This is a genomic window from Bradyrhizobium sp. SZCCHNS2022 (assembly GCF_032377575.1).
In the GTDB taxonomy this organism is placed as follows: Bacteria; Pseudomonadota; Alphaproteobacteria; order Rhizobiales; family Xanthobacteraceae; genus Bradyrhizobium; species Bradyrhizobium aeschynomenes.
On sequence record NZ_JAUHHZ010000001.1, the window covers coordinates 2,620,265 to 2,732,139 of the forward strand.

General features: G+C 66.0%; 108 protein-coding genes and 1 tRNA gene (2 of these 109 running past the window's edge). 46 read left to right on the forward strand and 63 right to left on the reverse strand.

Annotation, left to right across the window (positions count from 1 at the left end):
- The 4 genes in view from QXZ94_RS11680 to QXZ94_RS11695 are tightly spaced (at most 32 nt apart) and all read left to right on the forward strand, a layout consistent with a single transcriptional unit that may run on beyond the window.
- On the forward strand, positions 1 to 170 hold the end of the coding sequence (locus tag QXZ94_RS11680) for an ABC transporter substrate-binding protein (RefSeq protein WP_315720522.1). Its footprint begins 1,042 nt before the window's first position; the window shows 170 of its 1,212 coding nt (coding positions 1,043–1,212); the start codon falls outside the window, past its left edge; the stop codon is at positions 168 to 170.
- A 10-nt stretch (positions 171 to 180) separates the two neighbouring features.
- Positions 181 to 1,914 (forward strand): FAD-dependent oxidoreductase, encoded by a 1,734-nt coding sequence (locus tag QXZ94_RS11685; protein WP_315720523.1) that lies wholly within the window; start codon positions 181 to 183, stop codon positions 1,912 to 1,914.
- A complete protein-coding gene (locus QXZ94_RS11690; protein ID WP_315720524.1) occupies positions 1,911 to 2,672 on the forward strand; it encodes a glucose 1-dehydrogenase in 762 nt (253 codons plus the stop codon). Before QXZ94_RS11685 ends, QXZ94_RS11690 begins: the two co-directional genes overlap by 4 nt.
- 32 nt (positions 2,673 to 2,704) lie before the next feature.
- Positions 2,705 to 3,493, forward strand: coding sequence for an IclR family transcriptional regulator (locus QXZ94_RS11695; protein WP_315720525.1), 789 nt, complete (start codon positions 2,705 to 2,707; stop codon positions 3,491 to 3,493).
- 3 nt (positions 3,494 to 3,496) lie between these two features.
- On the opposite strand, the gene QXZ94_RS11700 is transcribed toward QXZ94_RS11695, so the two are convergent.
- From QXZ94_RS11700 to QXZ94_RS11710, 3 genes are all read right to left on the reverse strand, one after another.
- Complete coding sequence (locus QXZ94_RS11700) at positions 3,497 to 4,120, reverse strand: glutathione S-transferase family protein (protein ID WP_315720526.1); 624 nt, start codon at positions 4,118 to 4,120, stop codon at positions 3,497 to 3,499.
- A 323-nt stretch (positions 4,121 to 4,443) separates the two neighbouring features.
- Complete coding sequence (locus tag QXZ94_RS11705) at positions 4,444 to 6,045, reverse strand: FAD-binding protein (RefSeq protein ID WP_315720527.1); 1,602 nt, start codon at positions 6,043 to 6,045, stop codon at positions 4,444 to 4,446.
- A 1-nt stretch (position 6,046) separates the two neighbouring features.
- A complete protein-coding gene (locus tag QXZ94_RS11710; RefSeq protein WP_315720528.1) occupies positions 6,047 to 7,708 on the reverse strand; it encodes an acetolactate synthase large subunit in 1,662 nt (553 codons plus the stop codon).
- 152 nt (positions 7,709 to 7,860) lie between these two features.
- Between QXZ94_RS11710 and QXZ94_RS11715 the strand changes: the two genes are divergently transcribed.
- Positions 7,861 to 8,919, forward strand: a complete 1,059-nt coding sequence (locus QXZ94_RS11715; RefSeq protein WP_315720529.1) for a LysR family transcriptional regulator — start codon at positions 7,861 to 7,863, stop codon at positions 8,917 to 8,919.
- A 22-nt stretch (positions 8,920 to 8,941) separates the two neighbouring features.
- Here QXZ94_RS11715 and QXZ94_RS11720 read toward each other — a convergent pair whose 3' ends face one another.
- The 11 genes from QXZ94_RS11720 to rpoZ all read right to left on the reverse strand — a co-directional run bounded on the left by QXZ94_RS11720 (position 8,942) and on the right by rpoZ (position 18,857).
- Complete coding sequence (locus QXZ94_RS11720; protein WP_315726209.1) at positions 8,942 to 9,352, reverse strand: ACT domain-containing protein; 411 nt, start codon at positions 9,350 to 9,352, stop codon at positions 8,942 to 8,944.
- An 18-nt stretch (positions 9,353 to 9,370) separates the two neighbouring features.
- Positions 9,371 to 10,357: a glutathione S-transferase family protein gene (locus tag QXZ94_RS11725; protein ID WP_315720530.1), complete on the reverse strand. Its 987-nt coding sequence runs from the start codon at positions 10,355 to 10,357 to the stop codon at positions 9,371 to 9,373.
- A 19-nt stretch (positions 10,358 to 10,376) separates the two neighbouring features.
- Positions 10,377 to 11,123 (reverse strand): DNA repair protein RecO, encoded by a 747-nt coding sequence (gene recO, locus QXZ94_RS11730; protein WP_315720531.1) that lies wholly within the window; start codon positions 11,121 to 11,123, stop codon positions 10,377 to 10,379.
- A gap of 152 nt (positions 11,124 to 11,275) precedes the next feature.
- Positions 11,276 to 11,656: a hypothetical protein gene (locus tag QXZ94_RS11735; RefSeq protein ID WP_172183877.1), complete on the reverse strand. Its 381-nt coding sequence runs from the start codon at positions 11,654 to 11,656 to the stop codon at positions 11,276 to 11,278.
- 2 nt (positions 11,657 to 11,658) lie between these two features.
- A complete protein-coding gene (era, locus tag QXZ94_RS11740) occupies positions 11,659 to 12,585 on the reverse strand; it encodes a GTPase Era (RefSeq protein WP_315720532.1) in 927 nt (308 codons plus the stop codon).
- Positions 12,575 to 13,681, reverse strand: coding sequence for a ribonuclease III (gene rnc, locus QXZ94_RS11745; protein WP_315720533.1), 1,107 nt, complete (start codon positions 13,679 to 13,681; stop codon positions 12,575 to 12,577). Before rnc ends, era begins: the two co-directional genes overlap by 11 nt.
- Positions 13,678 to 14,439: a signal peptidase I gene (gene lepB / locus QXZ94_RS11750; protein WP_172114035.1), complete on the reverse strand. Its 762-nt coding sequence runs from the start codon at positions 14,437 to 14,439 to the stop codon at positions 13,678 to 13,680. Before lepB ends, rnc begins: the two co-directional genes overlap by 4 nt.
- A 285-nt stretch (positions 14,440 to 14,724) precedes the next feature.
- Positions 14,725 to 15,144 (reverse strand): holo-ACP synthase, encoded by a 420-nt coding sequence (gene acpS / locus QXZ94_RS11755; protein WP_172132729.1) that lies wholly within the window; start codon positions 15,142 to 15,144, stop codon positions 14,725 to 14,727.
- Positions 15,141 to 15,908: a pyridoxine 5'-phosphate synthase gene (locus QXZ94_RS11760; protein WP_172114033.1), complete on the reverse strand. Its 768-nt coding sequence runs from the start codon at positions 15,906 to 15,908 to the stop codon at positions 15,141 to 15,143. Before QXZ94_RS11760 ends, acpS begins: the two co-directional genes overlap by 4 nt.
- Positions 15,909 to 15,990: 82 nt before the next feature.
- Positions 15,991 to 18,297 carry a bifunctional (p)ppGpp synthetase/guanosine-3',5'-bis(diphosphate) 3'-pyrophosphohydrolase gene (locus tag QXZ94_RS11765; RefSeq protein ID WP_315720534.1) on the reverse strand — a complete coding sequence of 769 codons (2,307 nt, stop codon included), beginning with the start codon at positions 18,295 to 18,297 and terminating at the stop codon, positions 15,991 to 15,993.
- A 167-nt stretch (positions 18,298 to 18,464) separates the two neighbouring features.
- The gene (gene rpoZ, locus QXZ94_RS11770) at positions 18,465 to 18,857 is read right to left on the reverse strand and encodes a DNA-directed RNA polymerase subunit omega (RefSeq protein WP_006612728.1); all 393 of its coding nucleotides are present in this window, start codon (positions 18,855 to 18,857) and stop codon (positions 18,465 to 18,467) included.
- 347 nt (positions 18,858 to 19,204) lie between these two features.
- Between rpoZ and QXZ94_RS11775 the strand changes: the two genes are divergently transcribed.
- Together QXZ94_RS11775 and QXZ94_RS11780 are read left to right on the forward strand one after the other, a co-directional pair.
- A complete protein-coding gene (locus QXZ94_RS11775) occupies positions 19,205 to 19,855 on the forward strand; it encodes an NYN domain-containing protein (protein ID WP_172114031.1) in 651 nt (216 codons plus the stop codon).
- Entirely contained in the window at positions 19,836 to 20,540 is a 705-nt protein-coding gene (locus tag QXZ94_RS11780) for a uracil-DNA glycosylase (RefSeq protein ID WP_315720535.1), read from the forward strand. The genes QXZ94_RS11775 and QXZ94_RS11780 overlap by 20 nt, the downstream gene beginning before the upstream one ends.
- Before the next feature lie 140 nt (positions 20,541 to 20,680).
- Here the strand turns inward: QXZ94_RS11780 and QXZ94_RS11785 are convergent, their stop codons facing one another.
- The 4 genes from QXZ94_RS11785 to dapA form a co-directional block, all read right to left on the reverse strand.
- Positions 20,681 to 21,262 carry a peroxiredoxin gene (locus QXZ94_RS11785; protein ID WP_315720536.1) on the reverse strand — a complete coding sequence of 194 codons (582 nt, stop codon included), beginning with the start codon at positions 21,260 to 21,262 and terminating at the stop codon, positions 20,681 to 20,683.
- 162 nt (positions 21,263 to 21,424) lie between these two features.
- Positions 21,425 to 21,898, reverse strand: a complete 474-nt coding sequence (gene smpB / locus QXZ94_RS11790; protein ID WP_015666386.1) for an SsrA-binding protein SmpB — start codon at positions 21,896 to 21,898, stop codon at positions 21,425 to 21,427.
- Between the two features lies 1 nt (position 21,899).
- Complete coding sequence (gene mscL / locus QXZ94_RS11795; protein ID WP_315720537.1) at positions 21,900 to 22,316, reverse strand: large conductance mechanosensitive channel protein MscL; 417 nt, start codon at positions 22,314 to 22,316, stop codon at positions 21,900 to 21,902.
- Between the two features lie 56 nt (positions 22,317 to 22,372).
- Complete coding sequence (gene dapA / locus QXZ94_RS11800) at positions 22,373 to 23,263, reverse strand: 4-hydroxy-tetrahydrodipicolinate synthase (protein ID WP_315720538.1); 891 nt, start codon at positions 23,261 to 23,263, stop codon at positions 22,373 to 22,375.
- Between the two features lie 355 nt (positions 23,264 to 23,618).
- Here dapA and QXZ94_RS11805 point away from each other — a divergent pair, with 355 nt between their 5' ends.
- Positions 23,619 to 25,928, forward strand: a complete 2,310-nt coding sequence (locus QXZ94_RS11805; protein ID WP_315720539.1) for a lytic transglycosylase domain-containing protein — start codon at positions 23,619 to 23,621, stop codon at positions 25,926 to 25,928.
- Between the two features lie 142 nt (positions 25,929 to 26,070).
- On the opposite strand, the gene QXZ94_RS11810 is transcribed toward QXZ94_RS11805, so the two are convergent.
- Complete coding sequence (locus QXZ94_RS11810) at positions 26,071 to 27,600, reverse strand: porin (RefSeq protein ID WP_315720540.1); 1,530 nt, start codon at positions 27,598 to 27,600, stop codon at positions 26,071 to 26,073.
- A 726-nt stretch (positions 27,601 to 28,326) separates the two neighbouring features.
- Complete coding sequence (locus QXZ94_RS11815) at positions 28,327 to 29,856, reverse strand: porin (protein WP_315720541.1); 1,530 nt, start codon at positions 29,854 to 29,856, stop codon at positions 28,327 to 28,329.
- Positions 29,857 to 30,239: 383 nt separating this feature from the next.
- Between QXZ94_RS11815 and QXZ94_RS11820 the strand changes: the two genes are divergently transcribed.
- Positions 30,240 to 30,779 (forward strand): MarR family winged helix-turn-helix transcriptional regulator, encoded by a 540-nt coding sequence (locus QXZ94_RS11820; RefSeq protein WP_315720542.1) that lies wholly within the window; start codon positions 30,240 to 30,242, stop codon positions 30,777 to 30,779.
- 78 nt (positions 30,780 to 30,857) lie between these two features.
- On the opposite strand, the gene QXZ94_RS11825 is transcribed toward QXZ94_RS11820, so the two are convergent.
- Positions 30,858 to 31,952: a hypothetical protein gene (locus QXZ94_RS11825; RefSeq protein ID WP_315720543.1), complete on the reverse strand. Its 1,095-nt coding sequence runs from the start codon at positions 31,950 to 31,952 to the stop codon at positions 30,858 to 30,860.
- 580 nt (positions 31,953 to 32,532) lie between these two features.
- The gene (locus QXZ94_RS11830) at positions 32,533 to 34,062 is read right to left on the reverse strand and encodes a porin (RefSeq protein ID WP_315720544.1); all 1,530 of its coding nucleotides are present in this window, start codon (positions 34,060 to 34,062) and stop codon (positions 32,533 to 32,535) included.
- A gap of 689 nt (positions 34,063 to 34,751) precedes the next feature.
- Between QXZ94_RS11830 and QXZ94_RS11835 the strand changes: the two genes are divergently transcribed.
- A tRNA-Ser gene (locus QXZ94_RS11835) sits at positions 34,752 to 34,845 on the forward strand.
- Positions 34,846 to 34,986: 141 nt separating this feature from the next.
- Here the strand turns inward: QXZ94_RS11835 and QXZ94_RS11840 are convergent.
- The 9 genes from QXZ94_RS11840 to QXZ94_RS11880 all read right to left on the reverse strand — a co-directional run bounded on the left by QXZ94_RS11840 (position 34,987) and on the right by QXZ94_RS11880 (position 43,294).
- On the reverse strand, positions 34,987 to 35,340 hold the full coding sequence (locus QXZ94_RS11840) for a hypothetical protein (protein ID WP_315720545.1): 354 nt from the start codon (positions 35,338 to 35,340) through the stop codon (positions 34,987 to 34,989).
- 191 nt (positions 35,341 to 35,531) lie between these two features.
- A complete protein-coding gene (locus QXZ94_RS11845) occupies positions 35,532 to 35,798 on the reverse strand; it encodes a hypothetical protein (RefSeq protein WP_172114020.1) in 267 nt (88 codons plus the stop codon).
- 1,460 nt (positions 35,799 to 37,258) lie between these two features.
- The gene (gatB, locus tag QXZ94_RS11850) at positions 37,259 to 38,737 is read right to left on the reverse strand and encodes an Asp-tRNA(Asn)/Glu-tRNA(Gln) amidotransferase subunit GatB (RefSeq protein ID WP_315720546.1); all 1,479 of its coding nucleotides are present in this window, start codon (positions 38,735 to 38,737) and stop codon (positions 37,259 to 37,261) included.
- Positions 38,738 to 38,742: 5 nt separating this feature from the next.
- Positions 38,743 to 39,039, reverse strand: coding sequence for a hypothetical protein (locus QXZ94_RS11855; RefSeq protein WP_315720547.1), 297 nt, complete (start codon positions 39,037 to 39,039; stop codon positions 38,743 to 38,745).
- Positions 39,030 to 40,505, reverse strand: a complete 1,476-nt coding sequence (gatA, locus tag QXZ94_RS11860; RefSeq protein ID WP_315720548.1) for an Asp-tRNA(Asn)/Glu-tRNA(Gln) amidotransferase subunit GatA — start codon at positions 40,503 to 40,505, stop codon at positions 39,030 to 39,032. The genes QXZ94_RS11855 and gatA overlap by 10 nt, the downstream gene beginning before the upstream one ends.
- Entirely contained in the window at positions 40,502 to 40,744 is a 243-nt protein-coding gene (locus tag QXZ94_RS11865; RefSeq protein ID WP_315720549.1) for a hypothetical protein, read from the reverse strand. The genes gatA and QXZ94_RS11865 overlap by 4 nt, the downstream gene beginning before the upstream one ends.
- Before the next feature lie 67 nt (positions 40,745 to 40,811).
- The gene (gene gatC / locus QXZ94_RS11870) at positions 40,812 to 41,099 is read right to left on the reverse strand and encodes an Asp-tRNA(Asn)/Glu-tRNA(Gln) amidotransferase subunit GatC (protein ID WP_315720550.1); all 288 of its coding nucleotides are present in this window, start codon (positions 41,097 to 41,099) and stop codon (positions 40,812 to 40,814) included.
- Between the two features lie 120 nt (positions 41,100 to 41,219).
- The gene (locus QXZ94_RS11875; RefSeq protein ID WP_315720551.1) at positions 41,220 to 42,296 is read right to left on the reverse strand and encodes a nitronate monooxygenase family protein; all 1,077 of its coding nucleotides are present in this window, start codon (positions 42,294 to 42,296) and stop codon (positions 41,220 to 41,222) included.
- An 8-nt stretch (positions 42,297 to 42,304) separates the two neighbouring features.
- Positions 42,305 to 43,294, reverse strand: coding sequence for a nitronate monooxygenase (locus QXZ94_RS11880; protein ID WP_315720552.1), 990 nt, complete (start codon positions 43,292 to 43,294; stop codon positions 42,305 to 42,307).
- Between the two features lie 105 nt (positions 43,295 to 43,399).
- On the opposite strand from QXZ94_RS11880, the gene QXZ94_RS11885 reads away from it, so the two are divergent.
- Together QXZ94_RS11885 and QXZ94_RS11890 are read left to right on the forward strand one after the other, a co-directional pair.
- Positions 43,400 to 44,290, forward strand: coding sequence for a LysR family transcriptional regulator (locus QXZ94_RS11885; protein ID WP_315720553.1), 891 nt, complete (start codon positions 43,400 to 43,402; stop codon positions 44,288 to 44,290).
- 229 nt (positions 44,291 to 44,519) lie between these two features.
- Positions 44,520 to 45,479: a cyclase family protein gene (locus QXZ94_RS11890; protein ID WP_315720554.1), complete on the forward strand. Its 960-nt coding sequence runs from the start codon at positions 44,520 to 44,522 to the stop codon at positions 45,477 to 45,479.
- Positions 45,480 to 45,640: 161 nt separating this feature from the next.
- Here the strand turns inward: QXZ94_RS11890 and QXZ94_RS11895 are convergent, their stop codons facing one another.
- Entirely contained in the window at positions 45,641 to 47,230 is a 1,590-nt protein-coding gene (locus QXZ94_RS11895) for an ABC-F family ATP-binding cassette domain-containing protein (RefSeq protein ID WP_315720555.1), read from the reverse strand.
- A gap of 171 nt (positions 47,231 to 47,401) precedes the next feature.
- Between QXZ94_RS11895 and ruvX the strand changes: the two genes are divergently transcribed.
- Both ruvX and QXZ94_RS11905 read left to right on the forward strand, forming a co-directional pair.
- Positions 47,402 to 47,887, forward strand: coding sequence for a Holliday junction resolvase RuvX (gene ruvX / locus QXZ94_RS11900; RefSeq protein ID WP_315720556.1), 486 nt, complete (start codon positions 47,402 to 47,404; stop codon positions 47,885 to 47,887).
- Positions 47,888 to 47,890: 3 nt separating this feature from the next.
- Complete coding sequence (locus QXZ94_RS11905; protein WP_315720557.1) at positions 47,891 to 48,814, forward strand: AEC family transporter; 924 nt, start codon at positions 47,891 to 47,893, stop codon at positions 48,812 to 48,814.
- Between the two features lie 10 nt (positions 48,815 to 48,824).
- On the opposite strand, the gene QXZ94_RS11910 is transcribed toward QXZ94_RS11905, so the two are convergent.
- From QXZ94_RS11910 to QXZ94_RS11920, 3 genes are read right to left on the reverse strand one after another with little or no spacing between them, the layout of a single operon-like run.
- Positions 48,825 to 49,649: a type II CAAX endopeptidase family protein gene (locus tag QXZ94_RS11910; RefSeq protein ID WP_315720558.1), complete on the reverse strand. Its 825-nt coding sequence runs from the start codon at positions 49,647 to 49,649 to the stop codon at positions 48,825 to 48,827.
- Positions 49,646 to 51,310 (reverse strand): acyl-CoA dehydrogenase family protein, encoded by a 1,665-nt coding sequence (locus tag QXZ94_RS11915; protein ID WP_315720559.1) that lies wholly within the window; start codon positions 51,308 to 51,310, stop codon positions 49,646 to 49,648. Before QXZ94_RS11915 ends, QXZ94_RS11910 begins: the two co-directional genes overlap by 4 nt.
- A gap of 20 nt (positions 51,311 to 51,330) precedes the next feature.
- Positions 51,331 to 52,035, reverse strand: a complete 705-nt coding sequence (locus QXZ94_RS11920) for a M15 family metallopeptidase (RefSeq protein WP_315720560.1) — start codon at positions 52,033 to 52,035, stop codon at positions 51,331 to 51,333.
- A 172-nt stretch (positions 52,036 to 52,207) separates the two neighbouring features.
- Here QXZ94_RS11920 and QXZ94_RS11925 point away from each other — a divergent pair, with 172 nt between their 5' ends.
- The 5 genes from QXZ94_RS11925 to dprA all read left to right on the forward strand — a co-directional run bounded on the left by QXZ94_RS11925 (position 52,208) and on the right by dprA (position 57,836).
- Positions 52,208 to 53,161, forward strand: coding sequence for an aspartate carbamoyltransferase catalytic subunit (locus tag QXZ94_RS11925; protein ID WP_315720561.1), 954 nt, complete (start codon positions 52,208 to 52,210; stop codon positions 53,159 to 53,161).
- Between the two features lie 23 nt (positions 53,162 to 53,184).
- Positions 53,185 to 54,486 carry a dihydroorotase gene (locus tag QXZ94_RS11930; RefSeq protein WP_315720562.1) on the forward strand — a complete coding sequence of 434 codons (1,302 nt, stop codon included), beginning with the start codon at positions 53,185 to 53,187 and terminating at the stop codon, positions 54,484 to 54,486.
- 30 nt (positions 54,487 to 54,516) lie between these two features.
- Positions 54,517 to 55,113 carry a glycerol-3-phosphate 1-O-acyltransferase PlsY gene (gene plsY / locus QXZ94_RS11935; protein ID WP_315720563.1) on the forward strand — a complete coding sequence of 199 codons (597 nt, stop codon included), beginning with the start codon at positions 54,517 to 54,519 and terminating at the stop codon, positions 55,111 to 55,113.
- 214 nt (positions 55,114 to 55,327) lie between these two features.
- On the forward strand, positions 55,328 to 56,653 hold the full coding sequence (locus QXZ94_RS11940; RefSeq protein WP_315720564.1) for a patatin-like phospholipase family protein: 1,326 nt from the start codon (positions 55,328 to 55,330) through the stop codon (positions 56,651 to 56,653).
- A 64-nt stretch (positions 56,654 to 56,717) separates the two neighbouring features.
- Entirely contained in the window at positions 56,718 to 57,836 is a 1,119-nt protein-coding gene (dprA, locus tag QXZ94_RS11945) for a DNA-processing protein DprA (protein ID WP_315720565.1), read from the forward strand.
- On the opposite strand, the gene QXZ94_RS11950 is transcribed toward dprA, so the two are convergent.
- On the reverse strand, positions 57,833 to 58,231 hold the full coding sequence (locus QXZ94_RS11950) for a helix-turn-helix domain-containing protein (RefSeq protein WP_315720566.1): 399 nt from the start codon (positions 58,229 to 58,231) through the stop codon (positions 57,833 to 57,835). The genes dprA and QXZ94_RS11950 overlap by 4 nt on opposite strands.
- A 97-nt stretch (positions 58,232 to 58,328) precedes the next feature.
- On the opposite strand from QXZ94_RS11950, the gene QXZ94_RS11955 reads away from it, so the two are divergent.
- On the forward strand, positions 58,329 to 58,940 hold the full coding sequence (locus tag QXZ94_RS11955; protein ID WP_315720567.1) for an FMN-dependent NADH-azoreductase: 612 nt from the start codon (positions 58,329 to 58,331) through the stop codon (positions 58,938 to 58,940).
- A 78-nt stretch (positions 58,941 to 59,018) separates the two neighbouring features.
- Here the strand turns inward: QXZ94_RS11955 and QXZ94_RS11960 are convergent, their stop codons facing one another.
- Positions 59,019 to 59,792 carry a glucose 1-dehydrogenase gene (locus QXZ94_RS11960; RefSeq protein ID WP_315720568.1) on the reverse strand — a complete coding sequence of 258 codons (774 nt, stop codon included), beginning with the start codon at positions 59,790 to 59,792 and terminating at the stop codon, positions 59,019 to 59,021.
- A 155-nt stretch (positions 59,793 to 59,947) separates the two neighbouring features.
- Between QXZ94_RS11960 and QXZ94_RS11965 the strand changes: the two genes are divergently transcribed.
- Complete coding sequence (locus QXZ94_RS11965) at positions 59,948 to 60,391, forward strand: helix-turn-helix domain-containing protein (RefSeq protein WP_315726211.1); 444 nt, start codon at positions 59,948 to 59,950, stop codon at positions 60,389 to 60,391.
- Positions 60,392 to 60,404: 13 nt separating this feature from the next.
- On the opposite strand, the gene QXZ94_RS11970 is transcribed toward QXZ94_RS11965, so the two are convergent.
- Positions 60,405 to 60,614: a hypothetical protein gene (locus QXZ94_RS11970; protein WP_315720569.1), complete on the reverse strand. Its 210-nt coding sequence runs from the start codon at positions 60,612 to 60,614 to the stop codon at positions 60,405 to 60,407.
- Between the two features lie 224 nt (positions 60,615 to 60,838).
- Here QXZ94_RS11970 and topA point away from each other — a divergent pair, with 224 nt between their 5' ends.
- The 8 genes from topA to QXZ94_RS12010 all read left to right on the forward strand — a co-directional run bounded on the left by topA (position 60,839) and on the right by QXZ94_RS12010 (position 72,181).
- Positions 60,839 to 63,586, forward strand: a complete 2,748-nt coding sequence (gene topA, locus QXZ94_RS11975) for a type I DNA topoisomerase (RefSeq protein WP_315720570.1) — start codon at positions 60,839 to 60,841, stop codon at positions 63,584 to 63,586.
- A 4-nt stretch (positions 63,587 to 63,590) separates the two neighbouring features.
- Entirely contained in the window at positions 63,591 to 65,969 is a 2,379-nt protein-coding gene (rnr, locus tag QXZ94_RS11980) for a ribonuclease R (protein WP_315720571.1), read from the forward strand.
- Positions 65,966 to 66,421 (forward strand): DUF983 domain-containing protein, encoded by a 456-nt coding sequence (locus QXZ94_RS11985; protein ID WP_315720572.1) that lies wholly within the window; start codon positions 65,966 to 65,968, stop codon positions 66,419 to 66,421. The genes rnr and QXZ94_RS11985 overlap by 4 nt, the downstream gene beginning before the upstream one ends.
- Before the next feature lie 35 nt (positions 66,422 to 66,456).
- Positions 66,457 to 67,215, forward strand: coding sequence for an NUDIX domain-containing protein (locus QXZ94_RS11990; RefSeq protein ID WP_315720573.1), 759 nt, complete (start codon positions 66,457 to 66,459; stop codon positions 67,213 to 67,215).
- A 44-nt stretch (positions 67,216 to 67,259) separates the two neighbouring features.
- Positions 67,260 to 68,597 carry an amidohydrolase gene (locus QXZ94_RS11995; protein WP_315720574.1) on the forward strand — a complete coding sequence of 446 codons (1,338 nt, stop codon included), beginning with the start codon at positions 67,260 to 67,262 and terminating at the stop codon, positions 68,595 to 68,597.
- A 376-nt stretch (positions 68,598 to 68,973) separates the two neighbouring features.
- A complete protein-coding gene (locus QXZ94_RS12000) occupies positions 68,974 to 70,299 on the forward strand; it encodes an LLM class flavin-dependent oxidoreductase (RefSeq protein ID WP_315720575.1) in 1,326 nt (441 codons plus the stop codon).
- 119 nt (positions 70,300 to 70,418) lie between these two features.
- A complete protein-coding gene (gene rpmG, locus QXZ94_RS12005) occupies positions 70,419 to 70,586 on the forward strand; it encodes a 50S ribosomal protein L33 (RefSeq protein ID WP_315720576.1) in 168 nt (55 codons plus the stop codon).
- A gap of 242 nt (positions 70,587 to 70,828) precedes the next feature.
- Positions 70,829 to 72,181, forward strand: a complete 1,353-nt coding sequence (locus tag QXZ94_RS12010; RefSeq protein ID WP_315720577.1) for a globin-coupled sensor protein — start codon at positions 70,829 to 70,831, stop codon at positions 72,179 to 72,181.
- A 12-nt stretch (positions 72,182 to 72,193) separates the two neighbouring features.
- Here the strand turns inward: QXZ94_RS12010 and QXZ94_RS12015 are convergent, their stop codons facing one another.
- The 7 genes from QXZ94_RS12015 to QXZ94_RS12045 all read right to left on the reverse strand — a co-directional run bounded on the left by QXZ94_RS12015 (position 72,194) and on the right by QXZ94_RS12045 (position 78,062).
- Positions 72,194 to 72,421, reverse strand: a complete 228-nt coding sequence (locus tag QXZ94_RS12015) for a hypothetical protein (RefSeq protein ID WP_315720578.1) — start codon at positions 72,419 to 72,421, stop codon at positions 72,194 to 72,196.
- 102 nt (positions 72,422 to 72,523) lie between these two features.
- A complete protein-coding gene (locus QXZ94_RS12020) occupies positions 72,524 to 73,213 on the reverse strand; it encodes an aspartate/glutamate racemase family protein (protein WP_315720579.1) in 690 nt (229 codons plus the stop codon).
- Between the two features lie 282 nt (positions 73,214 to 73,495).
- On the reverse strand, positions 73,496 to 74,092 hold the full coding sequence (locus tag QXZ94_RS34405; protein ID WP_409998742.1) for a DUF1127 domain-containing protein: 597 nt from the start codon (positions 74,090 to 74,092) through the stop codon (positions 73,496 to 73,498).
- A gap of 276 nt (positions 74,093 to 74,368) precedes the next feature.
- The gene (locus QXZ94_RS12030) at positions 74,369 to 74,779 is read right to left on the reverse strand and encodes a DUF1127 domain-containing protein (RefSeq protein WP_315720581.1); all 411 of its coding nucleotides are present in this window, start codon (positions 74,777 to 74,779) and stop codon (positions 74,369 to 74,371) included.
- A gap of 378 nt (positions 74,780 to 75,157) precedes the next feature.
- Positions 75,158 to 75,334, reverse strand: coding sequence for a hypothetical protein (locus tag QXZ94_RS12035; protein WP_315720582.1), 177 nt, complete (start codon positions 75,332 to 75,334; stop codon positions 75,158 to 75,160).
- A 928-nt stretch (positions 75,335 to 76,262) separates the two neighbouring features.
- Positions 76,263 to 77,684: a PleD family two-component system response regulator gene (locus tag QXZ94_RS12040; RefSeq protein WP_315720583.1), complete on the reverse strand. Its 1,422-nt coding sequence runs from the start codon at positions 77,682 to 77,684 to the stop codon at positions 76,263 to 76,265.
- Between the two features lie 12 nt (positions 77,685 to 77,696).
- Positions 77,697 to 78,062, reverse strand: a complete 366-nt coding sequence (locus tag QXZ94_RS12045; protein ID WP_008964019.1) for a response regulator — start codon at positions 78,060 to 78,062, stop codon at positions 77,697 to 77,699.
- A 217-nt stretch (positions 78,063 to 78,279) separates the two neighbouring features.
- Here QXZ94_RS12045 and QXZ94_RS12050 point away from each other — a divergent pair, with 217 nt between their 5' ends.
- Entirely contained in the window at positions 78,280 to 78,579 is a 300-nt protein-coding gene (locus tag QXZ94_RS12050; RefSeq protein WP_172113982.1) for a DUF3572 domain-containing protein, read from the forward strand.
- Positions 78,579 to 79,883, forward strand: a complete 1,305-nt coding sequence (locus QXZ94_RS12055) for a DNA polymerase IV (RefSeq protein ID WP_315720584.1) — start codon at positions 78,579 to 78,581, stop codon at positions 79,881 to 79,883. The genes QXZ94_RS12050 and QXZ94_RS12055 overlap by 1 nt, the downstream gene beginning before the upstream one ends.
- 8 nt (positions 79,884 to 79,891) lie before the next feature.
- Here the strand turns inward: QXZ94_RS12055 and QXZ94_RS12060 are convergent, their stop codons facing one another.
- A complete protein-coding gene (locus QXZ94_RS12060) occupies positions 79,892 to 80,749 on the reverse strand; it encodes a cell envelope integrity EipB family protein (RefSeq protein WP_315720585.1) in 858 nt (285 codons plus the stop codon).
- A gap of 205 nt (positions 80,750 to 80,954) precedes the next feature.
- Between QXZ94_RS12060 and QXZ94_RS12065 the strand changes: the two genes are divergently transcribed.
- The 4 genes from QXZ94_RS12065 (at position 80,955) to QXZ94_RS12080 (ending at position 83,999) form a co-directional block, all read left to right on the forward strand.
- A complete protein-coding gene (locus QXZ94_RS12065; protein ID WP_315720586.1) occupies positions 80,955 to 81,422 on the forward strand; it encodes a RidA family protein in 468 nt (155 codons plus the stop codon).
- Between the two features lie 30 nt (positions 81,423 to 81,452).
- Complete coding sequence (locus QXZ94_RS12070) at positions 81,453 to 82,205, forward strand: glycerophosphodiester phosphodiesterase (protein ID WP_315720587.1); 753 nt, start codon at positions 81,453 to 81,455, stop codon at positions 82,203 to 82,205.
- Between the two features lie 99 nt (positions 82,206 to 82,304).
- Positions 82,305 to 83,513, forward strand: coding sequence for a GNAT family N-acetyltransferase (locus QXZ94_RS12075; protein WP_315720588.1), 1,209 nt, complete (start codon positions 82,305 to 82,307; stop codon positions 83,511 to 83,513).
- Between the two features lie 60 nt (positions 83,514 to 83,573).
- A complete protein-coding gene (locus QXZ94_RS12080; protein ID WP_315720589.1) occupies positions 83,574 to 83,999 on the forward strand; it encodes an HIT family protein in 426 nt (141 codons plus the stop codon).
- Here the strand turns inward: QXZ94_RS12080 and nadC are convergent, their stop codons facing one another.
- The 8 genes from nadC to QXZ94_RS12120 form a co-directional block, all read right to left on the reverse strand.
- On the reverse strand, positions 84,000 to 84,848 hold the full coding sequence (gene nadC / locus QXZ94_RS12085) for a carboxylating nicotinate-nucleotide diphosphorylase (protein WP_315720590.1): 849 nt from the start codon (positions 84,846 to 84,848) through the stop codon (positions 84,000 to 84,002).
- Positions 84,845 to 86,398 (reverse strand): L-aspartate oxidase, encoded by a 1,554-nt coding sequence (locus QXZ94_RS12090; protein WP_315720591.1) that lies wholly within the window; start codon positions 86,396 to 86,398, stop codon positions 84,845 to 84,847. The genes nadC and QXZ94_RS12090 overlap by 4 nt, the downstream gene beginning before the upstream one ends.
- Positions 86,395 to 87,381, reverse strand: coding sequence for a quinolinate synthase NadA (gene nadA / locus QXZ94_RS12095; RefSeq protein WP_315720592.1), 987 nt, complete (start codon positions 87,379 to 87,381; stop codon positions 86,395 to 86,397). The genes QXZ94_RS12090 and nadA overlap by 4 nt, the downstream gene beginning before the upstream one ends.
- Before the next feature lie 68 nt (positions 87,382 to 87,449).
- The gene (locus QXZ94_RS12100; RefSeq protein WP_315726213.1) at positions 87,450 to 88,406 is read right to left on the reverse strand and encodes an NrtR DNA-binding winged helix domain-containing protein; all 957 of its coding nucleotides are present in this window, start codon (positions 88,404 to 88,406) and stop codon (positions 87,450 to 87,452) included.
- Positions 88,403 to 88,900 (reverse strand): tRNA (N6-threonylcarbamoyladenosine(37)-N6)-methyltransferase TrmO, encoded by a 498-nt coding sequence (tsaA, locus tag QXZ94_RS12105; RefSeq protein ID WP_315720593.1) that lies wholly within the window; start codon positions 88,898 to 88,900, stop codon positions 88,403 to 88,405. Before tsaA ends, QXZ94_RS12100 begins: the two co-directional genes overlap by 4 nt.
- A gap of 67 nt (positions 88,901 to 88,967) precedes the next feature.
- Entirely contained in the window at positions 88,968 to 89,312 is a 345-nt protein-coding gene (locus QXZ94_RS12110) for an AzlD domain-containing protein (protein WP_315720594.1), read from the reverse strand.
- Positions 89,309 to 90,055, reverse strand: a complete 747-nt coding sequence (locus tag QXZ94_RS12115) for an AzlC family ABC transporter permease (protein WP_315720595.1) — start codon at positions 90,053 to 90,055, stop codon at positions 89,309 to 89,311. The genes QXZ94_RS12110 and QXZ94_RS12115 overlap by 4 nt, the downstream gene beginning before the upstream one ends.
- Positions 90,056 to 90,156: 101 nt before the next feature.
- The gene (locus tag QXZ94_RS12120; RefSeq protein ID WP_409998743.1) at positions 90,157 to 91,101 is read right to left on the reverse strand and encodes a transglycosylase SLT domain-containing protein; all 945 of its coding nucleotides are present in this window, start codon (positions 91,099 to 91,101) and stop codon (positions 90,157 to 90,159) included.
- A gap of 195 nt (positions 91,102 to 91,296) precedes the next feature.
- Here QXZ94_RS12120 and QXZ94_RS12125 point away from each other — a divergent pair, with 195 nt between their 5' ends.
- A complete protein-coding gene (locus QXZ94_RS12125) occupies positions 91,297 to 92,232 on the forward strand; it encodes a glycine reductase (RefSeq protein ID WP_315720597.1) in 936 nt (311 codons plus the stop codon).
- A gap of 59 nt (positions 92,233 to 92,291) precedes the next feature.
- Here QXZ94_RS12125 and QXZ94_RS12130 read toward each other — a convergent pair whose 3' ends face one another.
- Together QXZ94_RS12130 and QXZ94_RS12135 are read right to left on the reverse strand one after the other, a co-directional pair.
- Entirely contained in the window at positions 92,292 to 92,798 is a 507-nt protein-coding gene (locus tag QXZ94_RS12130) for a hypothetical protein (RefSeq protein WP_315720598.1), read from the reverse strand.
- A gap of 57 nt (positions 92,799 to 92,855) precedes the next feature.
- Positions 92,856 to 93,869, reverse strand: coding sequence for a carbon-nitrogen hydrolase family protein (locus QXZ94_RS12135; protein ID WP_315720599.1), 1,014 nt, complete (start codon positions 93,867 to 93,869; stop codon positions 92,856 to 92,858).
- Between the two features lie 193 nt (positions 93,870 to 94,062).
- On the opposite strand from QXZ94_RS12135, the gene QXZ94_RS12140 reads away from it, so the two are divergent.
- The 7 genes from QXZ94_RS12140 to QXZ94_RS12170 all read left to right on the forward strand — a co-directional run bounded on the left by QXZ94_RS12140 (position 94,063) and on the right by QXZ94_RS12170 (position 98,659).
- The gene (locus tag QXZ94_RS12140; RefSeq protein ID WP_315720600.1) at positions 94,063 to 95,019 is read left to right on the forward strand and encodes a helix-turn-helix domain-containing protein; all 957 of its coding nucleotides are present in this window, start codon (positions 94,063 to 94,065) and stop codon (positions 95,017 to 95,019) included.
- A 53-nt stretch (positions 95,020 to 95,072) separates the two neighbouring features.
- The gene (locus QXZ94_RS12145) at positions 95,073 to 95,234 is read left to right on the forward strand and encodes a hypothetical protein (RefSeq protein ID WP_315720601.1); all 162 of its coding nucleotides are present in this window, start codon (positions 95,073 to 95,075) and stop codon (positions 95,232 to 95,234) included.
- Between the two features lie 72 nt (positions 95,235 to 95,306).
- Positions 95,307 to 95,606 (forward strand): cytochrome c, encoded by a 300-nt coding sequence (locus tag QXZ94_RS12150; RefSeq protein ID WP_315720602.1) that lies wholly within the window; start codon positions 95,307 to 95,309, stop codon positions 95,604 to 95,606.
- Between the two features lie 99 nt (positions 95,607 to 95,705).
- Positions 95,706 to 97,130, forward strand: coding sequence for an MFS transporter (locus QXZ94_RS12155; RefSeq protein WP_315720603.1), 1,425 nt, complete (start codon positions 95,706 to 95,708; stop codon positions 97,128 to 97,130).
- 3 nt (positions 97,131 to 97,133) lie between these two features.
- A complete protein-coding gene (locus tag QXZ94_RS12160) occupies positions 97,134 to 97,895 on the forward strand; it encodes a sulfite exporter TauE/SafE family protein (protein WP_315720604.1) in 762 nt (253 codons plus the stop codon).
- Positions 97,896 to 98,045: 150 nt separating this feature from the next.
- Positions 98,046 to 98,342 carry a type II toxin-antitoxin system RelE/ParE family toxin gene (locus QXZ94_RS12165; protein ID WP_315720605.1) on the forward strand — a complete coding sequence of 99 codons (297 nt, stop codon included), beginning with the start codon at positions 98,046 to 98,048 and terminating at the stop codon, positions 98,340 to 98,342.
- 8 nt (positions 98,343 to 98,350) lie between these two features.
- Positions 98,351 to 98,659, forward strand: coding sequence for a HigA family addiction module antitoxin (locus QXZ94_RS12170; protein WP_315720606.1), 309 nt, complete (start codon positions 98,351 to 98,353; stop codon positions 98,657 to 98,659).
- 189 nt (positions 98,660 to 98,848) lie between these two features.
- Here QXZ94_RS12170 and clpA read toward each other — a convergent pair whose 3' ends face one another.
- Positions 98,849 to 101,239, reverse strand: a complete 2,391-nt coding sequence (gene clpA, locus QXZ94_RS12175) for an ATP-dependent Clp protease ATP-binding subunit ClpA (RefSeq protein WP_315720607.1) — start codon at positions 101,237 to 101,239, stop codon at positions 98,849 to 98,851.
- Between the two features lie 366 nt (positions 101,240 to 101,605).
- Complete coding sequence (gene clpS / locus QXZ94_RS12180) at positions 101,606 to 101,938, reverse strand: ATP-dependent Clp protease adapter ClpS (protein ID WP_008960690.1); 333 nt, start codon at positions 101,936 to 101,938, stop codon at positions 101,606 to 101,608.
- A 455-nt stretch (positions 101,939 to 102,393) separates the two neighbouring features.
- On the opposite strand from clpS, the gene QXZ94_RS12185 reads away from it, so the two are divergent.
- Positions 102,394 to 104,169: a pilus assembly protein gene (locus tag QXZ94_RS12185; RefSeq protein ID WP_315720608.1), complete on the forward strand. Its 1,776-nt coding sequence runs from the start codon at positions 102,394 to 102,396 to the stop codon at positions 104,167 to 104,169.
- Between the two features lie 85 nt (positions 104,170 to 104,254).
- Here the strand turns inward: QXZ94_RS12185 and QXZ94_RS12190 are convergent, their stop codons facing one another.
- Complete coding sequence (locus QXZ94_RS12190; protein WP_172113956.1) at positions 104,255 to 104,596, reverse strand: phasin family protein; 342 nt, start codon at positions 104,594 to 104,596, stop codon at positions 104,255 to 104,257.
- A gap of 439 nt (positions 104,597 to 105,035) precedes the next feature.
- On the opposite strand from QXZ94_RS12190, the gene QXZ94_RS12195 reads away from it, so the two are divergent.
- A complete protein-coding gene (locus QXZ94_RS12195; protein WP_315720609.1) occupies positions 105,036 to 106,793 on the forward strand; it encodes a serine hydrolase in 1,758 nt (585 codons plus the stop codon).
- A gap of 235 nt (positions 106,794 to 107,028) precedes the next feature.
- Here QXZ94_RS12195 and QXZ94_RS12200 read toward each other — a convergent pair whose 3' ends face one another.
- The 4 genes from QXZ94_RS12200 to QXZ94_RS12215 all read right to left on the reverse strand — a co-directional run bounded on the left by QXZ94_RS12200 (position 107,029) and on the right by QXZ94_RS12215 (position 111,104).
- Entirely contained in the window at positions 107,029 to 107,745 is a 717-nt protein-coding gene (locus tag QXZ94_RS12200; RefSeq protein ID WP_315720610.1) for a DnaJ domain-containing protein, read from the reverse strand.
- 114 nt (positions 107,746 to 107,859) lie between these two features.
- Positions 107,860 to 108,615 carry a VWA domain-containing protein gene (locus tag QXZ94_RS12205; protein ID WP_315720611.1) on the reverse strand — a complete coding sequence of 252 codons (756 nt, stop codon included), beginning with the start codon at positions 108,613 to 108,615 and terminating at the stop codon, positions 107,860 to 107,862.
- Positions 108,616 to 108,816: 201 nt separating this feature from the next.
- On the reverse strand, positions 108,817 to 109,704 hold the full coding sequence (locus QXZ94_RS12210) for an alpha/beta fold hydrolase (RefSeq protein WP_172132772.1): 888 nt from the start codon (positions 109,702 to 109,704) through the stop codon (positions 108,817 to 108,819).
- A 476-nt stretch (positions 109,705 to 110,180) separates the two neighbouring features.
- Positions 110,181 to 111,104 (reverse strand): division plane positioning ATPase MipZ, encoded by a 924-nt coding sequence (locus tag QXZ94_RS12215; RefSeq protein WP_172113951.1) that lies wholly within the window; start codon positions 111,102 to 111,104, stop codon positions 110,181 to 110,183.
- Between the two features lie 262 nt (positions 111,105 to 111,366).
- Here QXZ94_RS12215 and panC point away from each other — a divergent pair, with 262 nt between their 5' ends.
- Positions 111,367 to 111,875: the 5' portion of a pantoate--beta-alanine ligase gene (gene panC, locus QXZ94_RS12220; protein ID WP_172113950.1), read on the forward strand. 343 nt of this gene lie beyond the right edge of the window; the window shows 509 of its 852 coding nt (coding positions 1–509); its start codon is at positions 111,367 to 111,369; its stop codon lies off the right edge, out of view.

Sequence of the window (111,875 nt, forward strand, 5' to 3'; positions counted from 1 at the left end):
GTCGCTTGCGCGAAGACGGCCGCGTCATCCGCGACATGTATCTCGCCCGCGTCAAGACACCGTCGGAATCGAAGGAGCCGTGGGACTATCTGGAGATCGTCAAGACCGTGAAGGGCGAGGATGCGTTCCGGCCGGTCGCCGAATCCAAGTGCCCGCTGTTGAAGAAGTAGGAGCGCAGGTATGACCGGAGCTGAACCCAGGAACGGCGACACCTATGATTGCGACGTGCTGGTGGTCGGCTCCGGCTGCGCCGGGCTGTCGGCGGCGGTCACCGCCGCCCATGCCGGGCTGAAGGTCGTCGTCACCGAGAAGGAGCCGCGCTTCGGCGGCACCACAGCGCGATCCGGCGGCTGGCTGTGGATTCCCGGCACCTCGCTGGCCAAGGCCTGGGGCATCGACGAGCCGGCGGAGCTGGCGCGCACCTATCTGCGCCACGAGGCCGGCAACAGCTTTGATGCGGCGCGGGTGGACGCGTTCCTGACCAAGGGCCCGGAGGCGGTCGACTTCTTCACCAGCAAGACCGCTCTGAAGTTCGACATGCCGCTGACCTTCCCGGACTATCATGCGGAGGCGCCGGGCGGCACGCAGGGCGGCCGCTCGATGGTGACACGGCCGTTCGACGGGCGCGAGCTGGGCGACCACATCAAGGATCTCGGCCAGCCCCTGCCCGAGCTCACGGTGTTCGGCATGATGCTCGGCTCCGGCAAGGAGATCATCCACTTCATGCGGGCGACCAAGTCGCTGACCTCGGCATTCTACGTCGCCAGGCGGCTGTCGAAGCATGCGATGGACGTGCTGCGCCATGGCCGCGGCATGACGCTGACCAACGGCAATGCGCTGGCGGGGCGGCTGGCGAAATCGGCCTTCGATCTCGGCATTCCCCTGTGGCTGTCGTCGCCGGTGGCCGAGCTGATACGCGACGGCGAGGCCGTGCGCGGCGCCGTGGTGACGCGGCAGGACAAGCGCGTCCGGGTCAACGCGAGGCTCGGCGTGGTGCTGGCCTGCGGCGGATTTCCGCATGATGTCGAACGACGCAAGGCGATGTTTCCGCATGCGCCGACTGGCCAGGAGCATTTTTCGCCCGGTCCTGTCGGCAACACCGGAGACGGCTTGCGGCTCGCGGAAGCCGTCGGCGGCCGTGTCGAGGACGGGCTGCCGCATGCGGCGGCCTGGGTGCCGGTCTCCGTCACCACCCGCAAGGACGGCAGCAAGGGCGTGATGCCGCACTTCATCGACCGCGCCAAGCCCGGCGTGATCGCGGTCACCGCGGATGGCGTGCGGTTCGCCAATGAGGGCAATTCCTACCATGATTTCGTGCAGGCGATGGTCAAGGCGGCCAAGCAGGGACGCGAGATCGCGGCCTTCCTGATCACCGATCATCGCAGCCTGCGCCGCTACGGCCTCGGCTGCGTGCCGCCGTTCCCGATGCCGCTCGGCCATCATCTCAGCAGCGGCTACCTCAAGCGCGGCGCGACGCTCGCCGAGCTCGCGCGCGTCACCGGCATCGATGCGATGTCGCTGGAGGCCACCGTCGCCGCGTTCAATGCCGATGCGGCGCTCGGCCAGGATCCGACGTTCGGCAAGGGCTCGCGCGCCTACAACCGCTACCAGGGCGATGCGCTGCATGGGCCGAACCCGTGCGTGGCGCCGATCAAGGACGGGCCGTTCTACGCGATCAAGATGGTGATCGGCGATCTCGGCACCTATGCCGGCATCCGCACCGACGAGCATGCCCGCGCGCTCGATGCGCAGGGGCAGCCGATCGAGGGGCTGTATGCGGCCGGCAACGACATGGCGAGCATCATGGGCGGCAACTATCCGGGCGCCGGCATCACGCTGGGACCGGCGCTGACCTTCGGCTACATTGCCGGCCGGCATCTCGCCGAACGCGCCAAGCAGAGGAGCGCCGCATGAGCGACAATCAGATGTTGGCCGGCAAGCTCGCGCTGGTCACGGGCGCGGCACATGGCAATGGCCGCGCGATTGCGCTGGGACTCGCCGGCCGCGGCGCCGATGTCGTCATCACCGACATCGACCTGGAGGGCGCCGAGCGCTGCGCCGCGGAGATCCGCGGTCACGGCCGCAAGGCGTGGGCGCACCGGCTCGATGTCACCGATGCCGCCGGCTGCAAGGCGCTGGCGGCGCAGTTGCGCGCCGAGGTGGGCGCGATCTCGATCCTCGTCAACAATGCCGGCATCATCATCCGCGAGAACATCGACTCGCCCCGCGCCGCCGAGAACTGGCAGCGCGTGCTCGACGTCAATCTCAACGGCGTGTTCAACGTCACCTATGCGTTTCTCGCCGCGTTGCGCGAGACGCGCGGCACGATCGTCAACATCGCCTCCGTCGCCTCCTTCATCGGCATCAGCAATACGCTCGGCTATTCGCCGTCCAAGGGCGGCGTGAAGTCGCTGACGCAGGCGCTGGCGCGCGAGCTCGCCGCCGACGGCATCCGCGTCAATGCGATCGCGCCCGGCGTGATCGCCACCGCGATGACGGAATCCACCCGCAACGATCCCGAGCGGCTGGCCGGCTTCATGAGCCGCACCCCGCTCGGCCGCGTCGGCCAGCCGGAGGAGCTGGTAGGGCCCGTCGCGTTCCTGGTCTCCGACATGGCGTCCTACGTCAACGGCGTGACCTTGCCGGTCGACGGCGGCTTCCTGGCGGTGTAGGCACGACGCCGGACCAGGGGGCACCACAGATCATGGGACGAGAGAGCCGCGGCATCCAGTCGATCGAGGTCGGCGGCGCGCTGCTGCAGGCCCTGGCGCGCAGCGGCGAGCCGATGATGCTGCGCGACCTCGCGCGCGAGGCCGGGCTGCCGCCGGCCAAGGCGCATCCCTATCTCGTCAGCTTCTCGCGCATCGGCCTGATCGAGCAGGACGAGGCCAGCGGCCGCTACGAGATCGGCCCGCTCGCGCTCGAGCTCGGCCTGATCAGCTTGCGGCGGCTGTCGGCGGTGCGGATCGCCACGCCGAAGATCGCCGCACTCGCGAGCGCGATCGATCACGCGGTGTCGCTCGCGGTGTGGGGCACCAACGGCCCGACCGTGGTACGGCTGGAGGAGCCGAGCCACGCCGTGCACATCGTGATGCGCGTCGGCTCGATCATGGCGCTGCTGGAGACCGCGACAGGGCGCGCCTTTGCCGCGTTCCTGCCGCCGAAGACGATCAAGGCCGCGCTCGACGCGGGTCTCGACCATCTCGGCGTCGGCTACAATCCGAAACGCGCGCCGAAGAGCCCGAAGGTCGCGGAGATGCTGGCCGAGGTGCGCGCGCAGGGGCTTGCCCGCGCCGTCGGCGATCCCCTGCCCGGCGTCAACGCGTTCGCCGCACCGGTGTTCGATCACGCCGGCCATGTCGCGCTGGTGATCACCGCGATGGGCCCGGCCGGCACCTTCGATGCCGGCTGGCAGTCCCCGCTCGCCAACCGCCTGCGCGCCTGCGCCGCCGAGATCTCCACGCAGCTCGGCCACGGCACGGTGCAGACCTGAGGCTTACGCGGCGGCCGACTGCTTCTCGGGCCACGGCTCGGCCCAGGCCGGCAGCCGCATCAGGCTGTCGAGCCAGCGCACGATGTTCGGAAATGCCTCGAACGGCATCTCTGCCTCGCGCCAGTCGGTCGCCATCGAAGCCGCTGCGAAATCGGCGATCGTCAGCCGGTCGCACGCGATGTGGCTGTGCGAGCGCAGATGCGCGTCGAGCACGGATGCGAAGCTCTTCAGCGGCGCGACCTTGTCGATCAGCGAGTCGCGGTTCGGCGCGCCGAGGCCGAAATTCTTGCGCACGATGTGCTCGAAGTAGAACGGTGCAACGGCCGGGTTCCAATGGCTGTCGGTCCAGGCCAGCCAGCGCAACACCTCGACCTGCTCCCGCGGATGGCGCGCGGGCCACATGTCGCAGCTCTCGCGGATGCAGAGATGCGCCATGATGGCGGTGGACTCCCACAGCACGGTGTCACCGTCGACCAGCACAGGCGCCTTCATGTTGGGATTGAGCGAGGCGAACTCCGAGGTCTTCAGGCCACGCGTGATATCGATGAACTCGGCGGGAACGCCGAGATGCTTGACCAGCGCCAGCACGCGGCGCGGGGCCTGGGCCTTGATCCAGTAGATCTTCATGACGGGGTCTCCTTGGCTGATGCCTTGAAGACGAACGCGCGGGGAGCGGATCGACATGGGCTCGCGAAAAAATCGTGATGACGCACATTGTCTCACTGTCGTCATTCCGGGGCGCGCGTAGCGCGAGCCCGGAATCCATAACCACGACTGTGATTGAGGAGCCGAGATAGACGCCCACGGCCATCTCGCCCAAGCAACGACAGCCTGTGGGTATGGATTCCGGGCTCGCCCTGCGGGCGCCCCGGAATGACGTGTGGAGAGATCAAGCCGCTCACGAGCGACGCGCCTGTCTTGCGGAACATCGCCCGGCGTCGCCGCGCTCCTCACATCGCTCGCACGGCAGCCCTTGCTGTGAGAATGCAGCCCGGCAGAAATGTTCCTTCCAGCGAGCGTTTGCCCGAGGCGCCGCCGCCGCCGAAGCCGGCCGCTTCGCCGACGGCGTAGAGGCCGCTGATCGGCGCGCCCGCCCCGTCGAGCACGCGGCTGTGCAGATCGGTCTTGAGGCCGCCGAGGCTCTTGCGGGTGATGAGTTGCATGTGGATGGCGATGTACGGCCCTGCTCCAGGCGCCTGCAGCGGCGCGGGCTTGCAGGTGCGGAGCTTGTCCGGGCCCCATTGTCGCGCGTGCAGGATGCGGCGGATCTGATCGTCGTTGTGGAGCTTGTCGCCGTTCGCGAAGTTGGCGTCGAAGGCGTCGGCGGTGGCCTGGAGCACTTCTGGCTTCACGTCATCAGTTCCGGTCAGCGCGTTCATCTTCGCGGCGAGACCTGCCAGCGTCTCGTCGACCAGGAAATGCCGGCTCTCGCGCTGCATCTGCCGGACCAGACGATGATTGCCGAACAGCGTCTCCTTGAGGAACATCGGCATCTGCCGCTCGCGGATGCGCAGATTGTGCTCGGCGCCGGAGATCGCGAACTCCTTGGCGGCGATGCGCCAGTTCAGCAGGTGCCACGTATACGGTTTCTCTTGCGCCGCAACGCGCTGGCAGAGGTCATGCGTATCGAAGCCGGTGACCAGCGGCGCCGGGCCGATGCGCTCGCCGCGATGGTTGAGCCATAGCGCCGATTTGCACGGCACCAGCGACAGGCCATGGCCGTCGAAATGCGGAAACGGATGCGGGATGCCGGCAGCGTAGTTCCACATCTCGCCGGCGTGAGCAATCTCGGCACCGAGCATCTCGGCCGCATGGTGATGCAGCTTGCCGTCCGCGAAGGGATGCGCGCCGTTGAGCATCGTCGCCGGCTGCGGCCGTCCCTTGACCCAGTTCGCCCGCGCCTCCGCGTGACTGCCATTGATGCCACCCATCGCGAGCACCGTCAGCGGCGCGGCGATGCGGATCTCGGCGCCGGTTTCCTCGTTCACGGCCACGACGCCCGACGCCACGCCTCCGGCGCGGTCGAGACTGACGACACGATGCCGATGCAGCACCGTCAGCCTGCCGCCGTTGTCAGCCGCGCGCATCGCATCGATCATGACGCGCGTCAGGCGCTGCGAGGTGCCCCAGACGATGTGATAGCGCGGCAGCGCATTGCCGTCGCCGTTGAGGCCGCGCTCGACCCAGTTCACGGCGGGCATGAAGGTCACGCCCTGCGACGAGAGCCAGTCGTAGACCTCGCTGCGGGAATGCTCGACGTAATAGCGCGCCCATTGCAGCGGCCAGTGCTCCGTTCCGTCGAGCTCGCCGAACCTGATCCAGTCGCGCAGCGCGATCTCGGGCGTGTCCGGGATCTTCATCCTTGCCTGCAAGGGCGTGCCGACCAGCGCCATGCCGCCGAACGCCCATAGCGCCAGCCCGCCGAAGCGCTCGGGCGTGTCGCGATCGACGATCAAGACGGATTTGCCGGCGCGCAACGCGTCGAGCGCGGTGACGATGCCGGCGAGGCCGCCGCCGGCGATGACGACATCGGCTTGCAGCATCGCGCTCATCTCACGGCGCCAACTTGCGCTTGAGCATGCGTGCCATCGGCAGCGGCATGCGGTCGAGCGATCCCAACAGATGCGGCAACAGCTTCAGCTTGAGCCCGCTCAGCGCCGGCGGCACCATGGCCTCGATCAGATGCGGACCCGGACGTTCCAGCGCGCCCTTCAGGGCGGAGGTGAATTCATCGGGCGTGCTGACGCGGGTCGCGCGCACGCCGAGGCCGTCGGCGATCTGCGCAAGCTTCAGCACCGGACCATGCAGGTCGAGCTGCGCCCTCGCCTTCGGTCCGATCTCCTCGGCGCCGACGCGCTCGAGCTCGACGTTGAGCACCGAGTAGGAGGCGTTGTTGAAGATGATGGCGGTGACGTTGAGCCGCTCGCGCGCGATCGTCCATAGCGACTGGATGGTATACATCGAGCTGCCGTCGCCGATCAGCGCGATGACAGGCCGGTCCGGACAGGCGATCGCAGCGCCGATCGCGTTCGGCAGCCCCTGCCCGATGGCGCCGCCGGTCAAGGTGATCAGATCGTGCCGCGGCGCGCCGGCCGTGAATTTCGGCAGCATCAGGCCGGAGCTGATCGCCTCGTCGACGATGATCGCCTTCTCCGGCAACAGATGGCCGACCGCCTTGCAGACCTTCTCCGCCGTGAGCTTCTTGCCGCGCGGGCGTCCGGGCCGCCATGGCGCCGACAGCGCCGGCGTGGCGCCCTGTGCACCGAGGGCCTTGGCGAGCCGGGCCAGACTGCATTCGGCGGCCTGCGCCGGCGTCGACAAAGTCATGACCTTGCAGCCGTCATGCGGGAGATAGCTCGGCTTGCCCGGATACGCGAAGAACGACACCGGCGCCTTGGCGTCGACCAGGATCAGCGTATCGATCTCCTTGAGCTGAACCTGCGCCATCTCGGCCAGATAGGCGATGCGCTCGACCTGCGGCAGGCCGGCGCCGCGCTCCATGCGCGTCGGAAACGTCTCTGCGAGGACCTTCACTCCGCAGGCCGCGGCAATGCGCGCGGCCCACAGCAGCGACTCCTCGTGCAGCGCCGTGCCGCCGAGCAGAAGCGCGCTGCGGCCGCCCGTCTTGATGGCGTCGGCGACGGCCTGCACGGTCGCGTCGTCGGCCGCCGGCGGCGGCTCGATCACCGGCGCCGGCTCGGGCACACCGCCCTCGCCCCAGGACACGTCGGCAGGCAGGATCAAGGTCGCGACCTGGCCCGGCCAGGAGCACGCCGCCTTCACGGCTGCGACCGCGTCGCGGCACAGCTCCGACGTCACCTGAGAGGTCCAGACGAAATTCGGCGAGACGTTGCGCGCCACGGTCTCGATGTCCGACTGCAGCTGCGCGTCGTAGGGAACATGATAGGTGGCGTGGTCGCCGACGATGTTGACCACGGGCACCTTGCCCTTGCGCGCATTGTGCAGGTTGGCGAGGCCGTTGCCGAGCCCGCAGCCGAGATGCAGCAGCGTGGCTGCGGGCATGCCGGTCATGCGGGCGTAGCCGTCCGCCGCCCCCGTCGCAACGCCTTCGAACAGGCAGAGCACCGCGCGCATCTCCGGCGCGGTATCCAGCGCCGCAACGAAATGCATCTCAGAGGTGCCGGGATTGGTGAAGCAGACCCGAATGCCGGAATTGACCAGGGTCCGTATCAGAGCTTGCGCGCCATTGGGCATGAAAAGCCTCTTATAGGGCGACGCCTTGTCTCGAGCGCGAGCTGATCGGCCTCGCTCCGGCGTTCCCCGCAATTTGTTTGTGCCATTGTGGGATTGACCGGCTCAGAAATCCAATGAATTGTTATGGCTTGATCAATGAGTTGGGATCATCAATGCACACGCCCACGTTGCGTCAGTTGCAGCAGCTGGTCTATCTCGCGGAAGAGCGGCATTTCGCCCGGGCGGCCCAGCGCGCCCATGTGACCCAGTCGGCCCTGAGCCGAAGCCTGCAGACGTTGGAGGACGCCGCGGGAATGCGGCTGTTCGACCGCAGCTCGCGCTCGGTGGAGATCACCGCAGTCGGCGAGCGGCTGGTGGCGCGGGCCCGCTCGCTGCTGTCGGGCGCCGACGATCTCGGCCGCGAGATCAGGCTGCTCCGCTCGGGAGACGCCGGCCAGGTGACGGTGGGCGTGGGCGCGTTCACCGGCCTGACCCTTCTGCCGGACGCCATGGCACAGCTCTATTCGGAGCATCCGTCCGTGCGCATCAAGGTGGTGCAGGACAATTGGCGCGCCCTCATGGACGTGCTGCAACAGGGCAAGCTCGATTTCTTCCTCGCGCACATCACCGACATCCGCGCGGACGATAGCCTGGACCTCGAGCCGCTCGGAAGCCTTCCCGGTTTCTTCTACTGTCGTCCGACGCATCCGTTGGTGGGTCGACGGCAGCTGTCGGTCCGCGATCTGGCCGGCCAGCACTTCGCCTCGGTCGCGCTGCCGCCGGACTTCAGCAGGCGGCTGGACGACCTGATCGCTTCGCCAGCTGGACGCGGCTTTGATGTCGCCCTTGAATCCGAGAACGCCGGCCTGCTGGTGCAAATGGCCGTGCGCTCGGACGTCGTGCTCGTTGCAGGAGATGCGGTTGTCACCCACGAGCTCGCCTCAGGGCAGCTGGTCCGGCTCAATGTGGCCGAGCTGAGCGAGCCTCGCGCATCGGACCTGCTGCTGGCCCAATTCGGCATTTTGCGCCTGAAGGGCCGCACTCTATCGCCGGCAGCGCTGATGCTGATGGACATGGTGCGCGCGCAAGCCGCACGCATGCTGACCGGACCGCGCCGGCCACCCGCGCCCCGCGCCGCGCGCAACGCGCCTCGGTCTCGGCCGGGCCCACGCAAGAAGCCGGGCGCGCCCGCACGCCGCCGGTCGCGCAATCAGACCAGGGGCAAAGCCTGACCGGGCTACTGACGCTGCGCCATCATGGTCCGGCGGCGCTGCGCGATACCTCCTGCAGAACCCGCATCGCCTGCTCGGCCTGCGCTTCGGGTACGAACAGGTGATCATGGTGGAAGGCCGAGACCGCATTGACGCTGATGCCGGCGGCAGCCAGCGCCGTGGTCACGGCGGCGAGGAAGCCCACCGCGTCGAGCGCGGAGTGCACTGACAGCGTGATCAGGCGGGCGGCGAACTGATAGGTCAGCCCGGCCTGCTCGGCCTCCTCACGCCGTACGATCAGCGTGATGCCTTCACGCTCCCGAAACAGCATCAGCGGCGTCAGTGCGGCGGGAGGCGCCTCGGCGGGAGAGAGGCAGCAGAACACGAAGACGCCATCCCGCAACTCGGGCGTCATGTTCAGCAGCAAAGCGCCGAGGTGACGCTCTCCTTCCATCTCGCCTGCCATGACCCGTCAGGATTTGGCGAGCCGCTCGCGGCCATGCGGCGCGGCGAAATCCTGCTCCGGTCCGACCGGAACGATGCCGGTCGGATTGATGGTGCGGTGGCTCTCGTAATAGTGCCCCTTGATGTGCTGGAAGTTCACCGTGGCCGCGATCCCGGGCCATTGATAGAGATCGCGCGTGTAGGCCGACAGATGCGGATAGTCGGCGATGCGGCGGATGTTGCACTTGAAGTGGCCGACATAGACCGCGTCGAAGCGGATCAGCGTCGTGAACAGCCGGATGTCGGCCTCGGTCATGGCATCGCCGAGCAGGAAGCGGCGCGTCGACAGCCGCTGCTCGAGCCAGTCGAGCGTCGCGAACAGCGGGCCGATCGCCTCCTCATAGGCCGCTTGCGTGGTGGCGAAGCCGCATTTGTAGACGCCGTTGTTGAGCGTGTCGTAGACGCGCGCATTGATCGCGTCGATCTCGTCGCGGAGCGCCTCCGGGTAGTAGTCGCCGGGCCTGGCGCCGATACCGTCGAAGGCCGAATTGAGCATGCGGATGATCTCTGACGATTCGTTGTTGACGATCGTCCGCTGCGCCTTGTCCCACAGCACCGGCACGGTCACGCGGCCGGAGTAGCGTGGATCGGCCGCGGTGTAGACCTGATGGAGAAGTTGCGCGTGATTGATGTCATCGGCCACGACGCCGGGGCCGCCGGCAAACGTCCAGCCCTGCTCGCGCATCAGCCAGTGCACCCCCGAGACCGAGATGAAGGCGTCGAGGCCTTTCAGCGCGCGCATGATCAGGGTGCGGTGCGCCCATGGGCAGGCCAGGCTGACATAGAGATGATAGCGCCCGGCCTCCGCCTCGAAGCCGCCGCGACCGCTGGGCCCCGGACGTCCATCCGCAGTGACGAAGCTGCGGAAGGCGGAATCCTTGCGCACGAAACGGCCGCCGGAGGCTGCGGTGTCGTACCAGACATCGTGCCACACGCCGTCGACGAGTAGTCCCATGATGCTTTCTCCTCCGGGCTCACGCCCGCGCCAGCCGCGCCCTGGCCCGCGTGACCGCATTGATGAAGCCCTCGCGGGCATCCGAGTGGCCCTGCCCGCGCGGCTCCAGCACGTGGCGCAGCAGGAACAGGCCGGTCAGGCGGAAGCCGTCGACGAGGTCCTGGTCGGACCAGCCATGGTCTTCCTCGCTCTCACGCAGGAAGGGCGGCAGCGGCAGCAACCGGTCGGCCCAGGGCGCCCCGGCGCTGCGCGAGACGGCGCCGCCGGATTTCGGCGATACATAGACAAGGTCCGTGGTCTCGCCGGTTGCTGCGCAGGATTCCAGATCGAGCCCGAAACCGAGCTCCGCCAGGATCGCGAGTTCGAACCGCACGATGTGAACGGCGGCGCCGCCGGCGTCGTCGAAATCATCCAGCGCCTGTTCGAGCCGGAAATACATGTCCTCATGCGGATCGCGCTCGGGCAGCAGCCGTGCAAGCGATGCCAGATGCGTCACACCATAGGCGCCGTGCGACGCCGACATCAGCTCCGCCGCGCGCAAGGTCAGCCCGTCGATCGCGTACATGCCGAGATGCTCGTCGAGCCGCGCGCGCCACACCGCTCGCACGGTGTTGCCGGGCTGCAGGACCGGCCGCATGCGCTTGCCGCTGGCGCCGCGAACGAGCCCGAGGTGGCGGCCATGCTCGCGCGTCAACAGCTCCAGCACGGCGGAGGATTCGCCGTGCCGCCGGATGCCCAGCACGATGCCGTCATCGGTCCATTCCATCGGGCAAGTCGTCTCTACTATCCAGGGCGCTCAAACCCAAGCGCCCACCGCGCGTCGGCGGACAACGTAGCTTGCACGCCATGCTTCCGCAAACACCCGTCCTTGCGAGCGAAGCCGGACACGCTGCGCGTGGCCTGCCTACATTCCCGCCATCAGGCGTCGAACCAGCCGCGCGCGTCGCCGGTGAACGAGTAGTACAGCCCGATCGTCGTCAGCGCGCAGGAGATCACCTCGATGCCGGCGTCGAGCGTCATGCCCTTCAGGCCGATGACCTGCACCAGCGAGATGCTCGACAGAACCAACGCCGCCAGCAGCACCCAGCGCGGCCAGTTCTTGCGGCGCTGAGCCGCCAGATAGACGAAATAGAACAGCAGCAGGATCACCACGCCGTTGAGAATGGTCTCGGTCGTGATCATGCTCTCGGTCCGCTCGAAGGTCGGGGTCCGGTCCGACACGGCAACCGAGAGCGAATCCAACATCAGCGAGATGTAGAGCAGCACTTCGAACCACAACACGTTGCGCGGCACGCTCATCGTCATTCCCTGGGGAACTCGAGCCCCATTTCCCGGTAACGATCGGGATCGTCGCCCCAGTTCTCACGCACCTTCACGAACAGGAACAGGTGCACCGGCACGCCGGTGATCTCGGCGATCTCCTTGCGCGACTGCGCTCCGATCGACTTGATCGTCGCGCCGCCCTTGCCGAGCACGATCTTGCGCTGGCTGTCGCGCTCCACGAAGATCGTCTGCTCGATCCGGATCGAGCCGTCCTTGCGCTCGGTCCAGCTGTCGGTCTCGACCGTGGACTGATACGGCAGCTCCTGATGCAGATGCGAGTAGATCTTCTCACGGGTGATCTCGGCCGCGAGGTGACGCATCGGCGCGTCCGACATCTGGTCCTCGGGATAATGGAACGGACCGGGCGGCACCATCTCCGCCAGCGCCCGCCTGAGATCGTTGACGCCGTCGCCCGAGATTGCCGAGATCATGAAGGTGCGCGCGAAGGACAGCTTCTCGTTGGCCGCGGCCACCAGCGCCAGCAGCTTTTCGCGCGGCACAAGGTCGACCTTGTTGACGACCAGGATCTTCTCGTGAGCGACCGAAGCTGCCTTGTCGATGATGGCCTGCGCCTCGTCGTCGATGCCCTTCTTGGCGTCGAGCAGCACGCAGACGAGATCGGCATCATGCGCGCCGCTCCAGGCGGTGGTCACCATCGCGCGGTCGAGCCTTCGCTTGGGCGAGAAGATGCCGGGCGTGTCGACCAGGATGATCTGCGAGGCGCCCTCGATGACGATGCCGCGGATCAGCGCGCGCGTCGTCTGCACCTTGCGCGAGACGATCGTGACCTTGGATCCGACCAGCGCATTGACAAGGGTCGATTTGCCGACGTTGGGTGCGCCGATCAGCGCGACGAAACCGCAACGGGTATCGGCCCCCCGCACGGCCTGTTGCTCAGCCGTCATTGCTGCCGCCGCTGACGCCTTCACGTTCGATCATCACGGATGCCGCTACCTTTTCTGCCGCGCGCTTGGAGCCGCCGATGCCTTCGGCCGGCTCCAGGCCCGGCAGATCGACGGCGACCCGGAACTGCGGATCATGATGAGGGCCGGTGCGCTCGACCTCGCGATAGACGGGCGTCGGCAGGCCCTTGCCCTGGGCCCACTCCTGCAACACCGTCTTCGGGTCGCGCAGCGGACGCCGCGGCTTGTGCATGCGCTCGGTCCAGTTGCGCTCGACGAAGCCTGCGGCGGCCGTGTAGCCGCCATCGAGGAAGATCGCGCCGATCACCGCCTCGCAGACATCGCCCAGCACCGATTTGCGCAGCCGCGCCCCGGCGCCGGCGCCGACCGCACCGAGCTTGATGTCGTCGAGCAGACCGAGCGACTTGGCGACGTCGGCACAGCTCTCCTTGCGCACGAGGTCGGCAAGCCGCTTCGACAGTTCGCCCTCGTCGGCACTGGGAAACGAGCGGTACAGCATGTCGGAGACGATCAGACCGAGCACGTGGTCGCCGAGGAATTCGAGCCGCTGGTAGCTGTCACCGCGCTTCTTGGAGGATTTCAGCGCCGAGACATGGGTGAAGGCGGTGCTGAGCAGCGACGGGTCCGAAAAGCGGTGGCCGATGCGTGCCTCGATCGCAGCATTGGCCGCCTTCTCGGCGGCCTTGGCGCTCTTCGCAGCCCCGGCCCCGGCGCTCTTGGCGCGGCGGCTGCCCTTCTTGCTGCGAGGCGCCGTTTCGGGATCGGTCTCCGCAGCCGGTGCAGCGATGTCCGATCCGCTCAGGATGATCCCGGCGGGCGGCTCGCCGCCACCATCGCCCTTCGGCTCGGTCTTCGCTTCCGCCTTGGCTTCCGGCTTCGGCTCGATCTTGGTTTCAGCTTTGGCGTCAGGCTTAGCGTCAGGCTTGGCGTCGTTCTTGGCGTCGTTCTTGGGCTCTGCCTTCATCTCAGGCTTCGGCCGCGACGCGGCCTTCGGCGCGGCTTCGAGGGCGCGCGCACCGGTTTGCGGGCTCGCCGCAGCGGCCTGCGTGGTCTGGATATCGTGTGAGTCGTCGATCATCGCACGATTTTGAACAGACGTTCCCAACGGATGGACATGGGCCAGCGCCAGAACGCCCAGGCATGCTCGCCTTCCCTGATGGAGAAGAAGATCATCTGGGCGCGGCCGATGATGTTTTCGAACGGGACGTAGCCGACCGCCAACGGCACGCGGCTGTCGGTCGAGTTGTCGCGGTTGTCGCCCATCATGAAGAAGTTGCCGGGCGGCACGGTGTAGACGTCCGTATTATCGTAAGGGCCGTGATCGAAGCAATCCAAGGTCTCGTAGCTGACACCGTTGGGCAGCGTCTCCTTCCAGGCCTTCACGCGCGCGATGGAATCGGCGGTGCCGCAGGGGTCCTCGCCGACGAAATCCTTCAGGCGCTCGCGCTGGACCGGCACGTCGTTGATGTAGAGCAGACCGTCACGCATCTGGATGCGATCGCCGGGCAGACCGATCACGCGCTTGATGTAGTCGATCTCGGTGTCCTTCGGCAGCCGGAACACCACGATGTCACCGCGCTTCGGCTCGGAGCCGAAGATGCGGCCGGAGAAGATGTTCGGCGACTGCGGGATCGAGAAATGGCTATAGCCGTACGAATATTTCGAGACGAACAGATAATCGCCGACCAGCAGCGTCGCCTTCATCGATCCGGAGGGGATGTTGAAGGGCTGGAACAGGAAGGTGCGGATCACCAGTGCGATCAGGAGGGCATGAACGACGACCCGAACGGTTTCCCCGAGGCCGCTCTCAGTCTTGGTTCCGGAGGTCACGCTCATCGCTCTTTCACTGTCCCTGGGCGAATGGTCCGACGATTCGCCAGCCGTTGCATAACACCCCTCCGTCCGCGAACAACGTATCGTTCCGCGGCTTAAGGGAGTCTGTCCTGATTCTGGTGGTCAAGGCCAACTCCGGTTTGACCCAGAATCCGCCCATGGTGCAGTCATTCGATTTGAGCGGGGTTTTAGACGACTGCGCGCAGCCGCGCAATCAAGGGCCGCATCAAAACTACATAAGCCCCTGGAATCGATTGCATTTTTGTTTTCGGCACGCGCCGGGCGGCTTCAGGACGTTGCCTGGGGCACCGCCGAGATGATGACGAAAGCCTGCGCCAGCGGCCAGTCATCGGTGATCGACAGATCGATGCGGGCCTCGTGTCCCGCCGGCGTCAGCGCCTTCAGGCGCTCGGCGGCGCCCCCGGTGAGCTGCATGGTCGGCCGGCCGCCGGGCAGGTTCACCACCCCCATGTCGCGCCACCACACGCCCTGGCGGATGCCGGTGCCGAGCGCCTTGGCGCAGGCCTCCTTGGCGGCGAAGCGTTTGGCATAGGTGGCGATCACCATCTTCTCGTTCTTGGCCCGCCGCTCGGCCTTGGCGCGCTCGGCCGCGGTGAAGATCCGGTTCAGGAAGCGCTCGCCGTGCCGTTCCATCACCTCGGCGACGCGGCGGATGTCGATCAGGTCGGAGCCGATGCCGATGATCATGCTGCCGTCCCCAGCCGCGCACGGCCGCGATCCATGGCCGCGCGCATCGCCCGGACCGTCTCGGCGAGGCCCACGAACAGCGCCTCGCCCATCATGAAGTAGCCGATGTTGAGCTCGACGATCTCCGGCAGCGCCGCGATCCGCTCGGCGGTCGCATAGTCCAGGCCATGGCCGGCATGCACCTCCAGCCCCGCCGACCGGGCCAGCCGGGCGCCAGCCACGATCCGCTCCCACTCTGCGGCCGCCTTGTCCGCGTGGCCCTCGGTGATGGCGTCGCACCAGCCGCCGGTGTGGATCTCGATGACGGGCGCCCGCAGGCGTGCGGCCATCTCGATCTGGGCCGGGTCGGCGGCGATGAACAGCGACACCCGGATGCCGGCCTCGCCCAGTCGGGCGATCGCGGGCGCCAGCGCGTTGTGCTGGCCGACGACGTCGAGGCCGCCCTCGGTGGTGAGCTCCTCGCGCCGCTCCGGCACCAGGCAGCAGGCGTGCGGCCGGGTGGCCAGCGCGATCCGCACCATCTCCTCGGTGGCCGCCATCTCGAAATTCAGCGGCTTGGAGATTGCGGCCTTGAGGCGGGCCATGTCGTCATCGCGGATGTGACGCCGGTCTTCGCGCAGATGCGCGGTGATGCCGTCCGCGCCCGCCTCGATGGCCAGCAGCGCCGCGCGCACGGGATCCGGAATGCGCCCGCCGCGGGCATTTCGCAGCGTCGCGATGTGATCGACATTGACGCCGAGGCGCAGCTTCGGAGGATGGGACATCGACGGGGCTCGCAGAGTTCTCGAAACGGAGATTGCTGGTTTAACGCATCGCCGCAGGAAACGCTGCGGTCAAACCCGCAGATTAGCCATTCACCCGGTCGACCCTGGCGACGATGGTCTTGGCGCGCAGCTGGTTGATGATGGCCGAGAGATGCTTGAGGTCGTAGACCTCGAGATCGATGGTAAGCTCCGTGAAGTCCGACGAGCGGCGGCTCATGCTGATGTTGTCGATGTTGCCGTCATGCTCGGCGATGACGGTCGCGACCTGGGCGAGGCTGCCGGGCTCGTTGACGTTCTCGACCCGGATGCGCGCCGGGAAGCGCTGCGGCGTGGTCTCGTCGACGTCCCAGCGGACGTCGAGCCAGCGCTCCGGCTCGTCCTCGAAATCCTTCAGCGCCGGCGATTGGATCGGATAGATCGTGATCCCCTCGCCCGGCGTCACGATGCCGACGATGCGGTCTCCCGGCACGGCGCCGCCATTGGGCGCGAACTTCACCGGCAGGCCGGAATTCAGCCCGCTGATCGGGATCGCGAACGGACCGCGATGGGGCTCCGCCGTTGGCGCCGCCGCGGCCTTCGGCACGCTGGCCGGCGCAGCCGTCTTTTTCGCGCCGTAGCGGACGACGCGCTCTTCCTTGTAGTCCGGGTACATCGCGCGGGCGACGTCGGACGCCTTGATCTCACCGCGGCCGACCGCGGCCATCACATCCTCGATCGAGGCCCGCGCCAGGCGCGGCAGCGCGCCCTTGAGCTTGTCGTCGGCATATTCGAGCTTGGTGCGCTCGAACAGGCGTTCGACGATGCGGCGGCCAAGCCCCGCATATTGATCGCGCACGGCGGTGCGGGTGGCGCGCCGAATCGCGGCCCGCGCCTTGCCGGTGATGGCCAGCGTCTCCCAGGCCGATGGCGGCGCCGACTGCGCATCCGAGGTCAGCACCTCGACCTCGTCGCCATTCTGCAGCTCCGAGGAGAGCGCGGCGAACTTGCCGTTGATCTTGCAGCCGACCGCGCTGTTGCCGACATCGGTGTGGACGGCATAGGCGAAATCGATCACGTTTGCGTGGCGCGGCAGCGCGATCAGCTTGCCCTTCGGCGTGAAGCAGAACACCTGATCGTGAAACAGCTCGAGCTTGGTGTGCTCGAGAAACTCCTCGGGATTGGCGCTCTCCGAGAGGATACCGATGGTGTGGCGCAGCCAGGCGAAGGCGTTCGATTCGCGCTTCAGGAGCTCTGTCGGCGAGCCGATGTCGTCCTTGTAGAAGGCGTGGGCGGCGATGCCGAGCTCGGCGATCTGGTCCATGTCCTCGGTGCGGATCTGCAGCTCGACGCGCTGCTTGCCCGGACCGATCACGGTCGTGTGTATCGAGCGGTAGTCGTTCTGCTTCGGGGTCGAGATGTAATCCTTGAAGCGGCCCGGCACGACCGGCCACGTCGTATGCACGATACCGAGCGCGCGGTAGCAGGACTCCAGGTCCGGCATGATGACGCGAAACCCGAAGATGTCGGACAGCTGCTCGAACCCGATCGATTTGCGCTCCATCTTGGTCCAGATCGAGAATGGGCGCTTGCGACGGCCGAACACGCGGGCGGTCAGGCCATGATCGCGAAACTTGCGCGCGAGCTGGCTCTCGATTTCGCCGATCAGGTTGCGGTTGCGATCCGCCAGGGCATCGAGCCGCTGCTTCACGACGCTGTAGGCCTGCGGATCCAGCGATTGGAACGACAGATCCTCGAGCTCCTCGCGCATCTCCTGCATGCCCATGCGCCCGGCAAGCGGTGCATAAATGTCGAGGGTCTCCTCGGCAATGCGCCGGCGCGAGGCCTCGGGCACGAATTCGAGGGTGCGCATGTTATGCAAGCGATCCGCGAGCTTCACCAGCAATACACGCACGTCGTCGGCGATCGCCAGCAGCAGCTTGCGCAGGTTCTCGGCCTGCTTGGCCTCGCGCGAGACGAGCTCCAGCCGCTTCAGCTTGGTCAGGCCCTCCACCAGCGCACCGATCTCCGGTCCGAAGAAGCGGTCGATCTCGGCGCGGGTCGCCTCGGTGTCCTCGATCGTGTCGTGAAGCAGCGCGGCGACGATGGTGGCATCATCGAGCTTGAGGTCGGTCAAAATGGCCGCGACCTCGAGCGGATGGGTGAAATACGGGTCGCCCGACGCGCGGGTTTGCGACCCATGCGCCTTCATCGCGTACACATACGCCCGGTTGAGGAGATCCTCGTTAGTATCTGGATTGTAGGAGCGGACCCGCTCCACCAGATCGTATTGCCGCATCATGCGCGAGCGCGGCTTCTGCGGACGCGGCCGCTCGGCCGGCGGCGGAGGCGCCAACGCGGCCGATTCGGCCGCCGCCTGCATCTGCTGAGGAGTGTGGCCTGCAACCACCATGGAAAATGACTAAACCTTTATCTTCGTGACCGAATCCGCCGGATCGCGGGAGCGCGCCGCGCCCCTGAGGTAATCACGGAATCACGTTCAAATGCAAAGGCCCGGACGAGGTCCGGGCCTTCACATTCTCACAAGTTAATCCGTGCGCGCGAACCTTCGTCGCGTCGTCACTCGTCCTCTTCCGGCTGCTCCTCCGGCGGAGCCAGCCCCTCGAGGCCCTTCAGCAGCTCTTCCTCGGTCATGCGCTCGACCGCGACCTCGGTGTCGTCGGCATCGACGCTCGCACCGGCCGAACCGATCAGCGGCACCGTATCCGGCTCCGGCTCGTCCACTTCGACGAACTTCTGCAGCGAATGCACCAGTTCTTCCTTCAGATCCTCGGGAGAAATGGTCGAATCCGCAATTTCCCGGAGTGCCACAACGGGATTCTTGTCATTATCTCTATCAATTGTAAGTTGTGATCCAGACGAGATCATGCGCGCGCGATGCGCGGCCAGGAGGACCAGGTCGAACCGGTTGTCGACCTTATCAATACAATCTTCCACAGTGACGCGCGCCATTGTCGCTCCGGTCCTTTGTGTGCTTAATATGCTGATTATGCTGGGCTAGGTATAGAGACTGGCCGGTTTTCGCAAGGCCAAACTGGCGTCAGGGTCCGGCAAGGTGCAAGGAGTACCGAATTCGGCAACCTTGACTGGCGCTCCGTCCGGACCCGCGGAATTCGGGCCTTGGACAAGAAAACGCTTCATTACGTCGTCACAACTGCGCCTTTGTTGCCCCGATCACTCCTGTTTGCGGTAACCTCACACCAGACGGACCGCCAACACCTTGGCAGTATCTTGAAATGGAATGCGCGGCCGAGTGGAGCCGCGCCAAAAATAGAATCTAACTGAACGCGAGACACTGAATGTCATCTTCGACCAACAAGATTGCGCTCTTCATTGACGGCGCCAACCTATATGCAACGGCCAAGACGCTCGGCTTCGACATCGACTACAAGCGCCTGCTCAAGGAATTTCAGAGCCGCGGCACGCTGCTTCGCGCGTTCTATTACACGGCGATCATCGAGGATCAGGAGTACTCGTCGATTCGCCCGCTGATCGACTGGCTCGACTACAACGGCTATACGGTCGTCACCAAGGCGACCAAGGAATTCATCGACGCCAGCGGCCGGCGCAAGGTCAAGGGCAACATGGACATCGAGCTTGCCGTCGATGCCATGGAGCTCGCCGAGCACATCGACCAGATGGTGCTGTTCTCGGGCGACGGCGACTTCCGCTCGCTGGTGGAGGCGATGCAGCGCCGCGGCGTTCGCGTCACCGTGATCTCGACCATCTCAAGCCAGCCGCCGATGATCGCCGACGAGCTGCGCCGCCAGGCCGACGTCTTCACCGACCTGGTCGAACTGCAGTCCAAGCTCGGTCGCGACCCGTCCGAACGCCCTGCCCCGCGCGAGCCGCGCCATCACTCGCCGCAGTTCCTGCAACGTTCGACCGCGCCGGCCGCGCGCACGCCCACGACCACCACCACGTCCAACGATGACGATTTCGAGGACTAGGACGGTCAAGCGCGGCGCTCGAACGACCGATTCGGACACACCTCTCTCGGCAGCACATCCGACCGATCCCGACCGCGACTGTCCGCTGTGCCCCCGTCTCGTCGATTTCCGCAACACCCAGCGGGCGCGCGAGCCGTCATGGTTCAATGCGCCCGTGCCGTCGTTCGGGGATGCGGGCGCACGCCTGCTGATCGTCGGCCTGGCGCCGGGGCTGCAGGGCGCAAACCGTACCGGCCGACCGTTCACGGGCGACTATGCCGGCGAGCTGCTCTACGGCACGCTGCTCCACTACGGCTTCGCCCGGGGGCGCTTCGAGGCGCGTCCCGACGACGGGCTGACCCTGGTCGATTGCCGCATCAGCAACGCGGTGCGCTGCGTGCCTCCGCAGAACAAGCCGCTGCCGGCCGAGATCAATCAGTGCCGCAGCTTCCTCGGCGCCAGCATCGCCGCGATGCCGCGCCTGCGCAGCATCGTCGCGCTCGGCCGCATCTCGCACGACACGCTGCTGAAGCTGTTCGGCCTGCGCGCCGCCGCCGCCCCTTTCGCCCACGGCGCCGTACATCAGGCGGGCGGGATCCGGCTGTACGACAGCTATCACTGCTCGCGCTACAATACGAACACCGGCGTGCTCACGACCGAGATGTTCCACGCCGTGTTCGCGCGCGTGAAGGCGGATCTGGATTAGTTCACCTCGACCAAATCGGAGCCTTTTTCATTGCGAGCGAAGCAATCCAGGGGCCGCGCCCTGGACTCTGGATTGCTTCGCTTGGCTCGCAATGACCGAGTATGCCGCACTCGCAGCGTCGAAGGCGAACGGCCTGAAATTCAGACGCTGACGCGGTTGTCCTTCAGCCACGCCAGCACGTCGCCCGCGTTGCGGTCGGGCGGAAACACCGGATAGAACACATGCGCGATGCGCGCATCGTCGATGATCAGCGCCAGACGCTTGATCATGGTCAGTCCGGCGATCTCCATGGTCGGCAGGCGCAGGGCGTTGGTCAACGCGAGCCTGTCGTCCGACAGCACCGGAAACGGCAGATGCAGGCGCGAGGCCATTTCGGTCTGGTAGGCATTGCTCTGCGTCGACAGGCCGAACACATGGGCGGCACCCGCCGCCCTCAGCTCGCCGAACAGGTCGCGGAAGCTGCAGGCTTGCGGCGTGCATCCCCGCGCGCCCGGAATCATGTCCCAATCCTCGACCAGGGACACCTTGCCGGGCTCGCCTGTGCGCGGATAGGCAAACACGACGCTACGGCCCGCCAGATCCGACAGGGTCACCAGCCTGTCGTCGGTCGCGCGCAGACTGAGCGGCGGAATGGTCATCCCGACGAGATGATCGGCTGCACCGTCATCGGTCGGCGCCGGAATGAGACTCCAATCGACGTTCAACAGGTTCTTCTGATTCATCGGATCGCTTCCCTGGCCTGGGCGTCCCCCTGAGGAGAGCGCGGCGAAGGCTAAAGCGCGATGAGATCAGGATGAATCGTCATCGCGCTTTAGGTTGTTGTTTGCGCATGATCTTTTCGGAAAACCGCTGCGCACTTTTCCGGATCATGGTTTAAAGCCGCGTTACCCGCGCGCCCGCAGCAGACGGCCCTTCTCGCGGCCCCAATCGCGCTTCTTCTCGCTCTCGCGCTTGTCGTGCAGCTTCTTGCCCTTGGCCACCGCGAGCAGCAGCTTGGCACGTCCGCGCTCGTTGAAATAGAGCTTGAGCGGGATCAGCGTCATGCCCTCGCGGTCGACCGCGCCCATCAGCTTGTTGATCTGCTTGCGATGCAGCAGCAGCTTGCGCGGCCGCTTCGGCTCATGGTTGAAGCGGTTGGCCTGCAGATATTCGGGAATGTTGGCGTTGATCAGCCAGATCTCGCCGTCGCGGGAATCCGCGTAGGATTCCGCGATCGTCGACTTGCCGCTGCGGACCGACTTCACCTCGGTGCCGGTCAGCGCGATGCCGGCCTCGATGGTGTCCTCGATCGCATAGTTGAACCGCGCCTTGCGGTTCTCGGCGGCGACCGTGATCTTGGGCTCGTTCTTGTCGGCCACGTCAGGCTTTCTTCAGGAGGTCCCTGATTTCGGTCAGAAGCTCGACCTCGGCTGTGGGCTTCGCCGGAGCGGCAGGCGCCGCCTCCTGCTTCCGCTTCAACTGGTTCATCAAGCGGATGATCATGAACAGCACGAAGGCGACGATGAAGAAGTTGAGCGTCAGCGTCAGGAAGCTGCCATAGGCCAGCACCGCGCCCTGCTTCTTCGCATCCGCCAGATTGGTTGCATTGACCGCCTTGGACAGCGGGATGAAGTAGTTCGAGAAGTCGAGGCCGCCGGTGATCGCGCCGATGATCGGCATGATGACATCGGCGACCAGCGAGTTGACGATGGCGCCGAACGCCGCACCGATGATGACGCCGACCGCGAGGTCGACGACGTTGCCCTTCATGGCGAATTCGCGGAATTCCTTCAACATGCCTGCATCCCCCTCAGACTTGCAAGAAAACTCTCGGGCGCGATCGAGTGGCTCGATCAGTTGATCAATCCGGCGTGAACCATGGCATCGCGCACCGCGACCCGGGTCGGCTCCGACACCGGCACCATCGGCAGCCGCAGCTTCTCCTCGATCTTGCCGAGCAGCGAGAGCGCGTATTTCACCGGCGCCGGATTGGATTCGATGAACAGATTGGTATGCAGCGGCATCAGCTTGTCGTGAATCTTCAGCGCGGTGGCGACATCGCCCTTCTGCCAGGCCTTGTGGAACTCCGCGCACAGCCGCGGCGCAACGTTCGACGTGACCGAGATGCAGCCATGGCCGCCATGGGCCATGTAGCCGATGATGGTGGCGTCCTCGCCCGACAGCTGGTTGAAATCCTCGCCCATCGCCGCGCGCTGCTGCGACACGCGCACCATGCTGGCGGTCGCGTCCTTCACCCCAGCGATGTTCTTCAGATCATACAGCCGCTTCATGGTGTCGACGGACATGTCGATCACCGAGCGCGGCGGGATGTTGTAGATGATGATCGGAATGCCGATCGCATCGTTGATCGCCTTGAAATGCTGATACAGGCCTTCCTGCGTCGGCTTGTTGTAGTACGGCGTCACCACCAGCACCGCATCGGCCCCGGCCTTCTCGGCATGCTGGGCGAGCTCGACGGCCTCCTTGGTCGAATTGGAGCCCGCGCCGGCCACCACGGGCACCCTGCCCTTGGCCTCGGCGATGCACCACTCGACCACCCGCTTGTGCTCGTCATGGCTCAATGTCGGGCTCTCGCCCGTCGTGCCGACCGGCACCAGGCCGTTGGTGCCCTCGTCGATCTGCCAGTTCACGAGGCTGCGGAACGCCGCCTCGTCCACGGAGCCGTTCTTGAAGGGGGTCACCAAGGCGGTGAAAGAGCCTCGGAAATTCGTCTTGGCTGCCATGAAACTCCCTCCCAAACGCGCATTGCCCCAGAGCGAAGCGCACTTCATACCGGGTCTGGACACAAGGCGGAAGGCCCGCCCTGGTGTCGGCTGCCTTCTCAACAGGCATGCATGCCGGCCGAATCGCCGCGCCCGCCCGCCGCGTGCCGTAACGCCATCGCCCCCGCGACGCGCCTGACTGCCTGTCGGGAACCGTCCGAGCCCGCGTCGCAGGGCCGCAGCGCCGCCCTTCGGTCGTGATTTCGCCGCGGTGTTGGCGCAGGTTGCAACCATCCCCCGTACATTTAGTATTTGTTCACCTTTTCGATAGACCAAGATCGTCAGGGATCGAAGTCATCCGCCGCAAAGGAACGCCGTGCCCTCTTCTGCCCGCGCCGCCGCATTGCGATCGACCGCCCTGTCGGTGTCTCTCTCGGTGTCCCTGGCCGCCAGCCTGACGCTCGGGCTTGCGCTTGGCGGAGACATCGCCCTGGCCAAGGACAAGGTTCCGCTGCCGAAGGCGCGGCCGATCGCCCGTCACGCGGCTCCCGGTACCGTAGCCAAAGAGAGCACCGAAACCAGGAGCAAGGCCGACGCCCGCGCCGAGGCCAAGTCCGACATCAAGTCCCACGCCAAGGGCTCCGTCGAGCCGCCGCGGACCGGCCCCAGGGACATCACGCCGAGCGCTGCGGCAGCCCCGAGCCTGCCGCCGCGCCAGCACGCCGCCCTGCCCGCCTCCCGCAAGCCGATCGCACCGGCCGCGATTGCGGCGACGTCGGCCACCTCGCAATCGGACAAGGACACGCTCGAAAACGTCATCGAACTGGTGCGCAAGCGCAAGCCTGAGGACGCCACCCAGGTCGAGCAGGCGATCTCGGATCCCGTGGCGCGCAAGCTCGCCGAATGGGTGATCCTGCGCAGCGACAACAACAACGCCACCGTCGAGCGCTATCGCGCCTTCATCACCGCCAATCCGAGCTGGCCGTCGCAGAGTTTCCTGCGCCGCCGCCTGGAGGCTGCGCTGTGGGACGACAAGCGCGACGACGCCGTGGTGTGGTCCTGGTTCGAGAACGAATCGCCGCTCTCGGCCAAAGGCCGGTTCGCGCTCGCCCGCGTCATGCTCAATCGCGGCGACCGCGCCAATGCCGAGCGCCTGGTGCGCGAGGCCTGGCGCAACGATGCGATGTCGGAGGACACCGAGAACAACATTCTCAACCAGTTCGGCGCGCTGCTCTCCGGTGGCGATCACAAGGCGCGAATGGACACGCTGCTGTACGGCAGCGAGCACGAGGCCGCGCTGCGCGCGGCGCGGCGGCTCGGCTCGGGGCACCTGGCCCTGGCCAAGGCGCGGATCGCGACCTATCGCAAGGCCGCCAACAGCCGCGCTCTGCTCGACGCCGTTCCGCGCGAGCTGCATGGCGACGCCGGCTACATCTTCAGCCGCATCCAGCTGCTCAGGCGGGACGAGAATTTCACGGATGCGGCGCAGCTGATGCTGAGCGCACCCAAGGATCCCGGCCGTCTGCACAATCTGGACGAATGGTGGATCGAGCGCCGCCTGCTGGCGCGCAAGATGATCGACACCGGCGAGTACCGCAGCGCCTATCTGATCGCCCGCGACGCCGCGCTGCCGAGCCGGGACATCTACAAGACCGAGCAGGAGTTCACCGCCGGCTGGATCGCGCTCCGTTTCCTGAAGGATCCGGCGACGGCTGCCCAGCACTTCGCCCGCATCGGCGTCGGCAGCGTCAACCCGACGACCCTGGCACGCGCCGGCTATTGGCAGGGCCGCGCCGCAGAGGCGATGGGCCGCATGCAGGAGGCGCGCGCGGCCTACACTTCGGCGGCCGAGCAGTCGACGAGCTATTACGGGCAGCTCGCGCGGGCCAAGCTCGGCCTGCCGCAGCTCGGCCTCAACGCTGCGCCGACCGGCCGCGGACGCGGCGTCGAACGGCTGGAGGTGGTCCGCGCCGTGCAGCTGCTCTACGAGCTCGACGAGGGCGAGGTCGCAATTCCGATGTTCGCCGACATGGGCGACAATGGCGATCCGGACGTGCTGGTGGGGCTGGCCGAGATCGCCGGCCGAAACAGCGACGCTCGGGCGATGCTGCTGGTCGGCAAGGCCGCGCTCAATCGCGGACTGCCGTTCGATCATTACGCCTATCCGGTCAGCGGCATTCCGGCGTTCCGGTCGATTGGACCGGAGGTCGAGCAGAGCGTGATTTTCTCGATCGCGCGCCAGGAGAGCGCCTTCAACCAGGCCGTGGTGTCGCCGGCGCAGGCTTACGGGCTGATGCAGGTCACGCCGGACGCAGGCCGCTACGTCTGCAAGCGCGCCGGCGTCAGCTTCGATCTCAACCGGATGAAGACCGATCCGGTCTATAACGCCCAGCTCGGCGCCGCCGAACTCGGCGGCCTGCTCGAGGATTATCGGGGCTCGTACATCATGACCTTCGCAGCCTACAATGCCGGCCGCGGCAGCGTGAGGAAATGGGTCGAGCGCTACGGCGATCCGCGCGATCCCAAGGTCGACGCGGTCGATTGGGTGGAGTTGATCCCGTTCGCGGAGACCCGCAATTACGTGCAGCGCGTGATGGAAAATCTGCAGGTCTATCGCGCCCGCTTCGGCGGCGGCTCGCGGCTGCAGATCGAGGCCGACCTGCGCCGCGGCGCAGTGGTGGAGTAGCGAGTAGCGAGTAGCGAGTAGCGAGTAGCGAGTAGCGAGTAGCGAGTAGCGAGTAGCGAGTAGCGAGTAGCGAGTAGCGAGACTGGATGTGGATGGCCAGTCAACCGCGATTCGCTACTCCCTAGTCCCTACTCGCCTCTCATCACCAGTTGCGCTGGGCGCGGAGCAGCAGCGAGACCGAGTCCTGGTCCTTCAGCTGATAGGTGGTGGCCGGCTTGGCGACCGCCGCAGCCGCGGGCGCATTGGCGACGCCGGCAAACTTCTGGTCCAGCCGGGTCCAGGCCACGTCCGCCGAGAAGGTCAGATTCTTGACCGGCGTCCAGCGCGTGATCACACCCAGCGTCGAGACGTTGAAGTCCGGGTTGCAGTTCGCACCGACGATGCCGAGAGCGACCATGCCGGCGCCGTTGCAGATCAGGCCCTTCGCCGTGGCGTTGTACCTGACGGCGCTCCAGGAGCCGTAGACCGCCGTATTCCAGAACGAGTCCCAATTGTGAGTGAAGGCGCCGCGGACGCCGTAGGTCGTGGTCAGCTGCTGCTGGGTGCCCGCCCCGAACACCGAATCAGACACGCCGGCGAAGCCGAGGCTCTGATAAGCGCCGGCCATGTTGCTGCCGCCATACATCGCGTAGTTGATCGGCGAGAGGCTCTGGAAGTTATAGCGGCTGGCACCATTGGTGTAGACGCCCTGGACGTTGATGGTATCGCCTGGACCGGTCGGGATGTTCTTGACCGAGAGAGCAAGCTGACCTGCAAAGCCCCATTTGTCGGCCGGATGCCCGGTGGTCTCGTTCGCGCCGAAGAAGCCGGCGTGGTTGTCGTGCGCCGCAAAGGAGGCCTGGAACAGGCCCCACGCCTGGTCGACGCGCACCATGCCGACGATGTCGGGCGCAACATTACCGCCGAAGTTCGACGTGCCGTAGGCACCGGTGATCACGCCGGCGGCCGTCTGGCCCGCCGTATTCCAGATCTGCGACTGCGAGTACTGCGTCGCGTCCTGGAGCGATATCGCCGCGGTGATGCCCGAGCCGAAGTCGGCGGTGTAGGTGAACTGGTTGACGCCCGTGATGGTGCCGCCGCCGCCGGTCAGACCGTCGAAATTGTTGCCGGGATAGTTGGCCCAGGGCGCGTCGAACTGCGACACGGCCTTACCCATCGTGAAGCCGGCGAACTGGATGAAGGCATAGAACACGCCGATCCCGCCTTGCGCGATGTTGCCGTCGGCCTGCGCTCCCGGCGCGCCCGCCGTCGAATAGGCCGTCGCGCCGGTCGGCGAGCCCGTCCCGGCGTAGCTGCCCCCGGTCCATTGGAATACACCATCGAAGAAGGTGCGCACGACGCCATATTCGGTCGCGGTGCGGGTGTCGATGTTGAGGTCCGCGCGCGAGCGAGTCGTGTAGTAGTTGCTGAGACGATTGCGTCCGCCGGCGACGCCGTTCACGGCGTTCTGGAAGATCGTATTGGTACCGAAGGCCACCTCGGCACGCAGGAAGCCGCCGAGCTTGATGCAGGTGTCGGTGCCCGGGATGTAGAAGAACCCCGCGCCGTACATCGAGCAGACCCTCACATACTCGACCGCTTTGGCCTTGATCGGAAGGTCGGCTGCCTGAGCCCCACTCATGGCGAGCAACGCCGCCGCTGAGCCCAGAACAAGGCTCCTCACAGTCATCATACTAACCTCCAAATTGCTCACGTCAGACCACCCCTGAAGCAGGGGCGAATGTCCCCACTCGGCGAGTCGGCTCGTCTCCAGCGACTTCACACTGCCCGCGCATAGCGTTTCACTCGGAACGATCCGGAGGCATTTTTCGTGTTTTATCGGACCATTCTCGTGACGCGCCGGACCATGCTTATGGCGACGCGGGGGCACCGCACGGCTCGACCGCGCACCCCATAACAATGTGTGGGCGGCGATCCGGGCCGCCTTGTCTGCGTCGGATGGATGGCAGGACTGAAGCGCAACGGTCTCGGATCGGGTTTGAGAACGAGTCGCGGATTTAGGAAACTGTGGCGGCCCACGCATCGGGAGCTACCGGTCGGCGCTCCCGCGACTCATCAAGGTCGATTTCGTCCGGATTGGATTTGCGATCGATCGACGATTTCGCAGCCAACGGGTCACGCGGCCGCCTTCACGCATCTTTGAGACGAGCGGTCACCAGACAGACGCGAATGCGCGATTGGATGTGAAGGTCGTCGGAGAAGACCGCGCTGCCCGACGATGCCATCAGGCACGTCCGGTGGAGGTGGTTCGACGGAGATGATGCCCGTGCAGGACATGACGGGACCGGAATGCACCACGCTCACCCTGGCGAGTCCATTGGAGCAGTGGTTCGGCCCAAGAAAAACCCCCGGCAGTTGCCTGCCGGGGGTCGGTCAAACCGTCGTCAGACGATCTGGATCAGAAGTTGCGCTGAGCGCGGAGCAGCAGCACAGCCGAGGTCTGGTCCTTCAGCTCGTAAACCGCAGCCGGCTTGGCAACGGTACCAGCGGCCGGAGCCGTGACCGAACCCGAGTGCTTCTGGTCGAGCCAGGAGTAGGCGAAGTCGGCCGAGAAGGTCAGGTTCTTGACCGGGGTCCAGCGCGTGATCAGGCCGACGGTGGCCAGATCGAAGTCAGGATTACAGGTCGAACCCGCGTTGAAGGTCGCAACCACGCCGGGGCTGGTGCAGATCAGGCCCTTGGCAGTGCCGTTGTAACGGACGGCAGCCCAGGATCCGTAGATCGCAGTGTTCCAGGCGGGGTTCCAGTTGTGGGTGTACGCACCGCGCATACCGTAGGTCGTGGTCAGCTGCTGCTCGCCACCGGTCGTGAAGACCGAGTCGCCGAGGCCAGCGAAGCCGATGCTCTGATAGGCGCCAGCCAGGCCGGAGCTGCCGTACATCGCGTAGTTGTTCGGCATCAGGCTCTGGATGTTGTAGCGGCTCGCACCGTTGGTGTAGACGCCCTGGATGTTGATCGTGTCACCCGGTCCAGTCGGGATGTTCTTGATCGACAGAGCCAGCTGAGCCGCCCAGCCCCACTTGTCAGCCGGGTGGCCGGAGGTCTCCGACGCGCCGTAGTAGGCGACGTGGTTGTCATGCGCCGCGAACGACGCCTGGAACAGACCCCAGGCCTGGTCGACACGGACCATACCGACGAAGTCCGGAGCAACGTTGCCGCCGTAGTTGCTGGTGCCGTAAGCACCACCGATCACGCCAGCCGCCGTCGAGCCCGCCACGTTCCAGAGGTTGTTCTGGTAGTAGGCAGTCGCATCCTGGGCCGAAACGGTGGCCGTGATGCCGGAGCCGAAGTCAGCGGTGTAGCTCAGCTGATTGACGCCAGTGACCGTGCCGCCGCCGCCGGCGAGACCGTCGAAGTTGTTGCCCGGATAGTTGGTCCAGGGCGTGTCGAACTGCGACACGGCCTTACCCATCGTGAAGCCGGCGAACTGGATGAAGGCATAGTACACGCCGATCGAACCCTGCGCGATGTTGCCGTCGGCCTGAGCGCCCGGAGCGCCTGCGGTCGAGTACGACGTCGCACCGGTCGCCGAACCCGTGCCGGCGTAGCCGCCCGAGGTCCAGCTGAAGGTGATGTCGGCGAAGGTACGGACCACGCCGTACTCGGTCGCCGTGCGCGTGTCGATGTTGATGTCCTGACGAGCGCGGGTGGTGTAGTAGTTGCTGAGGCGGTTGTGCGCGCCGCCCTGGCCGTTGAACGTGCCGTTGAAGTCGCTGTTGGTGCCGACCGCCACATCGCCGCGCAGATAGCCGCCGAGCTTGATGCAGGTGTCGGTGCCGGGGATGTAGTAGAAGCCCGCACCGTACAGGGAGCAAACCTTCACATACTCGACCGCTTTGGCCTTGATCGGAAGGTCGGCCGCCTGAGCCGCGGACATGGCGAGCAGCACCGCCGCCGAGCCGAGGACAAGGCTCTTAACCGTCTTCATTTAAACCTCCAAGTTGCTCTTTTGAAGAAGAACCGGATCAAGATCCCCCAGGACGACCCGCTTCCTCCGCTCCCGAAAAAACCGCTTCAGCCGCTTCGCGCTCTCGGACACACCCGCGTCACGCGAGGGACTTAAGCGAACCACCTGTCACGGGACGATCGAGTAACCCCCCACCGTCGTCAGGAACTATGCCTTCGCTCATTCGGTAAGCAAAATAGTTTATGCAGTCAGGTAATTGAATGAAGCCGAAATGTGTCTTGAGGGCAACACCGAGGCAGCTTGCTGTGCACCGCAAGGACGAACAGGGATGACCTCCTAGATAAGTGATTTTGTTGCGGATTTTTTTTCTTTAGGGTCTGGCTTCGTCCTGGAACTCTTGAGCAATGGCGCCCTTGAACAATACCTCTGCCGCACCTGTGGAAGCGGCCGCGCAACCGCAAACTGCCGAGCATCCGCCGAAGAATCGCGACGCCATCATCCGCTTCGCCAGAGAGATCGCCACGATCAACGTCCATCTGGAGGAGCTGCGGTATTTCTGGGCCAAGAGGATCGGCATCAGCGGTCCGCAATGGATGATTCTGATGGCGATCGCCGAGCTGGATCGGGGCGAGGGTGTCGCCGTGAATGCGGCCGCCAAGCGGCTACACGTCGACCCCTCCTTCGTCACGACGCAATCGAAGCTGCTCGAGAAGAAGGGCTTCATGCTGCGCAGGCCGGCCTCCAACGATGCCCGGGTGGTCCTGATGTCGTTGACGAGCAAGACCTCGGATCAGTTCGCCGAGCTGGAAGCTCAGCAGCTCCAGATCTTCAGCTTCATCTTCGAGGAGTTCGACGCACCGGAGCTCGCCACCTTCACGGACAAGCTCGCAGGCCTCAAGGAGCGTTTCGAAAAGGCCAGCGCCCGGCTCTCGATGGGCCTCTGAAGCCAGCCTGGGACGAAGCCGTTCGCACCCCGCCCGAAGGGCGCGGTGCCGCTGCGTCGGAATGCGGTGTCCGCGGGCTCAGCCTGGTCGCCGCGGAGACTCGGCCAGCCGCCTGGCGATCCAGTCGAAGACGAAGACGTCCGCCTCGAGCGAATCCGCGCCCTCACCCGGGAATATCTTCAGCGTGATATCCGGGTGCTCGCGCTTGATCTGCGCGATCAGCCGGGCCGCGATGTCGGCCCGCAACCAGCCACGCTCCGGCACCGTCACCAGCAGCGGACACATGATCTGCCGCGCCGCCAGGCCATCGCTCGCGATGGACATTCTGCCCCGCTCGCTCGCAGCGAGGCGGCGCGACAGGAAGACGCGCTCGTGAATGTCCCACAGCCCGGCGTCGCAAACTGCGGCGGCATAGCGCGGATCCAGCGCGATTCCGCGCGCGACGAAGGATGAGCTCCAGTCGTCGGCGAGAATCGCAATCCGCGCCTCGTCCACGTCATCGCGCGACGTCACGTAGTCCGTCACGCTCGCGATCGCCGATTCGAGATCGCGACGGCCGACGATCTCCTCGAAACGACAGTCCGGTCCGGCCCCCAAGAGGTCGACGACGAGCAGCGCCAGGCCGCGCTGTTCGGCATGTGCCGCGAGCCTGAACAGCGATGTCTCCTTGCGCCGACCGGGCTCACCGATGCAGATGAGGGTGGGCGCCCTCCTCCCATCGCCTGGTGCCGGGAGAAAATAGGCTTCGAGAGGATAGTCGGTCCGCCAGGGAATCGTGACGACCTCGCCTTGCGGCTCGGCGCAGCGGAGGAAGTCACGCGCGCATTCCCGCATGCGGGCGAGCACGGCGGTCTGACGGGAGTGAGAGCCACTGAGCGGACAGGCCGCGGCCTCATAGCAATCAACGGCCCGCGACCATTTGCGAAATGCGGTCTGGAGCTGCCCCTCCTTCAACGCGCCGCCGGCCGCCGCCCGCATCGTATCCGCGCACTGCATCCACTCGCGATACCAGGAGTCCTCGTCGTTGCGGTCGATTCGCCGCGCGACAGCCAGACATTCAGCCAAATCGAGGCGGCCACCCGGACGCGCTTCCAACAGACGCGTGATCGCATCTGCCAGATCGTCCTGGTCGGACCACGGACGCAGTACTCCCGCCGAGCCTTCCGAACTCATCTTGGACCGTTTTCCCACTACGTGACGGTGTCAGGGCCCGTCATCTGATTGTCAGAGTGACGATCCGGGATTTCCTGGTCAAGACGACAAGAGAGGATTTTTAGCCGCATGGCGGAACCGTGGCAGCACGCCGCTGTCCGCGAGCGCGTTGGCCAACGATCAGAAGGGAGCACGCCAACAGGCGGCGCCGGTCACAGGAGGATCACGAGACGAGGAGGTAGAGAAGCCTCCAGCGGGGCATCGCCAGAGGCTTCGGGAGGTTCAACATAGACGTCTTCAAGCTTGAATCGGCAGTGAAGTCCTCGTCAGGAACACATCATTTCATGACTTTAAGAAATTAGCTTATCAACTCATCTGTTTTCAACACCCTTTTGAAAAAAAATACCGACTCTCTGCCGAGTGCCGGACTGCCTTCAATCCGCTGCATCAGCAGCTCCGACTGCCGTTCCACTGTGTGTTTGCCGGGTGATTGTTCCGTCATCGAACCAAGCACCGCTGCCCGACACGGCCGTGATGGCACAACGAAAAACCCCCGGCAGTTTCCTGCCGGGGGCTCTCGAACCCAATCTGTCGATCGGGATCAGAAGTTGCGCTGAGCGCGAAGCAGCAAGGAGACCGAGTTCTGGTCCTTGAGCTGGTAGGTCGCAGCCGGCTTCGAGGTTGCGCTCGTGGCCGGGGAAACGATGTTGCCCGAGTACTTCTGGTCCAGGTTGGTCCAGGCAACGTCCGCCGAGAAGGTCAGGTTCTTGACGGGAGTCCAGCGGGTGATCAGACCCAGCGAGGAGATGTTGAAGTCGGGGTTGCAGGTGAAGCCTGCGCCCGCGATCGCACCCATCGCCGCGCTGCCGCAGATCAGGCCCTTGGCAGTGTTGTTGTAGGACACGGCAGCCCACGAACCGTAGATCGCCGAGTTCCAGGTCGGGCTCCAGTTGTGCGTGTAAGCACCGCGGAAGCCGTAGGTGGTGGTCAGCTGCTGCTCACCGCCCGTGACGAACACCGAGTCGCTCACGCCGGCGAAGCCGAGCGTACCGTAGACGCCAGCCGTGCTGCTGCCGCCGTACATCGCGTAGGAGGTCGGCACCAGGCTCTGAGCGTTGTAGCGGCTCGCACCGTTGGTGTAGACACCCTGGATGTTGATGCTGTCGCCGGGGCCGGTCGGGATGTTCTTGATCGACAAGGCCAGCTGAGCAGCCCAGCCCCACTTGTCAGCCGGGTGACCCGAGGTCTCCGCCGCACCGTAGTAGCCGGTGTGGTTGTCATGCGCCGCGAACGACGCCTGGAACAGACCCCAGGCCTGGTCGACGCGGACCATGCCGACGATGTCCGGAGCGACGTTGCCGCCGTACGAGTTGGTGCCGTAGGCGCCGCCGATGATGCTGGCAGCGGTGATGCCCGAGACGTTCCAGAGGTTGGTCTGGTAGTACGCCGTCTGGTCCTGCGCCGAGATCGCCGCCGTGATGCCCGAGCCGAAGTCGGCGGTGTAGGTGAACTGGTTGACACCGGTCACGGTGCCGCCGCCGCCCCACAGGCCGTCGAAGTTGTTGCCCGGGTAGTTGGTCCAGGGCGCGTCGAACTGCGACACGGCCTTACCCATCGTGAAGCCGGCGAACTGGATGAAGGCGTAGTACACGCCAACGCCGCCCTGCGCGATGTTGCCGTCGGCCTGAGCGCCAGGAGCGCCGGCCGTCGAGTAGGCGGTCGCGCCGGTCGCCGAGCCGGAGCCGGCGTAGGTGCCGCTGGTCCAGGTGAACGTCAGGTCGGCATAGGTACGAACCACGCCGTACTCGGTCGCGGTGCGCGTGTCGATGTTGAGGTCCTGACGAGCGCGGCTGTAGTAGTAGTTGCTGTGGCGGTTGTTGCCGCCCGAAACGCCGTTGACGGCGTTGTTGTACTGGCCGTTGCTGGCGAACGACGCCTCCGCGCGGAGATAGCCGCCGAGCTTGATGCAGGTGTCGGTGCCGGGGATGTAGTAGAAGCCGGCGCCGTACAGCGAGCAGACCTTCACATACTCGACCGCCTTGGCCTTGATCGGAAGGTCAGCTGCCTGGGCCCCGGACATGGCGACGAGAACTGCCGCCGAGCCAAGGACGAGGCTCTTGATCGTGTTCATAGTGTTAAACCTCCAAGTTGCTCAGTCAGGGAAGGTTCCGAGTCCGCTGGGTGTGAGACACCCTCGAGGTTGGTCCTGATCCCTTTCGACCCGTCGCTCAGCCGCTTCGCGCTATCGGACACACCCGCATGACGCGAGGGACTTGAGCGAACGACCTGAAACGGGACGACGTCGGGATGCCCCCCTTCGTCGTGCGAGCAGAATTACCGAACGCCTTTGCACACGCAACAAAGGAACCATCATTGCGGCCGTCAGCAGGCGCCTTTTTGGAACGGTGTTGCACAAAAGGCACGGAACCGTGGTTCTGCGGGACCACCTAAGAGACTGTTTATATTACTGTTTTTTGACAGCGCATTTTTGGGTGCTTATGCCCGGACACACTCCCCAGCCAGGAAATGGCGCAAGTCGGGCGCCGCGGGCACCATCTCGGGCCGGAAATGCCTGAGATTCGGGGCAGCCCGACGGGGTGTGGCGATTCTGCATCACGCCGACCCAGGCGGTCTTGAGCGCAGAGTTGAACTCGTCGCGACGGCGGGAGGACTGCCGGCGACCGCGGCCGCCGGCGCACGCTCCACAGACAAGTCGCCGCCCGACTATATCCATCAGAGCTGCGCAGCTGTGAGGATTTCGAACCAGCTGCAATCTGCCGCTTGCGGCTCGGCGCGTCGTCGGGCATACCGACGCTCGCCGGAGACGTGGCCGAGTGGCTGAAGGCGGCGGTTTGCTAAACCGTTATAGGGTTGTAAAGCCCTATCGAGGGTTCGAATCCCTCCGTCTCCGCCATGTGACCTGCCTCTGCCGTCTGTCCCGTCTCTGCCATGTGTCCCCTTGGCGACAAGGGCTGGTGCGGCACCATCTCCATCGATTGTTCGCCCGTTCCGACACCGGCCATCGTCGCACGATCTTCGTCGGGCCGTGCGCGCCTCAGTCGAACAGGCTGCGGCTGATGTTGATCACGAAGGCGGCGGGCACGCCGATGACGGCGCCGACGAAGCCGTAGCCAAGCGCCGCCCACCAGGACGCTGCGCCCCCTGCTCCCATCACCGCACCATATAATGTGCCGAGACCGGCACACAGCGCGGTCACCACGACGAGACGCCGGTCGTTGGCGGCCTCGATCCGCAACCGCTGCAACTCGCGCCGGCTCTGCACCGCAGGCCCGGCCGGCTCGGTCGACCCGCAATGCGGACACGCCACCGCGCTGAACGATACGCCGTTCCCGCAGTCATGGCAGTCGATCAGCTCTTGCCGTCTCGGCTGTCGCCGCGCCTGGCCCATTCACAACATCCCGCTTCCTGCGCCACCTGCGACGACAGATAGGAGATTTGTGGGCGCTCGACGAGGCTTGGTCGCGGATGTGGATCTCAGTCGATTCCCGGCGACCGGATCCGCTCACCGCAGGGGCCCGGCGCCGACCTCGCTCTGCACCTCTCCGAGGCGCGAGGCCGGACAGCTACAGCATTGCATGATCAGCGCGCGCTCATCCAGGCGCGCGCCTCGCGCTGCGCAGCAGCGATGTCGGCGTCCGACATCTGCTCGGCGACCTCACGGCGCATCGCCGCCGCATCGACACGCCCCTTGAGGGCGGCGAGGTTGAACCATTTGTGCGCGGCCACCAGATCGACCACGCCGTCGCGACCGCTCGCATAGAGCATGCCGAGTTCGAACAGCACGTCGCCATTGGCGCCCTGCTCGGCGGTGGTCACATCAACGAAATTGAGTTGTCCCTGAAACATCGTCGCTCTCCTTCTCACCAGGAGGCGGCTCCCTTGGAGCGCAGCCCCCGTCCAACTGTTCAACGCCTGGTTAGTCCCCATGCCGTTTGACGGCTTATGCGCGAAGGATGCGGATCAAGTTTGAAAGGCAGTTTAAACATCGTGCTGAAGGAAGCCTGAACGCAAAGCGACCGATCTTCCGGGCCGAAGCTCAAACGCTTGATTCAGATGGGATTTTTCAAGGTGGGAAAGATCGATTTACCGTTCTGTTTGGCAAACCTCTAACCATCCGCGAAACGCGATGTTGCGGCCGTTGCAACCGGCGGCATGGGCAACGCCGAGCCAGCTGATGGACGAGGCCCGAGACAACGTCCCGATCGATCCCCGCAAGACAACGACTCGACGCCAACAAGGAGCGCGCCTTCGCTCACGCCGTCCGAGGCGCAACTCGGCCAACGCCGTGTAGCGCGTCAGCTACATGGGATGAAAAGCAGTGGGAGAGAGTAATGGAGGAGAGTGTCGGACAGAGCCGCCCTCCGGCGCTGTGCCGGGATCGAGGGCGTCGGCGAACACGTCAGGATCAGATCTCACTCTGGCCCGTGAGCCGCTCGTGAGATTGCAGACCGGAAACGCGATCTGCACCGAACGAAGAAATCCTGTTTCTTCTGCCGGACCGTCCCGCCGCAGCAAGGCTGCCTTGGAGTTCGATCCGACCGTTGACCTGATGTCTCGCCGACACCCTCTATCGTCGATTGGAGCCTAAGGGGATTCGCCGGCTCTGAACGAGCTGCGCGTCCCTTCGTTCCAACGACGTGCCGGCTTCAAGCTGCCGGACTCATCTCGCAGCGGACTGCGAGAGTTACTTCTTCTTGGCGACCTTCTTGGTCTTCTTGGCAGTCTTCTTCGCCGCGGTCTTCGCGACCTTCTTCACTGCCTTCTTCGCCTTCTTCGCTTTCTTGGCCATGTTGCCCTCCGATGTGAGTTGGCTTAGTCGATGCGTGCACTCGGGAATCGAGATGCACTCCATATCGATACACCAACGAGTGAAAAAAAACAGCTTCCGGCTTAAGGAAGTGTTGACACGCGCGCGCGTGTACGGCTGGCGAAACGCGCGAAGCAGCACGACGGTCGCCATCGGAAACGCGATCTCGCGTCGGCGCAACGGCGAGCCTGCTACTAATAGCGATCGCAAGAAAAGCCTACGCTGCAAGGATTTCCTGAATTGCTGCAAGATCAAGCGGCAGCGGCGACAACTCCGTTGCGCCGCGCAGACTCACATCGGAAGAGCCGCTCACGGACTCCGAGTCGTAAATTTTGGCAACGAAAAAATTTTCATCGTACACACCGTCGTGCGCGTTCGATCGCTCGCGAACGGTGGCTTTTTTGCGAATCGCGTGCGGCGATTCGCTGGACGCGAGCCCAAACGAAAACGGCGCGCACCGTGGTGCGCGCCGTCGGAACGAAGACCAGCGATCGTCGTTTCAGATGCCGAGCTTCCTCTTCAGGAGATCGTTGACCGCCTGCGGGTTGGCCTTGCCGCCCGACGACTTCATCACCTGACCGACGAACCATCCGGCGAGCTGCGGCTTCGCCTTGGCCTGCGCGACCTTCTCCGGATTGGCGGCGATGATCTCGTCGACCACCTTCTCGATCGCGCCGAGGTCGGTGACCTGCTTCATGCCGCGGCTCTCGACGAGTTCGCGCGGATCGCCGCCCTCGCTCCAGACGATCTCGAACAGGTCCTTGGCGATCTTGCCGGAGATGGTGCCCTCGCCGATCAGCGCGACGATGGAAGCGAGCTGGGACGCCGACACCGGAGAGGACGAGATGTCGCGGCCTTCCTTGTTGAGACGGCCGAACAGCTCGTTGATCACCCAGTTGGCGGCGAGCTTGCCGTCGCGTGCGCGGTCGAACAGCGCCTCCAGCACGCCTTCATAGAAGGCCGCGCTCTCGCGCTCGGCGACCAGCACCGAGGCGTCGTAGGGCGACAGGCCGAGATCGGCGATGAAGCGCGCCTTCTTCTGGTCGGGCAGCTCGGGCAGCGCGGCCTTCAGCTCGTCGACGAACGCCTGAGAGAACTCGAGCGGCAGCAGGTCCGGGTCCGGGAAGTAACGGTAATCATGCGCCTCCTCCTTGGAGCGCATCGACCGCGTCTCGCCCTTGTCGGGATCGAACCGGCGGGTTTCCTGCTCGATGACGCCGCCGTCCTCGATGATCTCGATCTGGCGGCGCGCCTCGGCCTCGACCGCCTGGCCGATGAAGCTGATGGAGTTGATGTTCTTGATCTCGCAGCGGGTGCCGAGCGGGCCGCCCGGCTTGCGCACGGAGACGTTCACGTCGGCGCGCAGGCTTCCCTTCTCCATGTCGCCGTCGCAGGTGCCGAGATAGCGCATGATCGAGCGCAGCTTGGTCACGTAGGCCTTGGCCTGCTCGGCGTCGCGGATGTCCGGCTTGGAGACGATCTCCATCAGCGCCACGCCGCAGCGGTTGTAGTCGATATAGGACAGCGACGGCGACTGGTCGTGCAGCATCTTGCCGGGATCCTGCTCGATGTGCAGGCGCTCGATGCCGATGGTGGCGGTCTTGCCGCCGTCAAGCTCGACCGTGACCTCGCCCTCGCCGACGATCGGATCCTTGTACTGGCTGATCTGGTAGCCCTGCGGCAGGTCCGGATAGAAATAGTTCTTGCGGTCGAACACCGAGCGCAGGTTGATCTTGGCGTTCAGCCCGAGCCCGGTGCGCACGGCCTGGCGCACGCACTCCTCGTTGATCACCGGCAGCATGCCGGGCATTGCGACGTCGACCAGCGACACATGGGTATTGGGATCGCCGCCGAAGGCGGTGGACGCGCCCGAGAACAGTTTGGACTTCGAGGTGACCTGGGCGTGGATCTCCATGCCGATCACGACCTCCCAGTCGCCCGTTGCGCCCTTCATCAGCTTGCCGCTGGTTGCCGTCATGGCCCTCAACTCCCCATCAGCGCGGAGACGATCCGCTCGAATTCGATATCCAACGCATCGGTCGCGACCGGCTGCCCGGCCTGGCGGTACCAATAGGCCGCATTGCCGAGATCGCCCTCAACGCGATGCAGATGCGCGTGCGCCCAGGCCGCATCGCGGCCGGTCTCGTCCTGAATGATCCTGTGCGCGCGGTCCCAATCGCCCTTCGCCAGCCACCACAGGCCGGTCAGCACCGGCGACAGCCCGGTCGCGGGCGCGTCGCCCGCGAGGCTCGTCTTGAAGCCGGCGACGCTCACCACCACCGAACGGGCGTGAAGCGGCCCGCCGCCTGCTCGATGACCTCGCCGAGCGAGAACAGCGTCTCCTCGTCGAACGGACGGCCGATCAGCTGCAGCCCGAGCGGCAGCCCCTGCGCGTCCTTGCCGGCGGGCACCGCGATGCCCGGCAGGCCGGCCATGTTCACGGTCACCGTGAAGATGTCGTTGAGATACATCTCGACCGGGTCCGCGCCGCCCTTCTCGCCGATACCGAAGGCGGCCGACGGCGTCGCCGGCGTCAGGATCGCGCTCACACCCTTGGCGAAGCAGTCCTCGAAATCCTTCTTGATCAGGGTGCGGACCTTCTGCGCCCGGATGTAATAGGCGTCGTAATAGCCGGCCGACAGCACATAGGTGCCGATCATGACGCGGCGCCGCACCTCCGCCCCGAAACCTTCGGCGCGGGTGTTCTCGTAGAGCTCGCCGATCGACTTGCCGGGCACGCGCAGGCCGTAGCGGACGCCGTCGTAGCGGGCGAGGTTCGAGGACGCCTCCGCCGGCGCTACGATATAATAGGCCGGCAGCGCGTATTTGGTGTGCGGCAGCGACACCTCGACCAGCTCGGCGCCGGCCGCCTTGAGCCACGCCGCGCCCTCGCTCCAGAGCTTTTCGATCTCGGCCGGCATGCCGTCGAGCCGATACTCCTTGGGAATGCCGATCTTCATGCCCTTCACGGACTTGCCGATGGCGGCCTCATAGTCCGGCACGGGGAGATCGACCGAGGTCGTGTCCTTCGGATCGTGCCCGGCCATCGAGCGCAGCAGGATGGCGGCGTCGCGGGTCGAGCGCGCGATCGGCCCGGCCTGGTCGAGCGACGAGGCGAAGGCGACGATGCCCCAGCGCGAGCAGCGGCCATAGGTCGGCTTGATGCCGACGGTGGCGGTGAACGCCGCCGGCTGGCGGATCGAACCACCGGTGTCGGTCGCCGTCGCGCCCATGCAGAGCAGCGCCGCCACCGCCGAGGCCGAGCCGCCGGACGAGCCGCCCGGCACCAGCGTGGTGTTGGAGCCCTCGCGGCGCCAGGGGTTGCCGACCGGACCGAAATACGAGGTCTCGTTCGACGAGCCCATCGCGAACTCGTCATTGTTGAGCTTGCCGAGCATGACCGCGCCGTCGCGCCACAGCTGCGAGGTCACGGTCGACTCATAGGTCGGCACGAAATTGCCGAGGATCTTCGAGCACGCGGTGGTGCGGACGTCCTTGGTCGCGAACAGGTCCTTGATCCCGAGCGGAATGCCGGCGAGCGGTCCACCCTCGCCCTTATTGATCTTGGCGTCGGCCTCGCGCGCCATCGCGCGCGCCTGGTCCGGCGTCTCCATCACGAACGCGTTCAGCGCCCGCGCATCTTCCATCGCCTTCAGATGGGCGTCGGTCAGCTCGAGCGACGTGAAAGTCTTGTCCGCGAGGCCCTTGCGGGCCTCGGCGAGCGTCATCGAAGTCAAATCGGTCATTTGTTGATCGGGCTGCAGAAGAAGGGGGAAAGCGTCTTGTCGTCGGCGGCATCGTCGGCAAAGAACTTGTTCGTCTTCGCCTTGGTGGTATTCGCCTTGTTGGCGTTGGCCGCTTGGAGCTGGTCGAGCACCTCGTTCACGGCCTTGTCCGGATCGGCGGCCTTGCCCTGCCGCTCCATCGCGTCGAGATAATCCATATAGGCCTTGTAGGCCGCTTCATCGTCGCAGAGCAGGCACATGGCGTTGGCTCGCTTGTCGGTTTGAAGGAGCGGATCACGCGCGACGGGTGCGCGGAGCTGCCCCAAGCTATTCCACGACCTTCGGCACGAGAAAGAAGTTGTTCTCGGTCATGGGCGCGTTCTTGACGATGTCGTCGGCGATCTCGCCGTCGGTGACGACGTCCTGGCGCTTCTTCATCGCCATCGGCGTCACCGAGGTCATCGGCTCGACGCCCTCGACATTGACCTCCGAAAGCTGCTCGACGAAGGCCAGCATCGCATTGAGCTCGCCCTGCAGATGCGGGACCTCGGCGTCAGTGACAGCGATCCGCGCCAATTGCGCGATCCGGCGGACGGTGGCGGCATCGACCGACATTATATAGGGCCTCACGGGAAACAGTGAACCCGCCCTATAGCAGAGCCCGGTTTCGCGCCGCAACCGGCAGGCTCTGGACTTTCCGAGGGCAGCGCCCCGCCCTCGAGGTCTCCGGCGGCGTCAGCCCGCCATCCGCGCGAGGCGCGCCAGCGCCTGTTCGGCCAGCGTCCGCGTGAGCTCGGCCGCCGGGATCTCGCGGCCCAGCGGCAGCGCCTGCCCGGCCCAGAGATTGGTGAAATCGACCTTGCCCTGCTTCTCCGCGGCGGCCTTGAGCGGCCCCAGCGCGGTCGCGGCGTGCGGGAACGCCGGCGCGTCCGGCGAGACCGGACCGACCTCGCGCATCACCCGGTTGGCGACGCCGCGGGCGAGCCGCCCGGTCATCACATTGGTGATCACGGTCGATTCGTCATCGGCAGACGCGAGCGCGGCGCGCGCGATCGCGCTGACCTTGGATTCCGGACAACGCAGAAAGGCGCTGCCGATCTGCACGCCGCAGGCGCCGAGCGCGAACGCCGCGGCAATGCCGCGCGCGTCCGCAATGCCGCCAGCGGCAATGACGGGCAGCTTCACCGCGTCGACGATCTGCGGCACCAGCGCGAACGTCCCGACCTGCTCGGCGAGCTTGTCGGTCAGGAACATGCCGCGATGGCCGCCCGCCTCCGCGCCTTGCGCGATGATGACGTCGGCGCCGTTCCGTTCCAGCCACACCGCCTCGCGCACGACCGTCGCGGAGGCCATCACCATCGCACCGGTCGCCTTGACGCGCGCCAGCAGGCCGGCCTCCGGCAGACCGAAATGAAAGCTGACGATCTCCGGCCTCAACTCCTCGACGACGGCGCACATCGCCGCGTCGAACGGCGCACGGTTGGCGGCCGTGACCGGCGCCGCCGGATCCACGCCATACTCCTCGTAGTACGCGCCGAGCCGCTGCTTCCAGCCGGTCTCACGGACAGCATCCGCCTCCACCGGGGTATGGCAGAAGAAGTTCACATTGATCGGCGCAGAGACGCGCTGGCGGATGATGTTGACCTGCTCGCGGGCCTTGTCGGCGCTCAGCATGGCACAGGGCAGCGAGCCGAGGCCGCCACCTTGCGCGACGGCGATGACGAGATCGGCATCCATCACGCCGGCCATCGGGGCGAGCACGATCGGGTGCTCGGTCTTGACGAGATCCAGGAAGCGGCGATCGGGCCACATGGTTCACCTCACTCTTCTTCGTTGCGCGGCAGCCAGGTCGCGTTGCGCCGCCCCTGCAGGATCCGGGTGGCCTCGCCGACGATCCGCTCGACGATCTCGCCGGCCGGCGGAATATCATGGATCAGGCCGACCGCCTCGCCGGCGATGACGGCGGCGACATCGAAATTGCCATCGGCCCTTGCCTTGACATAGTCGGCCGACACGCGCTCGACCTGCTGCAGCAATTCGACCTCCCGCCCCATCCAGCGCCGCGCATGGTCGTTGATCAGGCATCGTCCTGTGAACGGCGCCGGCCAGACATTGTTGCGCGACAGGTCGAAGATGATGCCGCGAACCGTCTCGCCGGACTTCGCAGCGCAGATGCGCCGCTTCGCGTCCTCGGCGCCCGCGGCTTCCTGGCTGGCATAGAACCGCGTGCCGAGCAGCACGCCGTCGGCGCCGAGCGTGAGCATCGCGGCAAGGCCACGACCATCCGCAAGACCACCGGCCGCCGCCACCGGCACGCGCCCCGCCGTGAGGTCGACGATCGCGGGCACGATGTCGAGCGTGGTTCGCGAGGCGCCATGGCCGCCCGCTTCGGTTCCTTGCGCGACCAGGATGTCGGCTCCCGCAGCGAGCGCCTGCTCCGCCATCGCTTGGTCCTGTACCTGGCAGATCAAGAGCGCTCCGGCCTGCTTGATATCGGGTGCGAAGCGCGCGGGATCGCCGAACGACAGCATCACCGCCGCGGGCTTCGCCGCCAGCGCGATGTCGAGCAGCTCCGGCTGCCTAGCCAGCGACCAGGTGATGAAGCCGATGCCGAACGGCGCACTCAGGCGCTTGAGCTTGGCCGTTTCCTGCGCAAGCCAGATGCCGTTGCCGTAGCCGCCACCGAGAATGCCGAAGCCGCCGGCTTCGCTGACCGCACGCACCAGCCGCGCATCGGCGATCAGGTCCATCGGCGCCAGCAGGATCGGATGAATCGTGCCGAGCTTCTCCGTCAGCGGCGTTCTCAGCATCTGCCTTTCCCTGATGTCTGGACGCGAACCCTAGGCGCGGTTAGCATTCTGTCAAAATGAATAGTTGAGAACCCTGCCATCGCAGATTCAAAACGGAGAGCGGCTGTGGAACTGAGCGACCTGCAGACCTTCGCCGCCGTGGCCCGCGCCGGCGGCATCACGCGCGCCGCCGAAATCCTGAACACCGTCCAGTCCAATGTCACGCAGCGGATCAAGGCGCTGGAAGCCGAGATCGGCACAGCGCTGTTCGAACGCCACAGCCGCGGCATGACATTGACCGGCGCGGGACAACGCCTGCTGCCCTACGCCGATCGCCTGGCGGCCTTGTCCCGCGAAGCCGTGCTCGCCGCGCGCGACGACGGCGAGCCGAACGGATCGCTCATGATCGGCTCGATGGAGACCACCGCCGCGGTGCGCCTGCCGACGCGTCTTGCGGATTTCCACCGCCGCTTCCCAGCCGTCTCCTTGAGCCTGCGCACGGCGCCAACAGCTGAGCTCGTCGCCGGCGTGCTCGACGGGACGCTCGATGGCGCCTTCGTTGCCGGGCCGATCGATCATCCCAATCTCACCGGCCTGGTCGCCTTCGAGGAAGAGCTCGTGCTGGTGACGGCCAGGCGCTTCGAAAGCCTGCCGGCCTTGCGCGCGGCAACGATCGCCTCCGGTCCGACCGCGCTGATGTTCAGGGCCGGCTGCACCTACCGGCAGCGCCTGGAGCAGGTCTTCAACGCGTTCGGCTGGCCGGCGGCGGCCCGCATCGAGCTCGGCACCCTCGACGGCATGATCGGCTGCGTGGCCGCCGGCATGGGCGTCGCCTTGCTGCCGCGCGCGGTGGTGACGCGACATGAGATGAGCGGCAGCATCGGACTGCACACGCTCGATCCATCCCATGCCCAGGTCGAGACGCTCTTCATCCATCGCCGCGCCGGACATCGCAGCAGCGCCTTGTCCGCCTTCATGGATGGCTTTGGCCGCGGGGATCGCGACATCGCGGCGTGACCCCGCTCGCCCAGAGATTGTGCACGCCATCGCTGGCGCGCAGCACATTCCTTGGTACGAAATGATCCGGCACCTCGGTGCAGCGCGGTCATTTCGACCGATGCGACGTTCGGGCGCTGTGCAGCGCACGCAGCCGAAAAACGCTTTGTCGCGCGCTCCTGCACTACGTTAGGATGTGGCGCTGGCCAGCGCGAAAACCAACAAACGTCAACATGTCGGAGGAAATGCGATGCGCAACGCGTTCGTGTTGTGCTGCTCGATTGCCTTGATGGGTGCGATCGGGACGGCGACTGCTCAGGACAAGCCCCAGGACAAGCCCGCAGACTGGACGAAGTCGAAATGGGGGCCGAACGACGAGATCGGCGCCGCCAACTACATTACGCCGGAGCTGGTGGTCAAAGCGGCCTCGCTGGTGAAGACCGGCAAGACCTACCCGCTCGGCATGATCATCGATCCCAAGACCCCCGCCTATCCGCCGCGCTCGTTCAAGATCACCGTGGTGCAGCCGGGACAGGCTGGTATCCCAGGTCTTGGCCCGAACAAGGCGACCTACAATGACGACATCGTCGAAGGCTGGGTCGGCGTCGGCAGCCAGCTCGACGGCCTCGGCCATCTCGGCATCGAGCATGTCTACTACAACGGCAACAAGCTGCACGATTTCGCCGATCCGACCGGCCTGAAGAAGCTCGGCATCGAGAAGGTGCCGCCGCTGGTGGCCCGCGGCGTGCTGCTCGACATGGCCGCCTACTACAACACCGACGTCGTCAAGGAAGGCACCGCGTTCAACGTCAAGGAAATCGAGGAGGCCGCCAAGAAACAGGGCGTCGAGATCCGCCAGGGTGACATCGTGATCTTCCACACCGGCTGGCTCGGCCTCGTCGGCAAGGACGACAAGCGCTACAGCGCGGGCGAGCCGGGTCTCGGCGTCGAGGGCGCCAAGTACCTGACCTCCAAGGGCGTGGTCGCGGTCGGCGCCGACACCTGGGGTGTCGAGGCCATCCCATTCGAGTCGTCGAACCTGTTCGAGGTCCACCAGATCCTGCTCGCCATGAACGGGACCTATATCCTCGAGAACATGAACACGGCCGATCTCGCCAAGGACAAGGGCTACGAGTTCCTGTTCGTGCTGGGCCAGCCGCGCTGGCGCGGCGGCGTCCAGGGCAACATCAACCCGATCGCGATCCGCTAGGCTGCTTCACCACTCCCCGGCGGGGAGAGCTCGGCGCGCAGCGCCGGGTGAGGGGAAGTTGACCATGAGTTGGACCGTACTCCCTCACCCGGCATGCATCTCCCTTCGGGAGAGGTGACCTTGTTGCCGCGCCGATTGCCCCTCATCTCCCCCATGAGCACTCAGCTCGCGACTTCGAACTCGTCGGCCACGCCGATCGCGGCGAGAAACGACGGATCGTGGCTGACGACCAGCAGCGCGCCGTCGAAGTCGCGCAGCGCCTGCTCCAGGATCTCGATCGAGACAATGTCGAGATGGTTGGTCGGCTCGTCGAGCAGCAACAGCCATGGCGGACGCGCGCCGCCGAACGTGCAGGCAAGGCCCGCACGCAGGCGCTCGCCGCCGGACAGCGTCTCCACCGTCTGCTCGGCGTCGCGGTTGCGAAAGGCGAAGCGCGCGCAGGCTGCATGCGCCGCCTCGGCGCCGAGCGCCGGATGGAGGCGGCGGAAATTGCCGATGATGCTGTCGCTGCGATCCAGCAACGCGACGTGCTGATCCAGCATCGCGATCCGCCCCTCGGCGCGCCGAACCGTTCCGTCGATCAGCGGAATCGCGCCGGTCGCGGCCCTGAGCAGCGTGGTCTTGCCCGCGCCATTGCGTCCGGTGATCGCAATTCGCTGCCGCCCCGTGATGTGAAGCGTCCAGGGGCCGAAGGTCCGGTCACCGGCGGTCACGACCGCGTCGTCCATGACGAGCAGCTCCGTTCCGGCGCCGAGCCCGGTCGGCGGCAGCACCATGGAGAGCGGCGTCAGCACCTCGAGCTGCCTGCGCGCCTGATCGCGTTGCCCGGTCGCCTCGCTGATCATGCGCTCGGCGAGCCGTTGTAAGCGGCCGCCGGTGTTCTCCGCCCGCTCGGCGCGCGCACCGAGCATGATCCTCGGCGCCGAGCCTCGCGCTGCGGATGCGCGCCCTGCCCGATCCTTGCGCCCCTTGGCCTCGCGCTGGTGCTGCACTGCGAGTCCGACGTCGCGCAGGCGCGCATCGGCCCGCTCCAGCGCGGCGACTGCCCGCGCCCGCGCCTCGTCGCGGGCCTGGACGAACATCGACCAGCCGCCGACGACGATGTGCACGCCGACCGGCGTCAGCTCGACGATCCGGTCCATCCATTCGAGCAGCGCGCGATCATGGCTGGCGACCAGGACGCCGCCGCGCCAGGTCTGCACCAGCCGGCCGATCGCGGCACGCCCCTCAGCATCGAGATTGTTCGTGGGCTCGTCGAGCAGCAGCAGATCCGGCATTTCGATCAGAAGCCGTGCGATGCCGACGCGCGTCCGCTCGCCGCCGCTGAGCGAGTCCATCGAGCGATCGAACGCAATTCCGGCGAGGCCCGCCTCGGTCAGCGCGTCATCGACACGGCTCGGCAGGCTCCAATCCGCGCGCGCGAGATCATCGGCAAGGTCGCTGTCCCGGCTCTTTCCCACGACGATACGATCGATGACCGCAAGATCGCCGGCGACGCCGAGCGCCTCGTCGACGCGCAAGCCGGGATCCCAGTGCTGCGCCAGGAGGCCGAGCGTCCCGCTGCGCGTGACCGCTCCGGCCGCAGGCTCGGAGAGGCCAGCGACGATGCGGAGCAAGGTCGACTTGCCGGCGCCGTTGCGGCCGACCAGACCGACGCGTTCGGCCCCGATGGAGAGTGTGAGATTGTCGAAGAGCGGATGACCGTCAGGTGTCGCGGCGGCAACCGCATTGAGCGTCAGACAGGAGGACATGAGCAACCGTGATGGCAGAGGACACAAAGCGGCGGGCAATGTTGGTCCTGCTATCCACGGCACCACTCCTGTTCACGGTACGATGCTCCATATAGAATGATGGCAACGGAGCGACAAGCCATGCGCCTGCCGTGCTGGCTCGGGGGATGCACCCATGCTAAGCGGCGCACCATGCCCGCTGCCATTCTCCCCCTCATCGAAGCCGCCGGCCGCTGGCCCGAGCGCGGCGCGCTCGTCGGCCTCGACCTGGGCACCAAGACCATCGGCGTCGCCGTGTCGGATCCCGACCGGCGGCTCGCCACCGGCGTCGAGACCATCCAGCGCAAGGCGTTCAAGGCGGACGCGGCGCGACTGCTGGCGATTTGCGCCGAGCGCAAGGTGGTCGGCTTCGTGCTCGGCCTGCCGATCAACATGGACGGCAGCGAAGGGCCGCGGGCGCAATCGACGCGCGCGTTCGCACGCAACCTCGCCGGCCTCACCGACTTGCCGATCGGCCTCTGGGACGAGCGGCTGTCGACGGCCGCCGTCGAGCGCGAGTTGATCGGCATGGATGTCAGCCGCGCCAGGCGCGCCGAGGTGATCGACACCCATGCGGCGATCTTCATCCTGCAGGGGGCGCTCGATCGGCTTGCAAACTTGCGCCAGTCCGGTCGCTAGCCCATGAGCCCCGTCGCCGCGGCGCTCGCGCCGGTGTTCCTGCTGATCGTGATCGGCTTCGGCCTGCGGCGCAGCCTGATCCGGCTGGATACGCAATGGCACGGGCTCGAGCGGCTGACTTATTATGTGCTATTTCCGGCGCTGCTGATGCAGAGCCTGGTGAAGGCCGATCTCGGCAAGGTGCCGGTCGCCGGCATCGGCGGCGCCCTGTTTCTGGCGATGCTGGCGATGTCGGCGTTGTGCCTCGCACTGCGGCCGCTGCTCACCCGCTCCGGCATCGATGGTCCGGCCTTCACGTCGATCTTCCAGGGAGCAACCCGCTGGCAGACCTACGTCGCGCTCAGCGTGGCGGGCAGCCTGTTCGGCCCGACCGGGCTTGCGGTGGCCTCGGTCGGAATGATCGCGATCATCCCGATGGTCAACGTCTTCAGCGTGGCCGTGCTCGCCCATTACGCCTCGCCGACCCGCCGCTCGATGCGCGAGATCCTCGCCACCATCGTCCGTAATCCGCTGATCTGGGCCTGCATCGCCGGGCTCACGCTCAACGTGGCGCATGTGCCGCTGCCAAAGCTCTGGCACGATGCCGCCGATGCGCTCGGACAGGCGTCGCTGCCGATCGGCCTGCTGGTCACCGGCGCCGGCCTGCACTTCGAGGGCCTGCGCCGCGCCGGCCCGGCCGCTGCGCTCGGCGTCGTGCTCAAGCTGGTCTTGATGCCGATCCTCGCGATCGGACTCGCCGGCTGGTTCGGCGTCACCGGCCCGAGCCTCGTCGTGGTCGCGATCTGCGCGGCGGTGCCGACCTCGCCGAGCGCCTATGTGCTGGCCAAGCAGATGGGCGGCGATGCGCCGCTGCTGGCGCAGATCATCTCGCTGCAGACCGTGCTGGCCGCGCTGACCATGCCGCTCGCGATCGCCTGGGCGAGCTGAACGCGTCCGTTCAGGAAGAACCGCTCGCCAGCCACATGGTCTGCACCGTCGCGGCGAGGTTGTTGAGGCCGTGCAGCACCATGGTCAGATAAAGGGAATGGGTGCGGTAGCGCAGATAGCCGAACCACACCCCCAGCGAAAACACGTTCAGCAGGGCGAACCAGTCGTACTGCAGATGCAGCACGGTCCAGATCGCCGACGACAGCAGGATGGCCCCCGGCACCCGCAGGAAGGAATCCGACCAGCCGCGATAGAGAAAGCCGCGCGCCATCAGCTCTTCCGATACCGGCGCCGCGACGCAAAAGGCGATGATCATCAGCCAGACCACGCCGTCGCCTCTGGCGGTCTTCAGGATGTCCACCATGAAGTTCGACGACGTGTCCCCGCGTCCGGTCAGGTGAGCAGCCAGCTCCCAGCATCCCAGGATCACGACCATCCCGACCACGCCAAAACCAAAATTCTTCCAGCTGGTCCAGCGCAGGCCCAGATAGTCGGCGAATGACATGCGGGTGTGGCGGACGGCAAAATAGATCGGCAGCAAAATCGCAGGGACGCCCATGATGGCCGACAGCGACACCGTGAGCGACCGGCTCGCGACCTGGATCGCGGCCGTCTGAAGCTCGACCGGGCTACTGAACGCGCCATCATGGCGCAGCAGCAGATAGACGATCGGTGTCAGCTGACCGATGAAGAAGAGGACGATGATGAGGACGCCCCACAACGTCGTCCGCCAGAAGCCGAGCGTGCGTGGCTGATGCTGCGCCGGAGCGACCTGCTGCGGCGGGTTGCCCGGATCGAGAGAATCCATGACGGCGGCGTCGGGAGAATCGGTCAAGGCAGGGCGCGCTCCAGCAAGGCACGGGTATCGGCGGGATCGAGATCGACGGCGCCATACATGCTCGGATGGGGGGTAGCGAGTCTGGTCGTAGCGAACAGCTCGGCGTGATCGCGCCTCACGAGGATGAGCGCGGCGGTGGCTGCGAGCAGTGCCAGCCGCTCGACCGCGAGGCGCGCGATGCGCTCGCTGTCCGGCCGGCGGAAGCAGGTCTCGATGAAGGCGATCGTCTCACTGACCCCGGGAAACCCGCTCGTTTCCGCCTTCAGATGCATCAGCACATGGGCGGCCGCCTCCGGCTCGCGCGATAGCGCGCGCAGCACGTCGAGGCACATGACGTTGCCCGAGCCCTCCCAGATCGCATTGACCGGCGACTCCCGGAAGTGGCGCGCGAGGATGCCGTCCTCGACATAGCCGTTGCCGCCCAGGCATTCCATCGCCTCATACAGGAACGGCGGCGCGCTCTTGCAGACCCAGTATTTGATCGCCGGCGTCAGCAGCCGCACGTAGTTCGCCTCCCGCGGCGACAGAGGCGCGCGATCGAACGCCTGACACAGCCGCATCACCAGCGCCACCGTCGCCTCGACATGGAGAGCCATGTCGGCGAGCACCGCCTGCATCAGCGGCTGATCGGCCAGATGCTTCTGGAACACGCTGCGATGGCGCGCGTGATGCAGCGCATGCGCAAGTCCCGAGCGCATCAGGCCGGCGGACGAGATCGCGCAATCCAGCCGCGTCAGCTGCACCATCTGGATGATGGTGCTGATGCCCCTGCCCTCCTCGCCGATCCGCTCGGCAAAGGCACCGGTGAACTCCACTTCGGAGGACGCATTGGATCGATTGCCGAGCTTGTCCTTCAGCCGCTGGAAGCGGAGCGCATTGATCGATCCGTCCGGCGCAAAGCGCGGCATGAAGAAGCAGGTCAGGCCGCTTTCGGCCTGCGCCAGCACCAGGAAGGCGTCGCACATCGGCGCCGACATGAACCATTTGTGCCCGGTGATGCGATAGCCGTCACTGGTCCGCTCGGCTCGCGTCATGTTGGCGCGCACGTCGGTGCCGCCCTGCTTCTCGGTCATGCCCATGCCGAGCGTCATGCCGCGCTTCTGCCACCACGGCGCAAATGACGGGTCGTAGTCGCGGGTGGCGATGACGGGCATGACGCGCGCGAGCAGCTCTGGCTGCGCGGCGAGCGCCGCCACCGAGGCCCTCGTCATCGTGATCGGGCACAAATGGCCGCTCTCGACCTGCGAGGCCATGTAGAACTTCGCGGCGCGCACCACTTCCGAGCGGCCGCCGGCGGGCTTGCCGACTGTCGTCCATGTCGAATTGTGCAGCCCGGCCTCAACCGAGCGCGTCATCATCCGATGATAGGCCGGATGAAACTCGACGACATCGCGGCGAAAGCCCTTGGCGTCGAAGCTGCGCAGCTTCGGTGTATTCTCGTTGGCGAGCCGCCCCTGCTCCGCCATCTCGGCGGAGCCCCACTGCGCGCCGAACGCGACCAGGTCCTGCTCCGCTGACGCTCCCGTCCATTCGGCCGACAAGCCACCATTCGCCCCGACAGCCTCGATCAGCGGCCGGTCCGCCGTGAACAGGTTGAAATTCTCGAACGATGGCGACTGGTTGAAGACCTCGTGGGTCTCGAACGAAGGCTGGGACATGGCCGTACCCTGTAACTCGATCATCGGCGCGGCCGAATGGGAAACACATAGGTGGTCGCGCCGGCGCCCGGCAGCGAAAAGTGCCACCACTCCCTGGCATAGTTCACAAACCCTTGCCGCGCCATCACCGCGACCAGTTCGTTGCGCCAGCGGCGCTGCTGCGGTGTCAGGTTCTGCGCGGCTGTATGGGCCTTCACGTCGGAACAATCGTAGCCGGTTCCCATGTCGACGCTGCCCTCGGGCGCCCGCAGCGCTGCGGGCGCGGTGCAGTCCGCATAGTCCTTGGCCGGATCGAACGCCGCGGAATTGTCGGCCGCGAGATCGACCAGCGTGAGATCGAGCGCCGCCCCGGTCGAATGGCTCGAACGCACGGCGATGTAGCCGAGACGGAACAGGTCCTGCTTCGCGACACGCGGCGTGTAGCGGCGGCCGGCCGTGGTCTCGACGCCGTCCTGCGACCACGCCAGCATTTCTGCGACCGCACGTACCGGCCGGTAGCAGTCGAGCATCTTCAGCGACAGGCCGCGCGGCCGCAGCTCGGCCTGAGCCGCCTGCAGCCGCCGCGCCACGTCGCGCGTCACGACGCATTCGGCCGCCTCATAGCCTGGCAACGGGCGGCCGACGAAATTGTTGCTGCCGGCATAACGGATGTCCTGGAGGATCGTCGGGTCGATGTCGCGGAGATAGACGAAATCGAACGGCAACGCGGCCGCACCGGCCGGCACGATCGCCGCCAGCAGGATCAGGGCATATCGGAGCGGACCTCGTCCGGCGGTGCCCCGCCCGCCTCCGGTTTGCAGCCCCCCGAGAGGCTCGGAAGACGGAACGGGGGATAACTCGGAACCCCGGCTTTCGGCCTTGCCCCTCACGGAAACCGCCCCTATAGCTCTGGCTTTAATGGCAACCTCTCCGAAATCGACGTTCGTCCTCGGGCACCGGCATTTGCTGGGAATCGAGGGCCTTTCCGCCCACGACATCACCGGCCTCCTCGATTTGTCCGAGGAGTATGTCGAGCTGAATCGTCAGGTCGACAAGAAGCGCACGGTGCTGCGCGGCCGCACCCAGGTCAACCTGTTCTTCGAGGCTTCGACGCGGACGCAATCCTCGTTCGAGCTTGCCGGCAAGCGGCTCGGCGCCGACGTCATGAACATGTCGGTGTCGTCCTCGTCCATCAAGAAGGGCGAGACCCTGATCGACACCGCGGTCACGCTCAACGCGATGCATCCGGACATTCTGGTGGTCCGCCACCACGCCTCCGGCGCGGTGGAGCTGCTCGCCCGCAAGGTCGACGGCTCCGTGATCAATGCCGGCGACGGCGCGCATGAGCATCCGACCCAGGCGCTGCTGGACGCACTGACCATCCGCCGCAACAAGGGCCGCCTCGAGGGGCTCGTGATCGCGATCTGCGGCGACGTGCTGCATTCGCGAGTCGCACGCTCCAACATCCTGCTTCTCAACACGATGGGCGCCCGCGTCCGCGTCGTTGCACCCTCCACCTTGCTGCCGCCGGGCATCGAGCGCATGGGTGTCGAGGTCGCGCGCGACATGCGCGAGGGGCTCAACGGCGCCGACATCGTGATGATGCTGCGGCTGCAGCGCGAGCGCATGAACGGCTCGTTCGTGCCGTCCTCGTCGGAATATTTCCAGTATTTCGGGCTCGACCAGAAGAAGCTGGCCTATGCCAAGCCCGACGCGCTGGTGATGCATCCGGGACCGATGAATCGCGGCGTCGAGATCGAGTCCATCGTGGCCGACGGCGCGCAGTCGCTGATCCGGGAACAGGTCGAAATGGGTGTTGCCGTGCGCATGGCCGTGCTCGAGGCGCTGGCCCGCAACCTGCCCAACGCGTGAGAGAGAAGTCGGGACCAAACGCCATGCTGACCGACCGCCGCCCGATCCTGCTCGCCAATGCGCGCGTCATTGATCCCTCCCGCGACTTCGACGGTCCCGGTGACGTGCTGATCGCCGACGGCGTCATCCGCGACCTCAAGCGCGGCATCGGCGCCGCCGGCGTCCCCGAGGGCACTGACGTCGTCAACTGCGCCGGCAAGATCGTCGCGCCCGGACTGATCGACATCTGCGCCTTCGTCGGCGAGCCGGGTCTCGGCCATCGCGAAACCTTCGCCAGTGCCAGCCAGGCGGCCGCGACCGGCGGCATCACCACGATCATCTGCCAGCCCGGCACCGAGCCGGTGATCGACAATTCGGCGACCGTCGACTTCGTGCTGCGCCGCGCCCGCGACACCGCGATCGTCAACATCCAGCCGATGGCGGCCCTGACCAAGGGCCTGCGCGGCGAGGAGATGACGGAGATCGGGCTGTTGCGCGCCGCCGGAGCGGTCGCCTTCTCCAACGGCCACAGCAGCGTGATGAACGCGCAGGTGATGCGCCGCGCGCTGACCTATGCCCGCGATTTCGACGCGCTGATCGTGCATCACACCGAGGATCCCAACCTCGTCGGCGAAGGCGTCATGAACGAGGGCGAGTTCGCCTCGCGGCTCGGCCTCCACGGCATTCCTCCGGCCGCGGAGGCCGTCGTGCTCGAGCGCGACATGCGCCTCGTCGCACTCACCAAGGGCCGCTATCATGCGGCCGCGCTGAGCTCGGTCGACTCGCTCGACATTCTCAATCGCGCGCGAGACGCAGGGCTTGCGGTGAGCGCATCGGTCTCGATCAACCATGTCACCTTGAACGAGAACGACATCGGCCCCTACCGCACCTTCCTCAAGCTGACGCCGCCGCTGCGCACCGAGGTCGACCGCCGCGCGCTGGTCGAGGCGCTGGCCTCCGGCCTGATCGACGTCATCATGTCGGACCACACGCCGCAGGACGTCGAGGTCAAGCGGCTGCCATTCGCGGAGGCCGCCAGCGGCGCGGTCGGCCTGGAGACCATGCTGCCGGCGGCATTGCGCCTCGTGCACAATGGCGAGCTGAGCTGGACGGCGCTGATCCGCGCGATGTCGACGCGGCCCGCGGAGCTGCTCGGCCTGCCCGGCGGCACATTGCGCGCGGGCGCGCCGGCCGACATCATCGTGATCGATCCGGACGTGCCCTGGATCCTCGATCCGGCCGATCTGAAATCATTGTGCAAGAACACGCCGTTCGACGAGGCCCGCTTCACGGGCCGCGTGGTTCGCACCATCGTCGGCGGCCGCACCGTGTTCGAACATGTCTGACGCGCGCCACCGCGCCCAAGGAGTTGTGTGATGGGACCCGAAGCCTTCCTGCCCGTCGCCCTCATCATCGGCTATCTGTTCGGCTCGATCCCCTTCGGATTGATCCTGACCAAGCTCGCCGGCACCCAGGATCTGCGCAGCATCGGCTCGGGCAACATCGGCGCCACCAACGTGCTGCGCACCGGGCGCAAGGGACTGGCCGCGGCCACCCTGCTCGGCGATGCGCTCAAGGGCACCGCGGCCGTGATCCTCTGCGGTCATTTCGGCGGCCCGAATGCCGCGATGATCGCGGGCCTCGGCGCCTTCCTCGGCCATTTGTTCCCGGTGTGGCTGAAATTCCGCGGCGGCAAAGGCGTCGCGGTCTATATCGGTATTCTGATCGGCCTGTTCTGGCCGGGTGCGATCTTCTTCTGCTTGGTGTGGCTCGCGACCGCGTTCGCGTTCCGCTACTCATCACTCGCTGCACTCGTCGCGAGCGTGCTGACCCCGATCGTGTTGTGGGCTTTCGGTCACACTGCGATGGCTGCCCTGTTTGCGCTGCTCACCTTGTTGCTCATTTACATGCATCGCGAGAACATCAAGCGATTGCAGGCCGGCACCGAGAGCAAGATCGGCGCGAAGAAGTAGTTGCCCCGGACAATTACGGAAAACTCGTGTTGCACGCTGAACCCACAGAGGCAGCGCTGCAACACCGCTGCGTGAACAGCTAATAAGTTAACGTCGGACTCTGGTGTGAATCATGATTGCCTGTCATGATTCCGGCATCTGATTACGCAAGACCAATTCGAGCGGTTCATCGGCGACGCGCGATGATCGCACTGATGAGGAGTCGGCGCAGCCAATGTCCAATCCGGTCCGCTCGAGCGCCAGCGTCCTCCTCTCCGCGGCTCAAATCTGGTCGACGGATGATCCGTTCGGCGCCAGCGGCCGCGTTGCCCAACCGGCAGCGAGCGAGCCTGCGACACCCGTCCCCGCAGCTTCTGTCGACGGTCCGATGGCCGACGACGTCCGCATCGCGATGGCGCACTCGGCGAGCGCGCCGTCGGATGAGACCACGACGGTCGTCGACACCACCACCGAGCCGAAGCCCGCACCGGCCGAAGCGGTGGAGCGCTCGCTGGCAGAGACCATCGCCAGCGCCACCTTGCCGCCACCGCCGCGGACGTGGCCGCCGCGCAAGCTCTCGCTGGCGCTGCAGGGCGGCGGAACCTTCTCCGCCTTCACCTGGGGCGTGCTCGATCGCCTGCTGGAGGAGCCCGGCTGCGATTTCGACACGATCAGCGGCGCGAGCGCGGGCGCGGTCAACGCTGCCCTGCTGGCCAGCGGACTTGCCAGGAGCGGCCGCGACGAGGCGCGCAGCCGGCTCGCGCTGTTCTGGACCCGCCTCACCGAGGAGGTCTCGTTCCGCTCGCTGATGGTGATCGGCGGATACTCTCCGGCAAGCAGCGCCGTCTCGTTCGGCGCGGGACTGCGCGGCAGACGCGCCGACCCGCTCGATCTCGACCCGCTCCGCGACATCCTCGCGGAGACGATCGATTTCGAGGCCGTGCAAAGCGCAGCCGCACCGCGCCTGCTGGTGGCGGCGACGCGTGTCCGTGACGGCCTGCCGCAGATCTTCCGGAACGGCGACATCACGCCCGACGTTCTGCTCGCCTCCACCTGCCCGGCCCAGCTGCACGCCGCCGTCGAGATCGCCGATGAGACCTATTGGGATGGCGGCTACGTCGCCAACCCGCCGCTGATCCAGATCGCCCACGACTCCAGCGCGGCCGACCTGCTGGTGATCCAGGTCACCCCCGCGCGGGACGGCTACGTCCCGGTGACCTCGGCTGCGATCGACCGCCGCCTCGACCAGATCGCCGCCAACGCCGTTCTCAACGCCGAGCTCGCGGCGCTCGAATGGGCCCGCAGCGACGGCCTGCATCCGCCGCGCGTGCATCGGCTCGCAGCCGACGACGAGATCGAGGCGCTGGCTCAGCGCGATGCGACCGACCTCGGCAGCGACTTCATCGACATGCTGCATCAGCGCGGTCGCGCCGCCGCCGACCGCTGGCTGCGCGAGGCTCCCGTCGGCACCACACCGGCCGTTCAGGACGAGCAGCCGGTGTCTCCTTCGGCACCGGCAGCGCCGGCTCCCGAGACCCTCCGCGACGTCGCGCCGGCGTAGCGCCCCCTCTTCCCTGCGCTCTCGGGTTGCTCCATGCTGGCCTGCCATGGTGTGGGGGCTTCGCGTGGATGCAATCAACACGACGATCGAGCTGAGCGAGACCGAGCGGCGCGATCGGCTGCGCCTGATCCGCTCCGACAATGTCGGGCCGCGCACCTTCCGCTCGCTGCTCGACCATTTCGGCACCGCGCGGATCGCCCTGGACCGTCTGCCCGATCTGGCACGTCGCGGCGGAGCCGCAAGGGCCGGCCGCATCTGCACGATCGACGAAGCCGAGGCCGAGCTCGATGCCTGCCGGCGATACGGCGTCCAGCTCCGAGCGCCGCAGGAGGACGGCTATCCGCCCCGCCTTGCCACCTGCGACGACGCACCTCCCCTGCTCGCCGTGCGCGGCGCCCGCACGACGTTGATGCGCCCGATGATCGCCATCGTCGGCTCGCGCAACGCCTCCGCCGCGGGACTCAAATTCGCCGGCCAGCTCGCCCATGAGCTCGGCGAGGCCGGCTTCGTCATCATCTCCGGCCTGGCCCGCGGCATCGATCAGGCCGCCCATCGCGCGAGCCTGTCGAGCGGCACCGTCGCCGTGCTCGCCGGCGGCCACGACCGGATCTATCCGCCGGAGCATGTCGATCTGCTCGGCGCCATCATTGGCGGCAGCGGCGCCGCGATCTCCGAGATGCCGCTCGGCCACGAGCCGCGCGCCCGCGACTTCCCCCGCCGCAACCGGCTGATATCGGGCGCGTCACTCGGCGTCGTGGTCGTCGAGGCCGCGCATCGCTCGGGCTCGCTGATCACGGCGCGCATGGCCGGCGAGCAGGGCCGCGAGGTCTTTGCCGTCCCCGGCTCGCCGCTCGACCCGCGCTCGGCCGGCACCAACGATTTGATCAAGCAGGGCGCCACCCTGGTCACCGAAACCGCCGACATCATCCAGGCCGTCGGCCCGATCATGGAGCGGCCGCAGCCCTTGCCGTTGCGCGAGCCGGACGAGGACCTGTTCGCGCCCGATCCAGAGAACCACGACCGTGCGCAGATCATTGCCTTGCTCGGCCCGACGCCGGTGTCGATCGACGACCTGATCCGGATCAGCGGCCTGTCACCGGCCGTGCTGCGCATGGTGCTGCTGGAGCTCGAGCTGGCCGGCCGGCTGGAGCGCCACGGCGGCGGGATGGTGTCGCTGATTTAGCCCGCGTCTTTGCGCGCATCGAACCGCGAGCGCGCCTGCTCGATCTGCTCCTGGTGCTGAGTGGCCCATTGCCCGAGCGCCTGCACCGGTTGCGACAGGCCGCGGCCGAGGTCGGTCAGCTCATAGTCGACCCGCGGCGGGATGGTCGGAAACACCGTCCGCGTCACCAGCCCGTCGCGCTCGAGGCCGCGCAGGGTCAAGGTCAGCATCCGCTGCGAGATGCCGCCAACGAGCCGCTTCAGCTCGTTGAAGCGCTTCGGCCCGTCCTGCAGCATCATGATGACGAACACGCTCCATTTGTCGCCGACGCGCGCCAGGATCGCAGCCACACCCCGGCAATCATTGTGGTCCGGCTGCGCCGGAAGGTCAGGATCATCGCTGTTCGCAGGTGTCACGACTGTGCTCGGGTTTCAAGAATGTGCGTTCTTGTGGAGTTACATCACAGTCACTCATAGTGCGCCAGTTACAAACCAATACCAAGGTGACTGTCCCATGACCCGACTGCTCCATATCGACTCCAGCGTGCTCGGCCCCAACTCGGTCAGCCGTCAGGTGTCCGCCGCGATCGTCGCGCGGCTTCGCCAGATCATGCCGGGGCTGCAGGTCATTTACCGAGATGTCGCAGCCGAGCCGCTGTCGCATCTGTCCGGAACGCATGTCGCCGTCGCTTACGGAGCGCCCGTTGAGGATCCCGCGGTGGAAGCTGATGTCGCTGTTGGACAGGCCGTTCTGGAAGAGTTCCTGGCCGCCGATATCGTCGTGATCGGCGCTCCGATGTACAACTTCTCCATCCCGAGCCAGCTTAAGGCCTGGATCGACCGCATCGCTGTCAAGGGCAAGACCTTCAGCTATGGCCCGAACGGCCCGCAGGGTTTGGCCGGCGGCAAGCGCATTGTCGTAGCGGTCTCACGCGGGGGCCATTACGGCGCGGACACGCCGATGGCGGCATTCGAACACCTGGAGACCTATTTGCGCAGCGTCTTCAGCTTCATCGGCGTCACAGATCTCGAATTCGTTGCGGCCGATGGTGTCCAGATCGGCCCGGAGCATCGCGAGCAGGCGCTAGCGAAGGCGATTCAGACGGCCGGCGCTCTCGCCTCTTGAGTCCCTCGGTGGCTGCCGCCGGCAGCCACCGCTTTCAAACCCTCGGACAGGTCCCAAACCGCCCACCGACCCGGCCGGTTAACCCCGATAGATCGGCGCGCCGGCGGGCGAGCTGGTGGCGCCGCCATCGACGAACAGCTCCTGTCCCTGGATGTGCGCAGCATCGTCCGACGCCAGGAACAGCACGGTGCCGGCGATATGGTCGGGCTCGCCGATGCGGCCGAGCGGCGTGGTGGCAGCAATCCTGGCCTCGAACATCTTCTCGGCGTCTGGTGTGGCGACCGCCGCGCCCCAGATCGGTGTCCGGATGGCGCCCGGAGCGACCACGTTGACTCGGATGCCGCGCGGCGACAGCTCGGAGGCCAGCACCCGCGCCATGGCGCGGACGCCGGCCTTGCTGGCGGCGTAGGCCGAGTAGCCGGGATTGCCCAGCACCGAGATCACCGAACCGTTGAGGATGATCGACGCGCCGTCCTTGAGATGAGGCAGCGCCGCCTGCACGGTGAAGAACACTCCGGTGAGGTTGGTGCGGATCACCTGCTCGAACACCTCCAGCCTGGATGCTCCAGCCGGCGTCGCGCCGGGAATGCCGGCATTCGCGAACAGAGTGTCGAGCTTGCCGAAGCGCTCCGCGGCGCGCGCGACCGCCGCCTCCGTTGCTGCAATGTCGGTCGCGTCGGCCACGAGCGCCAGCGCCTTCGGACCGAGCTCCCGCGCCACGCTCTCCAGCCGCCCCGCATCGCGCCCGGTGATCGCGACGTTGGCCCCTTCCGCGACGAACCTGCGGGCTGTCGCCAGCCCGATGCCGCTGCTGCCGCCGGTAATCAGTGCCGTCTTGTTTGCAAGCCTCACGCCCGCCTCCATATGGTTGCATTATTAAACCGAATGGACGAGATAGCGGATTAGTTTTATAATGCAACCACACAAGCGCGTGATCAACTCACGCCCTTGACGGGTGCCGACAGGACGAAGGTTCGGGCGCCAGGAGGAAGAATAAGGACGGCATGATGGTCAAACGCACGAGCCTCGAGGGAAATCCCTGCCCGATCGCCCGGTCACTGGACGCGATCGGCGACTGGTGGTCTCTCCTCATCATCCGCGATGCATTTTTCGGTATCCGCCGGTTCAGTGCCTTCCAGCGTAGCCTCGGGCTGGCCAAGAACATTCTGACGGTGCGGCTGCGCGCGCTGGTCGATCGCGGCATCCTCGCCACCGAGCCGGCCGCCGATGGCAGCGCCTATCGCGACTACGTGCTGACTCCGAAAGGCCGCGGGCTGTTTCCGATCCTGGTCGCGCTGCGGCAGTGGAGCGAGGAATTCGACGAGCATCCGGACGAGATCGCCACCGTGCTGGTGGACCGGACCCACCGCCGGCCGGTGCGCAAGCTGCTGCTATGCGCGGATGACGGCACACCGCTGGCGCCTGGCGAGACCACGCTGGCGCCGCGATGAGCGCGGGCCGGGGTCAGCAGAGCCGGTGCTTGCTCCGAAGCCTGAGATGCTCTTCGGCCTCCAGGTTCGCCATCCGCAGCAGGTAGTCGAGCATGTCGAGATTGTGGCGCTGTGCCAGCTGCGCGAGGCCGGCCGTCAGCTCGGCGATCAGCGCCGCCGCTGCGTCGGCATCCTCTACCGTCGCCTCGACGTCCGGGTCGCGTTTGTCCGCTGCCTTGGCCAACGACTCTATCCAACGTCGAGATTCTGACGAAAAACATCATAAAAAGCGCATGGTTCCTGCAGCGCTCTCTACAACCTGATAGGTACTTCGCCGATTCAACGCAATCGGCTTTCAACACCCCTCGATTTGACAGGAACCTCCTCACCACCCATGTTCGGATCAGCGGCCCGAGCGCGAATCCCGCGAAACCGGCTTCAATCCTTCCACTAAGTCATTGGAAATACATGAACATCGTCATCGTGGAGTCGCCTGCAAAGGCCAAGACGATCAATAAGTATCTGGGCTCCTCCTACGAGGTTCTGGCCTCGTTCGGCCATGTCCGCGACCTCCCCGCCAAGAATGGTTCCGTCGATCCGGACGAAAATTTTCGGATGATCTGGGAAGTCGATCCCAAAGCGGCAGGCCGGCTCAATGACATCGCCAAGTCCCTGAAGGGTGCAGACCGTCTGATTCTCGCCACCGACCCTGATCGCGAAGGTGAGGCGATCTCCTGGCACGTGCTGGAAGTCCTGAAGGAGAAACGCGCGCTCAAGGATCAGAAGATCGAGCGCGTCGTCTTCAACGCCATCACCAAGCAGGCCGTCTCGGAGGCGATGAAGAATCCGCGCCAGATCGACGGCGCGCTGGTCGACGCCTACATGGCGCGCCGCGCTCTAGATTACCTCGTCGGCTTCACGCTCTCTCCCGTGCTGTGGCGCAAGCTGCCGGGCGCGCGCTCGGCCGGCCGCGTGCAGTCCGTGGCGCTGCGCCTCGTCTGCGACCGCGAGCTCGAGATCGAGAAGTTCGTCCCGCGCGAATACTGGTCGCTGATCGCCACTCTGGCGACGCCGCGCGGCGACAGCTTCGAGGCGCGCCTGGTCGGCGCCGACGGCAAGAAGATCCAGCGGCTCGACATCGGCACCGGAGCGGAGGCCGAGGACTTCAAGAACGCGCTGAACGCCGCGAGTTTCACGGTCGCGACCGTCGACGCCAAGCCGGCGCGGCGCAATCCGCAGGCGCCCTTCACCACCTCCACCCTGCAGCAGGAAGCGAGCCGCAAGCTCGGCTTCGCGCCGGCGCACACCATGCGCATCGCACAGCGCCTCTATGAAGGCATCGACATCGGCGGCGAGACCACCGGTCTCATTACTTATATGCGAACCGACGGCGTGCAGATCGACGGCTCCGCGATCACCCAGGCGCGCAAGGTGATCGGCGAGGTCTACGGCGACAAATATGTGCCGGACAGCCCGCGCCAATACCAGACCAAGGCCAAGAACGCCCAGGAGGCGCACGAGGCGATCCGTCCGACCGACCTGTCGCGCAAGCCCGCCGACCTGCGCAAGCGGCTCGATGACGACCAGGCCAAGCTCTACGAGCTGATCTGGACCCGGACCATCGCGAGCCAGATGGAATCCGCCGAGCTGGAACGCACCACGGTCGACATCATCGCCAAGGCGGGCGCGCGCACGCTCGAGCTGCGCGCCACCGGCCAGGTCGTCAAGTTCGACGGCTTCCTCGCGCTCTATCAGGAAGGCCGCGACGACGAGGAGGACGAGGACAGCCGCCGCCTGCCGCAGATGAGCCCGAACGATCCGCTCAGGCGCCAGAACCTCGCGGTCACCCAGCATTTCACCGAGCCGCCGCCGCGCTTCTCGGAGGCGTCGCTGGTCAAGCGCATGGAGGAGCTCGGCATCGGCCGGCCCTCGACCTATGCCTCGATCCTCGATGTGCTGAAGGCCCGCGGCTATGTGAAGCTGGAGAAGAAACGGCTGCACGGCGAGGACAAAGGCCGCGTCGTCATCGCGTTCCTGGAGAACTTCTTCCGCCGCTACGTCGAGTATGATTTCACGGCGGATCTGGAGGAGCAGCTCGACCGCATCTCCAACAACGAGATCGCCTGGCAGCAGGTGCTCAAGGATTTCTGGACCGGGTTCATCGGCGCGGTCGACGACATCAAGGACCTGCGCGTCGCGCAGGTGCTCGACGCGCTCGACGAGATGCTGGGTCCGCACATCTATCCGCCGCGCGAGGATGGCGGCGACGTCCGGCAGTGCCCGACCTGCGGCACCGGGCGGCTCAATCTGAAGGCCGGTAAGTTCGGCGCCTTCGTCGGCTGCTCGAACTACCCGGAATGCCGCTACACCCGTCCGCTCGCAGCGGACAGCGAAGCCGCGGCCGATCGCATGCTCGGGCAGGATCCGGACTCGGGCCTCGAGGTCGCCGTCAAGGCGGGCCGGTTCGGGCCCTACATCCAACTCGGCGAGCAGAAGGACTATGCCGAAGGCGAGAAGCCGAAGCGCGCCGGCATTCCGAAGGGCACACAGCCCTCGGACGTCGATCTCGAACTGGCGCTGAAGCTGCTGTCGCTGCCGCGTGAGATCGGCAAGCATCCGGAGACGGGTCTTCCGATCACGGCGGGCCTCGGCCGCTTCGGGCCGTTCGTGAAGCACGACAAGACCTATGCGAGCCTGGAAGCCGGCGACGAGGTGTTCGACATCGGCCTCAATCGCGCCGTCACCCTGATCGCCGAGAAGGTCGCCAAGGGTCCGAGCAAGCGTTTCGGTGCCGATCCCGGCAAGGCGCTGGGCGATCATCCGTCGCTCGGCCCCGTTGCCGTGAAGGCCGGCCGCTACGGCGCCTATGTCACCGCTGGTGGAGTCAACGCCACCATTCCCGGCGACAAGGAAAAGGACACGATCACGCTTGCGGAGGCGATCGCCCTGATCGACGAGCGCGCCGCCAAGGGCGGCGGCAAGGCCAAGGCTCCGAAGAAGGCTGCAAAGCCCAAGGCGGCCGCCAAGCCGAAGGCCGGCGGCGACGACGACACGCCGAAGCCGGCGAAGAAGGCGGTTGCGAAGAAGGCCGCGGCCAAGCCGAAATCAGACTCCACCAGCAAGGCGCGTGCGCCGGTTGCCAAGGCCGCCAAGACATCGGCCAAGCCCGCGACCAAGGCCACGCCCAAGAAGAGCGCCGGCAAGGCCCGCGGATGAGAAAATGACCAAAAAGCGCGACATCGGCTTCCCTCCGCGGGAGGCCATCGTCGCCTTCATCCGCGCCAACCCGGGCAAGGTTGGCACCAAGGACATTGCGCGTGAGTTCGGCCTGAAGAACGCCGATCGCGCCGCCCTCAAGCAGCTGCTGCGCGAGCTCGTGGCCGACGGCACCGTCAAGAAGGGCGGCCGCAAGACGATCATCGAGCCCGCGACATTGCCGGCCACACTGGTGGCCGACATCACCGGGCGAGACAGCGACGGCGAGCTGATCGCCAAGCCCGCCGAATGGGACGAGGCCGAGCAGTCCGAGCCGCCGCGCATCCGCATCTACGCGTCTCGCCTCGCCAAGCCGGGCGCCACCGCCGGCGTCGGCGATCGCGCTTTGCTCCGCGTCGAGCCCATCGACGACGCCGATGGGATCACCTATCGCGGCCGCGTGCTCAAGGTGCTCGACCAGGCGCGCAACCGCGTGCTCGGCATCTTCAAGAGCAATCCCGGTGGCGGCGGCGGCCGCCTGATCCCCGTCGACAAGAAGCAGGCGGGACGCGAGCTGTCGATCGCGCCAGGCGATACCAAGGATGCCAGGGACGGCGACCTCATCAGCGTCGATCTGCTGCGTGGCCGCGGCTACGGCCTGCCGTCGGGCCGGGTGAAGGAGCGCTATGGCTCGGTCGCGACCGAGAAGGCGATCAGCCTGATCGCGATCCACGCCCACGAGATTCCGATGGACTTCTCGGCTGCTGCCGTTGCGGAAGCCGAAGCGGCGCAGCCCGCGACCCTGAAGGGCCGCGAGGATTGGCGTGAGCTGCCGCTGGTCACGATCGATCCGCCCGACGCCAAGGATCACGACGACGCCGTTCACGCCGAGCCGGATCCCGATCCGAACAATGTCGGCGGCTTCATTCTCCACGTCGCGATCGCCGACGTCGCCTACTACGTGCGTCCCGGCTCGGCGCTCGATCGCGACGCGCTGATCCGCGGCAACTCGGTCTACTTCCCCGACCGCGTCGTGCCGATGCTGCCCGAGCGCATCTCCAACAATCTGTGCTCGCTGGTGCCGGGCGAGGCGCGCGGCGCGCTCGCGGTGCGCATGGTGATCGGCGCCGACGGCCGCAAGCGCTCGCACTCGTTCCACCGCGTGCTGATGCGCTCGGCGGCAAAGCTGTCCTACGCGCAGGCGCAGGCCGCTGTTGACGGCAAGCCGGATGACGTCACGGGTCCCCTGCTCGAGCCGATCCTGAAGCCGCTCTACGCCGCCTATGAGGTCGCCAAGCGCGGCCGCGACGCGCGCGATCCGCTCGACCTCGACCTTCCCGAGCGCAAGATCCTGCTGAAGAAGGACGGCACCGTCGACCGCGTCGTCGTGCCCGAGCGCCTCGACGCGCACAGGCTGATCGAGGAGTTCATGATCCTCGCCAACGTCGCCGCGGCGGAAGCGCTGGAGAAGAAGGCGCTGCCGCTGATCTACCGCGTGCATGACGAGCCGACGGTGGAGAAGGTGCATGCGCTGCAGGAGTTCCTGAAGACGCTCGACGTGCCCTTCGCCAAATCGGGCGCGCTGCGGCCGTCGCTGTTCAACCGCGTGCTGACGCTGGTCGCCGGCCAGGATTACGAAAAACTCGTCAACGAGGTCGTGCTGCGCTCGCAGGCGCAAGCCGAGTACTCCTCGGAGAATTACGGGCATTTCGGCCTGAACTTGCGCCGCTACGCCCACTTCACCTCGCCGATCCGCCGCTACGCCGACCTCGTCGTGCATCGCGGCCTGCTGCGCGCGCTGGGCCTCGGCGACGGCGCCCTGCCCGACAGCGAGACGCCGGATCATCTGGCCGAGGTCGCGGCGCAGATCTCGGTGACCGAGCGACGGGCGATGAAGGCCGAGCGCGAGACCGCCGACCGGCTGATCGCACACCACCTCGCCGATCGCGTCGGCGCCACCTTCCAGGGCCGCATTTCCGGCGTCACCCGCGCCGGTCTCTTCATCAAGCTCGACGACACCGGCGCCGACGGCCTGGTTCCGATCCGGACCCTCGGCACGGAATATTTCGATTACGACGAGACCCGCCACGCGCTGATCGGCCAGCGCAGCGGTGCCATGCACCGGCTGGGTGACGTCGTCGACGTGCGTCTGGTAGAAGCTCAACCGGTCGCCGGTGCGCTGCGCTTCGAGCTGCTGACCCAAGCCGACGTGCTGGTGTCGCGGCATCCGCGCGGCGCGGGTCCCAGGCGCAAGACTACCGTCGGGACGAACGCCAAGGCGAGCAAACGGGGCAAGTCCGAGGCTCATCCAAAGCGTAAAGAAAAGAGCCGTAAGAAAAGCCAAAAGGCAGGGGCAAAACGCAAGCCCGGCACATCGAAGAAAGGCAGATCATGGACGCCATGAGTTCAACGCCCCGCGCATTGCCGCAGACTTTGCCACAGACTTGGACGCGCGACGCCGGAGCCGTCGAGAAGCGCGACGTCTGGACGGCGATGAAGCATGGCCTCCGCGGCCGCTGTCCGCGCTGTGGCGAAGGCAAGCTGTTCCGCGCCTTCCTGAAGGTCGCCGACAACTGCGACCGCTGCGGCCAGGACTTCTCCGGCCATCGCGCCGATGATCTTCCCGCCTATCTCGTGATCGTCATCGTCGGCCATATCATCGTGCCGCTGGTGCTGTCGGTCGAGACCAACTACGCACCGCCGGTCGCGCTGCAACTCGCGATCTATCTTCCGGTGACGTTGATCGCCTCGCTCGCACTGCTGCAGCCGGTCAAGGGCGCCGTCGTCGGGCTGCAATGGGCGTTCCGCATGCACGGCTTCGACGACAATCCGGTGGAAGGCATTCCGCCGGTGTGAGCGACTTTAAGAACTAATAAGAAGAAGGGGAGGATATGAGCGAGACGGTACAGGCGACGAGCGCGCCGGCGGGCAAGCCCGCCGAGAAGGAAGCGGATCATCATCCCTACACCAAGCCACGCGACGCCGCGACCTTGATCCTGGTCGACCGCAGCGGCGCGGTGCCGAAAGTGCTGGTCGGCAAGCGCCACGACAAGGTCGTGTTCATGCCCGGCAAGTTCGTCTTCCCCGGCGGCCGCGTCGACAAGACCGATCACCGCATTCCGGTCGCCGCTCCGATGCCGGCCGAGCTCGAAGCCAATCTGTTCAAGGGCAAGCCGCAGACCACGGCCTCGCGCGCGAAGTCGCTGGCCGTCGCCGCGATCCGCGAGGCCTGCGAGGAAACCGGTCTCTGCCTCGGCCGCAAGGTCGACGGCCCCGCGCCGAAGCTCGAAGGTCCGTGGGCGCCTTTCTCGGAAGCCGGCCTCCTGCCCGATCCCTCCGGCCTGTTCCTGATCGCCCGCGCCATCACCCCGCCCGGCCGCATCAAGCGTTTCGACACCCGCTTCTTCACCGCCGACGCCTCCGCCATCACCCATCGCGTCGACGGTGTCATCCATGCCGATGCCGAGCTGGTCGAGCTGGTCTGGGTCGAGCTCGGCTCCAAGCCGCTGGCCGATCTGCACCCGATGACCAGGAACGTCCTCCACGAGCTCGACAAGCGCTTGGCCACCGGCCCGCTGCGCCACGACGCGCCCGTGCCCTTCTTTCACTTCTACGGCGGCAGGATGCAGAAGGACGTGCTGGGCGGGTGAGCTGAACGGGACTAGACTGACTGCGTTCATCGGAGAGCCGATCCATGACGCAGTCCCGCCGCCTTTTGCTCGCCTCCACCGTACTGATCGCCCTTGCCTCCGCGCCGGCGCATGCCGAGCTGGACGTCTCAGCGCTGAAGAGCACCATCGCCGCTTCGCTCGAACGCGACTACCCCGCCCTCGACGAGCTCTACAAAGACCTGCACGCCCACCCGGAGCTGGCCTTCCAGGAGGTCAAGACCGCGGCGAAGCTCGCGGAGCAGATGCGCGCGCTCGGCTTCGAGGTGACCGAGAAGGTCGGCAAGACCGGGCTCGTCGCGCTCTACCGCAATGGCGACGGCCCGACGATCATGGTGCGCACCGAGCTCGACGCGCTGCCGATGGAGGAGAAGACCGGCCTGCCCTATGCAAGCCGCGACAAGGCCAATTGGGACGGACGCGAGACCTTCGTCGCGCATAGTTGCGGCCACGACGTCCACATGGCGAGCTGGGTCGGCACGGCCAGGACGCTGGTCGGCCTGAAGGACAAGTGGAAGGGCACGCTGATGTTCATCGCGCAGCCGGCGGAAGAGATCGTCGCGGGCGCCAAGGCGATGCTGGCGGACGGCCTGTTTACGCGCTTCCCGAAACCCGATGTCGGCTTCGCCCTCCATGATGGCGACTTCGCCTACGGCTCGCTGATCTATCGCGTCGGGATCGGCTCCTCCAACGTGGATGGGCTGTTCATTCGTTTCCACGGCCGGGGCGGCCACGGCGCGGCGCCCCATCAGACGATCGATCCGGTGATGATGGCTGCGCGCTTCGTGGTCGACGTGCAGAGCGTGATCAGCCGCGAAAAGAATCCGACCGAGTTCGGGCTCGTCACGGTCGGCGCCATCCATGGCGGCACCGCCGGCAACATCATTCCCGACAACGCATTCGTGGTCGGCACCATCAGAACTTTCAAGCCGCAGGTGCGTGCGAGGATCGTGGCGGGCATCGAGCGCACGGCGAAAGCCGTGGCGACCATGGCGGATGCGCCGCCGCCGCAGATCGAGATCACCGAGGGCGCCAAGGGCGTCATGAACGATTCAGCTGTCGTCGCGACGGGCGAGAAGGTGCTGCGGGCGGCCTTCGGCGACAAGCTGATGCTGGTTCCGCCGACCAGCACCAGCGAGGACTATTCCGAGTTCGTGGCGGCCGGCGTGCCCTCCATGTTCTTCGGCATCGGGGTCTACGAACCCGAGCGCGTCGCCGCCGCCCGCAACGGCAGCGGCCCGCCGCTGCCGCCGAACCACTCCCCGCAATTCGCGCCGGTGCCGAAGCCGACCATCGAGACCGGCGTCACGGCCATGACGCTCGCCGTACTCTCGGCGTTCGACGAACGCGCACGGGGGAATTAGGCTGAGCAGCCGGGCAAAGGCTTCTGATCGCCGCGTGCCTTGAGTTGAGATGGAGGTCCTGCCCACAAGAAGTGTCGCCCCGGACAAGCCGTGACGCGCGTCGCGCGACGCGGCGCCGATCCGGGACCCATATCCCGCGGCGGACGTGATGGGCACCAAATGCCAATGACCAGCCGGCCTCGAACTCCTCCCTGGAGGTATGGATCCCGGCGTTCGCCGGGACGACAGCGTTATTTGGATTGGCTGGTCGGCCAACATTGGCATGCGCGTGCTACGCGCGAGATGAAAAACGAAATCGTGTTCTGCGGCGAGTTGCTGACATGCGGTCACGAGGTTCCTATCTCCTCAAAGACAGCAACCATCCTCGGACGCCCTCATGGCCCCTCGTCAACTCAAGCTCGGCGCGTTCATGCGCCCGGTCTCGATCCACACCGGCGCGTGGCGCTATCCCGGCGCCTGGCCGGATGCCAATTTCAATTTCGGCCATCTCAAGCAGCTGATCCGCAAGCTCGAGGCCGGCAAGTTCGACGCCTTCTTCATGGCCGATCATCTCGCCGTGCTCAACATGCCGATCGATGCGCTCAAGCGCAGCCACACCGTGACCTCGTTCGAGCCGTTCACGTTGCTCTCGGCGCTGTCGGCCGTCACCGAGCACATCGGCCTGATCGCGACGGGCTCCACCACGTTCGACGAGCCCTATCACGTCGCCCGCCGCTTCGCCTCGCTCGACCACATCTCCGGCGGCCGTGCCGGCTGGAATATCGTGACGACGTCGAACCCCGATGCGGCGCTGAATTTCGGCCTCGACGATCACATGGAGCATGCTGAGCGCTACAAGCGCGCCCGCGAGTTCTACGACGTCGTCACCGGCCTGTGGGATTCCTTCGCCGACGACGCCTTCGTGCGCGATGTCGAGAGTGGGCTGTTCTTCGATCCCCAGAAGATGCATGTGCTCGACCACAAGGGCAAATACCTCAAGGTTCGCGGGCCGCTGAACATCGCCCGCCCGGTGCAGGGCTGGCCGGTCATCGTGCAGGCCGGCGCCTCCGAGGATGGCAAACAGCTCGCCGCCGAGACGGCGGAGGCCGTGTTCACCGGCGGCGGCAGCCTCGCGGACGCACAGAAGCTCTATGCCGACATCAAGGGCCGCATGGAGACGATCGGCCGCAATCCGGAGCATCTGAAGATCCTGCCCGGCGCCTTCGTCGTGGTCGGCGACAGCGTCGATGAAGCGAAAGAGAAGCGCGCTCTGCTCGACAGCAAAGTGCACTACGACAGCGCGACCGCCTCGCTCTCCGTCATCCTCGGCACCGATGCCTCCGGCTTCGATCCGGACGGCCCGCTGCCCGAGATCCCCGAGACCAACGCCTCCAAGAGCGGCCGCCAGCGCCTGGTCGACGTCGCCGCCCGCGACAAGCTCACGGTGCGGCAGCTGGCGCAGCGGGTCGGCGGCTATGGCGGGCTCGCCTTCGTCGGCACGGCCAAGACGATCGCCGATCAGATGCAGGACTGGCTGGAAAGCCGCGGCTCTGACGGCTTCAACATCATGTTCCCGTTCCTCCCGGCCGGGCTGGACGACTTCGTCGACAAGGTGATTCCCGAGCTGCAGCGCCGCGGGATCTTCCGGACGGAGTATGAAGGCCCCACTTTGCGCGACAATCTCGGCCTGCCGCGGCCGAAAAACCGGTTCTTCCCGGCCTAGAGGCGCAGATTCTGCCCGGCGAACCTTGACTTTGAGGGCTGGCTGGGTAGGTTGCCGGCCAACGGCGCCCCCTCTTTGGCCGGTGCCCACCCCCGATCCCGATACCAGAGGTTCAAGACATGGCCAAAGCGGTCACCATCAAGGTCAAGCTCGTGTCGACCGCCAACACCGGCTTCTATTACGTCGCCAAGAAGAATTCGCGCACCATGACCGACAAGATGGTCAAGAAGAAGTACGACCCGGTCGCGCGCAAGCACGTCGAATTCCGCGAAGCCAAGATCAAGTAAGATCGCGGATCTGCTTACGACTTCCACGGGGCCGTTTCGGCCCCGTTTTTTATTGCGCATTCCGCGCTGGACCCGTCGCGGCTGACTGCCCTGCCCGCTGCATCCCGCTCACATTCCCCGATCAGTTGAAATCCGGGTTCCGGTCGTAAGGAACCATCAACCAAACCCGTGCAATTCTGGGGTAACGAGGCACCCGGCAGCGGGGCTTCTCCCTTGCGTATCGATTGACGGGCGGACCACCGATGACCGATCTGACGACTCTCAAATCCCGTCTCGATTTCATCGGCATCGACAACGCCACCAGAGAGCACTTGCGCGAGTTGCGGCCCCTGATCGGCAAGGTGCTGCCCGGACTGCTCGATCAGTTCTACGCCCATGTCGGCAAGGTGCCGTCGCTCGCCAAGATGTTCTCCGGCCAGGCGGCGATGCGGCACGCCTCCAAGGCACAGTTCGAGCATTGGATGTCGCTGGCGACGGCCAAGTTCGACGACGCCTATGTGAAGTCCGTCACCCGGATCGGCCTCGCCCACAACCGGATGGGGCTGGAGCCCCGCTGGTACATCGCCGGCTACTCGCTGATCGTCACCGGCCTGCAGAAGGCGATCGAGACCGAGCTCTCCGACGGCTGGTTCGGCGGCCAGGCCGCCCGCGAGAAGAAGGCCGCGTTGCAGGCCGCGATCACGAAGGCAGCCATGATCGACATGGACCTCGCGATCTCGGTCTATCTCGACGCCGCCAAGACCGAGCAGCACGTCGCCATGCAGCGCATGGCCGATGAGTTCGAGTCGACCGTCGGCCAGATCATCAACAAGGTTCACGCGGACGCGCGCAGCCTCGAGGTCTCCGCCAATACGCTGAGCAAGACCGCCGAGCAGACCCAGCAGCTGTCGACCAGCGCCGCCGCCGCCTCCGGCCAGGTCTCGGCCACCGTGCAGTCGGTCGCATCGGCGGCGGGAGAGATGACGTCCTCCGTCCACGAGATCGGCCGCCGCGTCACCGAATCGACCAGCATCGCCAAGGAAGCGGTGCGCCAGATCGAGCAGACCGATGTCGGGATCAGCGAATTATCGCGCACGGCCGAGCGCATCGGCGACGTGCTGAAGTTGATCACCTCGATCGCCGCCCAGACCAATTTGCTCGCCTTGAACGCCACCATCGAGGCGGCGCGCGCCGGTGATGCCGGCCGCGGCTTTGCGGTGGTCGCCTCCGAGGTCAAGGCGCTGGCGTCGCAGACCGCCAAGGCCACCGAGGAGATCGGCCAGCAGATCGAAGGCATCCAGAACGCGACGCAGTCTTCGGTCGCCTCGATCAAGCAAATCGGCGGCACCATCCAGCACATCTCGGAGATCGCGGCCGGCATCGCCGCCGCCGTCGAGCAGCAGGGCGCGGCGACGGGACAGATCTCGCGCAACGTCCAGGAGGTCGCCGGCGGCACCGCCCGCGTCGCCGGCAACATCGGCGACGTCAGCAAGGGGGCCGACGCCACCGGCTCCGCCTCCTCGCAGGTGCTCACGTCAGCGCACTCGCTGTCACGCGAGAGCGATCGGCTGAAGGACGAGTTGGAGAAGTTCTTGCGGAAGGTGCGCGCCGCGTAAGCTGCGCGGCGACTACATGCCGTGGCTCTGGAACACCGCCGAGCAGCGCTTGCTCAGCTTGGCGCGGTTCTGCATCAAACAATTCTGCACGCCGAAATCGTCGCCGAGCTGAGCGCGACAGAGGCGCTTGGCGTCGGGCGCGCACGCCTTCTGCTCCTGCGGCGTGCCCATATGGCCCTGCGCCATGGCGAAGGACGGCAGGACAGACAATACGGCAACCGCGAACATCAGCTTTGTCATTGGGGCTCCTCCTTGGGGCCCAGACAAACGTCCGCAGCGCCGGGCGGTTCCGGCGGAACTCTGGCAGCAGCCGACGCCTCCGCGGCGCCCACTGCCCGAGACCTAGGCGAGCGCCCGCGCCAACGCGGCGCGGGCCAGCAGCCGCGTCGAATCCAGGGTCGGCAATGGCGAATTGTTGTCGTCGATGATCAGCGGGATCTCGGTGCAGCCGAGCGCGACGGCATCGCAGCCTTTCGCCTTCAGCCGCGCGATGATCGCCTGAAACGCCGCGATGGAGGACGGCTCGACGCGGCCGTTGACCAGCTCGTCCATGATGATGCGATTCGCGGTGATTCGGTCGGCCTCATCCGGACGCTCGAAGCTGAGGCCATGCGTACTCAGTCGGTCGGGATAGACGTTGCTGTCGACGAGCCATTGCGTGCCGGTGATCCCGACGTGCCGATAGCCCCGCCTGACAGCCTCCTGTGCGACCTCGTCGGCGATATCAAGCCATGGCAACGGTGAGCGCGGCAGCACCAGCGGCAATGCCTGGTGGATGGTGTTGTCCGGGCAGATCAGGAAATCCGCGCCGGCCGCGGCGAGCTTGCGCGCGGAGGCCAGCATGAGTTCGGCCACACCGGCGAGATCGCCGCGATCGAGGCATCTGACATAGTCGGCCAGCGACGGCGTGTGCATCGACACTTCGGGGTGCGCGTGCGGTCCGAGCCGGTCGGCGCCCTCCTTGCAGATCGTGCGGTAACACAGCGCCGCGCCCTCGGCGGAGCAACCGACGATGCCGATATGTTGGGTCATGGATCGTCTCGTTTGTCCATCGTTACTGGCGATGATAGCGCGAAAGGCGATTGCACGTGAGCACCACATGGAATGAGACGCGTGACCAGTACACCGTCATTGCGAGCGCAGCGAAGCAATCCAGTCCTTGCCCGGCCCTGGATTGCTTCGCTGCGCTCGCAATGACGGTGTCGCAAGCAGCACGGCTCATCCATGAGGCGCGTCACCTGGGACAAGCGGCGGCACGTCAGGGCAGACCTCCACAGATCCGCCCTGCCGACAAGCACCGCGTCTCCTCCACGACTACATCACGCCGCGGGACATCAGGGTATTCGCCATGTCGTATCTGAGCCGCTCGAGGGCGCGGTGGGCTGCGAGATGGTCGAGGTCGCCTTGCGAGAGCCCGATGTCGATCAGCTGTGCCTCGCTCAGGTCACGCAAGTGGAGTCTCATTCTCCGGCGCCGGCAGCTGTCCTGAAACGCGTGCCAAGAGCGTGCAATCCCTCTGAACAGCCAGGAAGCCGCGCCGCCCGGCGGCCCGGCTGCATTCTTTTCCGACACCACATCGCGCAGCACCGTGGCGGATGCCTCTGAGCGCGGCGCGGCTGGCGCCTGGTGCGCCGCGTTCTTCACCAATGTGAGGGGACGATTGCGCGTGGCGGCATCGCGCGCGATCTCGGCGGTGAGGTGGGTCTGAGGTGGCATCGGTCGCTCCTGCTGAGTGATGCCGGCAGGGAGCGTGGCCCAACAAAAAGGCCCCGTCCGATGCCGGCGGGGCCTGGTGGAATGATCGTGTCGTCGAAATCCTAGCGCACGACTCCTCCCACGGCCCGGCTGCAGCGGGTCGTATTTTTGCGGTAGGAATGGCGCACGACGTTGATCATAGTTTGCAAGTACCATGAAGATTGCGCCAGATCAAGGCATGTAGTTCCTGCGCCCACAGATGAGCACCCATGCGCGAGGCTCGACCGCTGCCGAACTCTGCACGCACGATCGCCTGACGAGATCTATTCGAAAGAGCCGCTCGGTCTCTCCTCCGTCATTGCGAGCGCAAGCGAAGCAATCCAGAGTCGCGCGTGAAGCCCCTGGATTGCTTCGCTGACGCTCGCAATGACGTCGCGGCGACCATCTCGCGCTCTTGGTCGACTGTCCTGCGTCGCCACAGCGAGCGGCCGACTACATTCCCCGACGCGAGACGTCCCTCAGAAATCGCGGGTCATGCCTCAACCCGTCGAGCGTCTGCAGCGCGGCGATGTGCTCGATCTCGGCACGCGTGACGCCGATGTCGGTCAGCTCGCGTTCGCTCAGCTCGTAGAGGCTTGCCCGCACGTACTCGCGGCGTTGCCATGCTTGAACGGCGCGCCAGCATCGGCCGATCAGGCGGATGATCAGCCAGGTCGGCGTGGCCGGCGGGCCGGCCGCGTCCTTCTCCGACAACACCTCTCGCAACGCTGCGAGGGACGTCTCGGACTGCGTCGATGGCTGCACGCTGCTGATCGCATCGGTGACTGACGCGATCGAGAGATCGACCGTGAGCCCTGACACGTGCCCGGCATCGATCGTCGAGTTGGTCTGGTGGGGTGGCATGCTCCGCTCCTGCTGTTGTGCCGGCAGCGAGCAAAGGCCAAACGAAAAGGCCCCGTCCGATGCCGGCGGGGCCTGGTGAGAACATCGCGTCGTCGATCTCCTAGCGCGCGACTCCTTCCATGGCCCGGCCGAAGCGGGTCATGTGATCGAAGTTGACGATGCGGATCGATGTGCTCATGGGACCTGGATACCACCGATATCGAATGAAATCAAGAGATGTTCCGCATGACGGCACATCTCTGACGGGAGTATTTCGAGCTGATGACTTTGCGACGTGTCGTAGGGCGGATGAGCGCAGCGTAATCCGCCGCTTGTCCGCCCGTGAAATGGCGGATTACGCTCCGCTCATCCGCCCTACGGCACTGGCACTGATCCGCCCTACGGCACCGGCCGAGCGGCCATGAAACGGTCCTCGATGAAGCCAGCCAACCATGCGGCAACACCTCCCAAGAGTCCCAACACCACGGTATTGGTCTCGACACCGAAGGCGTAGAGGATCAGGAGTCCGCACACCATCAGCCCACCACTCAGAGCACCGATACGAAGCGCCTTCATGGCAGTCTCCAGAGATCACGAACCGTCCTGGGAGCGCATGTTAGCACGAGATCAACGAAGCTCGCAGGCCGATCAATCCTGGCGTGACCATCATCAGCCATCCTGAAGCTTCGCGCGCTCAGAAATCGACCCGGCGCCCAGCAGCCTCCGGGAGAGCGCCGCTCCAAAAAACCAACTTTTCAAATGATCTCAACATGATCGCCGTGATGGGCACTCCAACCGCAATTTTCATCTTTCGTTTTTCCGAAAGATGTGCTACACGTCGCTCATCCCACCTCGCCAAGAGGGGCGCATCGCGATCGTCACGAGCGTGAGGTGGGGTGCGGTGGGCGTTTCGGGGTGCAGCGTGGCTTGTCCGCGCGGACGAACATCCTGACGCGCACGGTGAAGCCGTGTGGTCCTGGCCTCCCGACGCTGAGGCCAAGCGGGCGCTGCGACGAGCGCGCTGGTGACGGGGGCAAGACAGCCGGTCCCCGGGGAGAGCACGGAGTAAGCCGTAAAGCCATCGCGCAGGGAAGGCCGGATGTTCGGCTCGTACCTGTGGTTCTGCCGCGTGCTTTTTTTGCTGCACGCGGACCATGGGTGCGACCAGCACCCGGCCTTCCCTGCGCCCTCTGTTCTCGAAGGGGGTTTTGATGGGCACAGCTCGGGCGCGGAGGCGCGGCGAGGATGAGACGCCGTGTGTGGAAGAATGTCGCTACACACTCGCCGTCATTCCGGGGCGCGACGCAGTCGCGAGCCCGGAATCCACAACCACGAGCCGTGGTTTGGCGAAGGCAGCCGCCACTGGCACCTCGCGACACAGAGCCGTTCGTGACTATGGATTCCGGGCTCGCGCTACGCGCGCCCCGGAATGACGTGTGGAGAGGGTATGGCCGCTCGCGATCAACGCATTCGGAGTGATAGAGCGGCGCAGCGCCCCTGCCCTCTATCTTCCCCTGCCCGCGGCCTGCGGCAGGAACGGCGCCGGCGGATGCACCGGGGCGATCGCGACAGCGCGGTTGCGGCCTTCGTTCTTGGCACGGTACAGCGCAGTGTCGGCGCGCTTCATGACGTCGGCGATCGGCTCACCCTTCTGCTCCAGGGTCGACAGCCCGATCGAGACCGTGACCTCGATGCGCTTCTCGCCCTTGTGGACCGAGAACGGCTCGTTGGCGACGGAGCGGCGCAGGCGCTCGGCGACCATGCCGGCGACGTGCAGGTCGGTCTCCGGCATCACGATCACGAACTCCTCGCCGCCATAGCGGCACGCGAGATCGATGCCGCGGATCGACTTGCGCACCCGCATCGCGAACTCGCGCAGCACGTCGTCGCCGGCATCATGGCCGTAATTGTCGTTGATCGACTTGAAGTAGTCGATGTCGAGCATCATCAGCGCCAGCGGCTTGCCGCGGCTCGCCGCCTGGTCGGCCAGGGTCGCCAGATGCGTCTCCATGTAGCGGCGGTTGTGCAGGCCCGTCAGCGCGTCGGTGATCGCCATCTCGATCGAGTTCTGGACGTTGTCGCGCAGATGATCGGTGTAGCGGCGCTTGCGGATCTGAGTGCGGGCGCGGGCCAGCAGCTCATTCTTGTCGACCGGGCGCAACAGGTAGTCGTTGACGCCGATCTCCAGCCCGCGCAGCAGCCGCGAATTGTTCTCGGCCTCGGCGATGGCCAGGATCGGCACATGACGCGTGCGCTCCAGCGAGCGCAACTGGCTGCACAGCCGCAGGCCGTCGAAATCATTGAGGTCGAGCGAGACGATGACGAGGTCGTAATTGCCCTCGGCGGCGTTGAACACCGCCTCCGATGGATTCGTCTCGACGTCGACGGAATGCTCGGTCGCCAGCATCGGCCCGAGCCGCTCGTAGGACGACGGCCGGTCGTCGACCAGGAGGATCTTGCCGCCCCGGCCGGCGTCGGCGACCGCGCTGCGCTCCGGTGCCTGGACGCCGATCTCGAGCGAGGTGAGCGCACGCATGCGCAACTCGTCGGTCATCATCTTCAGCCGCGTCAGCGAACGCACGCGCGCGATCAGCACGACGTCGGACACCGGCTTGGTGAGAAAATCGTCGGCACCGGCCTCCAGGCCGCGCACACGGTCGGACGGGCTGTCCAGCGCCGTCACCATCACCACGGGAATGAAATGCGTCGCCGGATTCGACTTCAGCCGCCGGCAGACCTCGAAGCCGTCCATGTCCGGCATCATGACGTCGAGCAGGATGATGTCGCATTCGGCGCGCTGGCAGATCTGCAGCGCCTCGGCGCCGTTCGAGGCGGTCAGCACGTCGAAATATTCGGCCGACAGCCGCGCCTCCAACAGCTTGACGTTGGCGGGGACGTCGTCGACCACAAGGATGCGCGCGGACACTGCAGAAACTCCTCAGCCGATAAAACGTCGCACGGTTTCAATGAATTTTCCGACCGAGATCGGCTTGGAAAGATAGGCTTCGCAGCCACCCTCGCGGATGCGCTCCTCGTCGCCCTTCATGGCAAAAGCGGTCACCGCGACCACCGGGATCGCGCGCAGATCGGGATCGTCCTTGATCCATTTCGTCACCTCCAGGCCCGAGACCTGCGGCAACTGGATGTCCATCAGGATCAGATCGGGGCGGGTCCGGCGCACGATGTCGAGCGCCTCCACGCCGCTGGAGGTGCCGGACGTCTGGTAACCGTGGGCCTCCAACAGATCGCGGAAGAGCTTCATGTTGAGCTCATTGTCTTCCACGATCAGGACGGTCTTGCCCATCCGCCCCTCCGAATCACTGACACCGGCATGTCCTCCGGTGGACCTCTGTCCACCGCACCTGATCTAATTCAAACTAGCCCCAGATTCGTTCAAAGCTGTTAAGGCGGCATTCCATCTTTGCCCGAGATGGTTTCCACTTGCTTGAACCCGCTTCGAAGACTCGGGCATGATGCGCGCAAAGTAGAGACGACAAGTTAATGGAAAGGCAAATGCGCCGTTGAAAAAGCCCGTTCGAAATCCGCGCGAAGTCGCTGAAATCGTTGCAGTTCAGGCCCTCTCTTTCCTCGCCGGGGAACCGGAGCGGCTGGGCCGGTTCCTGGCCGAGACCGGGATTGGGCCGGAAACGCTGCGATCCTCGGCCGCCGACCCGCAATTCCTGGTCAGCGTGCTCGATTTCGTGCTGCGCGACGACGAGACGGTAAAGGCTTTTGCCGCCCACTCCAAGTTACATCCGACCAATATCATGGCAGCAAGGCAGGTATTGGGCGACCGGCAGTGGGAGCGCGACGTGCCGTGATGCCGCCAGCGCCAGAGGGAGCGTCGCACGCGGTCAGCGGGCCGACCTGCTTCTGCCGCGACTGCCTGTCGGATCTCGCCTCCAGCGCGCGCCGCTGCACCGCCTGTGGCTCGCCGCGCCTCGTCCGGCACCGCGCTTTGCCCCAGCTGACGCTGGCGCATATCGACTGCGACGCCTTCTATGCGACCGTCGAGAAGCGCGACAATCCCGAAGTGGCCGACCGGCCCGTCATCATCGGCGGCGGCAAGCGCGGCGTGGTGTCGGCCGCCTGCTATATCGCCCGCACCTATGGCGTACGCTCGGCCATGCCGATGTTCAAGGCGCTGGAGCTGTGCCCGTCGGCGGCGGTGATTCGCCCAGACATGGCCAAATATGTTCGCGTCGGCCGCGAGGTTCGCCAGGCGATGCAGGCGCTGACGCCATTGGTCGAGCCGCTGTCGATCGACGAGGCGTTCCTGGATCTCGCCGGCACCGAGCGCGTCCACGGCATGATCGCGGCCAAGGTGCTGGCGCGCTTCGCCCGCGAGATCGAACGGACCATCGGCATCACCGTCTCGGTCGGGCTGTCCTGCAACAAGTTCCTGGCCAAGATCGCCTCCGACCTCGACAAGCCGCGCGGCTTCGCCGCGCTCGACCAGGACGAGGCCGTGATGATGCTGGCCAGCAAGCCGGTCGGCTTCATCTTCGGCGTCGGTCCGGCGACCCAGCAGCGGCTGGCGAACCAGGGCTTCCGCACCATCGCCGACCTGCAGCGGGCCGACGAGATCGAGCTGATGAAGCAGTTCGGCGGCGACGGCCGCAGGCTGTGGCGGCTGGCGCGCGGCATCGACGATCGCAAGGTCGTGGCCGATCGCGGCGCCAAGACGATCTCCAGCGAGACCACTTTCGACACCGACATCCGCGACTATGCGACCCTGGAAAAGATGCTGTGGCGATTGTCGGAGAAGGTGTCCGCGCGCCTCAAATCGAGCCAGCTCGCCGGCTCCACCATCACCTTGAAGCTGAAGACGGCGGATTTCCGCCAGCGCACCCGCTCGCAGTCGATCGCGGCGCCGACGCAGCTCGCCGGCAAGATCTTCGCCATCTGCAAGGAGATGCTGGCGCGGGAGACCGACGGCACCGCGTTTCGGCTGATGGGCGCCGGCGTCAGCGCGCTACGCCCGGGCTCGGAGGCGTCCGACACCGATATGCTCGACCGCCGCTCGGCCTCGGCCGAGCGCGCGATGGATGCCTTGCGAAAGAAATTCGGCCAAGCCGCGGTCATCCGCGGCATCGCCTATGACGGCCCGGAGCCGACCGAATGACGACGCGGTCAGTTGCTGCAGGACTTGGAATCCTTGGCGTCCTTGACGTCGAACTTGCCGAGCGCGCCGGAAATGACGAAGTCGTTGTAGTCCAGCACGAGCGCGCGCGAGACGCCGTTCTCGTAGAGCTCGAACGACATCGCATAGACCGGCGTCTGCTCGCCCTCAGTCCGCTTGGCATCGCGGTCGTAATAGCTGACCGTCACCGGCCAGCGCGTCATCGTCTTCATCTCGTTGTTGTCGGTCGAGGCATCCGGCTTGGCGGCGGCCTTGTCGCCCGGCACGGCCGCGCCGATGACGGTCAGCGTGTTGTAGACCTTCTCGCCATTGTCGGAGCCGTCATAGACCGACAGCTCGAGCAGCGACTTGCCTTCGCGCGCGGCAGCAATGATGCGCTGGATCTGCTCGGTCGGAAACACGGTGGAGCCGTCGAGCGTGAAGGTCTTCGCCTCGGGCTGCTTGAGCTTGACGGTGATGTGATCGCCGGTGCGCTCGGCCATGCCGTCGACAGGGCTCGAGGCCTGGTCGTTCATTCGCGAGTCGATCTTGAAGCGATAGCTCTTGCCCGCACCGTCCTCCCACGCCGTCGAGCGCAGATCGCTCAACGTCACCTTGCCCTCGCCGAGATCGAGCTCCGAGACCTGGCGGAATTCCGAGGTGTAGCCGGTACAGGCATTGCCGGTGAAATTGTAGAGGATGCGGCCCCGCGCGCTGTTGACCGGACTCGATCCGCGCGACTTCACGAGGCTGAGATCATAGAGCGCCTGGTGCGGCAGGAACGGCACGCCCGCCCCGGCCTGCGCCGGACCGAACGTCATCGCCGCGAGGGCGAGCGCTCCCATCGACAGTCGAAACGAATGAGCCATGAGTTTTCCTCGGGGGACGTATCGTTAAAGCGTCACATTAGAGACCGCTGCAATACGTCGCAACTGCGGCTGTCTCACGGATACGTGCGCTCCATGCGCCGGAATCGCGCCGGTGCCGGCTGCTTGCATGTCACTGGCAACTGCGCCAAACAGAGCGGCGGTCCGGCACGGGACCGGTTTTCAGGCGACAGGACAGGGATTTGAGATGGCGGGTACGGTCGAACAAAATCTGACGGCACAGGGCATCACGCTGCCGGCACCGAAGGCACCGGTGGCCAATTATGTTCCGTTCGTGCGCACGGGCAATCTGCTGTTCGTCTCCGGGCAGGTCTGCCTCGGCGGTGACGGCAAGATGATCGCATCCGGCAAGCTCGGCGGCGGCGTCTCGCTGGAGGATGGCTATGCGGCGGCGAAGGGCTGCGGCATCAACCTGCTGGCGCAGGTGAAGGCGGCCATCGGCGATCTCGACAAGGTCGTGCGCGTGGTCCGTCTCGGCGGCTTCGTCAATTCGGCGCCCGACTTCCTCGACGGCCCCAAGGTGCTCAACGGCGCCTCCGACCTGATGGTCGCCGCCTTCGGCGACAAGGGCCGTCACGCTCGCACCACCGTCGGCGTGTCGGCACTGCCGTCGGACGCGGCGGTGGAGGTCGAAGGCGTGTTCGAGGTCGAGTGAGCTCGAAACTGGGAAGAATGGACGGGGCGAATGCGCGCACCTGACTGGCTGACGGCCCGCCCCGTCGCCCATCGCGGCCTGCATGATGCGGCCAGCGGCATCATCGAGAACATGCCGGCCGCCGCGCGTGGCGCCGTCGCCGGCAATTTCGCGATCGAATGCGACATCCAGCTGTCGGCCGATGGCGAGGCGATGGTGCATCACGACTACGAGCTCGGCCGTCTCACCGAGGGCTCCGGGCTGCTGATCGAGAAGACCGTCGCCGAGCTCAAGGCCATCCGCTTCAAGCAGACCGACGAGCGGATGATGACGCTCAATGACCTCTGCGACCTGATCGGCGGACGCGTGCCGCTGGTGGTCGAGGTCAAGAGCACCTTCCAGGGCGATCATCGCCTGGTCCGGCGCATGGCCGAGGTTCTCGCCTCCTACTCCGGCCCGGTCGTCGGCATGTCGTTCGATCCCGACCAGGTCCGCGCCTTGCGCGAGACCATGCCGAACCTGACCCGCGGGATCGTCGCCCAGCGCACCTATGAGGACGGCTATTGGGCCAAGCTCACGCAGGAGCAGCGCGACGGCATGCTGCACCTCAAGCACGGCATGAGCACGCGGCCGCATTTCGTCGCCTATTGGGTCGAGCAGTTGCCGGCCCCTGCCCCCTGGATCGCGCGCCACGTGTTCGGCTGTCCGCTGCTGACCTGGACCGTCCGCACGCCGGAGCAGCGCGCCACCGCCGCGCGCTATGCGGATCAGATGATCTTCGAAGGGTTTACGCCGGAGACGTGACGTCGGTCTTGAAGTCGGTGCTGCGATGCACGATCTTGAGCAGAGCAATCCGGACGTCTCCGGCGAGCGTTCCTTGCCAGACGCTTTTTCAAGGGTTCGATGGCAGCACCTGAGATCACGCTCGAAGCCGTTCCCGGGATCAGCGAGATCCCGGCCGAAGCCTGGGACGCCTGCGCCAATCCAGCCGGCCGCCTGCCGCCCGGCTCATCCGCCGCCTGCGGCCCATCGTACAACCCGTTTGTCTCCCACGCCTTTTTGTCGGCCTGCGAAGCCTCCGGCTCGGCGACGATCCGCACCGGCTGGGCGCCGCGGCATCTGGTGGCGAAGCTCGGCGACGAGGTCTTCGGCGTCGTCCCCTGCTATCTCAAATCTCATTCGCAGGGCGAATATGTCTTCGACCGCGGCTGGGCCGATGCCTATGAGCGCGCCGGCGGCCGCTACTACCCGAAGCTCCAGGTCTCCGTTCCCTTTACGCCGGCGACCGGGCCACGGCTTTTAATCCGACCCGGCCAGGACCGGGACGTCGTTGGCAACGCGCTCGCCCAAGGTTTGAAGGCGCTGTGCGGTATCAGCGAGGCCTCCTCCGTCCACGTCACCTTCGCCCGGCAGGCCGAGTGGGAGCTGCTCGCGGCGCAAGGCTTCCTGCAGCGCACGGACCAGCAGTTCCACTGGCACAACCAGGGTTTTTCCACCTTCGACGATTTCCTGGCGACGATGAACTCGCGCCACCGCAAGTCGATCAAGCGCGAGCGGCGCGATGCGCTGGCGGCCGGGATCACCATCCATTGGCTGACCGGCAAGGACATCACCGAGGACGCCTGGGACGCGTTCTTCGACTTCTACATGGACACCGGCTCGCGCAAATGGGGCCGGCCCTATTTGAACCGCAAGTTCTTCTCGCTGATCGGCGAGAGCATGGCGGACGACGTGCTGCTGGTGATGGCCAAGCGCGAGGGACGCTGGATCGCGGGCGCGATCAACTTCATCGGCTCGGACACGTTGTTCGGCCGCAATTGGGGCGCCATCGAGCACCACCCGTTCCTGCATTTCGAGGTTTGCTACTACCAGGCGATCGATTTCGCGATCCAGCACAAGCTCCGCGTGGTCGAGGCCGGTGCGCAGGGCGAGCACAAGATCGTGCGCGGCTACCTGCCGCAGACCACCTACTCCGCCCACTACATCGCCGACCGCGGCCTGCGCCGCGCCATCGACGACTATCTCAAGCGCGAGCGCGCCTATGTCGAGCAGGCCGGCCGCGAGCTTGCTGAAGCCGGGCCCTTCCGCAAAGGCATGGACGAGCAATCTTGACCGCCGGCACGGGGCAATGAGAGTAAGGCGCGTAACGAGGAACCGCTGAAGGACCTGCCGATGACCGCCTACGATCCCCAGAACCCGTTCGCAAAGATCCTGCGCGGCGAATTTCCCTGCGTGAAGGTGTACGAGAACGACCACGTGCTGGCCTTCCTCGACATCATGCCGCGCGTCCCTGGTCATACGCTGGTGATCCCGAAGGCGGCGGCCCGCAACATCCTGGATATCACCGAGGAGGACTACCTCCATGTCGGCCGCGCCGTGCGGACCATCGCCCGCGCCGCCAAGACCGCGTTCGCTGCCGACGGCATCACCGTGCAGCAGTTCAACGAGCATGCCGGCGGCCAGATGGTGTTCCACCTCCACGTCCACATCATGCCGCGCCACAACGGGGATTCCCTGCTGCCGCCGGCGAGCCGCAAGGAGGATCCGAAGGTGCTGGAGGACAACGCCGCGAAGCTGATCGCGGCGCTCAAGGGCTGATCAGGCGTCGTCGAGGCCGATGTCGAGCGCGGCCGAGGAATGCGTGATCCAGCCGACCGAGATCAGGTCGACGCCTGTTGCCGCGATGGCCGGCGCGTTGTCGACGGTGATCCGGCCCGACGCCTCGGTGATCGCCTTGCCCCGGGCCATGGCGACCGCGCGTTCGAGCTCCGCCGGCGACATGTTGTCGAGCAGGACAGCGTCGACGCCCAGCGCCAGCGCCTCCTCGAGCTGCGCGAGGTTGTCGACCTCCACCTCGATCTTCACGAGATGGCCGGCACGAGCCTTGGCCCTCGTGATCGCCGCCTCGATGCCGCCGGCAATCGCGACGTGATTGTCCTTGATCAGCACCGCGTCATCGAGCCCGAACCGGTGATTGCCGCCGCCGCCGGCACGCACCGCGTACTTCTCAAGCGCGCGCAGCCCCGGCGTCGTCTTGCGGGTACAGACGATCTGCGCCCGCATCCCCTTCACGGCCGCGACCAGCGACGCCGTCGCCGAGGCCACGCCGCTGAGGTGGCAGAGGAAGTTGAGCGCGACGCGCTCGCCGGTCAGCAGCGCCCGCGCCGGGCCGCTGATGGTGGCGATCACGTCGCCGGCCGTCACGGCGCTGCCGTCGGGCCGAACGATCTCCATGCGGACCTCGGGCGAGACCGCCTGGAACGCGCAGCGCGCAACCTCGAGCCCGGCGATCACGCCTTGCTGGCGCGCTCGCAGCTTCAGGGAGGCGCGCTGCTCGGCGGGCACGATCGCATCCGTGGTGATGTCGCCGGCGCGGCCGAGATCCTCCAGCAGCGCCATGCGCACCAGCGGCTCGTAAAGCAAGGGCGAGAGAGGATTGAGGGTCATGCGACGACGCTCCTGAGAGAGGGACGCTCGGTCTCGGCGATCTCCCGCGCGGCGGCGATCGCGGACGACCATGTGAAGCGGGACGGCTGCGCAACGGGCAGTGTGTCCGGACAATCGGTGCGGCAATGCCCGCCGCGGCTCTCCGCGCGCGCGAGGGCCGCAACCGACATCATCAGGCCGACCAGGGCAGGATCGGCCGCAGCCTCTGCTCCCAGCGCCAGCGGGAGCAGGCTCCGGATCGCGACTGTCATCCGATCGCGGTCGCGCAGCACGCCGAGCGCATTCGACAGCAGCGGGCGTACCGCTGCGGGATCGGATGCGGCGGGGATTGCTGCGGCCTCTCCGGGCTTGGCTGCGCGTCGCGGCGAGCCGGCCACGCTCTCGGCCACCCATTGCGCGCAGACGATGGCTTCCATCAGCGAGTTGCTGGCGAGGCGGTTGGCGCCGTGCAAACCGGTGCGGCTGACCTCGCCGCAGGCCCAGAGACCATCGACGGTGCTGCGCCCCATCGCATCCACGGCGACGCCGCCCATATGGTAGTGCACGGCCGGCCGCACCGGGATCGGATCGACGGCCGGATCAATCCCGGCCATGCGGCAGAACGCGGTGATGACGGGATAGCGCGCGGCGAACGCCGCGCCTGGCTTCTCCCGCGCATCGAGGAACGTCCGGTGACCCGCCGCGCGATGACGCCAGACCGCCCGCGCCACCACGTCACGCGGCGCGAGTTCGGCGCCGGTCTCGGCGGCCATGAAGCGCGTGCCGGCCTCGTCGATCAGCACCGCGCCATCGCCGCGGATCGCCTCGGTCAGCAGCGGCAGCGGCCGCGACGGTCCGTCGAAGGCGGTGGGGTGAAACTGCACGAATTCGAGATCGGACAGCACCGCCCCTGCCCGCGCCGCCAGCGCCAGTCCCTGGCCGAAACAGCCGGAGGGATTGGTACTGTCGAGGAAGAGACCACCGATGCCGCCGGTCGCGATCACGACGCGCGCCGTGGCGAGCACGAGCGGCTCCTCGCCGCGCACCGCGAGCACGCCCTGAATGGCATTGTCAGCGACGATCAGCCGGCGCGCTTCGACGCCTTCCAGCAGCGTCACCGACGGACAGCGCCGGACGGCCCCGATCAGCGCACGCATGATCTCGCGCCCCGTTCCGTCGCCGGTGGCGTGGACGATACGGTTGCGGCTGTGCGCAGCCTCCAGGCCGAGGCGCCAGCGCCCGCTCGCGTCGCGATCGAACGCAACACCGTGCTGCGCAAGGCGCTCAACCGCCGCCGGCGCCGCATCGATGATGCGGCGTGCCGCGGCTTCATCGCACAGGCCCGCGCCGGCAAGGAGGGTGTCCTGCAGATGCAGCGCCGGCTCATCGTCACCGCCGACAGCGGCGGCGAGGCCGCCCTGCGCCCACATGCTCGACGCCTCGGCGCCGAGCGGCGACTTCGACAGCAGCACGACGGGCTCTGGCGCGAGTTGCAGCGCGGTCATCAGTCCGGCGGCACCGCCGCCGATGATCACGGGACGACCCATGAGTTGCGAGAGATCGATGCTCATACCGCCAGCATCCTTTCCACCGAGCGCCGCGCGCGCTCGGCCATCCCTGGATCGATCGTCACCTCATGCGTGTTGGTCTCGAGCGCATGACGGATGTTCTTCAACGTGATCCGCTTCATGTGCGGGCACAGATTGCATGGCCGGATGAACGCGATGTCCGGATACGAGACGGCAACGTTGTCGCTCATCGAGCATTCGGTCAGCAGCACCACCCGCGCCGGCCGCCTCGCGCCGACATAGTCGGACATCGCCGCGGTCGAGCCGGCGAAGTCGGCTTCCGCCACCACCTCCGGCGGGCATTCCGGATGGGCGAGCACGGTGACGCCGGGATGATCGTCACGCAAGGTGCGGACGTCCTCGGCGGTGAAGCGCTCATGCACTTCGCAATGGCCGTTCCAGGCCGTGATCCTCACCTTCGTCTGCGCCGCGACATTGCGGGCCAGATACTCATCCGGCAGCATGATGACGTGATCCGTGCCGAGCGACTCCACGATCTCCAGGGCATTCCCCGACGTGCAGCAGACATCGGACTCCGCCTTCACCGCGACCGACGTGTTGACATAGGCGACCACCGGCACGCCGGGATGGCGCGCGCGCATCAGCCGGACGTCGGCGGCGGTAATGGATTCCGCGAGCGAGCAGCCCGCATCGAGGTCCGGAATCAGCACCGTCTTCCCGGGATTGAGCAGCTTCGCCGTCTCCGCCATGAAGTGCACGCCGGCGAGCACGATCACCTCGGCGTCGACCTTGGTCGCCTCGCGCGCCAGCAGCAGGCTGTCACCGACGATGTCGGCGACGCCGTGGAAGATCTCGGGTGTCTGATAGTTGTGCGCGAGCACCACGGCGTTGCGCCGCCGCTTGAGCGCCAGGATGGCTTCGACATCCTCTTCAAAGACGGCCCATTCGGGCGGAGGGATCACACGCCGCAGGCGGTCAGGAAGCGGCAACGTCGGCGCGATCGCGGGCAGAACAGTCTCGGCCATTTATACTCTCCATGAGCATAAGATGGCTTATACTTATCCTGAGCATAAGTCGTGTCAAGGGCTGGAGATCACGACCGCGAGAGCGGCAGCTTGGTTCCGACCACCGCGCGTTCGGCGAGCACGCCCTGGCGGAAGCGAAACAGCTTGGCCGGCCGGCCGATCGTGTCGGCCGCCATTGCGCCTGTTTCTTCAACGAGTTCCTGCTGCTCGATGAGGCGGCGAAAGTTCTGCTTGTGCACCAGCCGGCCGGCCAGCGCCTCGACGCTGCGTTGCAATTGCAGCAGCGTGAATTCGTCCGGCATCAGCTCGAACACGACCGGGCGATATTTGATCTTGGCGCGCAGCCGGGCGATGCCGGTGGCGAGAATGCGGCGGTGATCGCCCGTCATCGCGCGGCCGGGCACGGCTGCTTCGCCGCCCTGCTCGCGCACGCTTTCCGGGATCAGCGCCGCCTCGTACAGCAGTTCGTAGCGCTGCAGCGCCAGCTCCTCGTTCCATTCGCGGCCATCGAGGCCGAAGGTGATGGCGGCACGGCGCCATCGCGTCTTCTGCAGCGCCGGCTCATCGGCTGAGCGCGCCCAGGCCTTCAGCTTCGGCGCGATGATCTTCGCCAGGATAGCCGGCGGTCCGTCGCGATGATCCTCCCAGGGGAAGTAGTCGTACCAAGACGACCATTGCGCATCGCCGCCCTCTCGCCCCTCCTCCTCGCGCGTCAGGCCGAGATAGCTGATGGAGATGCGGTGCGGCGCCTCGGGATCGCCCGAGCGGCCACGATCGGCGAAGGTGTAGAGCTGCTCGACATAGCCGAGGGGATGGCCGGTCTGCGCCTCGACCCAGGCGCGCAGCCCCATCTGCAGCGAGCGGTGCGCAAACTGAAACGGCCCGCTCGGCAACGCCGACGCGTGCTCGATCGTCATGATCCGGGGATCGCCGTCGGTCACCGCGACCAGCACGGCAACGAGATCAGCAGTGATCGCATCCAGCGGAGTCACGGTCTTCTGCGGCCGCTTGTTCACGTTGGCTATCGAGCTCCGCCATTGTCGTTGTCGCCAGAACCCGGCGCCTGCGTGAACACGCAATGATCCGGCTTGAGGTCGATCAGCGGCGTCTCGTCGAGGCAATCGAGCCCGCGCACCAGCACGGTGCTTCCCTCCAGCGCGACGAAGCGGACCGTCGACACGCCGATCGGATTGGGACGCACCGGGGAGCGCAGCGCGAAGGTGCCGCGGGTCTCGCCGTCATGGTGGCGCGGGCTCTGCCTGACGAGGTCGCGGCGGGCGCGGTTGAGCCAATACAGCACCTGGAGATGGCCGAAGGCGTCGATGCCCTGCAGGGCCGGGACCCACGGCTCGAAGATCTCCAGCCGGCACACCGGCCCCTCGAAGCTGCCTTGACGCGGCGTCTCCAGCCGCGAGGTCCAGGGCGTGCGGATGCGGCCGATGAAATACAGCGTGGCGTCGCGCGGCAGCGGCACGTCGACGGCGACTTCGCCCGGGCGTAGATCAGTGTCTGTGGTCATTCCGGAATCCTCAGGTCTTCCGGCAATCTAGCCGAACGCGGTGGCGCCGCAATTGCGGCCGCGCAATTCAGCCGAGCCACCATTTGCCGGCCAGCATGACGGCCTCGCCGCAGACCACGCCGGCGAAGATCGAGCGGCGCATCGCCAGGAAGGCGGCGAGGCCGGCGACGACTGCGCCATAGCGCAGGCCCCAGGGCACGCTGGCGAGCGCCCCGGGCGGCTGCACCAGGATCTGGGCGATGACGCCGGCGAGGATTGCGGTGGCGACCGCCTTGACCCACATCAGCAGGTCCGAGCCCTCATCGAGGCCGCTGCCGAACCACAGGCCGAGCAGGCGCCAGATCTGGTTCGGGATCACGCCCGCCACCAGCAGCACCACGAGCGCGTGCCAGTCGCCGATGAAGTCGCTCATGCCGCCTCCCGTCGCTCGCGCCATTTGTGGACGCCGAAGGCGAGCGTGCCCGCGACCACGCCGCTGACCAGGATGTCGACGCCGCTGTTGAGCTGCGCGGCCACCGGATAGAGCACGAGTCCGAGACCGAGCGCGAGCACGTCGGCGAGCTCCTTGGAATTGCGCAAGGTCGAGAACAGGAACGCCAGCGGCGTCAGCAGCAGCACGGCGGCGCCGAAGGTCTGCGAGAGGTTGGCGGCCAGGAGATAGCCGATGATGGTGGCGACCAGCGCCACCCCCATCAGCCCAGTGCCGAGCCCATGCACGAAAGCGATGCGGCGCTCGCGCGGCACATGCGGCAGGAAGCGATAGCATTCGACCCACAAGGTTACCGCGGTGAAATGCGCGATCAGCACCAGATGCCGCCGCTTGGTGTCAGGCGAGCGGATCAGCGGCAGCACCGCCACCACCATCGGAAACAGCCGGATCGCGCTCATCGTGACTGCGATCGCCGACTGCAGGATGGTCTGGCCGGAGCCGAGCGTCGAGACCAGGATGATCTGCGCCGGTCCGGCCCATACCAGCACCGTGCTCAGGATCGCCCAGAGCATGCTGAAATGCGTATCGTGCGCGAGCGCGCCGATGCCGATGAAGGTGACGAACAGCACCAGCGACAGGATGGTGGCCGACGTCGCGCGCAGCCCCCAGCGGAACGCCTTGAGCGAGCCTTGCCATTGCGGAGAATCGAGTGGGGGAAGTGTCACGGGCGGCCCAGCGGAACGGACCGCGATAAGGCTGGCGAAACCGCTCCGCGTCAACCACCACCACGCGCGCGCGGCTCTGCACGCGGCGCAAGCCGTCCACGTCAGGCCCGGTTGCGCAGCACGAAGCAGGCGCCGCCGGCGCGGCGGATGCGGTTGCAGAGCGCGTCCGCCTCAGGCCGGGTCTCGGCGCCGATCCGAACCTGGTAGAAGGCGCGGTTGCCGCGTGAGCGCATCACCGACGACAGCAGGCTCGGGTCGCGATCGCCGATCACCGCGCCCAGCCCCTTGATGGCGCGCGAATACATCGAGAGTGCCCGGTTGCGGTCGAAGCCGGCGGCGAGCTGCACGCCCCAAGGCTTCGCGGCCGACAGCGCGACGTGCTGCTCGAGCTCTCTGACGAACGGGTTGGGTGCGCGCTTCAACAGCGCCATCAGCTGACGACACGATGTGGGCGGCGGGTTCGGTCGCGCCTTGCCGCCCTTCCCCGCGGCAGCCCAATCGTCGACCGACGCGCCGGTGATGGCCGAGACGTAGTTGCGCGTCTCCCAGGGCATCTGCCCCTTGCCGGCAAGCCAGTCCTGCACCCGGCGGGGACCGGCATTGTAGGCCGCGGCGGCAAGACCGAGATTGCCGAACTGATTGCGCAGCTCGGCCAGAAACTCCGCCGACTTCGGCAGGGCCTGCACCGGGTCGAACGGATCGAGCAGCTCGCGCTCGCTCGCCGTGCCCGGCATGAATTGCGCAATGCCCTGGGCACGCTGGCCATTGCGCGTCACCGGCCCGACGGCATCGGTCTGGAAGCGGCTCTCCTGCCAGATCACACGGGCAAAGAATTCGAGCGGCAGGTCGTTCGCCTTGGCGGCGGCTTCGATCATCAGGCAGATCGCCTCGCGCGTCCCGCTCTCCTTCGGCTCGGCCGGTTTGTCGTCTTCCTTCGCGCCCGCGGACGTCGCGCCTCCGTCCCCCGACCCTGCCGGCGCCCCGTCCGCCAAGGGCCAAACGGTCTCGCCCTCATTGGCGGCGACGTTACCGGTCGTCGCGACCATGAGGCAGACAACGACACCGAGAGCTGCCGAGATCGAAATATGCATGAATACGATGAAGAACGGTCGGACCGATTGCCGGCGAGCCCAATTGCCGACAGACAAAGCTTCAGGGCCGCCCGGGTTCCAACACGCGACGCCTTGACACGCACCGCCGCGCCGCTAGCAATCGGGCGATCGCTTCAGGAACGCAAGCCAATGACCGCAGCCACCGACGACAAGCTCGGTTTCGCTCCCGAGGAGGCCGCCCCGCTGTCCTACATGGCGCGGACGCGCGACTATTATCTCGCGATCGGCTATGACACGCCCTACCGCTGGGCGCACTACACGTCGGCCCCGTTCCAGCCACTGCGCAAGCCGCTCGCGCAGTCCCGTGTCACCCTCATCACCACGGCCGCGCCCTACGATCCGGCGAAAGGCGATCAGGGGCCCGGCGCGGCCTATAATGGCGCAGCCAAGTTCTACCGGGTCTATGACGGAGACACCTCGGCGCAGCATGATCTGCGCATCTCCCACATCGCCTATGATCGCGCGCACACCTCGGCCGACGATTCCGGCACCTGGTTTCCGCTGCCGCAACTGATACGGCTCGCACGCGAGGGCCGCATCGGCGCCATCGGACCGCGCTTCTTCGGCGCGCCGACGAATCGCAGCCAGCGTGTGACGATCGAGACCGATGCGCCGGAGATTCTCGCGCGCTGCCGCGCCGACGACATCGACGCCGTCGTGCTGGTGCCAAACTGCCCGGTGTGCCATCAGACCGTCAGCCTCGTGGCACGGCATCTCGAAGCCAATGGCATTGCCACCGTGGTGATGGGCTGCGCCAAGGACATCGTCGAGCATGCGGCCGCGCCGCGCTTTCTGTTCTCGGACTTCCCGCTCGGCAATTCCGCCGGCAAGCCGCACGACACCGCGTCGCAAGCCTTCACGCTCGAGCTCGCGCTGCGTGTTCTGGAAAGTTCACCAGCCGCACGGACGACCGTGCAATCACCATTGCAGTGGAGCGACGACCACGGCTGGAAGCGCGACTACAGCAACCCCGCCATGCTCGCTCCCGAAGAGCTCGCGCGGCGGGGGGCCGAGTTCGATGCACAGAAGGCGATCGCGCGGGGCGTTCGTGCGACATCGACCTAGATCTCGCCGAACTCGTTTACCCTCATCCGAGTAGATCGAAGGATCGAGAAACCGACCAACTACTTTTCTTCGGCCTTTGGCTCCGGCCGTTGAAACTGAATATTGCACTTCTTCGCGATCGAGGCCTGCTCGATGGCCACCATCTGCCCCTTCATGTTGCCGAGCTCGGCGGCCGTCTGCTTATCTCCACCGACAAGAAATGCTGCCGGCCAGAAGATCACGACGGCAGCGGTGGTCGCGATGGTGTCATTCGTCCGCTGCTTGTCTTGAGCTCCGGAGAGAACAGCAGCGCGCGAAGAGACGCTCTGAGCCTCCATTGCAAGCTGCTGGCAGTTGTAGGACTGATAGATCATGGGAGAAACGTAGGTCGGCGTAATGTCAGCCGAACTCGACGCACAGGCGCCAAGAAAAAAAGCGCCAAGAAAAAAAGCGCCCAAAAGGCCGATATTGCGCCACTCTACGAACATAGATTCCCCCCGTGCCCACGAAATCGTGAAGCAATCCGGGGGCGAACGCAAGCCGTTTGAGCCGTCACCGGCGCAATTGAGCCTGAATATCTCCATCATCAGGGTGACTTGGTTTGGCAATGTATCCGTCGATGGCGGCCGCGTTGCCCCGGCCGGTCACCCGGCCGCCTGGGCCTCCCCCGGCGCGACGGTGTCGACGGGAAGCGCAAACGTTTCCACCCGATTGAACGGCTTCTTGTTGAGCAGCAGCCGCGTGACGTCGGGCCGCGAATAGTGCCCGGCGGGATCGGCGGCGTTCTTGGCGATCCCGATCATGCCGAGATCGATCTCGGCGATCAGCAGGCCCTCCTGCTCGGGCGGCAGCTTCTCGACCAGCATCGAGCCATCGGGCCCGAAGATCGCGGCATGGCCGCCGCCGACATGCAGCAGCGCGTGCTTGTCGGGGCGGTCGCAGAGTTCGTCGATCATCGCCTGCGAGACCGTGGCACAGGGCGCCAGCACGAAGCACGAGCCCTCCACGGCATAGACGCGCGAGGCAGCGTTGTTGACGTCGGCGCCGAGCGCCGGCGCGAACGGATCGTACAGCGAGAAGCTCGGCCACGCCGCGACATGCACCTGCTCGTTCTGCGCATACATCGCGTATTTCGACAGCGGCTGCAGATGCTCCCAGCAGCACAGCGCGCCGATCCGGCCGATGTCGGCGCGCTCGTGCACGGCGAGATCGCTGCCATCGCCCTCGCCATAGACCGTCCGCTCGGCATGGGTCGGCCGCAGCTTGCGACGCTTGCCGATGGTCTCACCATCCGAGCCGATCAGCCATTGCGCGATGTAGAGGCTGCCGCCGTCACGCTCGGACAGGCCGAGCACGGCCGTCAGCTTCGCCTTGCGCACCGCGGCGCGCAGCGCGTCGGCCTGCGGGCTGTCATAAGCCAGCGAATTGTCGAAATAGCGCTGCACGAAGCCGCGGCCGATGCACCAGGCGGGCGAGTCCATCCAGATGTGCCAGGGATAGCCGGGGATGAACACCTCCGGGAAGGCGATTAGCTTGGCGCCCTTGTCGGCGGCCTCATCGATCAGCGCGATCGTCTTCTTGATCGAACCGTCCAGGTCGAGCCAGGCAGGCGCCGCCTGCACCACCGCGACCTTGTATTTCGGATGTGCCAGTCCCATCGCTCGTCTCCCCTCGTCCGGATCGGCGGCGCAAGGCGCCGCGCCTCGCCGGGGAGTATTGACCTCGGCCGTCATTCGCGCTCGTCTTGGCGGGAACGAAAACTCGACTGCGGCCGCCAGTCAGACGAGCCGGCCCAGAACTTGCTGCAGATCCGACCATCCACGCGACACGAAAGCGGAGGGAAACGGAGCGATGCCGGTGCTGTTCACGACGGATGGAAGCCCGGGCCACCGCCGGCTGGCGCTGTGGCAGGATATCGTCTGCGACGTCTATGTCGGCCTCGACTGCACGTCCGATCTCGGCAGCGCGTTTCGCGGTGCGGTGACGCACACGACCTTGGGCCGGGCCGTCTGCTCCGAGGTTGCCTCGGACCAGCAGCGCGTCCGCCGGACAACACAGCGCATCGCGCGTGCCGATGCCGACTACGTGCTGGTCGCGCTCGGACGCGAGGGCACCGGCGGCGTCACCCAGGACGGCCGCGACACGGTGATCCGGCCCGGCGAGTTCGCGATCTACGACACGACGCGGCCCTATGAGCTGCAGTTCGACGGGGCCTTCCGGCAGACCGTGTTCAAGCTGCCGCGCGAGATGCTGCAGCGCAGGATTGGCGCAACCGAGGCTGTCACGGCCATCACTTTCGGCAGCGACAGTCCGCTGCAGCCGCTCGCCTATGACTTCATCATCAAGCTGTGCGAGCGCGCCGATCACATCGGCGTCGAGCATGCCGAGCACCTCGCGGATCAGGCCGCCGACCTCCTGGCCATGACTCTGACGGAGCGGCTCAGCACGCAGCCCTTGCCGTCTTCCAGCCATCGCGCGGCCCTGCTCTATCGCATCAAGGCGCATATCCGGACGCGGCTGTCGGATTCGGAGCTGTCGCTGCAGGCCATCGCGCGCGAGGTCGGCCTGTCGGCGCGCTACGTCAGCGACCTGTTCTCGGACGAGCAGCTGTCGTTTCAACGCTTCGTTCTGGCCGAGCGCCTCAAGCACTGCCGGCGCGACATCGGCTCGCCGGCGTTGGGGCATCGTCAGATCGGCGAGATCGCGTTTTCCTGGGGCTTCAACGACCTGTCGCATTTCGGCCGCGTGTTCCGCGAGCAGTTCGGCGTGTCGCCGCGCGAGTGGCGGCGCAGCAGCGCTTCGCGCTAAGCTCGGAGAAAGGCCGACTCCGCGATGCGGCGGCCCGTGCCGGGATTGCTTGGATGCGCCGCTTCGCCATGAAGGCTCTGTTCTCGCTGCTGACGCTGCAGCGGGACGACGAAACGCGGCTGCGCTGGGATCGCATCGTGCTGATCGGCTCGACGCTGGTGACATTGGGGCTGATCGCGCTCTATGCCTACGGCAAGGCGGAGGGCCGCTGGTAGCCCGATGCAACCGAGACCTGAGACGAGTTCCTGATGATGCGACGAATTGGCTCCGCGTGCCTGCTGCTGCTCATGACCTCCACGGCCAGCCATGCACTGGACAGCGAGCAGAGGCGAGGAAAAGCGCTCTTGCAAAGCCTTTGCAGCCGATGTCATGCGATAGGTCCCGCCGGCGCGAGCCCGCATCCCGACGCGCCACCGTTCCGGACCTTTGGTGACAGCAAACTCTACGACGACGATTTTGCCCAGCGACTGCAGAGCGGCCTCTCGACCATCCACAAGGACATGCCGAGCTTCCGGTTCGATCGGGCCGACGCGGAAGCCGCCGTCAATTATCTCAAGGCCATCCAGGTCCGCCCCAGGCGGCGGTGACGCGTCGGCACCATCCGCCGGTCTGGAACGGGACTTGTGCGTTGCGGTTGCCCGTTCCCGTCCCCTTTCCGCGGCCCGGCTGCCGCCGGAGCCCGCGCCATGACATCGCCGACCAGGGTCCTGCACGCCGACGGCCTGCCGCTGCCGCAGCGGACCTGGGCGATCGTGACCATCGCCCTCGGCATCGTGCTCGCGGTCGTAGACGGCGCGATTGCCAATGTGGCGCTGCCGACGATTGCCCGCGACCTCAATGCGAGCCCCGCCTTCTCGATCTGGATCGTCAATGGCTATCAGCTCGCGGTCACGATCTCGCTGCTGCCGCTCGCCTCGCTCGGCGAGATCATCGGCTATCGCCGGGTCTATCTCGCCGGCCTCGTGCTGTTCACGGCTGCGTCCGCCTTCTGTGCATTGGCTGACAGCCTGCTGCTGCTGACGCTCGCCCGCATCCTGCAGGGGTTTGGCGCCGCCGGCATCCTCAGCGTCAACTCGGCGCTGGTGCGCTTCACCTATCCGCAGGCGCTGCTCGGTCGCGGCATCGGCATCAATGCGATGGTCGTCGCCGTCTCGGCTGCGGTCGGACCGACCATCGCCGCCGGCATCCTCGCGGTCGGCAGCTGGCCCTGGCTGTTCGCGATCAACGTGCCGCTCGGCATCGTCACCTTCGTCTTCGGCTTCCGCTTCCTGCCGCACACGCCGCGCGCGTCGCACATGTTCGACTGGCAGAGCGCGGCACTCAGCGCGGTAACCTTCGGTTTCCTCATCGCCGCCGTCGACAGCCTCGGTCACGGCGAGGCCCTGGTCACCTGCGCCGTCGAGTTCGTCGTCGCCGTCACCGCCGGCGTCTGGCTGGTGTACCGGCAGACGCACATGGCCTCGCCGCTGCTGCCGCTCGATCTCCTGCGCATCCCCGTGTTCGCGCTGTCGATCGCGACCTCGATCTCGTCGTTCTGCGGCCAGATGCTCGCCTTCGTCGCCATTCCCTTCTATCTCGAAAGCCATTTCGGCTATTCGCCGGTGCAGATGGGCCTCTTGATCACGCCCTGGCCGATCGCGGTCGGCCTGACCGCCCCCATCGCCGGCCGGCTGGTGGAGCGGGTGCCGGCCGGCCTGCTCGGCGGCGTCGGCCTCGTCATCTTTGCGCTGGGGCTCGGCGCGCTCGGCCTGCTGCCGCGCGAGCCGTCGTCATGGGACGTCGTCTGGCGGATGGCGCTGGCCGGCTGCGGCTTCGGCCTGTTTCAGACCCCGAACAACCGCACCATGATCGCGGCCGCGCCGCGCGAGCGCGCCGGCGGCGCCAGCGGCATGCTCGGCACTGCGCGCCTGCTGGGTCAAACGACGGGCGCCGCGCTGGTCGCCATGTTCCTCGCGATTGATCCAGTCGACGGCACCCGGCTGTCGCTCCTGACCGGGGTCGGCTTCGCCCTGGTCGGCGCATTCCTGAGCATGCTGCGCCTCTCGCCGGCCGGCGCGCGCGGCGCCGAGCATGTGCGGGTCCAGGACGGTCAGCGGTTGAAGGGCGAATAGGCCATGGCCGATTGGATGATGCTCGCTTTGCTCGCGCTCGCCGCGTTCGGCTCGGGCATCGTCAATGCGCTGGCCGGCGGCGGCGCCTTCCTGACCTTCCCCACCCTGCTCGCGGCCGGCATTCCCGCGATCGACGCCAACGCCTCGAGTACGGTCGCGCTCTGCCCCGGCCAGTTCGTCAGCGCCTTCGCCTCGCGCGAGATCCTGAACGATCCCAAGGCATCGTGGCGTGGCGACCTCGTCCGGCTGTCGATCATCAGCCTGATCGGCGGCACGTTGGGAGCGGTGCTGTTGCTGGTGACGCCATCGGATGCGTTCAGCCGGCTGGTGCCGTGGCTGCTTCTGTTCGCAACCACCGTGTTCGCATTCGGCATGCGTTTCACGCCGAAGGACGGCGCGCGCTGGATCGGGCCGGTGACCATCCAGGCCGTCCAGTTCGTGATCGCAATCTATGGCGGCTATTTCGGCGGCGGCATCGGCATCCTGATGCTGGCCGCTCTGGTGTTCTACGGGATGCGCGACATCCGCGCCATGAACGGCCTGAAGATCTGGTTGGCGGCGCTGATGAACATCATGGCCTCGGCGATCTTCGCATTCTCCGGCCGCGTGCATTGGCTGGAGACGCTGACGATGATGTGCACGGGCATGCTTGGCGGCTTCGTCGGCGCACGCCTCGGCCAGATCATCCCGCCGGCTTACGTGCGCCGCTTCGTCATCGCGGTCGGCTGCGGCCTGACGGTCTACTTTTTCGTCAAGCCGGCCTGAGGCGCGAGCCCCTTATCACCCCTGATGCTCAGCGCCGGGGTGATCCTGGATCAGATGCATTCCGCAGTTCGTCACCTCAGCCTCGCAAAGATGGAGGAGCATTGCGGGCTGTGTCATAGGGTGGTACACCGCCTCAAACGGGGCGGCACGATGATCGTGAGCTTTCGGGATGACTGGCTGCATCGGTTCTTCGTCGACGACGTCAGGTCCAAGAAGATCCCGGCGGATCTGGAAGACAGGCTGTTCCGGAAGCTCCAGTTGATCGACGATGCCGCCACCGACGGCGATTTGCGGTCCCCGCCGAGCAATCATTTCGAGAAGCCGCGCGGCCATCTCGACGGCTTTCATTGCATCCGCGTCAACAAGCGCTGGCGGCTCGTGTTTCGCTGGCACGGCGGCCGCGGCGAGGCGACCGATCTCTATCTTGATGACCACAGCTACGAGTGAGCCCATCCATGCTGATGACCAAACGCAAGCCGGCGACGGTGGCCGAGATCCTTGTCGAGGAGTTCATGCAGCCGCTCCGGCTGACGCAGACCGCGCTGGCGGCAGCGATGGGTGTGCAGCGCAAGCACGTCAACGAGCTCTGCAACGGCAAGCGCAACGTCACCGCCGCCACCGCCCTCATCCTCGCCCGCGTGTTCGGCAACAGCGCGGAGTTTTGGCTCAACGTCCAGCGCCGCACAGACCTTTGGAACGCGCTGCATTCGCCACGTGACCGCAAGCGGATCGACCGCGCGAAGCCGCTCAATTCGGCGGCGTGAGCCCCGGTCCACCCCTCCAGATCGAGGATCGGAAAAACAAAGCCGACACGACGTGGCGGGGGCGCGGCCCAAGGGAGAGAGCGTCTCGACCAAGCTTTCCCGACCAGATAGACGAGTGCTGAAGAGAAGAGGCCCAACAAAAAGGCCGGCGAGACGCCGGCCTTTTCAGTCAATGGTATCGTCAGGGCATCACGCCTTCACCAGCGGTCCCTTCGGAGCGGGCCCCTTCGGGCCGCCGCCGCCGGACTTCGGCTTGCGCTTACGCGCGGCCGGCACCTCCGACTTCGGCGTGACCGGCCCCTCGACGAACTCGAAGCCGATCTTCTCGTCCACGCCGGACTCGTCCTTGACGAGGACGACACGGACATGACCGCCACCCTTCAGCTGGCCGAACAGCACCTCGTCGGCCAGCGGCTTCTTGATGTGCTCCTGGATCACGCGGCCCATCGGACGCGCGCCCATCTGCTCGTCATAGCCGTGCTGGATGAGCCACGCCTTGGCCGGCTCCGACAGCTCGATCGTGACGTCGCGATCGGCCAGCTGGGCCTCGAGCTGCAGCACGAACTTCTCGACGACCATGCCGATCACCTCGACGTTGAGGTGTGCGAACGAGACGATGGAGTCGAGACGGTTGCGGAATTCCGGCGCGAACTGCCGGTTGATCGCCTCGTGGTCGTCGCCTTCCCGCTTGGCGCGGTGGAAGCCGAAGGCCTGCTTGGCCATGTCGGCAGCGCCCGCATTCGTGGTCATGATCAGGATCACGTTGCGGAAGTTGACCTGCTTGCCGTTGTGGTCGGTGAGCCGGCCATGGTCCATGATCTGCAGCAGCACGTTGTACAGATCCGGATGCGCCTTCTCGATCTCGTCCAGCAGCACCACGCAATGCGGATGCTGGTCGACGCCATCGGTCAGCAGACCGCCCTGGTCGAAGCCGACATAGCCGGGAGGCGCGCCGATCAGCCGCGACACGGTGTGCCGCTCCATGTACTCGGACATGTCGAAGCGCAGCAGCTCGACGCCCAAGGTCGCAGCGAGCTGCTTGGCGACCTCGGTCTTGCCGACACCGGTCGGACCCGAGAACAGATAGCAGCCGATCGGCTTCTCCGGCTCGCGCAGGCCGGCCCGCGCCAGCTTGATCGAGGCCGACAGCGATTCGATCGCCTTGTCCTGGCCGAATACGACGCGCTTGAGGGTCTGCTCGAGATGCTTGAGCACCTCGGCATCGTCCTTCGACACGCTCTTCGGCGGGATCCGCGCCATGGTGGCGATCGTGGTCTCGATCTCCTTGATGCCGATCGTCTTCTTGCGCTTGTTCTCGGCGAGCAGCATCTGCGCCGCACCGGACTCGTCGATCACGTCGATCGCCTTGTCCGGCAGCTTGCGGTCGTGGATGTAGCGCGACGACAGTTGCACCGCGGCCTCGATGGCCTCGTTGGTGTACTTCAGGCGGTGATAGTCCTCGAAATACGGCTTCAGGCCCTTGAGGATCGCAATCGCATCCTCGACCGAGGGCTCATTGACGTCGATCTTCTGGAACCGGCGCACCAGCGCGCGGTCCTTCTCGAAGTGCTGGCGATATTCCTTGTAGGTCGTCGATCCCATGCAGCGGATCGAGCCCGAGGCCAGCGCCGGCTTCAACAGGTTCGAGGCGTCCATGGCGCCGCCCGACGTCGCACCCGCACCGATCACGGTGTGGATCTCGTCGATGAACAGGATCGCGTTCGGATGCGCCTCGAGTTCCTTGAGGACCTGCTTCAGCCGCTCCTCGAAGTCGCCGCGATAGCGCGTGCCGGCCAGCAGCGTCCCCATGTCCAGCGAGAACACGGTTGCCGCCGACAGCACCTCCGGAACCTCGCTGTCGACGATGCGCTTGGCGAGGCCTTCGGCAATCGCGGTCTTGCCGACGCCGGCTTCACCGACGAACAGCGGGTTGTTCTTCTGGCGTCGGCAGAGCACCTGGATGGCGCGGTTGATCTCGGAGTTGCGGCCGATCACCGGGTCGATCTTGCCGTCGCGGGCCTTCTTGTTGAGATTGACGCAATAGGTTTCCAGCGCCTCGCCCTTTTTCTTGGAGTCCTCACTGCCCTTGGTCTCGGTCTCCTCGTCGACGCCGCGCACGGGGCGCGCTTCGGAGACGCCGGGGCGCTTGGCGATGCCGTGGCTGATGTAGTTCACGGCGTCGTAGCGCGTCATGTCCTGCTCTTGCAGGAAGTAGGCGGCGTGGCTCTCACGCTCGGCGAAGATCGCGATCAGCACATTGGCGCCGGTCACCTCTTCACGGCCCGACGACTGAACGTGGATCACCGCGCGCTGGATCACACGCTGGAAGCCGGCGGTCGGCTTGGCGTCGTCGCTGCCGTCCGTGACCAGATTTTCGAACTCGGTTTCGAGATAATTGACGAGACTGCCGCGCAGCTTGTCGAGGTCGACGCTGCACGCGCGCATCACGGCCGCTGCATCGCTGTCATCGATCAAGGACAAGAGGAGATGTTCCAATGTCGCGTATTGATGATGACGCTCGTTGGCAATCGCCAGCGCACGATGCAGGGATTGTTCAAGGCTTTGAGAAAAAGTCGGCATGCGCGTCCTCTGTGGCCCCCTGCCATCATGATCGCCGCCGCCCGGTCAGGCAACAACAACCTTTGTCAAATATAGTTATAACCGAGTGCGACAAAAGACCGGTCGGGCGGCTCGATTACGCGTTCACTCGATCGTCAATGCAAAACCCGTTCCGATTGTGACGCATCCGATCGTGACGCCTCCGATCGTGACGCGTCCGGCTGCGACAGCCGCAGCGAGCGATCTCCGGGCAAGGATCCGGCTTGGACCGAGACGCCACACCGGCCGTAATTCCCCGGACCAGACCATCTCGCGGCGCTGACCGCAGGGACCTGCGACGGCCCATTGAGCGCTCGCGCCAGGCGGATCTCCCCGCGCAGACCCGCCCTATTTTTTCTCCATCACACACTGCAACGGGTGCTGGTGCTTGCGGGCGAAATCCATCACCTGCGTCACCTTGGTCTCGGCGATCTCGTAAGTGAAAACGCCGCACTCCCCGATGCCATGATGGTGCACATGGAGCATGATCTTGGTCGCGGCCTCGACGTCCTTGTTGAAGAACTTCTCCAGGACGTGAACGACGAATTCCATCGGCGTGTAATCGTCGTTCAAAATCAGAACGCGATAGAGATTGGGGCGTTTGGTCTTCGGTTTCACCTTGGTGATCACGGACGTGACCGGACCCCCGGTGCCACCGGACTTGTTGTCGTTATTGCTCATCCTAGGTGCGGATCGGTTCAATCTGGAATTTGGCTGCGACATCTTGCACGCGTTAGATAATGTTGCGAGGACACCGATAAAGGGTTTCCCGCACTGTCCCCTCCGGGCCGCTTCCGCCACCCGGTCCTGCGTTCCAGATCGCCTGTCCCTGCCGACCGGCCCGATCGGACCGACTCCAGGAATATGGGTCAGCGGCCGGTTTGCCGCAAGCGCGTCCCCATGGATGGAGCGACGCTCCGGCAGGACCGATTCCCTGCCCCGGCGATGAGTCCAAAGGTTAATCAAACCGGTGGCATTTTACAAAGCCGATTCACCGGGCGTTGACAGGGAACCCGCGCGCCGTGCGAACGAGCCGCCATGCTGCGGGATTTGCAGCGTTTTTCGAGGATTCGATTCACCGACCCTTGAGGATCGGGGCGCCAGATCGCTCGCAGACATCATCATTGGTGAGCGACATGACCGCTGCGACCCTCGTCCGCTTCTGCCGCCGTATTGTGCGACGCTTCGCCCGCGACAACCGGGGCAACATTGCGGTGACCTTTGCCATCGCACTGTTGCCGATCCTGGCCTTCGTCGGCGCCGGCGTCGACTACAGCCGCGCCAATGCCGCAAAATCGTCGATGCAGGCCGCGCTGGATTCGACCGCGCTGATGCTGTCGCGCGATCTGGCCCAGGGAACGATCACCTCGGCCGACATCGGAACGAAGGCATCCGCCTATTTCAAGGCGCTCTACACCAGCGCGGACGCCAAGAGCGTCGCGGTGACCGCCAACTATACCGCTTCGAGCAGCTCCTCGGCGTCCAACATCCAGCTCACCGCCTCCGGCCAGATCATCACCCAGTTCATGAAGCTCGCAGGCTTCCCGACGATGGACTTCAGCACCAAGGCGACCACGACCTGGGGTGACGTGAAGATGCGCGTCGCGCTCGCGCTCGACAATACCGGCTCGATGGCCTCCAGCAACAAGATGACGGCGCTGCAGAACGCGGTCGCCGGCAGCGGCGGCCTGATCGATCAGCTCAGCGCGCTCGCCAAGACCCCGGGCGACGTCTACATCTCCGTCATTCCGTTCGCCAAGGTCGTCAACGTCGGCGCCAACAACTACGCCCAGGACTGGATCGACTGGACCGATTGGCAGAATCCGCCCACGATCCAGCCCAATAACGGCTCCTATCAGGCCGCAATCCCGAACGGGAGCTACACCCAGGCGCAGTGGGACATGGTGGGACCGGGATCGTCCTGTCCGTTCAGGTCCAGCAACGGCTTCTCCTACTTCTCCTGCGCCAGCGAGCCGACAACGGGAAGCTCCAGTGCCTCCCGAATCCCATCGAGCGGGACTTACAACGGGTACATCTGCCCCGGCTACGATTCCGCCTCGCACAGCTACTATAACGGCTGCTGGACCAGCGTGCAGACCAGCACCCGGGTGAACTGGTGCACCGGCAGCAACTGCAGCTGTCAGACCAGCGGCAGCAACATTCCGAACAACACCTGTAGCTGCACCGGCAGCTATTCCAGCACCGTCTGCAAGGTCAACACCTTCACGCATACCTGGGTTGCCAACGCCAAGAGCACCTGGACCGGCTGCGTCGCCGACCGCACCCAGCCGAATGACGCGAACGCCGTCTCGCCCGCGACATCCGATGTCACGACGCTGTTTCCGGCCAACCAGCACATGGAGAACAGCACCCAGTACTGCAGCAGCAGCGCCTCAACGAAGCTCGCCCAGATCGTGCCGCTCAGCTACAATTGGAGCTCGCTGAAGAGCGCCGTCAACGCCATGGAGCCGACCGGCGGCACCAACCAGGCGATCGGCATGGCCTGGGCGGTGCAATCGCTAATCCCGAACGGCGTGCTCGGGGCGCCTGCCGAGGACGCCAACACCACCTACAACCGGGTCATCATCCTGCTGTCGGACGGCCTGAACACCGAGGACCGCTGGCCGGAATACGGCAACGGCTCGAGCCAGGCCTCGGGCAATCCGATCGATGCGCGCCAGGCCCTGCTCTGCTCGAACCTCAAGAACAGCAAGGATGCCAAAGGCAATTCGATGTACACGATCTACACGATCCAGGTGAACACGAGCTCGCCCGCCGATGCGACCTCGACCGTGCTGCAGAACTGCGCCAGCAGCCCGGACAAGTTCTACATGCTGACGAGCTCGAGCCAGATCGTGGCGACGTTCAATTCGATCGGAACCGCGCTGTCGAAGCTGCGCGTCGCCAAATAGTCGCGGGCATCGACGCATTGCTGCCGCCCAACAAAAAAGCCCGGCGCGAGCCGGGCTTTCCGCTGTCACCGAACAACGGCTGCGATCAATGCGCGGCCGGCGGGGTGAACTTGGCAGCGAAACCTTCGAGCGGCTTGAACGCCTGCTTGGCGAGGTCCGAATACAGGCCGGCGATCTTCTGCGAATCGGCGACGAAGGTCTCGTAGGCCGACTTGGCGTATTCGGTCTGGACCTCGAGCACCTTGTCGAGCGACTTCACGCCCGAGAGCTTCTCGACGAACGACTTGGTGTCCTCGAACGACTTCTTGGTGTAGTCGCCGTAGGCCGTGGCGATCGCATGCAGGCCGTTCTGGACCGTGGTCGCGGAGTTCACGACGGTCTCGAACTGCTCTTTGCCGTAGTTCTGAATGTCTTCAACCTTAAACATGTGGCATTCCTTTCCCTGACTTTAGCGCCCGCAGGGAGGCCCCGGCTCCCTGACGCAGTCCCAATATAGTGCACCGCACAATAGAAAGCAAGAATCTTGTGCAATGCACCATCATGGGCATTGCTTCACGCCGAAGTCTGCTAATGGCTCAGATGCTTCACGTCGGGCCAGTTCGACCGAAATCCCCGGGTTCGGCGCAAGGTTTCTTTAATCCTTTGGCAACTCGACCGTCCTAACCTCTCCTGTGGTCCCGGCCAGCGTCGGCCGAACCGTAAAGCTGTTCTAAAACAGCGTCTTAACAAAACCTCAGTTCGGGCCCTTCGATGCATGACCGCGTCGAGGCGCAAACTGGAGGTCCGACAGGCAAGATCACGGGAGCGTTTTGGCACAATTTCGCCTTACGGGCCGGTGATCACGTCAGAAATTGGACGGGGATTTCATGCTTCGCAAAAACTTGGCTTCCTCGCGCCTGCTGCGGGTTGGCGTCTACGGGCTGCTCACGCTCACGGTGGCGGCAGTGGTCACGGTCGACAGCGCGGAAGCGCGCCGGCGCCATCGGCACCACCATGCGCGCCACTCCCCCCACAATGACGAGGGCAGCTACAGCCCGGCATTCGCCTCGATCGTCGTCGACGGCAATTCCGGCGCGACGCTGACCGCGACCAATCCGGACGCGCTGCGGCACCCCGCCTCGCTCACCAAGATCATGACGCTCTATCTGCTGTTCGAGCGCCTCGAGTCCGGCAAGATGAAGCTCGACACCGAGATGCCGGTGTCGGAGCACGCCTCCGAGCAGTCGCCGACCAAGCTCGGCCTGCGCCCCGGACAGAGCATCCGCGTCGAGGATGCGATCAAGGGCCTGGTGACGCGCTCGGCCAACGACGCCGCCGTGGTCATCGCGGAAGCGATCGGCGGCGACGAGGACGAGTTCGCCAAGATGATGACGCGCAAGGCGCGCTCGCTCGGCATGAGCCGCACCACCTATGTCAACGCCTCCGGTCTTCCGGCCGACGCCCAGATCACGACGGCACGCGACCAGTCGATCCTCGGCCGCGCGATCCAGGACCGCTTCCCGCGCTACTATCGCTATTTCTCGACGGTGGTGTTCAATTATCGCGGCCAGTCGATCCGCAACCACAACCACCTGCTCGGCAGCGTCGAGGGCATCGACGGCATCAAGACCGGCTATACCCGCGCCTCCGGCTTCAACATCGTGACCTCGCTCCGTCGCGGCAACCGCCATCTGGTCGGCGTCGTGCTCGGCGGCCGCAGCGGCGGCTCGCGCGACGCGATCATGCGCAACCTGCTGGCCGAAAATCTCGACAAGGGCGCGACCCGCCGCACCGTGGCGGCGATCGGCGAGCGCGGCGGATCCGATGCCGGCGACAGCGCCGACCAGGGCACCGTCCAGCTCGCCTCGGCTGCGCCGGAGACGCCGGCGCCGAGCCGCGCCGCCAAGCTGATGTCGACCCTCTCGGAAGCGACCGCGGCGCTGCCGCCGTCGGCGCCGAAGGAGGCCAGGGTCGAGCCCGCCCCGATGACCTCCGGTGTGATCCAGAACCAGCCGATGTCGCTCGTTCCCGGCTCGACCGAGCCGATGAAGCCGGTCAAGGTCCGGACGGTTCAGGTCAAGGCTGGCGCCGTGAAGCTCGCCACCGCCGCGCCGCAGCCGGTTGCCCCTGCTCCCGCGCCGTTCGCGCAGCGCGTCGAGGCCATCGAACCGGCGCCGCCGATCGTCCGCGCCGAGGCCCCGCGTCCCGAGCTGCCGCCGCAGCCTGCGGGTCACGGCACCGGCAACGGCATTCTCGGCGTGCTGCCGGCCTCCAGCCTGCCGCCCGCCTCGTCGCAGGCCATGGCCTATGCTGCGCCTCCCGCCCCGCCGTCGCAGCCGCCGACGCAGTTGGCGTCCGCCAGCCCTGCTGCAGAGGTTCCGGTTCGCTCCGCCGTGGCACGTAGCGGCTGGATCATCCAGGTCGGCGCGCTCGACAGCGAGGCCGAGGCGCAGAAGCGGATCGAGGCCGCGCGCAGCTCGGCGCAGGGCCTGCTGAGCAAGGCGGATCCGTTCACCGAGACCATCTCGAAAGGTGACAAGACGCTGATCCGCGCCCGCTTCGCCGGTCTCGATCGCGATCAGGCCGAAGCGGTGTGCAAGAAGCTGAAGCGCGCCGACATCTCCTGCATGACCGTGCACAACTAACGCACATCACCATAGCTGCCGATGAGGCCCGCGCGACACACGCGCGGGCCTTTTCTTTTGCGGACAGCCCCGGCAGTGCGTCGGCCCAACCGGTGAAAACCACTCGTCAAGGAATTGCCGCTAGAACTTTTTCACCATGACGAATGATCGCGCCTGACGAAGTCGAGAGCAGCAGGCGTCGTTTCACTGCGGTGGAAGCGGGTTCGGTGTTGTGGCGTTGGTGGCGTTGCCGGAGTTAGCCGTGATGCGTACGAAGCAGAGTATCCTTGGCCTCGTTCACCCGGGCGGCGAGATACGTCGACCCCCCTTGGTCGGGATGCAGTTTCTTCATGAGCGCACGGTGGGCACGCCCGATCTCGTCACGCCCCGCGCCCGGCTGCAGGCCAAGGATCTGATAGGCCTCCTCCGCCGTCATTTTGGAGCTCGACGCCGCGCGGCGCTGCCCCCCTGCCGCGTCGCGCTGCGCGTGCTGACGCCAAGCGGGAAACCGGCGGTCCAGATAAGTTTCAAGTAGCGAGACGCTGTCGGCGTCGAGGCCTGGCAGCATCGCTGCGAGCTGCGGCAGATCGAACTCGTCCAGCGCACGGCCGGCATGAGCGCCGGCGACGAAGCGGCCCTGCAGCTGGCCGCTGTCATGGTCGAGCATCATCTCGATCGCGGGCGAGCGCACCCGCGAGCTCTGACCGGAGGAGCGCGCTCCGCCCAGCCCGAACATGCTGCCGACATTGCCGAGACCGCCCGGCGACCAGCCCAGCAGCCCTGCCCCGAATAACCCGATCGGAATCGCCACCACCAGCTCGCCGCGAAGGCCGGTGAAGGCCGCGACCGCGAGACAAGCGATGCCTCCGGCGAACTTGATCGCGCGCGCCAGGGCCGCCGGATTGGCGTTCCGGAACATCTGCAGCAACAGATAGAGGGTGATGACGGCGACGGCGCCCGCGATCAGTGTCATCGGCGGAATATAGGGCCTGTCGCGACAAAAAGCATGACCGGCCCGGTGTGACGCTGATGGCTTCAACAGGCGTGTCGCGCCAGCCGACCGCGCTCGTCCGATACCCTGCTCATCTCATCTGCTCATCTGCCCGATCAGGCGTGCCGCCCCGCCCTCCGACGCCGCCAGGCGGAGCAGCGCGTCACGGCCGCCCGCGGCGTAGGCCGCGGCCGCGCGCAGCAGATCCCGCAATTGAGCGGCGGCGCCCGGATCGAACCGGCACCACGCCCCGCCGGACAGCCGGGCCATCTCGCGAAACGCCTGTTCGGCAACGGGGTCGTTGCCTTCCTGGAACAGGAAGAGCGGGACCTTCAACAGCCCGAGCTCGCCGGCCCGCGCACAGAGCTCGTCGACGTTTTCCTCCATGGCATCGCCCACGAAGACGACGGCGCGGATCCGCGCCGAGGTGGCGTGGCGGCGGGCCTCGGCGAGAACCTTGCCGATCTGGGTCTTGCCACCCCGGCAATCGATCTTGCCCATCAGGCGGGCGAGCTCGGCGCTGTCTGAGATCCAGCCCGTCGCACGGCACTCGTTGAAGCCCCGGTAGTAGACCAGCCGCACATCGAGACTGCCCAGAGCCGCGGCCTCGCGGAACATGTCGGCTTGCAGGGCACAAGCCATGTCCCAGGTGGGCTGCCGGCTCAGGGTCGCATCGAGGGCAAAGACCAGGCGGCCCCGGCTTCCGGACGCAGCCACGGCGCGGGCCTGCGCAACGAAATCTGCGATCGCGTCGGCGCTGGACCGCTCGGCTTCAGGCAACCGCTGGCTGTCGGTTCCATCATCCGACGAGGTGATCGAGCCGGAACTGGATTTGAAAGGCCCCTGGACCATGCGCACGCACCTGCTTGGATGCGCATGATGTGGGCAGGCGCCCCGGCAGCTTCAATGAGCGGCGCAGCCGCTCGGGCCAGGTCTTTGGGCCAGGTCTTTGGGCCAAGTCTTTGGGCCAAGTCTCGGGTCACGTCGCAGAGGCGCCCGCCGCATCCCGAGCATGTCCTCGGGATCAGCTGATCGCGCCTCGCGCCCGCATGATCAGTTCGTCAGCGCCTTGGTTGGGGCCGCGGCCTTGCCGACCGGCGCATAAGGCGGAACCGGGCCGGGATCGAGCAAGGGGGTCCTGGTCTTCACCGGCGCGATGGCGCTGGAACTGTCGCTGTCGGCCAGGAACTTGTCGAGCATGGCCTGGATCGACGACTTGGCATCGTCGGGCCCGGTATCACGCATGTCATTGTGCTGGAAGTCGGTGTTGACGACCGTAATGCCTTCCTTCTCGCAGATGTCGTCGCTCGGGATCACACCAGGATCCGTCTTGAACTGCGGATCCTTGGAGCGGAACGACAGGATCTTGAACTTGCCGTCGGTCACGAAGGGAACGCGCAGATTGTCGAGCGTGACGACCTTCTTGACGTCGTCGGGATACTGCTTGGCGAAATACATCGAAATGTCGCCACCCATCGAATGGCCGACCATGGTCAGGTGGTCGTAGTCCGCATTCGGCTGCAGCTGGCGCATCTGCTCGACGGCGAACCGGATATTGGCGACGCCGCGCTGGATCTGCGGCAGGCGGCCGACATAGGGCTCGCCGACCTTGGTCACCATCGGCGGATCGGTCGGCAGGTCATGCTGGATGCTCACCGCCATGTAGCCGCGGGCGGCAAACACGTTGGCCACGAACGAGTACTCGGTGAACTTGACGGTATTACCGTGATTGAGGATCGCCACCGGAAGCTTGATCATGCCGGCCTCGGCCTGCATCTCCTTGTCACGCCGGATGGCCACGGCGACCTCGACGAGGCGATTGCCGCGGGAGGCGTCATAGAACCTGACGGTTTCGTGCCGGATCGCCCACTTGCTGGCAGTGAAGTAGCCGACGGCCGCCAGCACGCTGACGGACAACAGGACGGTTATTCCACGCTTCATGTTCGTTCCTCGGGAGCTACAATCAAAGGTAGTTTAAGACCTGTAAGACTCTCGTGACCCGTGGTGTCTAATATATGTAACGGGGCTGTGACAGGAAGGCTAAATGTTGTGTATCCATCGCCCGTTCGTTGTGCGGCGCACCTAGTTGCTGTGCAGCATACCGTCAGATCCGCCCTTCCCATGTGACGTGAACCCTCAACGTCGGGTTCAAATCAGTCATGAATTTGACGGTAATCTAGCGAAAACTGTGGCTTCGGCGTTGACCTGAGACAAATCCAGCCGCTCGGCCGACGGCCCTGCACCACGATCACCGGATCCCGTTGCACTGACGATTAGCCGAAGCGTCGGCGCTCATTCAATGCGCACGATGTCTCAGGCCGCAACCGCCGGCTCAGCTCACTGATCAGGATGACGACGACGGGATGACGGCCATCGGACTGGCGCGAGGTCGCAGCGGTCGCGCCCCGCTGACGGGTTCAGGCGCTGATGATGTCGTGCAGGTCGAGCGGCTTGTCGACCTGGGCAAACCATTCGGCCCGGTTGGCGGCGCGGCGGCGGCCGCGTTCGTCGAGCGGCAGCTTGAGCTGGCGCAGCAGGCTCGTGACCTCCTCCCGCGCCGTGACATGGCCGAGATTGGGGCGCGTGCCGAGCGTCGCTTCGTCGATGTCGTCCAGCGCGGTCAGCCCGCGCGGGAAGAACTCGCGATACACGACCCGCTCGGCGAAGCCGTCGATGGCGCGGAAGCCGAGCCGCAGCGACAGATCCTTCAGGCCCTCGGCCACCAATTGCTTGTTGCGCGAGCCGAGCATCGACAGCCGGTTGCGGACCACGATCCAGTCGGTCATGGCGCCGTCGATCTGGCGGCGCTTGCGCCGGACGTCGCGCACCATCTCGGCGTAGTGACTCTCTCCGGTCACCGCATAGGTCGCGGCGTCGACCGTTCCGAGCACGTCGAAATCGAGGAAGCTGTCGTTGATCGGGGTGACCAGCGTGTCGGCCATCGAATGCGCGAGACGCATCAGGTAGCTGTCGTTGCCGGGCGTATCGATGACGATGAAATCGAACGACCGTTCGACCGCACTCACCGCCTCCATGAACTGCTGGAACTCGGTGTTCTCGTTCTCGTCGATCTGCAAGGTCTGGCCGAGCTGGATGCAATAGTGCGTCGGCAGCTCGAGGCGCAGGCCGGTGCGACGGGCCCAGGCGCTGCGATTGTTGATGTAGTGGGTGAAGCTCTGCTGACGACAGTCGAGATCGATGGTGGCGACGCGCTGGCCAGCCTTGAGAAGTGCAACGGCGATGTGCAGGGCGGTGGTGGACTTGCCAGACCCGCCCTTCTCGTTTCCAAGCACAACCACGTGGGCCGAGCCCGATTGTCCTTGGCTAGTCTGCACCAGCATGTTTTCGACCCCTTACGATCATCTTCGAGTCACGGTCGTCTGCGGTCAAGTGAAATGCATCATCATCGTGAATCCCACGGGGGACGCATCCTCCGCTACTACTTGACGCGCGCGTTTACCAACGCCGCATTTGCTGCGGAGACGTGCTAACAGGCGTATTCAAGTAAGCTGAGCGGCTTGTCGCGTTCTTGTGAAAGGCAGTCGCCCGAGCGTCAAGGCCGAACAGAAAATCCGCGTTTTTTCGCTGTGAGATCGAGCAAAAATGTCACGACCCCCGCACGTCGCCCGCACCATTCCGGCCCTCCGACGCGAGCTCGACGGCTTGCGTGCGCGAAAAGCCAGCATCGCGCTCGTGCCGACGATGGGGGCGCTGCATGAAGGCCACATCTCGCTCGTTCGGCTGGCGAAGCGTCGCGCCGACAAGGTCGTCGTCTCGATCTTCGTCAACCCGACTCAATTCGCGCCGACAGAGGATTTCGGCTCGTACCCGCGTACCTGGAAAGAGGATGTTGCAAAGCTGGCGGCGGAGCGCGTCGATCTGATCTGGCACCCCGACGCGAAGGCGATGTACCCGGACGGCTTCGTGACGCGGATTGTGCCCGAGGGCGCGGCGCTGGCCGGACTGGAGGATCGCTTCCGGCCGCATTTCTTCGGCGGCGTGGCGACCGTGGTCGCCAAGCTGTTCACGCAATGCCGGCCCGACGTCGCGATCTTCGGCGAGAAGGACTATCAGCAGCTCCGCGTCGTCGCACAGATGGCGCGCGACCTCGA

Coding starts and splice junctions, on each gene's coding strand:
- QXZ94_RS11685 (WP_315720523.1), top strand. CDS start 181: ATGACCGGAGCTGAACCCAGGAACGGCGACACCTATGATTGCGACGTG.
- QXZ94_RS11690 (WP_315720524.1), top strand. CDS start 1,911: ATGAGCGACAATCAGATGTTGGCCGGCAAGCTCGCGCTGGTCACGGGC.
- QXZ94_RS11695 (WP_315720525.1), top strand. CDS start 2,705: ATGGGACGAGAGAGCCGCGGCATCCAGTCGATCGAGGTCGGCGGCGCG.
- QXZ94_RS11700 (WP_315720526.1), bottom strand. CDS start 4,120: ATGAAGATCTACTGGATCAAGGCCCAGGCCCCGCGCCGCGTGCTGGCG.
- QXZ94_RS11705 (WP_315720527.1), bottom strand. CDS start 6,045: ATGAGCGCGATGCTGCAAGCCGATGTCGTCATCGCCGGCGGCGGCCTC.
- QXZ94_RS11710 (WP_315720528.1), bottom strand. CDS start 7,708: ATGCCCAATGGCGCGCAAGCTCTGATACGGACCCTGGTCAATTCCGGC.
- QXZ94_RS11715 (WP_315720529.1), top strand. CDS start 7,861: ATGCACACGCCCACGTTGCGTCAGTTGCAGCAGCTGGTCTATCTCGCG.
- QXZ94_RS11720 (WP_315726209.1), bottom strand. CDS start 9,352: ATGGAAGGAGAGCGTCACCTCGGCGCTTTGCTGCTGAACATGACGCCC.
- QXZ94_RS11725 (WP_315720530.1), bottom strand. CDS start 10,357: ATGGGACTACTCGTCGACGGCGTGTGGCACGATGTCTGGTACGACACC.
- recO (WP_315720531.1), bottom strand. CDS start 11,123: ATGGAATGGACCGATGACGGCATCGTGCTGGGCATCCGGCGGCACGGC.
- QXZ94_RS11735 (WP_172183877.1), bottom strand. CDS start 11,656: ATGAGCGTGCCGCGCAACGTGTTGTGGTTCGAAGTGCTGCTCTACATC.
- era (WP_315720532.1), bottom strand. CDS start 12,585: ATGACGGCTGAGCAACAGGCCGTGCGGGGGGCCGATACCCGTTGCGGT.
- rnc (WP_315720533.1), bottom strand. CDS start 13,681: ATGATCGACGACTCACACGATATCCAGACCACGCAGGCCGCTGCGGCG.
- lepB (WP_172114035.1), bottom strand. CDS start 14,439: ATGAGCGTGACCTCCGGAACCAAGACTGAGAGCGGCCTCGGGGAAACC.
- acpS (WP_172132729.1), bottom strand. CDS start 15,144: ATGATCATCGGCATCGGCTCCGACCTGATCGACATCCGCCGCGTCGCC.
- QXZ94_RS11760 (WP_172114033.1), bottom strand. CDS start 15,908: ATGTCCCATCCTCCGAAGCTGCGCCTCGGCGTCAATGTCGATCACATC.
- QXZ94_RS11765 (WP_315720534.1), bottom strand. CDS start 18,297: ATGGTGGTTGCAGGCCACACTCCTCAGCAGATGCAGGCGGCGGCCGAA.
- rpoZ (WP_006612728.1), bottom strand. CDS start 18,857: ATGGCGCGCGTCACTGTGGAAGATTGTATTGATAAGGTCGACAACCGG.
- QXZ94_RS11775 (WP_172114031.1), top strand. CDS start 19,205: ATGTCATCTTCGACCAACAAGATTGCGCTCTTCATTGACGGCGCCAAC.
- QXZ94_RS11780 (WP_315720535.1), top strand. CDS start 19,836: ATGACGATTTCGAGGACTAGGACGGTCAAGCGCGGCGCTCGAACGACC.
- QXZ94_RS11785 (WP_315720536.1), bottom strand. CDS start 21,262: ATGAATCAGAAGAACCTGTTGAACGTCGATTGGAGTCTCATTCCGGCG.
- mscL (WP_315720537.1), bottom strand. CDS start 22,316: ATGTTGAAGGAATTCCGCGAATTCGCCATGAAGGGCAACGTCGTCGAC.
- dapA (WP_315720538.1), bottom strand. CDS start 23,263: ATGGCAGCCAAGACGAATTTCCGAGGCTCTTTCACCGCCTTGGTGACC.
- QXZ94_RS11810 (WP_315720540.1), bottom strand. CDS start 27,600: ATGATGACTGTGAGGAGCCTTGTTCTGGGCTCAGCGGCGGCGTTGCTC.
- QXZ94_RS11815 (WP_315720541.1), bottom strand. CDS start 29,856: ATGAAGACGGTTAAGAGCCTTGTCCTCGGCTCGGCGGCGGTGCTGCTC.
- QXZ94_RS11820 (WP_315720542.1), top strand. CDS start 30,240: ATGGCGCCCTTGAACAATACCTCTGCCGCACCTGTGGAAGCGGCCGCG.
- QXZ94_RS11825 (WP_315720543.1), bottom strand. CDS start 31,952: ATGAGTTCGGAAGGCTCGGCGGGAGTACTGCGTCCGTGGTCCGACCAG.
- QXZ94_RS11830 (WP_315720544.1), bottom strand. CDS start 34,062: ATGAACACGATCAAGAGCCTCGTCCTTGGCTCGGCGGCAGTTCTCGTC.
- QXZ94_RS11840 (WP_315720545.1), bottom strand. CDS start 35,340: ATGGGCCAGGCGCGGCGACAGCCGAGACGGCAAGAGCTGATCGACTGC.
- QXZ94_RS11845 (WP_172114020.1), bottom strand. CDS start 35,798: ATGTTTCAGGGACAACTCAATTTCGTTGATGTGACCACCGCCGAGCAG.
- gatB (WP_315720546.1), bottom strand. CDS start 38,737: ATGACGGCAACCAGCGGCAAGCTGATGAAGGGCGCAACGGGCGACTGG.
- gatA (WP_315720548.1), bottom strand. CDS start 40,505: ATGACCGATTTGACTTCGATGACGCTCGCCGAGGCCCGCAAGGGCCTC.
- QXZ94_RS11865 (WP_315720549.1), bottom strand. CDS start 40,744: ATGTGCCTGCTCTGCGACGATGAAGCGGCCTACAAGGCCTATATGGAT.
- gatC (WP_315720550.1), bottom strand. CDS start 41,099: ATGTCGGTCGATGCCGCCACCGTCCGCCGGATCGCGCAATTGGCGCGG.
- QXZ94_RS11875 (WP_315720551.1), bottom strand. CDS start 42,296: ATGTGGCCCGATCGCCGCTTCCTGGATCTCGTCAAGACCGAGCACCCG.
- QXZ94_RS11880 (WP_315720552.1), bottom strand. CDS start 43,294: ATGCTGAGAACGCCGCTGACGGAGAAGCTCGGCACGATTCATCCGATC.
- QXZ94_RS11890 (WP_315720554.1), top strand. CDS start 44,520: ATGCGCAACGCGTTCGTGTTGTGCTGCTCGATTGCCTTGATGGGTGCG.
- QXZ94_RS11895 (WP_315720555.1), bottom strand. CDS start 47,230: ATGTCCTCCTGTCTGACGCTCAATGCGGTTGCCGCCGCGACACCTGAC.
- ruvX (WP_315720556.1), top strand. CDS start 47,402: ATGCCCGCTGCCATTCTCCCCCTCATCGAAGCCGCCGGCCGCTGGCCC.
- QXZ94_RS11905 (WP_315720557.1), top strand. CDS start 47,891: ATGAGCCCCGTCGCCGCGGCGCTCGCGCCGGTGTTCCTGCTGATCGTG.
- QXZ94_RS11915 (WP_315720559.1), bottom strand. CDS start 51,310: ATGTCCCAGCCTTCGTTCGAGACCCACGAGGTCTTCAACCAGTCGCCA.
- QXZ94_RS11925 (WP_315720561.1), top strand. CDS start 52,208: ATGGCAACCTCTCCGAAATCGACGTTCGTCCTCGGGCACCGGCATTTG.
- QXZ94_RS11930 (WP_315720562.1), top strand. CDS start 53,185: ATGCTGACCGACCGCCGCCCGATCCTGCTCGCCAATGCGCGCGTCATT.
- plsY (WP_315720563.1), top strand. CDS start 54,517: ATGGGACCCGAAGCCTTCCTGCCCGTCGCCCTCATCATCGGCTATCTG.
- QXZ94_RS11940 (WP_315720564.1), top strand. CDS start 55,328: ATGTCCAATCCGGTCCGCTCGAGCGCCAGCGTCCTCCTCTCCGCGGCT.
- QXZ94_RS11955 (WP_315720567.1), top strand. CDS start 58,329: ATGACCCGACTGCTCCATATCGACTCCAGCGTGCTCGGCCCCAACTCG.
- QXZ94_RS11965 (WP_315726211.1), top strand. CDS start 59,948: ATGGTCAAACGCACGAGCCTCGAGGGAAATCCCTGCCCGATCGCCCGG.
- topA (WP_315720570.1), top strand. CDS start 60,839: ATGAACATCGTCATCGTGGAGTCGCCTGCAAAGGCCAAGACGATCAAT.
- rnr (WP_315720571.1), top strand. CDS start 63,591: ATGACCAAAAAGCGCGACATCGGCTTCCCTCCGCGGGAGGCCATCGTC.
- QXZ94_RS11985 (WP_315720572.1), top strand. CDS start 65,966: ATGAGTTCAACGCCCCGCGCATTGCCGCAGACTTTGCCACAGACTTGG.
- QXZ94_RS11990 (WP_315720573.1), top strand. CDS start 66,457: ATGAGCGAGACGGTACAGGCGACGAGCGCGCCGGCGGGCAAGCCCGCC.
- QXZ94_RS11995 (WP_315720574.1), top strand. CDS start 67,260: ATGACGCAGTCCCGCCGCCTTTTGCTCGCCTCCACCGTACTGATCGCC.
- QXZ94_RS12000 (WP_315720575.1), top strand. CDS start 68,974: ATGGCCCCTCGTCAACTCAAGCTCGGCGCGTTCATGCGCCCGGTCTCG.
- rpmG (WP_315720576.1), top strand. CDS start 70,419: ATGGCCAAAGCGGTCACCATCAAGGTCAAGCTCGTGTCGACCGCCAAC.
- QXZ94_RS12010 (WP_315720577.1), top strand. CDS start 70,829: ATGACCGATCTGACGACTCTCAAATCCCGTCTCGATTTCATCGGCATC.
- QXZ94_RS12015 (WP_315720578.1), bottom strand. CDS start 72,421: ATGACAAAGCTGATGTTCGCGGTTGCCGTATTGTCTGTCCTGCCGTCC.
- QXZ94_RS12020 (WP_315720579.1), bottom strand. CDS start 73,213: ATGACCCAACATATCGGCATCGTCGGTTGCTCCGCCGAGGGCGCGGCG.
- QXZ94_RS34405 (WP_409998742.1), bottom strand. CDS start 74,092: ATGGTACTTGCAAACTATGATCAACGTCGTGCGCCATTCCTACCGCAA.
- QXZ94_RS12030 (WP_315720581.1), bottom strand. CDS start 74,779: ATGCCACCCCACCAGACCAACTCGACGATCGATGCCGGGCACGTGTCA.
- QXZ94_RS12035 (WP_315720582.1), bottom strand. CDS start 75,334: ATGAAGGCGCTTCGTATCGGTGCTCTGAGTGGTGGGCTGATGGTGTGC.
- QXZ94_RS12045 (WP_008964019.1), bottom strand. CDS start 78,062: ATGGGCAAGACCGTCCTGATCGTGGAAGACAATGAGCTCAACATGAAG.
- QXZ94_RS12055 (WP_315720584.1), top strand. CDS start 78,579: ATGCCGCCAGCGCCAGAGGGAGCGTCGCACGCGGTCAGCGGGCCGACC.
- QXZ94_RS12060 (WP_315720585.1), bottom strand. CDS start 80,749: ATGGCTCATTCGTTTCGACTGTCGATGGGAGCGCTCGCCCTCGCGGCG.
- QXZ94_RS12065 (WP_315720586.1), top strand. CDS start 80,955: ATGGCGGGTACGGTCGAACAAAATCTGACGGCACAGGGCATCACGCTG.
- QXZ94_RS12070 (WP_315720587.1), top strand. CDS start 81,453: ATGCGCGCACCTGACTGGCTGACGGCCCGCCCCGTCGCCCATCGCGGC.
- QXZ94_RS12075 (WP_315720588.1), top strand. CDS start 82,305: ATGGCAGCACCTGAGATCACGCTCGAAGCCGTTCCCGGGATCAGCGAG.
- QXZ94_RS12080 (WP_315720589.1), top strand. CDS start 83,574: ATGACCGCCTACGATCCCCAGAACCCGTTCGCAAAGATCCTGCGCGGC.
- nadC (WP_315720590.1), bottom strand. CDS start 84,848: ATGACCCTCAATCCTCTCTCGCCCTTGCTTTACGAGCCGCTGGTGCGC.
- QXZ94_RS12090 (WP_315720591.1), bottom strand. CDS start 86,398: ATGAGCATCGATCTCTCGCAACTCATGGGTCGTCCCGTGATCATCGGC.
- nadA (WP_315720592.1), bottom strand. CDS start 87,381: ATGGCCGAGACTGTTCTGCCCGCGATCGCGCCGACGTTGCCGCTTCCT.
- tsaA (WP_315720593.1), bottom strand. CDS start 88,900: ATGACCACAGACACTGATCTACGCCCGGGCGAAGTCGCCGTCGACGTG.
- QXZ94_RS12110 (WP_315720594.1), bottom strand. CDS start 89,312: ATGAGCGACTTCATCGGCGACTGGCACGCGCTCGTGGTGCTGCTGGTG.
- QXZ94_RS12120 (WP_409998743.1), bottom strand. CDS start 91,101: ATGGTCGCGACGACCGGTAACGTCGCCGCCAATGAGGGCGAGACCGTT.
- QXZ94_RS12125 (WP_315720597.1), top strand. CDS start 91,297: ATGACCGCAGCCACCGACGACAAGCTCGGTTTCGCTCCCGAGGAGGCC.
- QXZ94_RS12130 (WP_315720598.1), bottom strand. CDS start 92,798: ATGATGGAGATATTCAGGCTCAATTGCGCCGGTGACGGCTCAAACGGC.
- QXZ94_RS12135 (WP_315720599.1), bottom strand. CDS start 93,869: ATGGGACTGGCACATCCGAAATACAAGGTCGCGGTGGTGCAGGCGGCG.
- QXZ94_RS12140 (WP_315720600.1), top strand. CDS start 94,063: ATGCCGGTGCTGTTCACGACGGATGGAAGCCCGGGCCACCGCCGGCTG.
- QXZ94_RS12145 (WP_315720601.1), top strand. CDS start 95,073: ATGCGCCGCTTCGCCATGAAGGCTCTGTTCTCGCTGCTGACGCTGCAG.
- QXZ94_RS12150 (WP_315720602.1), top strand. CDS start 95,307: ATGACCTCCACGGCCAGCCATGCACTGGACAGCGAGCAGAGGCGAGGA.
- QXZ94_RS12155 (WP_315720603.1), top strand. CDS start 95,706: ATGACATCGCCGACCAGGGTCCTGCACGCCGACGGCCTGCCGCTGCCG.
- QXZ94_RS12160 (WP_315720604.1), top strand. CDS start 97,134: ATGGCCGATTGGATGATGCTCGCTTTGCTCGCGCTCGCCGCGTTCGGC.
- QXZ94_RS12165 (WP_315720605.1), top strand. CDS start 98,046: ATGATCGTGAGCTTTCGGGATGACTGGCTGCATCGGTTCTTCGTCGAC.
- QXZ94_RS12170 (WP_315720606.1), top strand. CDS start 98,351: ATGCTGATGACCAAACGCAAGCCGGCGACGGTGGCCGAGATCCTTGTC.
- clpA (WP_315720607.1), bottom strand. CDS start 101,239: ATGCCGACTTTTTCTCAAAGCCTTGAACAATCCCTGCATCGTGCGCTG.
- clpS (WP_008960690.1), bottom strand. CDS start 101,938: ATGAGCAATAACGACAACAAGTCCGGTGGCACCGGGGGTCCGGTCACG.
- QXZ94_RS12185 (WP_315720608.1), top strand. CDS start 102,394: ATGACCGCTGCGACCCTCGTCCGCTTCTGCCGCCGTATTGTGCGACGC.
- QXZ94_RS12190 (WP_172113956.1), bottom strand. CDS start 104,596: ATGTTTAAGGTTGAAGACATTCAGAACTACGGCAAAGAGCAGTTCGAG.
- QXZ94_RS12195 (WP_315720609.1), top strand. CDS start 105,036: ATGCTTCGCAAAAACTTGGCTTCCTCGCGCCTGCTGCGGGTTGGCGTC.
- QXZ94_RS12200 (WP_315720610.1), bottom strand. CDS start 107,745: ATGACACTGATCGCGGGCGCCGTCGCCGTCATCACCCTCTATCTGTTG.
- QXZ94_RS12205 (WP_315720611.1), bottom strand. CDS start 108,615: ATGGTCCAGGGGCCTTTCAAATCCAGTTCCGGCTCGATCACCTCGTCG.
- QXZ94_RS12210 (WP_172132772.1), bottom strand. CDS start 109,704: ATGAAGCGTGGAATAACCGTCCTGTTGTCCGTCAGCGTGCTGGCGGCC.
- QXZ94_RS12215 (WP_172113951.1), bottom strand. CDS start 111,104: ATGCTGGTGCAGACTAGCCAAGGACAATCGGGCTCGGCCCACGTGGTT.